We start from the raw sequence: 115343 nt of genomic DNA, 5'->3' as shown, positions 1-115343 counted from the left end.
AGTAACGGCAATGAACAAACAAGCACGCATCTTCGTCGCGGGCCACCGCGGCATGGTCGGCTCCGCGCTGGTCCGGCGGCTCGAGGCCGACGGCTATCACAACTTCGTCACGCGTTCGCGGGCGGAGCTCGATCTCATGGATCAGGCTGCCGTGAATGGCTTTTTCGAGCGGGAGAAGATCGAGGTGGTGCTGCTTGCGGCCGCGCGGGTGGGCGGCATACTCGCCAATGCGTCGCAGCCGGGTGAGTTCATCTATGAAAACCTGGTGATCGAAACCAACGTGATTCACGCCGCGTTTCGTGCTCAGGTCGAGCGCCTGGTGTTCTTTGGTTCGTCATGCATTTATCCGAAGCAGTGTCCGCAGCCGATCCGCGAGGAGTATCTGATGACCTCGCCGCTCGAACCGACCAACGACGCCTACGCGATCGCGAAGATCGCCGGCCTCAAGCTGTGCGAGGCATACAACCGCGAATACAACACGCAGTACGTCTCGTTGATGCCGACCAATCTGTACGGCCCGAACGATAACTACGATCTGAACAGCAGCCATGTTTTGCCGGCGCTGCTGCGTAAGGCACACGAAGCGAAGGTGAGCGGCAGCGCGACCTTGACGGTGTGGGGATCGGGCACGCCGCGCCGCGAGTTTCTGCACGTCGACGATCTCGCCGCGACGACCCTCTTCGTGCTCGAGCATAACGTGACAGAAGGCCTGTTCAACGTCGGCGTGGGTGAGGACCTGTCGATTCGCGAGCTGGCCGAGTGCATCTGCAAAGTAGTTGGCTTCGAGGGCGAACTCGTCTTCGACGCGTCCAAACCTGACGGCACGCCGCGCAAGCTGCTCGACGTATCGCGCCTCGCGCAAATGGGTTGGCACGCGACCATTGGCCTCGAGGAAGGCCTCGCGTCCACGTATCGGGAATTCGTCGAACTACACGCCGGCTCGACCTCCGTCGCCGCCTTGCACGTATAGGCGCGCACTGAAGGGCCGTTGAGCGCGATTCCGGAATTGGGGGAACGCGTGGCGCGTGACGCGCGAGTAGCGTGCAACGCACACAGGGACGATTTTTCGAGGAGTGGCATAAAAATGACAGCGTCAGTCACGATCTTCCACAACGTCGTATGGTCGCGCCACAAGGGTGTCGTGTTCTCCGCTTTGCATAGCATTTCGGCGTCCGGCGCGATTCGCTACTCGATGGTGCAGATTGCGGATACCGAGCACGATCGTGTCGGCTTTTCGGATGTCGACTATTCGTACCATCGCTATCCCATGCAGAAGCTGTTCGACGGGTGCTACGAAGATGTGCCGACGATGAAGATGATCGCGCGGCTCACCTGGGAAGTATTGCGGACCAAATCGGATCTGATCGTTCTGCCGGGCTACCACCGTCCGGAATATTGGGCGATGCTGGCGGCGTGCATCGTGACCGGCAAGCGGCGCGCGGTGTTCTGCGATTCCACTGCGCGCGACCGGCCCAAGAAGCTGCTGACCTCGATTCCAAAACGCGTGTTCTTCTCGCTCTGCGACGGCTATTTCGGTTTCGGCGAGCGCAGCCGCGAGTATCTGCTTTCACTTGGCGCCAAGCGCGACAAGATTTTCGTGCCGTGTCAGGCCGCCGCCTTGCCAGGCTCGTTCTCGCCGGAGCGCGCGCTGGTCGAGCGGGTGGCGGCGCGCGCCGGCAATCCGCCGGTGTTTCTCTATGTAGGCCGTCTTTCGGAAGAGAAGGGCATCGGCACGCTGATCGAGGCCTTCGCCGGTTTGCGGCGGCGTATTCCAGCGGCGAAGTTGCGCATTGTCGGCACCGGGGCGATGGCGGAAGCGCTGCACGCGAAAGTGATTGAACTCGAGCTGGGCGAGGCGGTGACCTTCGCCGGCAGTTTGCAGGACGAACCCCTCACTCAGGAATATTACGGTGCGACCTGCATGGTGCTGCCGAGCTATAGCGAGCCGTGGGGACTCGTCGTCAACGAGGCGCTCGCGCATGGCTGTCCCGCGGTGGTCAGCGAGAGCTGCGGCTGTGTGCCGGAGCTGGTGATCGACGGCGTGAGCGGCTATGCCTTCACGGCGGGCGATGTCGCCGGCTTGCAACGCACGATGCTCAAGGCAATGGAAGCGTTCGCCGACGCCGGCGGCACGGCGCGCCGTTGCATGGATGTGATTCGCCGTTTCGATCCGCCTTCCGCCGCCGCCAATATCGCTCGTGGCTGCGCGCTGATGCTGAGCGACTGACGCGCCTCACGGCCTTCGTCGCGTAAGAAGCGAAGCTCTAACTCGTTCTGGCAGCCACAATGAAGATTCTGATCTACGGCCTCAACTACGCGCCTGAGCTGACGGGAGTGGGCAAGTACACGGCGGAAATGGCGGTGCTTCTGGCCAACCGCGGCCACGAGGTTCGGGTGGTGTGCGCGCCGCCCTATTACCCGGAGTGGCGCGTGGCTGCGAACTATGTGTCGTGGCGCTATCAGCGCGAGACACGCGATGGCGTGAGGATCTGGCGCGCGCCGCTGTGGGTGCCCTCGCGTCCCAACGGCCTGAAGCGGATGCTGCATCTGGCGAGTTTCGCGGTGGCTTCATTGCCGTTGCTCGCGCGGCACGCGCTGTGGCGTCCCGATACGGCGATGCTGATTGCGCCGACGCTGATGTGCGCGCCTGCCATGCTGCTGCTCGCGCGTATGGCGCGCGCGAGTGCTTGGCTGCACATTCAGGACTTCGAAGTCGATGCGGCTTTCGATCTGGGTCTCCTGAAAAGCTCGCTGGTGGCTCGCGTGGCCCGCTGGATCGAAAGCACGCTGCTGCGGCGCTTCGATACCGTGTCGTCGATTACGCCGCAGATGAGTGCGCGCGCGGTGGTCAAGGGTGTCGAGCCTGAGCGGGTCGTGTGCCTGCCCAACTGGGTCGATGTGTCGACCATCTTTCCGCTGGCACGCGCGAGCGAATACCGGCGTTTGCTCGGGATTTCGCTTGACCAGAAGGTGGTGCTGTACTCGGGCAACATGGGCGCGAAACAGGGCATCGAAACGGTCGCCGATGCGGCCGCCTCGCTTGCCACGCGGGCCGATATCACCTTTGTTTTCTGCGGCAGCGGTGCGGCGAAAGCGAGTTTGCTAGAGCGCTGCGCGGGACTGCCGAACTGCGTTTTCATGCCGCTGCAACCGGTGGACCGTCTAAACGAACTGCTCAATCTCGCCGACATTCATGTTCTGCCGCAACGCGGCGATGCGGCGGATCTGGTGATGCCTTCGAAGCTCACCGGCATGTTCGCAAGCGGGCGCGCCGTGGTCGCCATGGCGCGACGCGGCACGGGTCTGCACGACGCGGTGGCGCCGCGCGGCGTGGTCGTGCCGCCAGACAACGTCAAGGCTTTGGCGGCGGCGCTCACGGTGCTGGCGGGCGATCGCGAACGTCGCGTGGCGCTCGGCAGGGCCGCACGCAATTATGCGGAGCGTGCACTGTCGCCGGAGTCGACGATTGGCACCTTCGAAGAGCGGCTCGCGCTGCTGGCCCGGGAGTCATGTGGCAAGCGCGCGAAAGTGGAGAAGCCGTATTTCGGTGCCGCAAGATCTTCAACCGCTGCGGCGCGGCGGCAACGCAAGCCGGCTACAACGGAGGACGCCGCGCCGGATTGATCCGGTACGCGGCCATCTCATGAATGCGATATCACCACGGGGATTTGTAGACGGCGTGCTTGCCCGGAGCGTACGGATCGGCGTACGTGGCTTTCGCCGCGCCGTCGGGCATCAAGCCGTCGGCCGCATTCGGACGGCCTGGCTGGCCGGCCACGCGCACTTTGCCGTTGGCGGCAGCCGGCGCTTTGTTGCGCACCGCGGGCTGCGCGCCGCCCAACACCGTCATGCGTTGTTCGTCGAGCAGCGCGGCTTGCTGGGCGTCGGCGGTATTGCCTTGCTGTGCGTCTGGCGAACCATAGTCGCGCGGAGCGCCGAGCAGTTGCGCTTCGCTTTTGCGACGCGCATCGCCCGGTTTGGCGCGCGCTGCCGGGGCGGGCGTGCCGTAGCTGGTCCCAGCGGTGGCGGCGAGCGCCGGTGCAGCGGGTGCGGGGGCCGCATTCTGCGCGAGCGCCGGTGCGGCACACACGGCACACGCGGCACATGTGGCGATCGCGAGCAACAACGAGGTTCTTGTATGCCGAAGCGTGGTGATCATCGTATTTCCCAGGAAGATGCAGTCGCAATAGAGCTATCGTGCGCCAACCAGCACGCGCGGAGCCGCCAAAACGCTTTCCTGTACGGCCATGAAGCCAGCTTCAGTAAGGAGTCGAAACATAATGTAAGCAGGGCGAATGGGTATGTGGAATGCCGTTCGTGGTTAGGAGAAAGCTGATGGGTAACGTCGCAGACGATCCGCAGATCGGGCGCATGCCGGAACTCGAAGGCGTCCGCGAGGATGGCCGCGTCATTGATCTCAGCCTGGCTGGAAAGGGAAACTATCGCGCGAAGCGCAGTGCCCTGGTCGAGCTCATCTGGTTTGTCGTTGAAGCGTGCGTCATCAACAACAAGCTGCTGCCGCTTTCGTTGGTTCGGGTGGCGCTGTTACGTCTGTTCGGCGCGAAGATCGGCACGGGTTGCCGCTTCGTGCATCCCTTGCGGGTGAAGTCGCCGTGGAATCTGGAAGTCGGCGATAACTGCTGGTTCGGCGTCGACGTCTGGATCTACAACCAGGCATCGATCCGCATCGGATCGAATGTGTGCATTTCCCAAGGTACGTTCCTGAGCGCCGGATCTCACGAGATGAGGACGACGATGGATCTGCGCGTTGCGCCGATCGTCATCGAGGACGGCGTCTGGATCACGTCGAAATGTGTGGTGCAGATGGGTGTGACGATCGGCCGGTCGGCCGTGGTGACGCCTTTGTCCGTCGTGCATCGGTCGCTCGATGCAGAGGGCGTGTATGGCGGCAATCCATGCCGTTTCATCCGGAAGCGTTTCGCTTCCGTGACCTGAAGCACAGAGAGAGAACCGCAGCGTTTATACGCTGGGGAGGCCAGTCGTTGTCAAGCCGGAATGTCGGCGCCCGCATTGGGATGGTCGGTCGATGCGACCCGATCGACGCTGATGAAGTGTTTGGTAACGGCGTGTGTGTGGTTTGCTTGCCAGCCCCGGCTGGATGAGTAGCCGGACGCACTCAGACTCCATGAAGACGATCGGGAGTAGGGATGTTCATCGATACTCGCACTGTTGAACACAATACGGTCATTGAAACGACGGTCTGCATCATCGGCGGAGGGGTCGCCGGTATTACGCTTGCGCTGGAGATGTCGAGGGCGGGGGGCGACACCTGCGTGCTCGAAAGCGGCGGGTTCGGGCCGGACGACGAAACCCGCGACCTCTATCGTGGCGAGAACGTCGGGCTTCCCTATACTTTCGCGGACGGTTCGCGCAGCCGCTACTTCGGCGGCAGCAGCAACTGCTGGGGTGGCTGGTGCCGCCCGCTCGATCCGTGGGACTTCGAGAAGCGCGACTGGATTGCGCACAGCGGCTGGCCGTTCTGCCTCGAAGAACTGGCGCCGTACTACGCGCGCACGCACGAACTGCTGAAGCTCGGCCCGCAGACTTTCGACCCGGCATACTGGGAGCGCGAAATCGGACGCCACGACGTGCGCCGCATACCGCTCGCGACCGGCGATATGCGCGATACCGTGGCGCAGTTCAGCCCGCCTGTGCGCTTTGGCAAGGCCTATCGCGACGAGCTGTCGCGCTCGTCGCAGGTGCGCGTGTTTCTGTACGCGAATGTGCAGAATATCGACGCCGACGCTCAAGGAACCTCGGTTTCACGGCTCCAGGTGGCGACCATCAGCGGGCGCAAGATGACGGTAACCGCGCGGATTTTTGTGCTGGCCACCGGCGGCATCGAGAATGCGCGCCTCCTGCTTGCCTCGAACAACGTGCAGAAGGCGGGCCTTGGCAATGCAAACGATCTGGTGGGCCGCTACTTCATGGATCATCCGCGGATGATGTGCGGAAAAGTGCGTTTTCGTCCGGGCAATGCCCGCAACAAGCTGTATGACATCAAGTATCACTATCAGAATGCCGCAGTCTCGGCGCACGGCACCAAGATATCCTCGCAGTTCGCGCCGAAGCAGGAGTTGATGGAACGCGAGAAGTTGCTGAATTCGCGCGTGTGGCTCTATTCGCGCTGGTACGGTGAAGGCACCGCGGGGTCCGAGGCGCTGATCCATTGCAAGGAAGCAGTGCTGCAGAAGGATCAGCCGGGCCGCAGCGTGAAGACCGATATCGCGACGATGATCGCGCACCCGCTGCACACCGTGGGGTATGGTTTGACGCGGCTCTTGCAGTGGCCGGCGCTGATCACCGACGTGACATTGCAGGCGATCGTCGAAGCCGTGCCCGATCCCGATAGCCGCGTCATGTTGTCGACGGACAAGCACGACCGCTTCGGCATGCCGCGCGTGAAGGTGGAGTGGCGTCTCGGCGAACAGGTAAAGCGCACCTTCGACAAAACCTTCGCATTGCTCGCGCAGGAGTTGCAGATGGCCGGCATCGCGGACGTCGAACTCGATGCGCCGCTCGAAGGCCGGCATTGGCCTGCGAAGCTGGAGGGCACGTGGCATCACATGGGCACCACGCGCATGCACGATTCACCCCGCGAAGGCGTGGTGGATCGCGATTGCAAGGTGCATGGGATGAGCAATTTCTACGTGGCGGGCAGCTCGGTGTTTCCCACCGTCGGCGCCAACTTTCCGACTATCACGATCGCCGCGCTTGCGCTACGCCTCGCGGGTCATCTGGTGCGGCAGCTCGACGTTCCGGATATCGTCGGCAGCGCGCGGAACGAGGCCGCCAATAGTTCATCGATGTCGCTTCAGACACAGCAGCCTCAAGGCGAAACCCTGCCGATCGCAGCCTCGACCTTGACGCCGTTGATGAAGGAGCAGTGAAGAACAGCCGGTGACGATGCGCGCCAGGCGGGCGCGTTGTCACCGGCTCGGTTGTGTGCTGGGTTGCGGGCTCGCTTGCGTGCCCGGCTGCGTGAGCTCGCGCAGCGTGCTGAGCGTGTTTTCACGCGGATCGCCGGTGTTGCCTTTGGTTTCCAGCAGAGCGGTCAACGCGCTCACCATCGTTTCGACGCGAAAACGTGCTTCGAAAGTGCGGGCCGCCTGCGCGCGCATCGCGGCGCGTGCGGTATCGTCGAGCTCGAGCCAGCGCACGAGATTCTTTTCCGTCCCGTCGACCGTATCGGCGGCAACCATCCCCGCGCCGTCGGCTTCGATCTCGCGCCACACGTTGACCTTGTCCGAGATCAGCGCCGGCAGTCCGCAGCCGAGCGCCTCGGCAACCGCGACGCCGAAGTTCTCCTGATGCGAGGGCAGAACGAACACGTCGCTGGCATGAAACGCGCCCCACTTGAGATCGCCCTGCAGCATGCCCGGCAGGCTGATGCGATGCGCGATGCCGGCCGCCTGCGCCTGGCCGCGCAGGTTGGCGACCCAGCCGGTCTCGTCGGGACCCGCGATCATGAGATGCAGCGATTGATCGCGGCCGGCGACTCGCGCGAATGCATCGATCAATAGATCGCAACCTTTCTTCGCGTGGACGCGGCCGAGAAACAGCACGATGCGCTTGCCGCGCAAACCGGGCACGGCCTGCAGGAATGCTTCACGCAAGGGCTCGGCCTCAAGCGACGGCACGCTCGTGCCGAACGGCACGATCCGTTCATGCGCGCGGTACAGCCAGAACGATTGACGCGCGCGTGTGCGTTCTTCCTCCGTCGTGAAGATGACGGCGCGTGCGTCGCGCAGCACGCGGTATTCGGCCCACGGCCAATAGAGCCACTTCTTCAGATGCTTGAGCGGATAAGCCTGTTTGAACCACGGGTCGAGCATGCCATGCACGTATACGTAGTAAGGCACGCTGCTTTGGCGCAGCGCTTTCCATGCCGCGAAGCCGTGGTATTGCCACAAGCCGTGCACGATGACCGCGTCGAACCGCTTCGCGTTGGCGACGAGCCACGGCGCGAGTTGCGCGCTGTAGCTGAAGCGGCTGTTGACGGGCCCGAACGCGTGGACCGGAAACGGAAAGGCCGCGAGGTAGGCGTCGCCGGGCGCATCGCAGGTGGCCACTTCGATTTCGTGCCCGGCGTCCTGCATCGCCACGCCGCTGCGGCGCACGCCTTCAACCGGGCCGCCGGCGCGTGGATCGACACTGGCAAGCAGATGGAGAATTTTCATCGGACGATATTCGGTCGATTGGTGCTTCGCGTCGTCGTGGTGTGCGGCACGAGGGCGCCGAACTGGCGGGAGCCGGGCGCGCTGCTTGCCGGGCGCGACACGCCGAGCGTTCTTGCGAGATCGGCACGGCCCATGCCGGGCTGGATTCTGCCCGGCAATTCAGGCATGGCGGCCGGGCGTACGTGCGGGGGCTTGGGTGCGCGCCTGGCGCGCGCCGGCAGCGCACGCTGCAAGCGCGCATGCGTGGCGATCATCAAGCCAAGGGCGATGCCGAATATCAGGCCGGAGAAGCGCGGCCCGAGTGGATTGCCGCCGATCGAGGTGGCCGGCAACGCGGCAAACAACATGATGGCGCGGCCTAGTACCGGAAGCATGGGCGCGTCGGGAACCACCACACGCCAGTAGCGGTAGGAGAAAAAGCAGATGGCCAGCGCGGCCAGGGTTGCCAAAGGCATGGCGACGCCGAACAGCAGTCCGCCCGCGAAGAACTGATAGACCCAGAAATTGTGACCCGCCGGCCATTCGTTGATCGCGTAAAAGTCTTTCTCGCTGATCTGGCCGGCAAGGTCCGGCAGGTAGACGGGAGAATAGCGGTAATAGTGCCCATAGCCTTCGCCAAACAGCAGCGTTTCGGGCGACGCCGTCACCTGGTCATACTGATCGCGCATCTCGGCGAGACGGGTGACGGTAGTGGGATCCTTGCCGGTGACGGTTTCCTCGGACGCGAAAATACGCTGCGTCCAGTGCTCGGTGACGGCCGGAAAGCTCACGGCCACGATGCCGATCACGCCGGCCAGCACCGCGGCGGTCATCACGCCGCGGGCGGCCGTGCGCCAGATGAGCTGGATCGACGGTGCGCTCAGCGCCATCGCAAGCAGGAACAGCAAAACCGTACCGATCAGCAAACTGCGCGTCACACTCAGCAACTCGACGATCACGCTCAAGGCGAATACCGCGATGTTGAAAAATGAAAAGCGCCTGGCAACAACGAACTCGTGCAGCAGCACGGCTTGCAGCCCCAGCAACGTCACGGAGATGATGCGAAAGCGCGCATCCTCGAGATTGCCGCTCGTGGCGATGCCATAGACGAAGGTGAACACGAGACTGATCACGTTGGCGACGAACAGGGCTTTCTCGAACTGCGAGATTCTGTATCCGCTCCACGGACGGCAGGCCACGAGGTAACCGAGCAGAAACAGCAGGAACGGCAGGAGAACGCGCAGATAGTTGCCGGTGTCGTTATCCTGAACAAACTGGGCGACGACGCTGCCGAGTACGCACAGCAGCATGCTGAAGGTAATGACCGAGCGCAGCCGCGAGCCGTTGTGAAAGCGTGGCGCGATCAGTACGAGGGCGAGTCCGGCGGCGATCACCGGGATCACGAAGATAAACTGGACGAAGTGACCTACGTTGGCGTCGGGCGCTTTATAGTCCAGGGCAAGTGGTAACAGAAAAAACCATATCCAGAGGGTCGCATACTGATGGCGCATTGCTGATTCCTCCCCGCGCTGTCGATCCGCCGTCGGTCTATAGCGGACGGTCTCGCATCGGGTCATTGTGCGGGAATATCCGCGCCCGGCCCTTCTGCCTGGCCGGTTTCGTCGCCGATTGCCTGGGTTCTGGCGACAGCGGCAAGGGCGCCCCCTGCAAGACGCGCGCACACTGGGTGATGTTGTCGGTCAATGCCTTGATGTTGGCGCGCACGCACGCGTGCCGCCACCGAAGATGCAAAAAGGGACACGCGCCCGGGAATGGTAATAGGGGAGAACAACATGAAGTTTTTCGGCGGGACGGGACCCGTAACAGCCGGCCGGGCCATCGAGCTCGATTTCGTGCGCGGCATCGCCATTATCATGGTGATGGGCTTTCACTTTCATGCCGTTCATACCGGCAATTTCCTGATTCAGATCATCGAATATCCCCTGAAGAGTTTCGGGCGCGAAGGCGTGAATCTGTTCTTCACGCTGAGTGGCTTTCTGGTTGGCGGCCTGCTGCTTCGACAGTACGCCGAAAAAGGTAATGTCGACGCCAAGCGTTTTATCATCCGGCGGATCTTCCGCATCTGGCCCGCGTATTACGTGCTGATCGCTTTCCATGTGCTGGCCGGGCGGCATCCGTGGAATACATTTCTGTTCCAGAACCTGACCCACCTGCAGAATTATCTGGGCACCTCGATTACCCAGACCTGGAGTCTCGCGGTCGAAGAACACTTTTATCTCGTGTTGCCGGCGCTGTTGTTGCTGTTCGCGCGCTGGCGTCTCGGCGCGTGGACGATTGTCGGCGTGCTCACCGGGATCTGTGCGGTGGTGCTCACCGCGCGCTGCTTCGCGGTGGCGGGCGGCAACCTGGAAGGGGCATTCGCGTACACGCAATACCGCATCGACAGTTTGCTGGTCGGCGTGATTCTGTCCGCGATCTACTGGATGAAACCGGGCGTCTATCACCAGATCGCGAAGCGCAAGTGGCTGCTGATCGCCAGCATCGTGATGCTGTGCGCGTGGCTCGCGTTTGCGACGAAAAACATCGCGCTCGACGAAAGCATCGGCTATACGATTCAGGCGATCGGTTTCGCCGCGTTGATCGTGTTCGTGCTGGAGTATTCGGGATCGCTCAAGAGGTCGTGGGCGTATCGCGGGATTGCCTGGATCGGCCTCTATTCGTACGGCATCTACCTATGGCATTCGCTGGCGCTCGCGCCTGGCGACATGCTGATCCGCAAGGCGACCGCCATGGGTCTTGCGCCGAGCGTAATCTGGATTGTGGCGCTCGCCGCGCAGTTCGCTTTCGCAATTGCGATCGGCTATGTCACTACGCGCGCGATCGAGTATCCGTTCCTGCTGATGCGCAACGCGCTGTTCCCGGCAAAGCGCAACAGTTCGTTGCGCGAAGAAGTGCCTGTCGCCGGCGGCCAGTTGTCCTGATCACGCCTGAGCACGCGGCGGGATCGGCTGACGGCCGGCCGGCCCACCGCGCGTGTTGCCGGATGATCACGCCATCTGTTGAAGCAAGGTCTGCTTGAATTGCCCGAGCGTATGCCGGGACAGCAGATCCTCGCGTGCGGACGGAACGGTTTGCGGCGCGTGTGGCCACGACGTCATGGTTTCAGTGATCGCACGGCCGATCGAAGCGGAACTGAGGTCGCTCAGAATCGGTCCCAGTTCGCAGCGCCGGCTGAACCAGCCGATCAGGCCGTCTTCCGTTGCAATCACGGGCTTGCCGAAGCGGTACGCCTGCACGAGCACACCGCTCATTCCATAGTGTCCCTTGTAGCCGAGCCAGACCGCGTCACAGGCGGAGAACAGATCGCGTTCGACGTCGTTCGCAATGAACGAGTCGAGTATCAGCGGCGCGGGTGTGAGGCTGCGTACATGGTTGCGCATGAAATGGCGCGTGCCCGCGTCCTGCTCGCCCGCGACGATCAACGTGGGCGCATGCTCCAGGCGCGTCAATGCATGGACCAGTTCATAAATCCCCTTGCGTTCGCTGATTGCGCCGTACACCAGCAGATAGCGCTGGTCGGGGTCCAGTCCGAGCCGCTCGCGAGCCAGAACGGGATTTTCCGCCCGCTCGTCCGGAAACGGGTCCGCCACATAGGCGACGGCCGCGCTGCTCTTCGAGGCGTTGCGCGCCGACCATTCCGGCAGCGTTGGGTCAATCGTCAGAAGCGTACGCAAACCTGGGGAACGGATCGCGCGTTTGAACAGCTGCGCCTTGATCGCATTGACGATCGGCCGGTCGGGCGACTTGATGCCGACCTTGTGATGATGGAAAGTCGAGCGCATCGTGATGCCGATCCACGGTGTCTTGCGGAACGGCGAGCCGAGAAACGGTAGCGCATAAAAGAAATAATCGACATAGGGCACGACCACCAGCCTGATCGGCTGCGCATGGCTGACCACCCGATGCACGCGCTTGAAATAGCGATGAAAGCGCGAGTACTGGTTGGACTGGCCCAGCAGGCCGCGAGGCCGCTCCTGGGGATCGACGAACGCAATCTGCAGATCGGCGCGATTGGCGGCCACGATCTGTCTGGCAAGCCGGTGATCTTCGTTGCCGGATTCGGTCGCGAGGATGCACGGATAGCCGGCCTCCGTGCAGGCCTGCATGGTCCACTCGACATAACGCCAGCGATGACCGGTGAGGTTGGGCTCCACAATCAGGACGAAGTCTTGTTCCATCGATTCAGTGGTCTTCCGTGGTCGATTGCGTCGTGAAGAAGCAGCGTTGACGCGGCCTGCCGAGAGGCGCTGGCTGAACAACGTTAGCATCGCGGGCGCGAGTGGATTCGTCTATTTGACTCGTTCTGTGTGTAAACGTACCAGCGCGTAACCGGTTCGGCTGAACCGGCCTAGCTGATGGCGGTTGTCGCCGATTCTCTCGCGGTAAGGTCGTAGATAGCGTTCGATGAAAACCTCGCCAGCTTGCTGGTGCAACCTAACTATTTATGCGCCGGCGGCGTTTCGCAGCGATGCATTGAATCGCTGCGAGCAGCCGATTCAACGGCGTGCCGATTCGACGGAGATACAGCTTGCGGGCGATCAGGCTTCCGCCGCTCTCTATAGCTTCCAGCTTTGGCGCGAGTGCCGCGACGTGGGTGCTATTGCAGCAGTTCGCCGTGCGTGGACTCATAGCGGTCAAATTTCTGGCGATTGGCCGGATGCTCGGGCCGGCGGCGATCGGCAGCGTGAGCGTGGCTTTGCTCGCGGTGGCGATTGCCGAGGCGCTCTCGGACACCGGTCTCGCGCAAGCAGTCATTCAGGGCGAACATCCGCCGACGCGCTCGCAACTCGGCGCGGTGTGGACGACGCTGACCGCGCGCGGCGTGCTCATCTCATTGCTGCTGGTCGCGCTCGCGCCATTGTTGAGCAGCCAGTTTCATCTGAACGGTTCACTGGTGCTGATTCAGCTTGCGGCACTGCTGCCGTTGTTGCGCGGTCTGGGCTCGCCCACTTACTACCTCGTGCAGCGCGAGCGGCGCTTCCAGCATATTGCCGGCGTCGAGGTGGGGGCGGCATTTGTCGATTGTTCGATCGGGCTCGGATGCGCCTACCTGGGCGCCGGTGCGGCCTCGGTGCTGATCGGCCTCGTCGCCGGCGAAAGCCTGAAAAGCACCCTCACCTGGGCGACGATGAAGCCGCGTCCGCCGATCCGCGCCGTGTGGTCGGGCATCGGTCACTACGTGGGTTTCAGCCGCTGGATCTGGGCTAGCAGCGTGATCAATCTGTTGCTCAACCAGTTCGACAAGGTGGTGGTTGGCAAGCTGCTCGGCCCGGCGCAACTGGGTAGCTATCAGATGTCCTCGCGGCTCGCGCAGATGCTGCTCGCCGACGCCGCGATCGCCATGTCGCAATATCTCTTCCCCACCTTTGCGGCGCGTCATCGCCGGAATCCCCAGGCGGCCTCGCGGCTCATCAAGATTTATCTTCTCGTGATCGCGATTGGGCTGGCGGCGTTCGTCGAGGTGCTGAGGCTGATCGCCGAGCCGCTCTTCTCACTGATTCTCGGCGCCGCCTGGCTGCCCGCGGTGCCGCTCTTCAGAATTCTGGTGATCAATATGGCGATCGGCGCGTTGATCGCCGTGCTGGTGGCTTATCTGCGCGCGGTAGGTGACGCGAAGGCGACCGTGCATGCCTCGCTGATTCAGGTCGTCGTGCTGCTGGTCAGCGCGCCTGTCGCGGTTCATTGGTGGGGCGTGACGGGCATTGCCTGGTCCATGACCCTTGGCCTCGGCTGCGCCGCGGCGTGGATGCTGTTCAGGACGCTGACTGCAAGGACGCCGTGATGCGAGTTCTACATCTGATTCTGGCGCCCCGTTTGTCGGGCGCCGAAGTCCTGGCGAAGGATCTCGCTATCGATCAAAGCGCCGAGGGCATGGCTGTGTGTGTGGCCTCGCTGTTGCCCGCGCATGCCGAATTCCTGCCTTTGCAGGACGATCTGCGGCAGCACGGCGTGCGGTGCTGGTTTCCGAAGCGGCGCCGCCACCTCGCCGGAAAATTGTGGAATCTGTTTCGCGCGGTGCGGCGGTTTCAGCCGGACGTGATTTTCGCGCACGCCACGATTCCTTCGTTTTATGCGCGCGCGTTGCCGCTGCGCGTGCCGGTCGTCTACGTCATGCATTCGGCGACCAACGACTTCGAGCGGCCGCTGTTCCGGCGCGTCGAGCATATCCTGTCGGGACGCGCCCGGGTGGTGATCGGCGTATCGCAGCAGGGCCTGACCGACTACGTGCAGGCGATCGGGCCGCATCCTTCGATGACCGTGGTGCCCAACGGCGTCGACCTCGGACGCTTCGCGTTCACCGACGGCGCCGGGCGTAGCGGCCGGGCGCCCCAGGTCGTGCAGATCGGGCGCTATGCGGCGGTGAAGAACCAGCTTTTGACCGTGCGGGCGTTCCGCGAGGTGATCGAACGGGTGACAGACGCACGCCTCATGCTGTACGGCGTGGTCGAGGATCCGGATTACCAGCGCGCGGTCATCGACCTCGTGCGGGAGTTGGGACTCGCGGACCGTGTCGTGGTGGCCGGTCCACGCACCGATGTGGCGAGCGTGCTGTCGGAGTCGAACGTGTTCGTCATGCCTTCGCGCTCCGAGGCGCATAGCGTGGCGTTTCTCGAAGCGCTGGCTTCCGGGATCCCGATCGTGGCAAGCAAGATTCAGTCGTTTGCATTCGCGAGCGGATTTCCCGGCGTGCAGCTGGTCGATACGGACGAGGTGCGGTGCTATGCGGATGCCGTTGTCGCGGCGTTGGGGCAGGAGCGGGCGCAACGCTCGCTGGTCGGCCTGACGCTGAGGGATACGGCGGCCCGCTATCGGGCGATCGCGCATCAGGTCAGCAGTCGTCTGGCCGTGCCGGCCCCTTAGTTCACCCCGGCCTGTGCCTTCCGCTTGTGCGGTGGCACGTCAGTTCGTTCAATGATGGCTGATGGCGAGGCTGCGTTCGTCGGGTGTCGTCTCGGCCGTGGGCGCCGGCTGCCACGCGCTCGCCAGTTCGGTCTCGCGCATCGCGAGCGACACGAGGCTCTGGGCCTCCTTGCTGCTCGAATCGACCTGCAACGCATCGCCGGCTTTGTGCCAGACGCACGCCCATCGTCCGACATAGCTGCAACCGCGTGCCACGCTCAGCAGAGCGTCCCGTTGCTGTTCCCGCTCGGCCACGGTAGCGCGCATGGCCTGCGCGTCGGCGCTATCCGGTTGAGCCGCGATGGCCGCCGCCAGGCGCGCTTTCGTCGCCGACAGATTGTTCTGCTGCAGATTGGCGCGGGCAGATCTGATCTGCTTCGAGGCATCTGCGCGCAGTTTATTGGACACGGGGTTGGTCTGGCCGCCCGGGTTGTGCTTCGCCTCGGCCGATGCGGTTACCGTGCGCCGTGCAGCCGGCAGCGGCGCGGCCGGTGGCGGGATGGGCGGGGATCGCACGGGCTTTTGAGCGGCAAAGACAGGCGTGGGCCGCTGGGCGACGGCTACCGGCGAAGGCCGCTGAGCGACGGCTACCGGCGGCTTGACGTTCTGGGTTTTAACTTTGCCGGACACCGCGATCGGCGTGCCGTCGACGGAGTCATTGTTGTGCAGGAAGCCCAGGTACACGGCGGATGCCACGACCAGCGCCGACACGCTGAGCGCCACGGGCTGGCGCAATCGCTGCAAGACGGAGACGGCGACTTGCGGCTCTTCAGCAACGGCGTACGGATCGATCAGGTCTCTCGAGGACGGGCGCCAGATTCGCGGTGTCATCAGCCGCGTGGGCAGCATCGGCTGGGGGTCGGCGAGCGGCACGTTCAGCGGGGAGGGCGGTGCGTGGCGCACGCCGAGCGAACCGACCGGACGCGCATTGCACTCGGTGCACGGCGTAAAGCGGCCGGCTAGCGGCGCACCGCAGTGCTCGCATTGGGAATAATCATGCTGATCGGAAGTAACGTCGCTAAGCATTGCCATTTCGCAAACGGGCGTCGAATGCCGACGCCACAATCAAGAAAAACAAGGCACGGCAACGAAGCTTGCAAGCGGGATTACTGTGTGACGACGTAACCCCGCGCTTGCATGCACGCGCCATACGCGGCCCAGTACTGTGTCATTGGCGGTTCGGGCGCCGGCAGCGGCGGCAGCTTCACGCCGGATGCCGCGGCCGTCTGTGCCGCGCTGGCTGTGGCTGTCTCCGAGGCGCCGTTTTCCGTGATCGCCGCCGATGCCGGCGTGGCGGCCGCGGTCGTTGTCTTTGCCGTGGTCGAACTGGCTGTTTTCGTCGCCGCGGCGGTGGTAGCCGTTGTCGTGTTCACGCCGGCCCCGCTGGCAGCAGGCGCGGCTGCGGCGGCGGGCATGCTTGCGCCCGGCGGGGTCGCTGAAAAACTGCTGGGGGGCAAGGGCGGCCGCGAAGGCGTGCCTGTCGACGAAGTCTTGACCGCTGCGGGTTTGCGCGGCGGAAGCTGCGATTCGTGCGCCATGTTGACCTTGGTCTGCTTATTGGCCGCGGCGTAGCACATCGCGGTGTCGATGCTGCGCTGATAAGCGCTTTGACTTCGGATCGGATAGGTGAGCGGCTGCCATGCGAAAGCAGCACTGCTAAAAACCCATAACGTCAACGCCGTATATGTTCTGATTCGCATCGCAGTCGCTCCCGCAGCGATGTTTCGCCGTTCGCCGGCAATCGCGCTTCGCGGTATGTTCTCGTGGCTGCTGATTTTGCCGCTGAACGGCGGCTCAATGCCGCGAAGGCTGCTTTCCTGAGCGTAACACCAGCCATTGTCTGCAGAAGGCGCCGTATAGCGCGCGAAAACGCCATCCTGCAGTCGAATCAAGACATCCCAACATGAAAGAGTGTGAAACGGGATGATAGCGTAGGGGAATTCCCTGGACGCCGCGCGCCGGGCTTCGGCGCCCCGCTTCCCGGTTTTTCGATGAGATTCAATTGCTTGCCGTGTTCTGAGGGGAGCTGTCGCCTGCGGTCGAGTGGCAAAAAAGGAGATCGGCCGTGGCTGAAAACGGAAAGTTGGACCGATCTTGTCGTCCAAAGCGGGATCCCTTCTTGAATTTGTCACCACCCGTCCATATAATTAGCACTCGCTGCACGAGAGTGCTAACAACATCGCCGGCTGGCTCAGCCAGCCGGGTTTTCTCAGCGTTCTTCAGTCTCAATCAAGAGAGGAGTATGTATGAACCTTCGTCCTTTGCATGATCGCGTGATCGTCAAACGTCTGGATCAAGAAACCAAGACTGCGTCGGGCATCGTGATCCCCGAAGCCGCAGCAGAAAAGCCGGATCAAGGCGAAATTCTGGCAGTCGGTCCGGGCAAGCGTGACGACAAGGGTGCACAAATCGCGCTCGACGTGAAAGTTGGTGACCGCGTCCTGTTCGGCAAGTACGCAGGCCAGACCGTCAAGGTCGACGGCAACGAACTGCTGGTAATGCGCGAAGAAGACATCATGGCCGTGGTGCAGAAGTAAGCGCAAAGTCGCTACTTTTCCCGGTCATATCCCAGAGAATTCAAGGAGTTAGAAGATGGCAGCTAAAGACGTCGTATTCGGTGATTCCGCCCGTGCCAAGATGGTTGAAGGCGTGAACATCCTCGCGAACGCTGTGAAGGTCACGCTGGGCCCGAAGGGTCGCAACGTTGTCCTGGAACGCAGCTTCGGCGGCCCGACGGTCACGAAGGATGGTGTTTCGGTCGCGAAAGAGATCGAACTGAAAGACAAACTCCAGAACATGGGCGCACAAATGGTCAAGGAAGTTGCTTCCAAGACCAGCGACAACGCAGGTGACGGCACCACGACCGCAACGGTTCTGGCTCAGTCGATCGTCCGCGAAGGCATGAAGTACGTTGCATCGGGCATGAACCCGATGGACCTGAAGCGCGGTATCGACAAGGCTGTGACGGCCGCGATCGAAGAACTGCGCAAGATCAGCAAGCCGTGCACGACCAACAAGGAAATCGCTCAAGTCGGCGCGATTTCGGCAAACAGCGATTCGTCGATCGGCGATCGTATCGCTGAAGCGATGGACAAGGTCGGCAAGGAAGGCGTCATCACCGTTGAAGACGGCAAGTCGCTGCAAGACGAGCTGGACGTTGTCGAAGGTATGCAATTCGACCGCGGCTACCTGTCGCCGTACTTCATCAACAACCCGGACAAGCAAGTTGCTGTGCTCGAAAACCCGTTCGTGCTGCTGCACGACAAGAAGGTTTCGAACATCCGTGATCTGCTGCCGGTACTGGAACAAGTCGCTAAGGCTGGCCGTCCGCTGCTGATCATCGCAGAAGACGTCGAAGGCGAAGCGCTGGCTACGCTGGTTGTGAACAACATCCGCGGCATCCTGAAGACCGTTGCTGTCAAGGCTCCGGGCTTCGGCGATCGTCGTAAGGCCATGCTGGAAGACATCGCGATCCTGACCGGCGGTCAAGTCATCGCTGAAGAAACCGGCCTGACGCTCGAAAAGGCAACGCTGGCCGAACTGGGTCAAGCGAAGCGTATCGAAGTGGGCAAGGAAAACACGACGATCATCGACGGCGCTGGCGAAGCTGCAACCATCGAAGCACGTGTGAAGCAAGTTCGCACGCAAATCGAAGAAGCTACGTCGGACTACGACCGTGAAAAGCTGCAAGAGCGCGTGGCCAAGCTGGCCGGCGGTGTTGCAGTGATCAAGGTCGGTGCTGCGACCGAAGTCGAAATGAAGGAAAAGAAGGCACGTGTCGAAGACGCACTGCACGCAACGCGCGCAGCTGTGGAAGAAGGCATCGTGGCTGGCGGCGGCGTCGCACTGATCCGTGCACGTACGGCAATCGCTGGTCTGAAGGGCGCTAACGCCGATCAGGACGCAGGTATCAAGATCGTGCTGCGCGCGATGGAAGAGCCGCTGCGCCAGATCGTCACGAACGGTGGCGAAGAAGCCAGCGTCGTGGTGGCAGCTGTTGCTGCTGGCCAAGGCAACTACGGCTACAACGCAGCAACGGGCGAGTACGTCGACCTGGTTGACGCTGGTGTCGTGGACCCGACGAAGGTGACGCGCACGGCGCTGCAAAACGCAGCTTCGGTCGCTGGCCTGCTGTTGACCACCGACGCAGCTGTTTGCGAACTGCCGAAGGAAGATGCTCCGATGGGCGGCGGTATGCCCGGCGGCATGGGCGGCATGGGCATGGACATGTAATTTCGGTTGGGCCTCTTTTATTAGAGGTCCAGCTCGAAACACATGGGGAGGTGCGCCGCGAGGCGTGCTTCCCAAAAGAAAAAACCCGCAGAAATGCGGGTTTTTTTATGGGCGGCGTTTATGGGCGCCGCTGGCCGCGACTGAAGCGCAGGCGCTTGCCGGGCACCTGGCGATCACGCATGCATCAGCGCTTGCTTGGGCATCTGGCGATCACGCATGCATCAGCGTTTGCTGGGCATCTGGCGATCGCTCATGCATCAGCCGCCTGCCAGGCACCTGGCGATCGCGCACGCATCAGCGCCTGCCGGGCATCTGGCGATCGCTCATGCATCAGCGCCTGCCGGGCACTTGGCGATCACACATGCATCAGCGCCAGCCAGGCGCCCGCCGCTCACACAGCAAACGCCTCACGCGTCAATTGCCTCGCGCGTCAATTCTCAATGCCGGGCTTCGCCCGGCGCCGCGTCTTTGCCGGCTGCCGGTGGCGTTTCATCATCGCTGCTGCGGGCCCAGAAGAAGCGGTCCGGCATATAGGCGCCCATTCCGGGCCGGAACGCGTTGCGCACCGCCTGATACAGATACTCCTGCGCTTCGCGCACGGCTTCCGCCGGCTCCTGACCATTCGCCAGCAACGCCGCAATTGCGGCGCCGAGCGTATCCGTGATGCCCATGATCCGATGGCTGCCGCGGTCCCACATATCCTGACGCAGCTGGCCGTCTTCGCTAAACAGCGTATTGACGAGCCGGTGCGTGCCGGTTTCCGTCGACAGAATGTATTCGCAGCCTTGCGACAGCAGATGCGAGATCGCCGCGTCGAGGCTCGGCGTTTCGGCGTCGCCGTCCGGCTGGGCGAGCGCGAGCAGCGTGGCCGAATCGGCGACCAGCAAGGTGGTTTGCGGCGCCAGCAGGTCGGCGATCGCTTCACGCAGTTCGTCGGCGGCGAGCACGTGTTCGTCGTCGAGCGTGAAATCGGGGGCGAGGATCAGCGGAATGTCGTCGTAATCGGCGACTACCTCCGCAATCGCGCTCACTACTTCCGCGCGGGTGCATGCGCCGACCTTGAATGCGGCGATCGGCATATCTTCGAGCAGCATCCGAGCCTGGGTTGCGACTACTTCAGGGTCGAGCCCGGTGACTTCGTCGCAGCTTGCCGAGTCGCGCACGGTATAGCCCGTAAGCACGGAGACGCCATGGCAGCCCATGCTGGCGAGGGTCAACAGGTCGGCTTGCAGGCCGGAGCCACCGGTGGGATCGGAAAGGCCGAAGGTGAGGACGATCGGAGGCGTGTCGCTGGGCATGAAAATTTACAAAAAGGAGCTGTATTTAGGCGCGGAGGGTGCGCAATTGGCTCAATTATGCGGCCTAAACCATTATGAAGGCGGTTTTTCCTGGTCTTCGGGGTCGAGGGCGCCATTGAGTCGCAACAGGATACGGATTGACGCGATCCGCATACTCCGGGGTCGTCGCGTCCTGCGTTTGGCGGTCTCTGATCCAGTGCGCGGCAAATCTTGGTCTTCAGACCGGGTAAGCATAGTGCGGACTTCGCAACCGTCCTCGCGCCTATCAGGGCGGCGTCTGCTGCTGACGCAAGATGACAATGTGCGCACCGTTACAACGACCCGCAGAGTAGCTCGGAAACCATAACATAATGCACCGCCCGAGAGCTTTTTCGGATCATCCCACTGGACGCTCCTTTCAGGCTTTGCGGCAGCGCTGACACATCCAATTTCGGTGAATAGATCATCAACAGGTGCAGGTGGTCGCTCTCGCCGTCGAACTCGACCAGTTCGGCTTCGAAGTCGCATACGTTGCCAAAAACGTCGCGCGTGTCATCAAGAATCTCATTGGTGAAGACGCCATCCTCGTATTTGGTCACGAAGACCAAATACACCTGCGTCATAAAACTGAATGTCTGCCGTGCTGAACGTCGTTGCCAGTACTCAGAGACCAGTAATATAGTCTTGGCTATGAACCGACTCCAAGCCTACAAATACGAACTCATGCCCACTACCGCGCAGGCGCGTGATATGCGCGGCTTCGCGGGCTCATGCCGGTTCGTGTTTAACAAGGCGCTGATGTTGCAAAAGGAGAACTACGAAGCAGGCAGAAAATTCATCAGCTATGTCGAGATGGCGAAGCAACTGACGGCATGGCGCAATGGTGCTGACACGCTGTGGCTCAAGGACGCTCCGACTCATCCATTGCAACATGCCTTAAAAGACCTCGAGCGCGCCTACAAGAACTTCTTCGCCAAGCGCGCAGGTTTCCCGCGCTTCAGGAAGAAGGGGCGGTCAGACAGTTTCCGTTATCCCGATCCCAAGCAATTCAGGATCGACCAAGCGAATAGCCGCATTTTTCTGCCCAAACTCGGCTGGCTACGCTATCGCAATAGTCGCGACGCGCTGGGCACGGCGAAGAATGTTACCGTCAGCCAGTCATGCGGCAAGTGGTTTGTGTCGATCCAGACCGAGCGCGAGGTTGGGCAACCTGTGCCGCAGGCGGCAGGCATGGTCGGCATCGACATGGGCATCGCCCGCTTCGCGACCCTAAGCAGCGGCACGTTCTACGCCCCACTCAACACCTTCAGGCGGCACGAGGCACGGCTTCGTAAAGCCCAGCGGGCCATGAGCCGCAAGGCAAAGTTTGGCAAAAACTGGAAGAAAGCAAGAGCCCGCGTCCAGCGCATTCATGCCCGCATCGGTAACGCCCGTCGCGACTACCTGCATAAGACCACGACCACAATCAGCCAAAACCACGCGATGGTTTGTGTCGAGGACCTGCAGGTTCGGAACATGTCCACATCGGCAGCAGGCAGCACCGAACGGCCGGGCAGACACGTTCGGGCCAAGTCTGGCCTGAACAAGGCCATTCTCGATCAGGGATGGTTCGAGTTTCGCCGCCAGCTGGATTACAAGCTGGCGTGGAATGGCGGCTACCTCATCGCCGTGCCGCCGCAGAACACGAGTCGGGCCTGCCTCCGCTGCAACCATGTCTCAAAGGACAACCGCCAGACGCAATCACGGTTTGCGTGCATGTCATGTGGATATGAGAATCACGCCGACGTGGTCGGCGCGATCAACGTTTTAGAGCGCGGACAGCGCTTGTTAGCCTGTGGAGAGACGGCGCAGTTAGGCCGCTCCGTGAAGCAGGAACCCGCCGAAGCGACTCAGGTAGAAATCGCCTGCGCGCCGTAGGAATCCCCGTCGTTCATGGCGGAGAGGATGTCAATGCTAGGCATTGGGGCGGCAACACGGTACCATCGTGGCTCCCGCTCCCACGGACTCTACGACGCGACACAAGAATGGAATATCAAAGCTGGATGTGCCTGATTTGCGGCTGGATTTACGACGAAGAAGCCGGTTTGCCGGACGAAGGGATTGCGCCGGGCACCCGCTGGGAGGACGTTCCCATTAACTGGACCTGCCCGGAATGTGGCGCGCGCAAGGAAGACTTCGAGATGGTCCAGATCTGAGGTTGCTGAGGCAGCGGGCGTGCGCCGGCCGGTCGTCATGCCGGGTGCCTGCAGCGCGGCATTTCGCAGGCGGCGTCCGCCAGATCGAACGCTGCATGCGCTCGGAACGCAGCCCCACCGCATCGACGCGGAACGTCCAGGTTGTGCCGTGTCGCAGCGGTAGTCTGTCATTGTCCTGTCGCTAGTTCGCGCGTTAGCCGATCAGTCTCTCGTGCGTCCTTGAGCGGCGGCCCGTCAGCTTCCTGTCGCCTGCCCATGACTCTTCGATCCACTGCACCCGATTCCTTCGATGCCTTGCCGAATCCGCGCGGCGGCGCCGTCCGTCCCGCGGAGTTGGCGCTGGCCGAGGCGCTGTTAGCGTTCGAGCAGCACAGCGAGAGCACCTCGGCGCTGCTGCGTGCGTCGCACGCATTGCGCGAGGCTGGCTGGCTGAGCGCGCAGCGCTTTGCGGACGCGCTGGTGCGGCTGTCGCCGTTGGCCGAGGGCGATCCGGTTGACGCGGGTAGCGCCCGGCCCGTGTTCGGCGCGGCATTGCTTGATTTCCGCGCGGCGCTCGAGCGCCACAATCTGCGTGAGTTGTCCTGCTCGCCCACGCTGTTCAATCACTATCGCGCGCTCTGTACCCATCTGTCGGAGCACACGCCCGGCTCGACCGTCGCTTTCGAAGATCTCGCACTCAATGCTCGCCCGGTGCCTCCGGTGTCGCTGCATGCCCAATCCGCGGATCGACTGGCCCATTTGCGGGCCCGTTATGAACGCGCGCTGTTGCCGGTGTTGCGCTCGCAGCCCGATAGCAGCGGCGCCGCGCTCGCTTTCACGAACGCCGCGCTGGATGAGTTGGACGCTGTTCTCACCGAACTCTCCGGCCCAGACCCCTACGATTTCTGGCGCCTCGCCAAAGCCTGCGCCAAGGCGCTGCGAGTCGGCGGCCGCGCCACCGGAGAAGCCGACGCGCGGCGTTTTTATGCGCGCTGCAATCTCACGCTGGCGGATCACGCGCGCGGCATCGAGCGCGCGCCGCGTTCGCTGGTGCGCGCAACGCTGGCGCTGCTGTGGCGCGACTACGCGTTGTTCGGCGCCGCGGCGGAAGATGCCGATCAGGTCGAGGTGCTGCACGACTATGGTTTGACGGTCGATTGGCACGTCGCGGGCACCCAGGCATCGGAAATGCTTTGGGAAGCCGGCGCGGTGGAGGCGCAAGCGATCAGCGCGACCCGCACCAGCTTGACGCGCGACCTGGGCGTGTTGACAGTCAACGCGCACGCCTATGAGGATTTCCTGCAAACCGCGGATGCCTCGATTTCGGCGCTGACCGACCATGCCCGCGCGGCCGATCAGCCCGAGAAAGCGGATCCGAGCCAAGCGCTGCAGGCGGGCGACGCGGCCTACCGGCTCGGCACCGCCGCCTGCGCGCTGGGCCTCGGTCACGTGGCCCTGGTCGCCGATGCGCTCGGGCTGGCGTGGCGCCGCCGCGCGCACGCCGGCGTATCGACGCCGGCGGTGCGTTCCCACGTCATCGTCGGCGCACCGGCAGCGAGCACGCTTGAGCAGGCGGCGCAAGCCTTGCGCGCGATGTTGCACAAAGTGGCTGCGGGCGTCGCGCCGGCCGGGAGCGCCGCGGCGCTGGCCGCATTGACGCGTTCGATCGAACAGGGCGGCCCCTGATCTCCCGTGCGGGATTGGCTGCAGGCGCCGTGCGCCCGATAAGCCTCCTCAGCCGGCAGGGCGAGGAGCAAGGTTCGAAGCCGGAGGCACGCGATATGCGGGTTGTAAAACACCCTAACCGGCACCGTGGCCAAGGCCTGCGTGCGTGATAGAGTGGAACTTGATTCGCCGTCGATGGCTCGCGGCGCACTTCATCGCGAACATCGCGGTCCCCGCGCTCAAAGCCCGCCATCCTGCATCGTCTTTGCTAAAATCCGAACTATGTCCAAGAGTACCGATCGCATCAATCTGACCAACCAGTTCCTGATCGCCATGCCGAACATGGCCGATCCCACGTTTTCAGGAACGGTGGTCTACCTTTGCGATCACAGTGAGCGCGGCGCGCTCGGCCTCGTGATCAACCGGCCGACCGATATCGACCTCGAAGCGCTCTTCAGTCGCATCGATCTCAAGCTCGAGATCGAACCCCTTCTCCATGTGCCCGTGTATTTCGGCGGCCCGGTGCAAACCGAGCGCGGCTTCGTGCTGCACGATCCGAAAGACGGCAATGCCTATACGTCGTCAATGTCAGTGCCGGGTGGGCTCGAGATGACCACCTCGAAAGACGTGCTCGAAGCCGTCGCGAGCGGCACAGGTCCGGAGCGCTTCCTGCTTACGCTCGGCCATGCCGGCTGGGGCGCGGGTCAGCTCGAAGAAGAGATTTCGAAGAATGGTTGGCTCACGGTTGAAGCCGACCCGAAAATCGTTTTCGACGTGCCCGCCGAGGAGCGCCTGGAAGCCGCGCTCGCGCTGCTCGGCATTTCGCTGTCGATGCTGTCGGGCGAGGCAGGTCACGCATGAGTCTGCTGGCCGGACGTGAGGCGACGCTGCTTGCGTTCGACTATGGTGAAAAGCGGATCGGCGTGGCGGTGGGCAATTCGCTCACGCGCAGCGCGCGGCCGCTCGTGATCGTGCAGAACCGCAGCCGCGAATACCGTTTCGAGGCGGTCGGCAAGCTGATCGCCGAGTGGAAGCCGAACGTGCTGGTGGTCGGCTTGCCACTGCATCCGGACGGCACGCCGCACGAAATGACTCAACTCGCGAAGCGCTTCGGCAATCAGCTGAACGGCCGCTTCAATCTGCCGGTGACGTGGATCGACGAGCGCTATTCGTCGGTCGAGGCGAAGGCGGAAATCCGCGCCGGCAACGGCCGCGCCGACATGCTCGACGCCGAAGCAGCCAGCATCATCCTTCAGCAATATCTAGACGGACTTTCCGACGATCATGAGTTTCATTGACGCCGAAGCGCTCTATCGCGCCGTGCTCGAACAGATTCGCGCGGCTTACGGCGACGCGTTCAGCGCTGCCGATGGCCCCGTGCTGGCCGGCATTTACAGCGGCGGCGCGTGGCTCGCCGAGCGCCTCGCCCGCGATCTGAAGGCGCCGAGCTTCGGCGTGGTGAATGTCGCGCTGCATCGCGACGATTACGCGAAAAAAGGCCTGCACGCGCATGCGAGCCCGACCTCGCTGCCGTTCTCCGTGGACCAGCGCCGCATCGTGTTGCTGGACGATGTGCTGTACACCGGCCGTACGATTCGCGCGGCGTTGAATGAGCTGTACGACTACGGCCGTCCGGCGTCGGTGGAATTGGCCGTGCTCGCCGATCGCGGTGGCCGCGAGCTGCCGGTGGCGGCGCGCTTCGTTGGCGGCGTGGTGGATGTGCCGGCCGACGCGACGCTCGTGCTCGCCCGCGAAGAATGCGGCGTCGAAGGCAATCAGCGTTTCACTTTTCATACCGAAGCACGCGTCGATTGAACGCGGCTTTGCGCATCAAGCAAGAAGCAGGTACACCATGAACACCGCCACCCAGTCCTCCCAGGATTCTGCCGATAGCGCCACTGAGCGCTTCCGTTATGGCTTCCTGAAGGGCAATCCGCAGCTCACGAAAAACGGCGAGCTCAAACATCTGTTGTCGATCGAGGGCTTGCCTAAGGCGATCGTCAATCACATTCTCGATACCGCTGATCAATTCGTCAGTGTGACCGATCGCGAAGTGAAGAAGGTGCCGCTGTTGCGCGGCAAGTCGGTGTTCAACCTGTTCTTCGAGAACTCGACACGCACTCGCACGACCTTCGAGATCGCCGCGACGCGTTTGTCGGCGGACGTGCTGAATCTGAACATCAATGCGTCGTCGACGAGCAAGGGCGAGTCGCTACTCGACACGATCAACAATCTCTCGGCGATGCATGCCGATATGTTTGTCGTGCGCCATGCATCGAGTGGCGCGCCGTATCTGATCGCCCAGCATTGTGCGCCCCATGTGCACGTGATCAATGCCGGCGACGGCCGTCATGCACACCCGACCCAGGGTCTGCTCGACATGTACACGATCCGCCACTACAAGAAGGATTTCACGAATCTGCGCGTGGCGATCGTCGGCGACATTCTGCATTCGCGGGTCGCGCGTTCGGACATTCACGCGTTGACCACGCTCGGTGTGCCGGAAGTGCGCGCGATCGGTCCGCGCACGCTGTTGCCGGGCGGTCTCGAGCAAATGGGCGTACGTGTCTTCCATAATCTCGACGAAGGCCTGAAAGACGTCGACGTGATCATCATGCTGCGTTTGCAGAACGAGCGGATGAGCGGCGCGTTGCTGCCGTCGGCGCAGGAGTATTTCAAGAGCTGGGGTTTGACGCCGGAGCGCCTTGCGCTCGCCAAACCCGACGCGATTGTGATGCATCCGGGTCCGATGAACCGCGGCGTCGAAATCGATTCGCAGGTGGCCGACGGTCCGCAATCGGTGATTCTGAATCAGGTGACGTTCGGTATCGCGGTGCGCATGGCGGTGATGGGGATCGTCGCGGGCAATCACGATTAAACACTAAGACAGCACATGACGATTCATATTCAAGGCGGCACGCTGATCGATCCGGCAGCGGGCACCGAACAGCAGCAGGACATTTTTATCGACGCGGGCAAGATCGTCGCCATCGGCAACGCGCCTGCTGATTTCAACGCAGCGAAGACGATCGACGCTAAAGGCCTACATATCGCGCCGGGCCTGGTCGACCTGTCCGTGCGCTTGCGCGAGCCGGGCTACGAACACAAGGCGACGCTCGAATCAGAAATGGCCGCGGCGCTCGCGGGCGGCGTGACGAGTCTCGTATGTCCGCCGGACACCGATCCGACGCTCGATGAACCGGGCCTCGTCGAGATGCTCAAATTCCGCGCACGCAATCTGGACCAGGCGCATGTGTATCCGCTCGGCGCGTTGACCGTCGGTCTGAAAGGCCAGGTCATCACCGAGATGGTCGAGCTGACGGAGGCGGGTTGCATCGGCTTTTCGCAGGCCGATGTGCCGGTGGTCGACACGCAGGTCTTGATGCGTGCGTTGCAATACGCGAATACCTATGGCTACACCGTGTGGCTGCGCCCCGTCGATGCGTATCTCGGCAAGGGCGGCGTGGCCGCGAGCGGCGCGCTGGCGTCGCGGCTTGGGCTTTCGGGCGTGCCAGTGTCGGCCGAGACGATCGCGCTGCATACGATCTTCGAACTGGTCCGCGCGACGGGTGCACGAGTGCATCTGTCGCACATTTCGTCGGCGGCGGGCATCGAGTTGATGCGCGCGGCCAAGGCCGAGGGTTTGCCGGTGTCGTGCGACGTTACCGTGAACCATGTGCATCTGATCGACCTCGACATCGGCTACTTCGACGCGCAATTCCGGCTCGATCCGCCGTTGCGCCAGCAGCGCGATCGCGAAGCGATCCGCGCGGGTCTCGTCGACGGTACGATCGACGCGATCTGTTCCGACCACACCCCAGTGGACGACGACGAAAAGCTCCTGCCGTTCGCCGAAGCCACGCCGGGTGCAACGGGTCTCGAGCTGTTCCTGTCGCTAACAGTCAAATGGGCCGACGAGGCGCGCGTGCCGTTGGCCAAGGCGCTGAACCGCATCACCACGGCGCCGGCCGACGTGCTGAAACTGGAAGCGGCCGGACGAATCGCCGTGGGCGCCGTCGCCGATCTCTGCGTGTTCGACCGCAACGCGTATTGGCGCGTCGAGCCGCGTGCTTTGAAGAGCCAGGGACACAACACGCCGTTCCTCGGCTATGAACTGCCGGTGCGTGTGCGAGCGACCATCGTGTCCGGTAACGTTGCGTTCGAACAGCGCTAATAACAGCGCTAATATTGGCGGCACTGTCCAGTTACGGAAAGCTCTGATGATGAAGCTCGCGTTACGCAAGGCCCGTCTCGTCGCCCATCTGCTGCATGGCATGTGGATCGTTGCGACGCGCTTTTCCAAGGTCGGCGCGGAGGGGCGGCAGACGCTCAACCGCGAATGGTCGCTGAAAATGCTGCGTCTATGCGGCATGCAACTCGTCGTGCATAACGACAGCGTGCGGCTCGATCGCGGCGCGCTGGTGGTCGCCAATCACATCTCGTGGATCGACATCTACGTGATCAACGCGTGGCGGCCTACGCCGTTCGTCTCGAAGGCCGAGATCCGGCATTGGCCGATAGTCGGCTGGCTGGCGCAGCAACTGGGCACGGTGTTTATCCAGCGCGAGAAGCGCAGCGATGCGAAGCGGATCATGCAGGAGCTGTCCAGCCGCCTGAACGCGGGTGAGCTGATGTGCGTGTTTCCTGAAGGGACGACGTCGAACGGTCTGGCGCTGCTGCCGTTTCACGCGAATATGCTCCAGGCCGCCGTGTCGGCGTCGGCGCCGGTGCAGCCGCTTTGCATCATGTATGAAGATGCGCAGGGCCGACAATCTACCGCGCCTGCGTATATCGACGATCTGACGCTGGCTGATTCGCTGAACACGCTGTTAAGCGGTGGGCCGTTGACCGCGCATGTGTACGTCGGCGCGCCGCTTGCGCCGGGCGCGAATCGGCGCACGCTGGCGGCGGAGGCGGAAGGGGTGATTGCAGCGGCGTTACGGGAGCTGCAGGCGGGCAGGACGCGGTCCGGTGCAGCGATCACGGAATCGATCGCATCGCGCAACGCGTTCGATTCCTCTGATGTTTCCAAGCCCTCGCCAGCGCTGATCGAACCGGTTGATCACTCCGGCCGGTCGGCTTAGCGACGGACCTGGGCGAAGGGCCTGGCGAAGCGGCTCAGTTGCCGCTACCTGGCGTCCCGCAAGCCTCGCAGTCGACCTGTGTGAGCGTGCGCTCAGCGGGATCTTGCGCAAGCCTGACGGCCGATAGTTTTTCTCCCCACACGCAGCCGGAATCCAGACCAATCAGGTTATCGCGCAAGGTCAAACCGAGCGCGGCCCAATGGCCGAACACCACGGTGACGTCCGCGGTCTTGCGCGACGGCACGTCGAACCACGGCATGCTGCCCGGCGGCGCGGAATTCAGGCCGCCGCTGGTGCTGAAATCCATTGCACCTTCGGCATTGCAGAAGCGGATGCGCGTCAATGCGCTGCACGTCAGACGCAGCCGCTCGATGCCCTTGATGCCGGGCGTCCAGCAATTCGGCTCATTGCCGTAGAGTCCTGCAAGCGTTTCCTTCCAGTTCGGTGCGCGTAGCGCCCGCTGCAGTTCGTCGGCGAGTTCCATCGTCAGGGTGGCATCCCATTGCGGCAATACGCCCGCATGCACCATCAGCATGCCGTTGTCGAAATGCGCGAGCGGACGGTGGCGGACCCATTCGAGCAGGTCGGCGGCATCCGGCGCGGCGAGAATGTCGTCGATCGTGTCGCCTTTTTTCGACTTGCGAATTCCCGCCGACACCGACAGCAGATGCAGATCGTGATTACCCAGCACCGGCACCGCGCGGTCTCCCAGCGCGATGATGTCGCGCAGTGTGGCGAGCGATTCGGAGCCACGGTTGATCAGGTCGCCCGCGAACCACAGCGGCGTGCCTTCGGGAGGTGCTGCTTTGGCCAGCAACTGCTTGAACTGTGTGTGGCAGCCTTGCAGGTCGCCGAAGGCAAGCGGAGCGGGATGCGGCTGTGGAAGCGCAGCGGAAGCGGTAGCGGGAGCCGCGGTGGAGACGGTGGAAGATGTCATCAAGTGAGTCGGTGCAGTTCGATACATGCGGTTACGAACAAGGCGTGCCGCGTTGGGCGGTGCAGCAAGTTAGCGTGACATAATAGCCCTTTTGTAGCACGAATATCGCGGTATGCGACGACAGAAGCCGCCAGAAACCGGCGTTCCCAAGCGCATCACAGACACGTCGCAAAGCGCGTGCCGATATTGCAATACAACAGAATGACCCTCGTGAACGGAGAAAGCATGTCGTCTTCTCATGCGAAGCAACCTATCCGCACGCTCGTCACCGGGGCGAGTGGCTTTACTGGCCGCTATCTGGTCGACAATCTGTTCGGCCGCGGCCATACCGTGATCGAAACGGTGGCCGGGCGCAACGAGCCTGAAACGCCGACGCGCCTCAGGCTCGACATTACGTCGCCTGACGCATGCCGGCGCGTCATCGAAACCGCGCGGCCCGACTACATTGTGCATCTCGCCGCAATCAGCTTTGTGGGCCATAACGATCCGCTCGATTTTTATCGCGTCAACGTGATCGGCACGCTGAACCTGCTTGAGGCCTGTGCGGCCGTTGGCCATACGCCCCGCAAGCTGTTGATCGCGAGCAGCGCGAACGTCTACGGCAATGTCACCAGCGACGCTATCGACGAAACTTTCCCCGTCACGCCCGTCAATCACTATGCCGCCAGCAAGGCGGCGATGGAAACGATGGTGCGGACCTGGTTCGACCGGCTGCCCATCCTGATCGTGCGGCCGTTCAACTACACGGGCCGTGGGCAGACATCGAACTTTCTGGTGCCGAAGATCGTTGAGCATTTCGCGCGGCGCGAACCGGCGATCGAGCTCGGTAATATCGACGTGGCGCGTGATTTCTCGGACGTGCGCTACGTGGCGGATGCTTATGAGGCTTTGCTCGACTCTGAGGCTGCTGCGGAGACGGTTAATGTGTGTACTGGCACGCCGTTTACGCTGCGGGAGATTCTGTCCGCGGCGAGCGATATGACCGGGCATGAGCTCGAGATCCAGATTAATCCGGCTTTCGTCCGTCAAACCGATGTGAAGATGCTCGCTGGGTCGCCGGCCAAGCTGCGCTCGTTGGTGCCAAAGGTTGAGTGGATTCCGTTTATGGATACGCTGCGCTGGATGTTGGCGGCTTAAATCGCGCAATTATCGGTATTTTCGACTGGATACCGCCATTTTTGGCATCAAACGTCCCGCCAAATAATCCCCTGTTGGCCATTGGAAACCAAACTTGTCAAGCTGTTTCAAGTTGTTAGGGTTCTAGTTTTTGCCTCTGGCGGCTTTATAATCGGGGCTTCATAAGATTGGCGTTTGAGTGCCTGCCTGCCGTATGAGAGGCGGCGGCGGGCGCTGACAAGAAACGAAAGCCACAACGCGAGGCGCGTGGATCGGCGAACCGACTTCGATCTGCCACCAACATCTAGAAGGAATTTCATGATCCTGGTAACGGGCGGTGCCGGCTTTATCGGCGCCAATTTCGTGCTCGACTGGCTCAACGCCTCGGACGAAGCGGTTCTGAACGTCGACAAGCTAACGTACGCCGGCAATCTGGGTACGCTCAAGTCGCAACAGGCTAACCCCAAGCACGTCTTCGTGCGAGCCGATATCTGCGATCGTGCCGCGATGGACGCGCTCTTTGCCGAGCACAAGCCGCGCGCCGTGCTGCACTTCGCCGCGGAAAGCCACGTCGACCGTTCGATCCATGGCCCGGCCGATTTCGTGCAGACCAATGTGGTCGGCACGTTCACGCTGCTCGAAGCCACCCGTCAGTACTGGAATACGCTCGGCGAGGCCGACAAGACGGCGTTCCGCTTCCTGCACGTCTCGACGGACGAAGTGTTCGGCTCGCTGTCCGCTACCGATCCGCAATTCTCCGAAACCACGCCGTATGCGCCGAATAGCCCATACTCGGCTACGAAGGCGGGTTCGGACCATCTGGTGCGCGCCTACCATCACACGTATGGCCTGCCGGTGCTCACCACGAACTGCTCGAACAACTACGGTCCGTATCAGTTCCCTGAAAAGCTGATTCCGCTGATGATCGCCAACGCGCTCGGGGGCAAGGCATTGCCGGTTTACGGTGACGGTCAGAACGTGCGGGACTGGTTGTACGTGGGCGACCATTGCAGCGCGATCCGCGAAGTGCTCGCGCGCGGCACGCCGGGCGAGACGTATAACATCGGCGGCTGGAACGAAAAGAAGAACCTCGACGTCGTGCACACGCTGTGCGACCTGCTCGATCAATTGCGTCCTAAGGCGGGCGCTTCGTACCGCGACCAGATTACCTACGTGAAGGATCGTCCCGGCCACGACCGCCGTTATGCGATCGACGCCCGCAAGCTCGAGCGCGAGCTCGGCTGGAAGCCGGCTGAGACGTTCGAAACAGGCCTCGCCAAGACGGTTCAGTGGTATCTGGACAATCAGGCGTGGTCTGACGAAGTCGCTTCAGGCGAGTATCGGAAGTGGGTTGAGACCAACTACGCGCAGCGCGCGTAAGGACACGACAATGGCGCGCAAAGGCATTATTCTCGCGGGTGGATCGGGCACGCGCCTGTATCCAATCACGCATGTCGTCTCCAAGCAATTGCTGCCGGTCTACGACAAACCGATGATCTACTATCCGCTGTCCACGCTGATGGTGGCGGGTATTCGTGACGTACTGATCATTTCCACGCCGCAGGATACGCCGCGTTTCGAGACGATGCTCGGCGACGGCAGCCAGTGGGGTATGAACATTCAGTATGCGGTTCAGCCGTCTCCGGATGGGCTGGCTCAGGCGTTCATCATTGGCCGCGATTTTGTGGGCAATGATCCGTCGGCGCTGATTCTTGGCGATAACATCTTCTACGGGCACGATCTGGCGAAGCAACTGGAACGCGCTAACGAGAAAGACGAAGGCGCGACCGTTTTTGCCTATCACGTGCACGACCCGGAGCGCTACGGCGTTGTCGAGTTCGACAAGGACTTTCGCGCGCTGTCGATTGAAGAGAAGCCTGCTAAGCCGCGCTCGAATTACGCGGTGACGGGGCTGTACTTCTACGACAATAGCGTTTGCGATATCGCGGCTGGTATCAAGCCGTCGGCGCGTGGTGAGCTTGAAATCACCGACGTGAATTCGCGCTATCTCCAGCAAAAGAAGCTCGATGTCGAGATCATGGGGCGCGGGTATGCATGGCTCGATACCGGCACGCATGATTCTCTGATTGAAGCCGCGACGTTTATTGCTACGTTGCAGAAACGGCAGGGGTTGGTGGTGGCGTGTCCGGAAGAGATCGCTTTCCGGCGTAAGTGGATCGACGATGAGCAATTGCTCCAACTGGCTGCGCCGCTCGCGAAGAATGCGTACGGCCAATATTTGCTGAATCTCCCGAAGGACCAAGTTGCATGGCCATCCAGGTAATCACCACGTCGCTGCCCGAAGTCAAGATCATCGAACCCAAGGTGTTCGGCGATGCTCGTGGCTTCTTCTACGAGAGTTTCAACGCACGCGAATTCGCCGAGAACGTCGAAACGGGTGTTGAGTTCGTGCAGGACAATCATTCGCGTTCGATGCGGGGCGTATTGCGCGGGCTGCATTATCAGATCGAGCATGCGCAGGGCAAGCTCGTGCGTGTCGTTGAAGGTGAAGTGTTCGACGTTGCCGTCGATATTCGCAAAAGCTCGCCGAACTTCGGCAGGTGGGTTGGCGTGATTCTGTCAGCCGAGAACAGTCGGCAGTTGTGGGTTCCACCCGGTTTTGCACATGGTTTTGTCGTTTTGTCGGACGCTGCGCAATTTCTGTACAAGACAACCGACTACTGGTATCAGGCGCACGAACGCAGTATCGTCTGGAACGATCCGGATATCGGCATCGAATGGCCGATTGACTTCGCGCCGGTGCTGGCGGCAAAGGATGCCGCGGGCAAGCGCTTGAGCGAATCCGAGCTGTTTGCCTGAGGCCGCCCAATGAGCAAGCAGCCGACCATCCTCGTCACCGGAGTCAACGGGCAAGTTGGCTTCGAGTTGGCGCGTACTCTTCAAGGTCTCGGCCGGGTCGTGACACTCGATCGTGCGGCGCTCGATCTGGCCGACCTCTCGCAAATCCGCTCGACGGTGCGCGAGCTCAAACCTTCCGTCATCGTCAACCCGGCCGCGTACACAGCGGTGGACAAGGCGGAAACTGACGTAGATGTCGCCATGCGTCTCAATGCGGAAGCGCCTCGCGTGCTCGCGGAGGAAGCGGAGCGTAGCGGGGCAGTGCTGGTTCACTATTCGACGGACTATGTGTTCGACGGAACCAAAAGCGAAGCCTACGTTGAGGACGATGGGACCAATCCCCAAAACGTCTACGGCGCGAGCAAACTTGCGGGAGAGCAAGGTATCGCCGAATCCGGCTGCGCGCATCTGATCTTGCGCACTAGCTGGGTGTACGGAGCACGAGGAAAGAACTTCCTGCTTACCATGCTGAAGCTCGGAGCCGAGCGACCCGAATTGCGCGTCGTTGCCGATCAGAATGGCGCACCGACCTGGTCGAACACCATCGCGACGTCGACATCTCACATCGTCGCTCAGGGCCTTGGCGCGAATGATATCGACTGGTGGCGCGAACGTTCAGGCGTCTATCATCTGACGGCCGCTGGCGCGACGTCGTGGCACGGATTTGCGCAAGCGATTTTCGATATCGCAATGGACGGAAAAGGACCCAAGGTCGTACCGATCGGCACGAGCGACTATCCCGTTCCGGCAAAGCGCCCGGCGAATTCGCAGATGTCTCATCGCAAGCTCACGGAGACATTTGGGCTCTACTTGCCCGATTGGCAAGACGCGTTGCGTCTATGCATGGCCAACCGATGTGCGTAGCCGGCGTCCGCGAATGGCGCGGTCATTGCCAATCGATTTCTGGAAAGTGATCCAACACCATGAGTATGGGTGATCTCGGCTCCTCGCCTGGCGACGCGGCGAATGGAATTGTCGTCGTGTTCTACCGGTCCGATGCTGCGTGCGTGCGTCGGGCCAATCGCTATGCCGACTTCGGGCGCTGCGTGGTGGTCGACAATACCGAGCGGGTGCAGAGTGCCGAACAACTCGGGCTCGACGACCGGATCGTCTATGTTGCCAACGGGGCCAACCTTGGGATCGCGACGGGCATCAATCAGGGCGTCGAGTTGCTACTGAAAGCAGGCTGTAGCAGTGCGCTTATTTTCGATCAGGATAGCGAGCCGTCGACACAACTGTTAGAAGCGTTGCCGCAGTTGCTCAAAGAGGAGCAGCGTCAGCGAGGACGCGTTGCGCTGATTGGTCCTGCTTATGAGGACGCGCGCCTTGGGGGCGTAGCTCCGTTTGTTCGCTTTGGCTATCTGAAGCTGCAGCGGGTCGCGCCCGTCGGCACCCAGCCGCTTGAAATTGATTTTCTGATCAGTTCGGGCTCGTGCATCAATCTAGCTGCGTGGCGCGACATTGGCCCGATGGATGATGCGCTATTTATCGATTTCGTTGACCTCGAATGGTGTGTCAGGGCTCGTTCTAAAGGATATGCGGTGCTTGGCGCGCCTGGGTTGCGGCTTGCGCATGAACTAGGTGGCGAACCGGTGCGGGTGTTCGGTCGGCAATACCCGAGTCATAGCCCCCTGCGACATTATTATCTTTTTCGAAATGCAGTTGCCTTAATCAAACGGAGCTACATTCCGTGGACCTGGAAGTCCACTGAGCTAGTGAAGTTTCCATTTCGGCTGGCTATTTATGCACTGTTTCTGCAACCGCGTCTCAGCCATTTGCGAATGGCGTTGATCGGCATCTGGCACGGACTGACCGGTCACATGGGCCGGCTGGATCGAACATGACGCGGAGCGCATGGACATTCACTGGTGGTTTCTCTTTTAACGCAAGAATTTAAAAAGTCTGTAATGTACAACTTGGCACTTTCCGATTTAATGCAAAGCATTGCCTCTTGGCGGCTTTGGACACTCCTTGGTTGGCTCGAGGTGCGGCAACGCTACGCGCGCTCGCGCGTTGGGCCGTTCTGGCTGACGATCAGCACCGGTGTGATGATCGGCTCGATCGGCGTGGTGTACGGCACGCTCTTTGGCGTGAAGATGAGCGACTATCTTCCGTATCTGGCCGTCAGCCTCGTCATGTGGGCCGCGTTTTCGGCGACTGTTCTTGAGGGAAGCACGGCTTACATCGGTAGCGGCCAATATATCCGGCAAGTGTCGACACCGAAACTAATTTTTATGTTGCAGGTGGCCTGGCGCAACCTGATCATCTTGGCTCACAATTTCGTGATTGTCGTGGTGCTCCTGGCCGTTTTCGGTGTGAAGAGTTGGGAGACTCTGCCGCTTTTCATCCCTGCTTTGGTGCTCTACATGGCCAATGCGCTGTGGATGGCGATGGTCGCCGGCCTTTTGTCCGCACGATTTCGAGATTTGCCGCAAATCATCGCGGCAATTATCCAGATTGCGTTTTACATTACCCCGATTATCTATCGTCCGAATTCATTGTCCAGATATTCGTTCATCGTTGAGTTCAATCCTCTTGCGCATCTAATCGAACTCGTTCGTGCGCCGCTGATCGGTGAGATGCCAAGTGCAACTACTTGGGGCGTTGCTGTAGGGCTCGCGATAGTTGGCTGGCTCTTCGCGCTCGCGCTGACAGGGCGGTTCCTGAAACGCATTCCGTATTGGGTCTGACAAGGCAAATCATGGCGTACATCGAACTTAAGAGCGCGACGCTCGACTTGCCCATATACGACGTACAAGGGCGATCGCTCAAGAAACAGGTCTTGCGCATGGGACGGCGAAACTCCATCGCCGAAGGTAACGATGGTGTAGTCGTCGTGCGCGCACTCGACAATGTGGACCTGCGATTCGAAACCGGCGACCGAATTGGCCTTATTGGCCACAATGGCGCAGGTAAGTCGACCCTGCTCAGGACAATGGCCGGTATCTACACTCCCACCTACGGGACAATCGAGAACGAGGGGAAGATCGTGCCGCTGCTCGATATCAGTCTTGGGATGGACGAAAACTCGACCGGTCTGCAGAACATTCGCTTGCGAGGCCTGTTACTGGGCATGTCGGATGCCGAGATCCGTGCCAAGCAGCAGTCGATTGTGGAATTCTGCGAGTTGGGTGACTACCTCGACCTTCCGTTAAGAACCTATTCGAGCGGGATGCGCGTGCGGTTGGGCTTTGCCATTTCGACCGCAGTCGATGCCGAGATTCTCTTGCTCGACGAAGTGATGGGCGTGGGAGACGCGTCGTTCATGCACAAGGCAGAAGAGCGTCTCGCAGATCTTCATAGCCGTGCGGAGATAGTGGTGTTGGCAATGCACTCGAACTCGGAAATCCGCAAAGTGTGCAACAAGGCGTTATGGATGGAGCGCGGGCGCGTACGAGCGTTTGGGCCGACCGAAGAAGTTGTTTCGGCATATGAATCTCAGGTGTAAGCGCTCGACGGCACCTGCAGTTTCAGGTGGCAATAACTAAGCATCCGGCTCCGATTCTCGGGGTAGGCGAGCCGGATCTCCGACATCGATGGTGAACGATGGTCAAGAGAATAATATGACGAGTGCTGTTTATGGCACGCAACGAGGACTTCCAATGATTGATCGAGCATACAGGGCCTATTGCTACTGGAAAAACCACGGAACTATGGCGTTGCAGCAGATCGTCTACAGGAAGTTGGCCCGCAAGCTTCAGGCTTCGTCGGCCAAGGGTGGCCGTGACACGGGGCCAAAAAGTCCGGCGCAGCTTGCTCGTGCGCACTTCGAGGCCCTTGAGCCCTTGCTGACGTTTTCGATTCCCGCAACGGGCGTCCGTCGCGTGAGCATCGTGACGGATAGCGTCGCGAGTGGCAGCCTGTTCGGCGGAGTCGGGACCGCTTTGATTTTTTCGGCGTTGCTCGCCAATGAGTTGAACGCGCAACTTCGAATCATCACGCGTACGCAACGAGCACAGCCCCAAAACATCGATCACATTCTCTCGCTATACGGAATCAAGCTGAAGCACGAAGTGCAATTCAAATTTGCAGCTTTCTTCGATAAAAAATACGAGGTCGACGTCAAAGAAGGCGACCTGTTCGTGACTACGTCCTGGTGGACCACGGCGGCTACGTTGCCGAGCGTGCCGCGCGACTCGATCATCTATTTGCTTCAGGAAGACGAGCGGATGTTCTATCCGTTCGGCGACGAACGAGTGAGATGCGAAGAGACCTTGGGCAATGGCGATATCCGCTATTTGGTCAATACCAAGCTGTTGTTCGATCATCTGACGGGTGACGGCTTGGGTAATATTGCTGCTAAAGGCACATGGTTCGAGCCCGCTTTTCCGGGCGCCGTATTCCATTCGCGCGAAAAATCCACGGCGCAAAAGAAGCGCTTCTTTTTCTACGCGAGGCCGAACAACGCGCGGAACCTCTTCTATGTTGGAATAGAAGTCATTGAGCGGGCGATCGCTGAAAAGGTGCTGGACCCTGCGGAGTGGGAGATTTGTCTGGTCGGCAAGAATATACCGGCTGTTGTATTCGACGGTGGCTATGTGCCTAAGAAATTCGAAAACCTCACGTGGTCTCAATACGCCGAATTCGCGGGGACGGTTGACGTTGGTCTTAGCTTGATGAGCACGCCGCATCCAAGCTATCCACCTCTGGATCTGGTCGCCAGTGGTGCGGTTGTTGTGACTAATCGCTTCGGTAACAAGACCGATTTGTCCGGCTACTCGCGCAACCTGATTTGCGCGGACCTTGAACGTGACGCGTTGGTGGAAGGGCTACGATCCGCAGTGGCCTTGGCGTCCAATCCGCAACTGCGAGAGCAGAACTACCGCAGCAATGGACTTGCTTCCGATTGGCAGCAAGCTTTCGGCGGGATCATCAAGCAGTTGTCCGCACAACTATAATGTTTAAAGTCGATATTCCCCCGAAGGCTTATTCGGACCCATGGAATCTTCCGTTGCGCGAGCGGATGGCGATGCTTACGCGCGGCAAACGGCGAGTTGCCTACTTCTACGAAGAGCCGAATAACAGTACGTTTCGGTACCGCGCATATAATATGGCGCAAGTGCTTAACGACGACGCGAGTGGGGACGTTTCGGCGAGCTTTTTCTTTCTTCAGGACTGGGAATGGATTGACGAGGTCGCCGATCTCGCCGACGTGCTCGTGATCTGCAGATCACGATATTGTCATCGCATCAATCGGCTCGTGATGAAGTTCCGGCTGCGAGGCAAGCGCATACTCTTTGATATCGACGATTTCGTTTTCGATTCGAGCTATGCGCATCTGATCATGAACACGCTCGACGAAAACGTCAACGACCCTGGGCGCTGGGACTATTGGTTCTCGTACATCGGCCGTCTAGGCGTCGCATTGACAATGTGCGACGGTGCCATTACGACGAACGACTACCTGGCCAACAAGATTGCGACGTTTTCCGGGTTGCCGGTAAGTGTGGTCCCGAACTTCATGAACAAAGAGCAAATCGAGTATTCCGATGCACTTTTTCGACATAAGCAAAGCACAGGATTCGCCCGCGACGACAAGATCCACCTGGGTTACTTCAGTGGCTCACCGTCACACAAGTTGGATTACGCGATCATCGTTCCTGCTATTGAAGCGCTGCTCGCCAACGACTCCAGAATCGAGCTGATGGTTGTAGGATATATCGAGGCTGGCCCGGCACTCAGCAAGTTTGGTGATCGGGTGAAGCGGCAGCCGTTTCACGACTATGTCAACTTGCAGCGCCTGATCAGTACCGTTGAATTCAATCTGATGCCACTGCAGTCAAATGACTTTACGAACTGCAAATCGGAACTCAAGTATTTCGAGGCTGCCGTCGTTGGGGCGATAAGTGTTGCGTCGCCTTCTTATACATACGCCGGAGCAATTCGAAACGGCGAGAACGGCTATCTCGCGCAAGCGCAGGAATGGCTATCGGTGATCGAGGGTGCCATTGACGATACTTCCAGGTGGCCGGCTCTGATCGAATGCGCTCGCGAGGATGCGCGTTCGAAATACGGTTGGTTCCACCAACGCGATACGATTCTCGCCGCGCTGCAGTTTGACTGACGCGGCGGACGGAGCGACCGGACGGGTCTCGGCTACTGATGCAGATATGAACCTGGAATCTCCGATGTCTTACGTTGCCGGGGTGGTGGCTATCGTGGTCACTTATCAGCCGGATTCGGCACGTCTCGGTGCGCTCCTGAACGCGGTGACGCCGCAGACGGAGCATGTGGCCGTAGTCGATAACGGTTCAGCTCAGGACGTGGCCGGTGTAGTGGCTGCGTTGGGTGGTCCATCGGTTCACGTCATATCGTTGGGCAAGAACCTTGGAATTGCAGCAGGCCACAATTCCGGCATCGATTGGGCACGCAAGCAAGGCGCAAAGTACGTCTTGCTGATGGATCAGGATAGCGAACCGGATGCCGGGATGGTCGCTGCCTTGCAGTCGGCGCACGAAGATCTCGTTGGGGCCGGCAACAAGGTGGCAGCCATTGGGCCTCGAAGCAGGGATCGTCAGACGGGACATCTCGCGCCGCATGTGCGCTTCGGCGGGATACGGTTCGCTCCCGTCGCATGCGAACCCGGCCAGCGGACAGTCGTGACGGACCTTTTGATTTCGTCAGGGTCCTTGATCTCGCTGGAGGCTCTCGACGCCATCGGGGAGATGGATGAGCAGCTATTCATCGATCAGGTCGATACGGAATGGGTGCTTCGGGCTCGCGCGAAGGGGTATGTGACGTGGGGACATTGCGCGGCCGCTATGGCCCATTCTCTTGGAGAATGGCGTCGACGGGTATGGCTAGGTCGGTGGCGGGAAATCCCGCTGCACAAGCCGTTCCGGTACTATTACATGATTCGCAATAGCGTGCTGCTACAGCGGCGTGACTACCCGTGCTGGGCCTGGAGGCGTTTGGATGCGATACGCTTGGTGCAAATTGCGGTGTTCGTAACGATGTTCCATCCTCAGCGATTGCAAGCGTTGGGAAAGATGCTGCAAGGGTTGCGGGACGGTATCTGGATGCGCAACTCAAGGTAATGCACGCCGGATTGCAGCTATAAGGTCCGGCGCAGAAAGCGGCAACCCAGCCTAAAAGAATACGATAACGAGCCGCGAAATAGACGATAGCTTTCGCAAAGCCAACATCGTTAGATATTTGAGCGAGAAGAACCCGGAGAGTTTGGCCTCTTGATATGTTTCTCACTATGCTGATTTCGTCGCTGCGTCGAGCGACCAGACGTGTCACGTCGAAGTTTTACCATCGCCCATCCGCTAATCGCGGTATCAACGGAAAGAGGCGCACGTCTCCTGATGAACGCAGAATCATCCGGGAGTCTGGCCTGTTTGATGAAGCGTTTTACCGCCAGACATATCCAGATGTGGCAAAAGCCGGCATTGATCCCCTTGAACACTACATTAGGTGGGGTGGCAGGGAAGGCCGTCGGCCGCATCCGGCATTTGATCCGCGCTGGTACACGACGCAGTATCCTGACGTTCTGCAGAGTGGAATTCACCCGCTAATTCACTATCTGACAATCGGCAGGAAGGAGGGTAGGCGGTGCGGCCTCGATTCGAGAATCCTTTCGGTTGTCGGGTCGATGTATGAACTGGCGAGCGCTTTCGAACCGGCTATTGCACGTGATCCAACGCTTACCGCACCTCACCTTCTCGGTATTCATGGAGGTGGCCAACATTGGCCCGCACTTCGCGTATGGCGCGCACTGTTTGAATCGCTTGAGCATCCCTTCCGTTGTATCGTTTTCGCTTCAGGGCCGCACAAAGGGAGGGCGAAGTATATGTCCGCCAATGCGGCGCAAGCCGCTATCGACGCGCACGGGGCCGATTCGGCGCTCGTCGTGTTCACCGACGATGAAGAAAAGGAGGTGAACAACGATTTCGCGGTAGGCGTTCACACGCGTTGCCTATCCAACTTTGGAGAAGCATTGACGGCTACGGAGCGGGCATCGATTGTCGAGAAGTTGATCCTCGCGGTCCGGCCCAAGTCCGTGCTCAATATCGACAGCGTTGCATGTTGGGACTCGATAGTGCGAAAGGGCGGCGCGCTCCAACTAGGGACCGATCTTTACGCGTACCTGTATCGCGGCGATGGAGATGCGGACGGTCATGTGAACGATTTTGCAAATACTCATTTTCGCGAGAGCCTTCCGTTCTTGCGCATGGTGTATTTCGATACCCTTCATTTCCTGGAGAGTCTGGCATCCGAGCACGGTATTCCTCCCTCTCTGAGGGGCCGTCTGGTGCCGCTATATCAGCCTGCACGCGTCACGCCCACTGTAGCCTACGACAGTGGTGCTACGAACCGGGACGCAGTTATTTGGGCAGGGCGCGCCGACTCCAAAACAAGTGTTGATCTGCTATTGAAGATTGCGGTGCAGGCGCCTGATCTGACGTTCGACGTGTTCACAAATGAAGCCGCCCGTGATACGAAGCACTTGCAGGATGCAGTGTCATCGAGCCTGAACCTGAGGCTTAGAGGCTCATTTTCGTCAGTGTCGCGACTGCCGCTTGCAGACTATGGTGCATTCCTGTGCACGTCGATTTCTGATGGGCTGTCACTTGAACTCATCGAGGTGGCTTCGACGGGAATGGCGGTCGTCGCGCCGGCCATCGGAGATCTCGCCGAACTGGTTACGTCGACGACGGGATGGCCTGTCGCTAGCTACCATGAGCCGGAACCGTACGTTCAAGCGCTTCGGCAAATCAAAGATGATTCTCAACTGGCGATATCTAAATCGAGGTGCATGGTCGAGCATGTCCGAGCCCGGCATTCATGGACGGCATTCACCAATGTGCTGCGAGCCTCTCCCACTTTTATCGATTGAAGCCATGCCAGACTACGATATCACCGCGGTCATAAACGGGCACGCAGAAGGTCTGCTTGCACAGCCATCCTTGCGCAGTCTTTCTAAAGCCGCCGCGGTAGCGAGATCGAATGGTTTGCGCGTCGAACTTCTTGCGATACTCGATAAGCCGAATCCACTGACCAAAGAAGTGTTCGACGAATTTGCACGAAATGAACCCGAATTGCGAATCGAGATCGTTCAGCATGGCGATCTGGGTTTCTCCCGAAATTCTGCGGTCGAAAATGCACGCGGCAAATGGATCGGCTTTCTCGACGCGGACGACATTTGGGGCGAGGACTGGCTGGTCCGGGCTTATGTCGCCGCGGAAGCCGATCCGAGAAAGGTCATATGGCACCCGGAAGTTAATGCGTATTTTGGTGTGACCCCGTATATCTTTTTGCATATCGATATGGAGGACCCTTCCTTTCGTATTGCAGATCTTGGCTACACGAACCTGTGGACATCGCTTTGCTTTACTGCAGCGGATTTTTTGCGGTCAGTACCGTACGCAGGCACGGATCTGAAGAATGGTATCGGCTACGAAGACTGGTGCTGGAACATTGATGTGCTCAATGGCGGCGGAATTCATAAGATCGTGCCCAACACAGCTCACGCGATACGCACAAGAAGTGTGTCGCTGGTGAAGCAAACTTCGGCTGCCGATAGTGTCCCGCGGCCGTCGGATTTTTTTCGCAAGATGATTGCGGCGAGACGGAATGTGCATTCCGATTGCCCGTGACTCGGATATCGATAGTCGTTGGCGTTATGCGCAGGCGTCAGCGCGCGATTGGTGTCGCGCCAACTCATTTCCGGCTCTGAAAAGTAATCGAAAGCCTTCGGCGTGCTCTGCAGGCGGTATTTCGCTTCGTCTTGCCGCGGCTACTTTGCAGCAAGCAAAGCGAACAGCGCGGGTCGTTTTCGGATTTCGCCAACGCCGCAAAATCTTCCCGAATTTCGGCGTCTTCCCGAATGTCTCCGATTGCTGATGACGGGAAGAAGAGTACGCTGCACGATGTTCGGACATGATGTCGGGCCAGGCTTGGGACCATACCTCCGGCGGCGCTGCGCGCGACAACGTGGTACTTCATTGAGCCACTTCCTTCTTCGATGCTCACGTTTGCATTGAGCAACGTATCCGTCAGCGTAGCCCGTCACCTGACGGAAGATGGTGCGAGACGAGCATTCTTCGTCAAATCAGGACGAGGCGAGGTAGGCAAGACCGCTCTCTGGGTCTGAGAATGTGTAGCTTTGACGTGCCAGTAGTCGCAGTCCGCGACAGCGACTCGAGTTGGCTCATCGCCGCTCAACGGAACGATCCGAGCCAGGGGTGCCAGCACGTCGCGTTCTCCCCACCGAACCCAGACGAAGATGCCAACCCGACACAGGTCTTCATGAGCGAGTCCAATGACCGAGACGGCAGAGGCGTCGATATGCACGCACCGCTGCTGAACGGTCGCCAATCAGCAACGGTTACTGTCGCAGGGCCTTTCGAGCCAAAACCGATTCCCAATCCCGGAGGGCGAAAACGTTCGAACAACATCGAATCGGCAATCTACAAACAGGGGTTCGATGCAAGGAGTTTCCGTTGTCGGCATATGCGCTTCGGCGCGTTTATGGCAGACAGCGATCGACTCGGTCAAGATCGGCCGCGGAAAGCAGATCGTGAAATGGTAGACCGATCACGCAAGGCGCGATCGACTCTGTGACGTGCAGATCGCCACGCGGCACGTCGGCGAAAGCAGGATGGGTGTGGCAGCCGAGGCCCCACCAGCGACGCCACTCGATGTGATCCTCGTCGAGGTGAGCGAGGGTAGCCGCCACTTTATTCGGTGGGACAATTACATTAAGCGTCATGGTAAGCCAGCGCTCGCCAACACCTTCCTGGAAACGCGAGAGCCGGTCAGCACCGATACGTTTTCGGTAGCCATCGGTGAGGCGCTGCAAGTCCGCGACCCGCGCCGGCAGTGCGTCGATCACGGCGTTTCCGACAGCCGCGCTGTATTCGGAGATGCGGTAGTTGCCCGCGCGAATCGCCGATACACGCTCCGCACCGAGAAAGCCGAAGCCCGTCATCGCGGTCGCATGATCGGTCAGGTCCGTATCGGCGCACAGAATCGCGCCCCCCTCTCCAATGCCAAGCGCCTTGGTGGCGTGTAGGCTCAGACATAACGGTTGGCTTCCCACCTGTTTGATCGATGTCGCGGCGGCTGCCGCATCGAACACAACGGGAATGCCGTAACGCGCCTCGAACGCTTGCCAAGCGGCTTGGTCCGGCGGCGCACCGAACGCGCTCACTACCAACACGGCGGCGGGCAGTTCGTCCAGGCCTTCGAGCGCCGCTTCGACGATTTCCGGCGTCAGCATCAGGCTACGCTCGCATACGTCGAGCAGGTACGGTGTGAGGCCAGCGTTACATACCGCGTGCGCACTCGCGATAAACGTAAAGGATGGCATCAAACAATAGTGTCGCTGCGGCGTCGCGCGAATTCGCAGCGCGAGTTCGATCGCCGATGTGCCATTACTCGTAAGAGTGACGCCCGCTGCGCCGGTCAGTTCGCTGAGACGGCTCCGAAATTTTTCGGTGAGAGGGCCGTAGTTACTGTAGACACGCCGCTCGTCTATTTGTCTCATGTACGGCACGATCGCTTCCGTGCCGGGCAACTTGGGAACTAGCACCTTTATCTTCGCATTAGTCATGTTTTGCTCTTTGTGTCTCTGTTGTATTTAGTCGGTCGTAAGCGCCGCCCGAACCTGCGGCAGACCTCTGCGGTAGCCGCGCATTATCTCTTACCGAATGGTCGGATCGCGAATGTCTAAATATCGCGAGACCATAATATCGGCCAGACGATCTGGCGAGAATCTCGCCATCGCTTTTTCGTGCCCTCTTCTCCCGATGCTTTCCAGATCCTTCTTGCCGTCAATGCAATCCTCGAGCAGCGCCGCCAATTCCTCGTGGCTTGAGTAGCCAAGCATCTCTTGCCCGTGGAAAAAGTTCGTTTCCAGCACCTCGTTCGGTGCAGCGACGACGACAGACGCGACACTGAATGCGGCGAGTGCACGCTCGTGAAAACCGGTGTGATGCGGCAACGGGCAAATCACGGCCTTCGCGTCGGCCATAGTCGCAATCAACTCGCGAAACGACTTTGTATCGACGAATTTCAGGCTCGTATCTTTGAATCGCTGGGACACGTCGCGATCCGGGATGATCGTTACAGGTAGGTGTTGTATGCTGCGCACCAGATCATCACGCCGTTCGAATTTGACGTAGTCGACGATAGATGTGACAAGAAAACGAACATCCGGGTCTTGGACATCACAATGTACTTGCGCCTGCTGTAACGCGAGCAGCGTTTCAATTAACGGGTCAACGCGGAGATCATTGGCTGCAACCTCGGTGACGGCTTCAAATATCTCGCGGAAAACACGGCCTCGGTAATTCGTTGCCAAGGAGTGGCGCTCCCGCATTACGGATGATTGAACAAGTCCTATCGGCAGCAGAATATCTATCGGGCGTGACTCGAACGCCGACAGAATTTTCGGGGCGGTCTGTGGAAACGTGATACTAGGGACTGCATGAACATTCCTTAAACCGAGCAAGCGCGCTAGATGAGCGTAGGTCGTATCCGTCGCAAACAGATGTCGTTGACTGTCTGTTGATTCGACCTGGTGTGCCATCGATTCGTGAATCGGAGAATCATGCATCAAGTCGAAAAGAGGCTTTTTGAAAAAGCCATACGAGGACACCAGACGCCCCGGCGCCTCTTGGAACATGAGTTCTGAACCGAAACCATTGAAACACGCAAAAAATCGGCACTTCGGGTCGTTCATTGCCTCGGTGACTTGGCGAACGTCATGCACGTAGTCAAGGTAGCGCACGGCCAATCCATGCTTTTCGAAGCCGGACATTAGCTCGTCAATAAAAACGCCGTTATGGCCGTGCATGTCGCGGTCGGCACGTTTGAGGAATACGACATAACCGTCTGTCATGTGATCTATTGCAGCCTGCGAAAATGTATTAAACGTGCTCATCGGGCATGCCTAATGTGTTGCAGTGCCGCTCTTTACCGACCGTGTCCGAGCGAAAGCTTTTCTGAGCCGCATCACATATCGCGAGTGGAGTACACGAAGAACCGCGCGATCTAGCTGGCCAATCACCGGCGGTTGATCCGGCAGTCCTGACGCCTGCCCAGCATTACCAGCAGCTTCGAGTTTCTTTGCCCTGTCGATTAGAGCAACGTGATCGGAATGCAACTCGTCGAAGCCAGCACTGAGTTTGAGATATTCGCCAAGGAGGTTGTCATGTCTTCTGGTCGCGTCCTCAAAGTTCGCGTGTGCGGCAGCGACTTGCACCCTCATTGCAGCGATTCGAGACGCATCCAAGTCACTTAGTCTAACTGGCGGTCTGATGATCAATGCCTCCGGCTGAAGGAGGGCTAAATTGATCAATCGCGAACGCTCCCACAATTGCGAGTTCGTATCGAAGGCTTTCAGAAAACTGCGCCAGTTTGCGTACGATAGTTCATACAACTTGTCGACGTCCGCTATCAGCTCGCCGAGTCTGGCGATAGTCTTCGATGTTTCGAAATCGACCAGAACAATGTCTTCCCCATCATGAAAAGCAATATTCATATTGAGAGGATCGCTGATGCAATTCAGCACACCACGAAACCCAGCCTCCATACAGGCGCCAGTCGGAAAGCCATCGAAAGCGCCTGACCGATCTTCGTTCGATGGCCTGTTCGCGGAAAGGATGATGTCCATCTGCGGATAGAACGCCTTGAAAAAGGAGTTCGGCTTCCGGCCGTGGAAGGTAACCTTCTCGGTGGCGTGTTCTAGTGGAATCTGGTCTGGCGTGTAATCGCCGACGACATGAAAACGCACGTCGGGGTGTTGTGCGGAAAGGGCTTTTGCGACGGCCACAAACTGGTCGTATCCTTTCTTTTTGACATCGTCTCCGTAGCGATGTGCGACAAAGCAAATGTCGAGCGTCCTCTTGTCTCTGCCGTAGAGTTTCTTATCGCGGAAGAAGTCGAACTCATTTTTCGTGTCATAGACACCGCCATAAATGAATTCGATTTTCTCGTCCGCACAGCGAATACGATTGAGCAAATAGTCCCTCGTAAGGTTTTGCGTAACGATGACCTTTTTGCAGAGTGGAGAGTGCAAGATTTGCTTCAATCGACGATCGCTCTCTTCACCATTGATCTCGAATCCGCCGCCAGGGTAGAGCTGCAAGATGAAGGGGATATTGCGCTCTTCAAGGAACGGCAACGCTTGCCATGCGTTGGTCAGAAACGTTATGTACGCGAGCTTCGGAACGATGCGCGGAAAACTAGAAAACGGTCGGACCTTCGCCTTGCATTCATTTCTGAGTGAGCTGGCCGCAAGCTGGTCATCGAAGTTTAAATTCGAGTAACCGTTGCGCCATCCTTGGAAAGTGACCAGCAAGGACGACTCGAAATACGAAAGGTAATGGGTGTATTCCAGATTGCGAAACGGCGAAAAGTCGCAAGGCAGCATCTCGTCGATAATCAGCAGATCGCAATACTCGACGGCGCCAGCTGTGCTTGGCGCGCCCGCCCCATAGCGAATCGTTACAAGTCCTTCCGCTGCGATCATGTTGCTGACCCAAGTCCGTTTGAACAATGAACTGAAAACCCGGGGGTCCAGCGTCTACGATATATCTGATTTTGATTATAAATCATCTACTTATCGTTACAGTCTGCTGCCGCGGGCTCTCAGATCGCGAGGGCAGATTCTACGCGAAGTAAGGTTAGGTAAGGGTGTCGATGTAAAATATACCGGCGCTCGACGATTTCGTTCGTTGCTCATGCATCTTTTACGATATCCTCCGGACATCAGATACATCGTGTAGTCTGTAATTTGCATCTACAGGTTGATCATGCGGCAAATTGCCCGCGCAAGGGGGCAACATCGAGGCACTACGCTTACGCTAGGTTCAGGCCGGTATCTCGTCTAAACTGGCGATCGTCTATAAAGATCACTGGCTAACGTCACCGCGACGGATGTCACGGAGAGAGGGGGACTTGGACCGCAGAGAGAAGATGCTTGCCGGCATTGACCTGGCTTCGTCGGTGGGAGCCGAAATTGGCCCCCTTGGCAATCCGCTTGTTAGCAAAGCCGACGGCACTATCATTTACGTCGACTACGCCGACGCGGGGAGCCTTCGGAAGCACTACGCGGGTAATCCCTCGTATGACGTCGACAAGATTGTTGAAACCGACGCGATCTGGGGCAAGCAAACTCTCGTGGAGACGCTAGGGCGTCCAGTTGACTTTATCGTGGCCTCACACGTGATTGAGCATGTGCCTGACCTTATCACATGGCTACGGGAGCTCAAGGAAGCGTTGACCATCGATGGGCAGGTGCGGCTTGCCATCCCTGACCGGCGATTCACTTTCGATTTCCTGCGCAGGGAAACAGAACTGGCCGATGTCCTCGACTCGTACGTCACGGCAGCTCGGGTGCCGAAGCCCCGCGCGATTCTGGATTACTATCTGAACGCGACTCCGGTCGATCCTTGGGCCGCGTGGCGCGGCGAGCTTAACGAAAGCAATGTCAAGCGATCCAACACGTTCGAGGCGGCAATGGCGATGGCACGGGACCCCCCCGCGTCAGAATACTTGTCGCTCCAATACAATCGATGAACCGGGGGCGATGATGAGAAAGCGAATTGGCAAAATACGGACAAGCATTCAAGGACCGAGCGGTTGCACGGTTGTTGCCGCCGGAGAGCGCGGCGTTGGAAGACGTTGCACGTGAGGTTGGCGTGGGAGTGGGGACGCTGGAGCGCTGGCGCAGTGATGCGCTGTCCAGGCCCGCTCGCGAGCGGGCCTGGACAGCGGCGGCCCGATTCGACGCCGTGCTGACGACCGCTGCGATGGATGAGGCTGCCAGGAGCGCATGGTGCCGCGCCAACGGTGTGTACCCGCACGAGCTGGCTTCCTGGCGGCAAAGCGCCACACAGGCGCTGGCCGAGCCCGAGGAGGCGCGTGCCAGCCCGCAGCAGACCCAGCAGGACCGGCGTCGCATCAAGGAACTCGAGCGCGAGCTGCGGCGCAAGGACCGTGCGTTGGCTGAGACGGCGGCGCTGCTGGTCCTATCAAAAAAAGTCGCGGCGATCTTCAGCACGGGCGAGGACGAATGATCGGCCTCGAAGATCGCCAGTCGCTGGCTCATGATATCCACACCGCGCACAAGGCCGGCGCACGGCTGCGCCTGGCCTGCGAGACAGCCGGCATCGACGTGCGCACGCTGCAGCGCTGGAATGCCGGCGCGGGCCTCGTATCGGGCGATGGCAGGCTCCATGCGGTACGCCCGCAACCGGCGCATGCGCTAAGCGTCGCCGAGGGTGCCGAGGTGCTGCGCGTAGCCAACGAGCCGCGCTTCGCCGATATGCCTCCTGCGCGCATCGTGCCAATGCTGGCTGATGAAGGCGTGTACATCGCCAGCGAATCCACCTTCGCCCGCGTGCTGCGCGAGCACGGGCAAACCACACATCGCGGCCGGGCCAAAGCACCCAGGGCGGGTCGACCGCCGACCACGCACATCGCTGGCGCAGCACGGGAAGTCTGGTGCTGGGATATGACCTATTTACCCGCCGAGGTCGCCGGTCAATGGTTTTACCTGTACCTGATCCTCGATCTGTACAGCCGCAAGATCGTCGGATGGGAGGTGCACGAGCGCGACGATGCCAGCCATGCTGCCCATCTGGTGCGGCGCACAGCGCTGGCCGAGGGCATCGCTACTCTGGCGGACAAGCCGGTGCTGCACGGAGACAACGGCTCCACGCTCAAGGCCACGACCGTGCTGGCCATGCTTCACTGGCTTGGAGTGAAGCCCTCGTACTCGCGCCCACGCATCAGCGACGACAACGCCTTTGCCGAGGCGCTGTTCCGCACGGCCAAGTACCGACCGGAGTTCCCCAACACGGGCTTCGCCGATCTCAATGCTGCACGCAACTGGGCAAGCGAGTTCGTGCATTGGTACAACTTCGACCACCGTCACAGCAGCATCCGCTACGTCAGTCCGGCGCAGCGCCATGACGGCGACGATCACGCGATCCTCGCGGCGCGTCACGAGGTGTATGCCCAGGCGCGGGAACGCAACCCGGCACGCTGGTCACGCTCCACGCGAGACTGGACGCCAATCGGCGCAGTCACCCTCAATCCGGAGCGCGAGTCAGTCGTCACGATGGCCTCGCACGCCACACTTAAACAGCCTTTGGCTGCATGACTGAGGCGACAAGTACCTTGACACGCGCCGGGGACGCAGCGACCAACGGCACATATCACGACGCGCACTGCTGGGTTTTTACGCCACGTTCATTCGCAGATCTGATGGAGCAACTTACGGCGCTTGGGCTGATGCCATTTGCTTGCGATCGTTTCTTCGATACCGAAGTCAATACAATCGAATTTTTCTTGTCGCTGCGCCCCGAGCCCGATACCGAGAAGGCAATCGCCAGTTGGCAGGGGATGGCATCCGAAGCGAAGGGATTCATTCACAAGGCGTCGAAGTCAAGTCGTCAGCCCGCGCGGGCGCTCTCCTCGATCAAAGCCCCGCTTCGAGCTATTTCCGCGCGCTTCCGAAGCTCCTCTGCGGGAAAATCATGACTTTCCACCCTTTAAAACGAATACCCGTAAATCCAAGGTCCTTGATGTGTCTGACATGACGGATCGGGTCGGTTTCAACCGGGTTTTTTATCGTCTCTCCTGGCCATGCCGTTCTCGCCACGCACCTATCCTACATTCCCCGTTCCTCGTTTTGGGGGGCGCCATCTGCGCCAGTCGCGCGCACCCAAAACACGCAGCCGTATTCACCGTTCGCCTGCACATGCACTCTGCCGCCATGCAAGCAGACAGCTTGCGACGTGCCCGCTACATCTCCGCCCCAATGCAGATTATGCTCGAAAAGCTGTCTAATTCTGAGTCGGACAAGTCGATAAATAACGAGAGTCCGTCCTGAACAATAGTGATGAGCCGGTTTGCGAGCGCTGGGCACAAGACGTGTAATTCCAGTTTTTCTGCGGCGAGGACTATTTCCAGCCGAGCCTGCCGTGCGATCCGATCAACCTCGTGCGCTTTCGGCTGGCACTGGCCGAAGCCGGTGTCAAGGAGATGCTCGCGACGACGATCGCAGCGGCCGTGCAGATGAAAGCGGTGAGGCCGTCCGAGCTCGAGCGTGCGATCGTCGATACTACGGTCCAAGAGAAAGCGATAGCCTATCCAACTGACAGCCGCTTGCTGGAGGTTGCAGGAGTTAAACTCGCAAGGCTGGCGGTCAAGACGCTAAGCAGTACACAGCGAAAGTGGTTAAAACGCCGCTAGGCGAGTGAACCGATCATCGGCCATGTTAGGCAGGATCACGGCATGCGGCGTTGCTGGCTCAAAGGTCAAACCGGCGACGCATTATACGCAGTGTTGTGCGCGGCGGGCTACAACCTGCGCTGGTTGCTGCGCGCTATCGTGCGCCTTGGGCTTGCGCCCGTATTTTTTGTTCTCGCGTGGCTGCATTGCCTGCACAACGTCTTGCCAGAAACCTTGCTCGCGCCTCTGACGTCTTCAGCATTGGGTCCGGTAACGTGATTTGCGTCCATGATGTCGCGTTGCTCACACTTGCTTGCGCATTTATGTGTTCACGGTTTGTATAACAGTATTGTTAGTGCTCCAAATGAGCTTCTGAGGAACATATTCGGCCTCAATGCCGGTGCGATGTCTCGCCATCCGGTTCAACTCGCAAACTGCACAAACGTATCGGCGTAGGTATCCATCATCTTCGGTCGACTGAATTTTTGTTCAGCTGTAAGTCGAGACGTTTTCTGAATTTCGCAGAGCGTCGAGCGATCGTTCGCCCATCCGGCCAGCAGATTGGCGATTCGAAGTGATTCTTCCGGGCCGATGAGATAGCCGTTCTGACCATCCTCGATCAGTTCCGGCACTCCACCTACGGGGGCCCCGATGACGGGAACACCGCACGCATTGGCCTCCATGACGATGTTAGGCCGGCCATCGAGTTTGGACGGCAGCACAAGAACGTCCAACGAACGTAGTGCCGTCCGGAGATTCTCGACATAACCATCGTAAGTGAGCTTTCCGGCGGCGGGACTTACTTCGATGCGTCCGCGCACCAACGCTGCCTGGTCACCTTCGCCGCCCATCCGGAAGGTTGCTCCCGGTACGAATTCATGAATTGTTTCTACCAGATCGATGAATCCAAGAGGGTTCTTCTCCGACGACATTCGTCCGATATATCCCACTACGATGCCATTTCGCAATGTCCGATCACGATCCGGCGTCAGCCAATCCACATCGATGCCACTGCGTACGACCGCGATGCCCGCATCTTCCTTGTGCGTGCATGACTGGACAAAGCGTCGCATGTACTCGCTTTCAACGATAACGCCGTCCATGCAGCTCTCGTAAAGAAAATGATTCACGACATGGCCGACCTCGTTATAGAGGGTATCGACGATTCGAAGCTCTGGTTTTCTTTCCTTCCAATACGGCAAATACGAATACAAAGAGTGCGCGCCTATCTGGATAATCAGATCTACGTTGCGTTGCTGGATCTCGTTCCAAATGAGTTCGCGATGTTCATGCGCCGACGTGATGCTAAGATCCAACAGCCGATCGGCCGACCAGAAGTCATCCATCGAATCGGGTGTGTAGACGGTGGATTCATCTGCGCAAGATGCTACCGTAACGTCAAAGCCGCGCTTGCGCATTTCGCGCAGCACCGCAATGGACAGAGCGCCTTTCACGAGAAAAGGCAGCAAGGCGAGGATAGTAGGTTTCTTCATGACTGCGTTCAGGCCATCGTATCGTGGTTAGTCTTGAGGTTGCGCATTTGCATCTTCGGATGTCACTTTCTTGAGCCGCTCATGTGCGTCACGCCAGTTCCTAGCTTTATCTTGGTACCGTTCGGCGTTGACTGCGTTCACGCTGTCGGTGTACCAAAGTTGAGTCATGCGTGTCATGCGTGTCACCGACGGGAGGGCGTGAGCCCGCTCAATGAGAACGGGAAGTGTGAGAACCCGTTCAGCAGTCGGCGAAAAGAAATTACGACGTTATATGCCAGATCGAGCGCCTTTCCACCCCGGTGATGCCTTGCAGGTCCGACTGTTTCATACGAACACATCTACTACCCGGCAATGCCGGCGCCCGCGCGCATGTTTTCGGGTTTCGACGATTTGTTCGTTAGTGACTTTGTACCCGACACCAAAGAATGCGGGCCAACTCATATCGGTGTCGCGACCCGATGCCACGAATTGAGCACATGCATCGACATGTTGTAACAGCAATGAGTAGTCGTCGCCGCAAAAAACGCTGGTGTCGTCAGGCGACGCTCCGATGACACCCATTGCGCAACTTTCGCAAGGCAGAACTCGTCGTCCGTCGCCCCGAATCACAGTGCGGGAGATATCGGTGTTGCGGGCGAACTGGACCTGGCTGCCTGTCATAGGATTTCGTTGAACGAGTATCTATTTGGAGGCGACCGGCGGGTGTGCGTTAGGAAATTAAGCTGACCACTGGTTCGTCGAATGCGCGTTATGCCGATCGCGCCGTCGCTTCCACATAGGCACGCTGCCACTTCTCGCTTTCGCGACGCCAGTGGTCGCGAGCGCCGATATATGCCTCGACATCCCTGTTAAGCTTGCTGAGTTCCTGATAAACGGGCGCGCCCTTATCCAGCAACGCCATGCATCTCCGTCCCACCGTCACCAGTTCGGGCTGCTCTTCAGTGTTTCTCAGAATGGCCTTGAAGCTCGCATAGTCACCGACTGATGTGGATTGCATCAGCATGCCGAGCAGGCGGTAGCGCTCCGTTGGCGACAGCCGACTCAACTGTTCATGGTAAGCCACCCAGCTAATAATGCTTGCAATGGACGGGTGCAGTGCGCGCTTCTCTGCCAACGGAATGAGATTGCGCAGCATTGCGTAGGCTATTTCCAGCAGAGAGCCAAGCGGGTCTGCATGTGTTACGCCGGTAGAGGTCGCACGGATGAATGTAAGCTTCTCAGGAAGGATGGCGAATCCACATCCTTCGCGCAATGCACGCGTCCAGAGCTCGTAGTCAGGCGCGCGAACCATGTTCGGATCATCGAGTCCGATGCGTTGGTGTGCAGAGCTACGCACCATCGTCGATGAGCGGCAAAGATGATTCGCGCCGATCCATGTATCGGCACGCCCAAATTCATGAGGGCGATTGACAGCTTCCTCAATAGCATCTGCATTCGGGTGCGGGCAACCATCCTGGTCGTACACCGAAATATATGTGCCAATGATATCAATGCGTGGATCTGCTGCAGCGAGCGCCAGTTGACGCTCGGCCTTATGCGGCGCGATCCAATCGTCGGCGTCCAGGTTGACCATCCACTCGCCTTTGCAAGCGAGGACGGCGCGGTTATAACTGCCCGCGCCGCCCAGGTTCTGCTCATTCTGGAGAACACGAATCCGGGGGTCTCGGAAGCTCCGCACGACATTGACGGAGTTATCCCGCGAACAATCGTCCACGACGACGATTTCAAAGTCCTGCACGGTCTGGTTCAGGATGCTTCGAATGGTCTTGTCGATATAACGCTCGTAGTTGTACGAGAGGACGATATACGAAAGCAGAGGTTTATCGCTCATGGAAGACAATGGGCAATGCGATCGAGGTCTTGTTCGGACAGGCGATCATGGAAGGGGAGCCCAATTACGCGAGGCGCTAGTGCTTCCGTCGTGGGCATGTCACAGCGAGGTGCGTCGGCGAATGCCGGATGCCGATGACAGCCGAGTCCCCACCAACGTCGCCATTCGATATGTTGGCTGTCAAGCCGGTCAAGCGTCGCCTGTAGTGCCTCAGGCGGCACGACCACGTTGAAGGTCATGGTGACCCAGTCGTCGCCAACGCCGGGCTGAACCCGAACGGTTTTCTCTTGCAGCCGGTCCAGATAAGACCGCGACAACTTTCGCAGAGCCTCGAGGCGCGCGGGAAGGTTATCCATCACAGCCATCCCGACCGCCGCAGCATACTCCGAGATCCGATAGTTCCCACCCTGGATGGCGGACACCCGCTCGGCACCGAGAAAGCCAAAGCCGGTCATGGCTGTGGCACGCTCGATCAGTTCGCGGTCGGATGAAAAAATGGCGCCGCCTTCGCCAATTCCGACGACCTTCGTTGCGTGCAGACTGACGCACACCGGCTGTTCGCCGACGCCGTCGAGAGCGGTCACGGCGGCGGCAGCGTCGAACACCACCGGGATGTCGTGCTTTGCTTCGAATGCTTTCCAGCTGGCCAGATCGGGCGGTGCGCCGAACGCACTGACGACAAGCACGGCAGCAGGCGGTTCGCTTAGCTGCGGCAAAGCGGCCTCTACGATTTCCGGAGTCAGCATCATGCTCTGCTCGGATACGTCGAGAAGGTACGGAGTGAGCCCCGCGTTGCGCACTGCGTGCGCGCTCGCGATGAACGTGAAAGCGGGCATCAGGCAATAGCGTCGTTCAGACTTGGCGCGAATACGCAACGCCAGCTCGATGGCCGATGTCCCGTTGCACGTGATCGTCACGCCGGGTGCGCCTGTCAATTGTGCAAGACGGGCGCTGAACTCGCGGTGAAGCGGGCCATAGTTGCTATAGGTTCGCGCCGAATCGATTCGGGTGAGATAGGGCAACAGCGCATCGGCGCTCGGCAGGCGCGGAATCAATACTTTGATGGTTTCGCTCGGCATGAGTGACAGGACAGCGGAAGATTAAAGTTGATCAGGCTGTCGCCTGACTATCGGGCGTGCGGGAACCCCAACGACAGTGGTGCCAGGTTCGACGGACCTCACGACGACGGCGCCTGCCCCTACGGTGGACCATGCGCCTACGACGCATCCCGGTGCAACGACCACGCCGACACCGAGATTCGCACCCTCTTCAACCGTTACACGGCCGGCAAGCGACGTGCCTGGGCCGAGGCTCGCAAAGGCGCCGATTGTACAATCGTGCGAAATATTACAGCCGGGATTGATGAGTACGTGAGGTCCGATTTCAATGTCAGTGGTGAAACTCGCAGTGCCGATGACCATAGCGCCCTCGCCGAACTTCACGAAAGAGCCAATCGTCGCAGCGGGGTGAAGCACCGTTCGGAATCTGGCGGCGCCAAGTTGCCCAGCGATCTTCGACCGAGCCCTGTTATCGCCGACCGCAATCACGAATTCAGTCTCGCCATTTTTGTCTTGCGCGTCAAAGGATGATTCTCTCACCGGAAGATTTCGTACCGGCTTTGAGGCGAATCCTCGTTCGACCAGAAACGAATCGACGTCTAGTCCCATCTCCAGAAGTACTGCGTGCACCTCTCGACCGAGACCGCCTGCACCTACGATATGTATCGTCATACGGTTCTCTCGCTGCGCATTAGCGCAAGGCGCCGATTGCAATCAGCTGTTCTCGACGAGCCGCTCAATCGACTTGGCATATCCGTTCAACATCACTTGTCTGTTAAATCGCCGTTCTGCAAACTTTCTGGCGTTGTTCTTGAAGGAGGCCAGCTTCGCTGGGTCGGCGGCCAGTTCGATAATCCTTCGCGCAAATTCGTCGTAGTCGCCCGGTTCGCAAAGATAGCCCTGCTGCCCATCTTCGAGCAGGTCGGGCAACGCGCCAACGCGCGATGCGATCACGGGCGTGCCGTTGGCGAGCGCCTCCATGACGACGTTCGGTCGGCCATCGATCCGGGATGGCAACAGCAGTAGGTCGTATAACCGCAAATAAGGTGCAAGGTCGGGCACTGATCCGCAGATGATGAACTTGCCCCGCGGGAAGGATGCCTGCTGAACGGCTGCGCGAAGAGCGCCGTCCTGCGGACCAGCGCCCGTTATAACAAACGAGACACGCACATTGGAAGGAATCCTCCTCGCGATTTCGACGAACCCAAGAGGGTCTTTCTCCTCGGACCAGCGGCCGGAAAAACCGACGATAAGTCTCTTGGGCGGAATGCCATGTTCAGTGAGCAGGGCGGCGTCCTTCGGCCCGGGCGCATTGACTTCCAGGTCGACCCCGCTCTCGATGAGACGAATCCGGCCAGGCGATTCTCCAGCATCGATCAGCCATCGCTGGACCTCCGTGTTCTCGACGAGGTTCAAATCGATGTAATCGGCGTAGCGCCGATTGTTACTAACGTGTCCCACCGTGTTGAACAGAAGGTCCACGACCTTGAGTTGTTTGTGTGCATGTTTCAGCGCCGGCAGGCAGTCATACACGAACGCGCTGCCCACTACCCACAGTACCGAGATATTTCGAATGGCGAACAAGTAGTCCAGGAAGTCTCTCCAACGGTCGGGATTGAGGAAGCGGGGGAGATGAAATATTTCGCTGGTCGCGCGTTGGAACCATTCGGTCGTGTCGCCGTTCGACGCGTCGCTGTGGACAGTACTGACGATGACCACACGCCAACCGCGTGTTGCGAGATGCTCGACGAGCGCGCTAAGCAGACGTTCAGCGCCGCCGAGAATGAGATACGGAACGGCGAGCATCAAGGTACGTGTGTGGTTCCTCGTTGCCTCGTCCTCACGACGAACCATGTTGCGTAACGGTTTGGGTACGCGGATCTCCATTGCTGCCCGGCGTCGGCCGAGCTTGAACGCCTCTGGGGTCAGGACATCGGCATTGAACTCGCAGATTTTTTCTGCTTGAACGTCGTTACCCAGAACTGCGTCGCTGTTGCTGAGCGTGTTTCCATGACTGCGATAGAAAAACAGCGGATCGCGCATGTTCGCGAAGCGTGCGCCGAGCGCCGCCAGCCTCACCCAGAACAGCCAGTCTTCGTGGATATGACCCGCCGAAGGGTCGGAATCGCGATAGCCGCCAGCCTGGCGCCACAGTTCGCGTCGGAACAGCGAGCAGGTGAGTACATGATTGCCTTTGACCAGCATGTCGAGGTCCGGCTTTTCGTTTGGCGCGTAGACTTCATCGCGATTTCCGAAGAACTTGAGGCTTGGCCCGACAACATCGTAGCCGTAGTGTTCGAGCAGGAATACTGCTTTCTCGAGATAGGTGGGGTCCAGCCTGTCGTCGGCATCGAGGCAGCATACGTATTTGCCCCGCGCATAGCTGATACCGTAATTGCGATTCGCGCCGGCCCTGTAGGGTCTGTCCTGCAGCAGCACGCGGACACGCGAAGGTGCACGTTCGATGAGGCCGGCGAAGTTCTTTCGGGACTCGGTCGAACTCGAACCGCCCTCCACGACGATAATTTCGAAGTCCTGAAACGTTTGTGCCATTGCCGATTCGATTGCGTCAGCAACGAGGTGTCCGTAGTTAAAGCACGGCACAATGATGCTCACGAGTGGACGATCATCAGGCCAGATGTCCTTGTCGAGTCCGTACTCCGCTTCCGTGACCACGCCGGCGACAGGCAGGAGTTGGGCGTCGGCAATCCGGATGCCTTCTTGCGCGCGGTGGCGTTCGGCCTCGACAACTGCGGCGAATTCTGCCCGGCGACGTCGCACTTCTCGGAGATTGACGCCTAGTTTGCCTTGCATCGTCCACAACGCCAACCTGGCCACTTGCCGTACTCGTCGCAACACATGCGGGTAGCGTAAACTGAGTTTGTGGATTGGTCGCATTGCGCGCCACAAAATGCTGCTGCGAATGGCCAGCAATTCCCGTTCGACAGCCATACATCTGTTCTGAGCTTCCGCAACCCGTGCATCCGCTGTGGCAGCGCGTACGTAGGCCTCGCTGGCTTTTGCTTCGAGGGCGGCACTGCGTTCCATTTCCACGACGATGGCGTGAGTTGCCTTTGCAGCGTTGAGCCTTGCGTCACGCCGGGCAACTTCAAGCAAGGAGGAAAGCCGTCCCGTTTCAGTGGCGAGTTGCTCTGACTTCTGCCGCCACGACTGTTCCCATTGATTTGCCAGTTGTTGTAGGGAGTCGCGCTCTTGCGTGAGATCTTTCAATTGCTTATTCCTGGCCTTCCCTCGTTGGAGGTCAAAGGTCCATAACTGGACGATGCGTGCCACCACCGGCTCTGTAAAGTGGTTGTTATCGAGATGATTGATGTCGGACACAAGCGCTTCAGAAGACTGAGCCATATGCAGCAGGCGGAGATGCAAACGGGCGAGAGTTTCGTCTTTTGATAGCGATGAGTCGTCCGCAGCCAGTAGGCGCGCGAATATGGCTTCGAGTTGCTTTGCGCCTTCTGCTGTCTTCGTCACCGCGCCGACAAAAGTAGACGCATAGTCTTTGATGACGAGTTCCGAGCCGACGAGATAACAGTTCAGGCGTTGTTCGACGATGTGTCGAATCGAGGCTTCCGTTGGATAGTAAACATGCTCGAAAGAACTGTTGAGCCAAGCCTCATTGCTGATTTCGTCAGACATGACGGGAACCTCGAACAGGAGAATGCCGTCGTCTTTCAAGAGGTCCAAGGCAATCTCGAATCCCTCGCGGAAGTTATTCAGGTGCTCGAATACGGCTATGGCAGAAACGAAGTCGAATTCGCCGCGATATTGATTGCGAATCTCCGGTGCGAAAATATCGTTTCCAATAATCGTTACACCGGAATTGGCAGCCTGCTGGGCCATATCAGCGTTGACTTCAATGCCAAAGCGCTGAAAACCTGCGCCGACGTGTGTCAGCAGATATCCGTCGGCACATCCGATATCCAGAATCTTGCCACCATCTCGTAACAGCCTGATCAACCTGGCAGCCCAGCCGGTTCCATGTTCTGCTGCGAACCGGTAGTCGATGTAACCGCGTTCGCCCCCATTGACATAGTAACTATCACCGTAGAATGCCGCGAGGTTGTCCGGGATGGTTTCAACCACGCCGAGTCCGCAATCTGTGCACTGGACAATGTTGACGCCGTCCGCGCGAACTGCCATCGGCGCAAAATCGCGGCCTCCGCAGCCGTTGCACGAGAATTCCGGGTTGTTCGGCAAAGCCATTGTTAACCTAGGAGTCAGAAGCGCCTCAAACGCGCCATTCCTCGCAGGTGTCACGCGACACGCGTGCGAAGCCCAAAACAATCGGTGCCGCAGCGCGGAAAAGTCTTAGTTCGCTGCGGTGGGTTGTGCGTCGGAGTTCATGGCGTCCGACTGCGCCTGCGCCAGCATGGCCGGCAAGAGCCTGTCGAAATCAGGACAGGCAACCGACAGTCCCAGAGATTCGAGTTTTGCCGGTGATCCTATGAACCGCCGCACGTTGCTGTTCCCTTTGCGGCTGCTCTCGTAGTGGAGTTGTATGGGGGACTCCGAGCAGGCAATCAATCGTTGTGTGATGTCTAGCAGGCGTGATCCGATGCCCGTGCACACGTTGACGATTCCGCTTTCTACAATAGGATTCAAGGCCAGTTCCACGAGAATGCGGCCAGCCTCGCGAACATCGATGAAGTCTCGCTCGACGTCCAGATCGCCTGTACGAAGCGTCCCGCCCGTCGATGGTAGACGCGCAATCTGATCGGCAAAACTCCCGAGCGCGAGCGAAGTCGACATGCCTGGTCCGATCGGATTGAAAACTCGAGCGATTGTTACTGGCAATCCGGCTGCTGCCGCGGTGAGGCCGTGAAGCGTTTGCGCAAGCTTGGTGATGCCATATGCGGTATTCGGCGAGCAGGGGAACGCTTCAGTTACGGGCAGATCGGCGTCCGGCACAGGACCATACTCAGCCGCGCTTCCGACCAGCAGAACATGGGGATTAGGCTTGACTAACGCCGCTGCCCTCAACAGGTTCGCCGCAAATATCGCGTTGACGCGATATAGCTCGGCTAGGCACTCCGCTGATGAAGCGCCGGCCAGGTGAATGATGCATTGAGGGGCGACCTGGGCCACCAGCGCTTCCACTTCGCTTGCGTCATCCGCGCGGGCAAGCACTCGATGGTCGCTCGGACTCGCTGCCGTGACATGCCGACCTACGGTAACGACCTCGGCACCGCGTCGCACGAGCTGATCGACAACGCGGCTGCCGACAAAGCCGCTCGCGCCTGTAACAAGTACACGCATTGCTCAGGCAGGCAGGAACAGTTCGCGCTTCTCGGCGAACAATTGTTGCGCCGTGGCGTAATCGTCGGGGCGGCCGATGTCGAGCCAGAAACTGTCCGGCTGTCGATGGCAGTGCACCGTTTTTCCCTCTGCGATCAAAGCCTTCATGAGGTCCGGCATGTCCAGATAAGTATCAAGCTTGACGTGCGGAGCGATCGCGTCACGATTGAGAACGTACAGCCCCATACTCACGAGATGTCGCGACACCGGCTTTTCGAGGTAACCCGTCAACCGCATCTCGGCGTCAGTCTGGACCAGACCGAAGTCGATCTTCACCTCGCGTTCGTACACACTGATGGACGCAGCTGCATTTTGCGCACTGTGATCGTCAATCAGTTTGCGAAGATCAAGCGTCGTCAGCAGGTCACCGTTGGTGACGATAAAGTCGCCGTCGAGCTTGTCGAGCAAGCCGCCGAGCGGTCCTGCAGTGCCAAGCGGACTGTCCTCGAGGCTGTAATCCAGCTTGAGGCCAAAGCGTGAACCATCGCCGCAAAACGCACGAATAAGGTGGTGCAGGTGATTCACGGCCAGGAATACTTCCGTAATGCCCGCCGTCCGCAGTTGATGCAGCAGCAGCTCCAGGACGGGCATGTCGCCGAGTGGCATCAACGGCTTGGGGAACAACGCGGTATACGGCTGGAGGCGAGCGCCCTTGCCGCCGGCCATGATCACAGCTTTCATAAAAGACTCCAGATCAGCAGGTGAGAACGGCTTATACCGTGTACACGGTCGGGCGGTACAGGTGAATATTCTTCCGCACGAACTCGATAGTCTGCATGAGGCCGTCGTCCAGACTGACGCGAGGCATCCATCCCATCAACTGGGCCGCGCGCGAATTGTCGGAAACCAGCTTGAGAACTTCGCTCTTTTCCGGACGCATGCGCGCTGCTTCCTGCACAATTGGCTTGTGGCTGACGCCCATCAGGCTGAGGATCCGTTGCGCGAAATGTCCAACGGTATAGGTCGACCCGGTGCCGAGATTGATGGTTTCGCCTTCGATTCCGGGCGTCGTCGATGCGGCGATAAATCCGGCGACCGTATCCGTCACGAACGTCATATCGCGTTCCGGGGTCAGCGATCCGAGCCGGATGTCGTCTTGCGTTGCCGCTTGCGCAATGATCGTCGGGAGAAAAGCGCGCGCGGATTGTCGCGGGCCGAAAGTATTGAACGGGCGCAGCGTGACAACGCCCGTATTGAACGATCGATAGTAGCTTTCGGCAATTTTGTCGGCGCCGATCTTTGATGCCGAATAGGGCGACTGCCCTTGCAGCGGATGCGATTCGTCGATCGGTACCCGCATGGCGGTGCCGTACACCTCCGACGTGCTCGTATGAACGACGCGTCCAACAGAAAGTCGTCTGGCTGCTTCTACTACGTTCAGGGTTCCTTCGACATTCGTGCGAACATAGCTGCGCGGCGCGACGTACGAATAGGGAATCGCAATCAGCGCGGCGAGATGGCAGACCACATCCATTCCTTCGACTGTATGGAAGACGAAGTCGCCGTCATCTACATTGCCTGCGATGACTCGAAATTGCCCCTTGACTTCGTCATCGACGAAGTCCAAGTTACCCCAGCTCGCCGAGGAGCCGTACTTTATCATGGCGGTGACATCAGCCCCGGCGCGCACCAGCGCCTCGACGAGGTGACTGCCAATAAATCCGCCGGCTCCAGTAACCAGATATTTGCGTCCAGTCAGCATGACTCTTCTCTGTATATGCATGTGCCGAATATTCTCACAAACGACGCACGAAGACTACCCTCGATAGTCGCGGGCAATCGCACAGTCGTGCGCTAACATGACTGCGCGGCGATAGAACGTCGGCGCAGAATTAATTGTGAACCGTATCTGCTTGCTCCAACAAATAAGTCAATCGACGGCTAGACGGCCGGTTGTGAAATTTGACAGGACCGAGGGGTTTGTTCTAGCTCCTGTTCGCATGGCGTCCGGGAAAAAGTACCATCGAGCAATGCCAATCGGTAATTGCCCGCAGGTTGCATATCAAAACGGCTGAACGGATTTCGAATTTCGTGCAAGTGGAAAATATCGAGCAGTCGATGCTATATGCAGTGCCGTCTCCGACGATTTCACGATATGAAGCGCAGCCTTGGTAGACTTGCAGGTTGTCAAGGCAGCTGGAGGGCAGCCGGGTTGCCGAAATTCGCAGTTTCAAATTAGCTTCCTATTTGTTGCGGCCCCACCATTTCCAAAATATTACCAAGAGAGGCACGCTGTCTTTTTCCATGAATGCTTCCAGCGCGCCGTCAGGCGAACCCAATGTTCTGTCCGTATCGGTCGTCGTCTATCAGCCGGACCCTGCGCAACTCGTGCGCACCCTAGAGAGCCTGCGAACGGCCTGCGATGCATTGGAGCTCCGGAGGTCCAATGCACCTATGGAGTTGTTTGTGGTCGACAACGGCGGTTTGTCCGAGGTCGACGCCGATCTGGGTAAGCTGAGACGCGACGATTTCGCCGTAACGATCATCAGCGGCCATGGAAATGTTGGCTACGGCCGTGGCCACAACTTGGCAATAGAACGCGCCAAGAGCCGGTTTCATCTCGTGCTAAATCCGGACATCGATATAGATCGAAGTGCGTTGGTGCAAGCTTTCGATTTTTTTGATGCACATCCCGAAGCGGGACTGCTGACACCACGTGTCGGCGATGACAAAGGGGATCTGCAGTACCTGTGTCGCCGCTATCCGACCTTGCTCGACCTTTTGATCAGAGGATTCATGCCGGGTCGTATCCGAGAACTCTTTTCGGCGCGTCTTGCGTTTTACGAAATGCGAGACCTGATCAATGAACGCGACGTCGTTTGGGATCCGCCAATCGTCAGCGGCTGCTTCATGCTTTTTCGAACAAATTTGCTGAAAACTCTTACGGGATTCGATCCGCGCTATTTCCTCTACTTCGAGGACTATGATCTCAGCTTGCGAACGCATGAACTCGCGCGTGTGGTCTATGCTCCCGCGGTTCGGGTTCTGCACCACGGCGGCGGAGCCGCGCGTAAGGGAGCCGCGCACATTCGGATGTTCGCCACTTCCGCATGTAAATTCTTCAACCGCTTCGGCTGGAAATGGCTATGAGTCACATGTTGCTGAGTGGGGCCAATGGCTTTGTCGGGCGCGCGCTAGGGCACGTGCTGGTGGACGCTGGCCACACTGTAACGGGTTTGGTGCGTCAACAGGGCGGTTGTGTCGACGGCATGCACGAGTGGGTTCACAGCGACACGGATTTCGACAAGCTACCCGACGCCTGGCCAGCGCATCTGCAACCGGACTGCGTCGTCCACCTGGCGGCCCGTGTCCACATCATGAACGACAGATCGGCCGACCCGAACTCCGCCTTCCGCGCGACCAACGTCGACGGCGCGCTGCGCATGGCCGCCGCGGCCCATGAGCACGGTGCAAAGCGCTTTGTCTTCGTTAGCAGCATTAAGGCAACCGCCGAAGGCGACCCTGGCCGACCGCTCCGAGAATCTGATCCGCCGCATCCCGAGGACGCCTATGGCCGCTCGAAACTCGCTGCGGAACAGGCGTTGACACGTTTCGGCCAGCAAACAGGCCTCGAGATCGTCATAGCCCGCCCGCCGCTGGTATATGGCCCGCAAGTGCGAGCTAACTTTCTGCGCCTGCTAGACGCCGTCTGGCGCGGCACACCGCTGCCACTCGGCGCGATCGATGCTCGGCGCAGCATGGTCTACGTCGGCAATCTGGCGGACGCATTGGCGCATTGCGCGACCGATCCGCGCGCCGCAGGCCAATGCTTCCATATAGCCGATGCGACCGACTCGACCGTTGCGGACGTCGTCCGGACGCTTGCGCGCCACATGAACAAGCCCGCGCGCCTGCTGCCGGTTCCGCTAGGTTTGCTGCGCCTTGCTGGGAAGCTGACTGGCCGTACGGCACAGATCGACCGCCTGACGGGCAGCATGCGCGTGGACACGACGCATATTCGCGAAGTGCTGGGCTGGCATCCGCCCATTTCATCCGACAACGGGCTCGCCGCCACGGCCGAGTGGTATCGGGTGACACACTGAAACCCTTTATGGATCTTCAAGCGCTCCAAATTTCCCCGTGGGCGATCACATTGATTGTGGCGGTCGTCTCCGCGTGCCTGTGTGCGACTATTCTTTTCACATTGCTGAAAACTGGCCTCGCATGGCGTCTGGCAACCGATGTCCCGAACGACCGTTCGCTACACGTCCGGCCGACGCCGCGCGTCGGCGGCTGGGGCATCGTCCCGGTGGTCGTTGTGATCATGCTGCTGATGGCGCCGACCTTGTGGTGCGCCGGGCTCGCGACCGCATTTCTCGCGGCCGTGTCGCAGGTTGACGACCGGCGCGGCCTGCCTGCCCGATTGCGCTTCGTGGCGCATCTTGCAGCCGTCCTCCTATTTGTCGTACTTTTCCCGGCTGCAGCGCCTTGGTGGCTGCTGTGCATGCTGGCAGTCCTGATGGTTTGGCTGGTCAATCTTTATAATTTTATGGACGGTGCTGACGGTCTCGCGGGGGGAATGGCGCTGTTTGGCTTTTCTGCTTATGCGATTGCCGCATTGATATGCAACCATCCGATGGCTGAATTGGCGCTTGCGTCTGCGGCCATAGCGGCGGCCGCCGTCGGGTTCCTGCTTTTCAACTTCTATCCGGCGCGGATTTTTCTGGGCGATGCCGGCTCGATCTCGCTGGGCTTCCTTGCGGGCGCACTCGGTTACTGGGGCTGGCGCGGCGGCGAATGGCCGATCTGGTTCCCCGCAATGATCTTCTCGCCCTTTATCGCCGATGCGTCAGTCACGCTCGCACGACGGCTGCTCCGCGGCGAAAGATTTTGGCAAGCGCACCGCGAGCACTACTATCAACGTATGGTGCGCTCCGGGATCGGACACGCCAAGACAGCTTTGACGTGGTATGTACTTATGGTAGCTGGCATAATGCTTGCTTGTTGTGCGCTTGGCCGCTCGGTGATTTTTCAGTCGTGTGTGCTGGCCGTTTGGATCGCCGTCCTCTGCACAGCGGGCGCTTTGGTCGATTTGCGCTGGCGTCGTTTCCAATCAACACTGTCCGATAACTGAGGTATGACGCTGATGCTAAGAAACAAGGCCACCTGGCTGTCTTGCAGCGCTTTCATTTTCGATTTGTGCGCGGTCGCCACCTCTTGGCTGATTGCGTACGTCATCCGCTTCAACGGCCTGCTTCCGGAAGACTTCCGGGTCGGTGCGATCCACTCGCTCCTCTGGGTCCTGCCGACTTACGGCGTCATGTTCCGTATCTTCGGCCTGTACCGTGGCATGTGGGTCTTTGCGAGCTTGCCGGATCTCGTACGTATATCGAAAGCGGTCATCGCTGGGGCCCTCGTCGCCATGGTTGTTTCGGTGATGGTTCAACCTATGCCGATCGTGCCGCGCTCGGTGCTAATGGTGTCACCGCTATTCCTGTTTCTCGCTATGGGCGGATCACGCGCGCTGTACCGTGCGACCAAAGAGTTCTATCTGTATGGTGGGCTCGTTGGACAGGGCAAGCCGGTCGTCGTGCTCGGCGCCGGCAATGCGGGTGCGAGTCTCGCCCGCGAACTGTCGCGCTCCAGCGAATGGCGTCTCGTCGGTCTGCTCGACGACGATGTTTCCAAGCACGGCCGCGAGATCTATGGCTACAAAGTACTCGGTTCGATAAACGAATTGCCGCAATTGGCTGAGACGCTGAAGACCGAATACGCAATCATTGCCATTCCTTCCGCTACGGTGGATGTGCAGCGGCGTGTAGCGACGCTATGTGTTCGCGCCGGCGTACGGGCGCTCGTGCTGCCTGCGCTAACCGATGTCACGCAAGGTCAGGCGTTTCTATCGCGCGTGCGACAGATTGACCTCGAAGATTTGCTGGGCCGTGATCCGATCAATATCGATACGCCCCATGTAGAAGCACTGCTGCATGACAGGATAGTGATGGTCACCGGCGCAGGCGGGTCCATCGGTTCCGAATTGTGCCGCCAGATCTTGCGCTTCCAACCGGCTCAACTCATTGCTTATGACTTGTCCGAATTCGCGATTTATCGGCTCACTGAAGAGGTGGGCGAGCGTTTTCCAGGCGTGTCGGTGATTCCGGTTATTGGCGATGCCAAGGACTCGCTGCTGCTCGACCAGGTGATGTCACGACACACGCCGCACATCGTATTTCATGCGGCCGCGTACAAACACGTCCCGCTAATGGAAGAGCAGAACGCATGGCAGGCCGTGCGTAATAACGTGCTTGGCACCTACCGAGTGGGTCGCGCGGCGATTCGTCACGACGTGAAGCATTTCGTGCTGATTTCAACCGACAAGGCAGTCAATCCGACAAACGTCATGGGGGCGAGCAAACGTTTGGCGGAAATGGCGTGCCAGGCTTTGCAGCAGACCAGCTCGCGTACACAGTTCGAGACAGTTCGGTTCGGGAACGTACTCGGTAGCGCCGGCAGTGTCATTCCAAAGTTTCAGCAGCAGATAGCGAAGGGCGGCCCTGTCACGGTGACGCACCCCGAGATCACGCGCTTCTTCATGACCATCCCGGAAGCGTCGCAGCTCGTGCTGCAAGCGTCGAGCATGGGGCATGGCGGCGAGATCTTCATCCTAGACATGGGTGAGCCGGTAAAGATCGTCGACCTCGCGCACGATTTGATACGCTTGTACGGCTTTAGCGAGGAGCAGATTCGGATCGTGTTTACTGGTCTGCGGCCTGGCGAAAAGCTCTACGAAGAACTGCTGGCTTGCGACGAAACGACGACACGTACGCCACATCCTAAGTTGCGGACTGCACGCGCGCGTGAAGTGTCGGATGATCTGTTGGACAAGTTGTTGCCGTGGCTTATGCAGCATCGGGTGTTGAGCGACGACGAAGTGCGCCGCGACCTGCGTCGCTGGGTGCCGGAATATCAACCCGCCGCCGCACCGGCGTTGCGTAGTGTTGGCAACGTTACATCAGTCACGCGGGCTTCCTAGAGCTCACACGCGATACGGGTTCCCGTTGTTGGCATGCATTTAAAAAGGCGCCTGAGCGCCTTTTTTCACTTCTTTCGCTTCCTCACCACCATCCACCTCGGCGACTTGAACCGCACGATGCTCATATAGAGCCACACATAAGTCGCCGCAAACACCACCACAAAACAGAACAGATGCAGCGTATGCCGCCAGAACAACGTCGCCGGCACGACCGCAATCAGACACAGCAACCAGAGATACGGTGACGTCAGCGAGTTTCGCCGCGTCAACTCCCGCGCAGTCCTAGCCCCCACCGCCCAGCGCATCAACCGCTTATAAACCAGCATGTGAAGATGCACGCCGTCGGGAATCCCCGGCGACATCCCGCGAATGAACTTCTTCCGGTAGATCGAGAAGCAGGTCTCGAAGATCGGGTACATGAAAAGCAGCACCGGATACCACGCCGACACATCCCGATTGCGCATCACGAGCATGATCGACAACTCGGCGAGCATGAAGCCGATGAAATACGCGCCGCCGTCGCCGAGGAAAATCAGTCCCGCTGGGAAATTCCAGATGAAGAAGCCGAGCACCGCGCCCATCATCATGAACGACGCCGACAGCACGATCGGATCGGACACCTGGAACGCCACGTAAGCGAGCGACGCGAACATCATGAACGCGACCATCGAGGCAAGGCCGTTGAAGCCGTCGATGATATTGATCGCGTTGGCGAGTGCCGCGACGGCGAGCACCGTGACCGCGCAGGAGATCACCGCATAAGACAGCAGAAAGTCCAAAGGCGGCACGCTGATACGGGTGACGGCGATATCCAGCAGGAAGTAGGCGAGAGCGGCAGCCGCCATCGTGCAAACGAGCCGCGCGAGGGGCGACACGCGCTTGGTCAGATCCTCGACCAATCCCGAGCCGAACGCCGGCATGCCGCACGCGATCAGCCCCAAGATGCCGCCCGACACCGCGGGATAGGCATGATGCAACTGCACGGCGGACACGATCAGGCCGACCAGAATCCCGGTCCCGCCGATGCGCGGCACCGGGCGCGCATGGAATTTCTGCACGCCGGCCAGATCGGTATCGGTGGAGAATTTTTCATGCAGATGCGCATAGCGCACGATCAACAGCGTGATCAGCAGTGAAACGAGGAAGCCGAGCGCAAAACTAAGCATGAAAGTGGGCCTGAGCGAAGACGCCGAATTATACAAACGAAACGCATGCCGTCCTGAAAAGCCGCATTTGCATCAAGTGTGAGAAAAATCCCAGATAGTGAAGCTTTAACAGCCCGCAAAGCCATGCCTGTCATGGATTCCACCTATGCGGGGAGGTCCCGCGAGGGCCGTTAACTTGGTTTCGGCGAAGTGTAAGTTGCCGGCGAAAAAGACGATCGCCGATGCATCACGGGGTTCGCCGCCGATCAATGAGACGTTCCGGAGAACCAATGCTTAACAACATCACCATTCGTGGCGGCCTGACGCTAGTGATCAGTGTATTCGTCGTTTTCCTGCTGACCGTGATCGGCGTCGGCTATGGCGCGCTCAAACTCGCGAATAGCAGCCTCGACGAAACGCAGCACAGCGCCGTGGCGCTGTCGCATCTGAAGGCCAGTTCCGAGAAGCTGCTGCAAGTGCAGCTCGCGCTCGGCTCTTATCAGACGCTCTTCAGCGTGGGCAAGCAGACCGACGACCTGTTGCCGGCCGCGCATAAGGTGCTGGTCGAGTCGAACAAAGACTTTGCGGGTCTTCGCGGAAAAGTGTGATGAAAAATCGCCATTTTTCAGATTCGAGGCAGCATGCAAGTGAGGATCTTCAGGCGCAGATACTCCTCATCTCGCAATCCGTACGCGCGTCGTTGGATGACCCGAATCTTGTTGTTGAGTCCCTCAACGAAGCCGAGCGGCACCTTGTTCTCTGGCTTGCAATAGGAAGCAATCCCGTCCCAATGACGCTCGACCATCGCGGCAAACTTCTCGTACGGCTTCAAACGCTGCCACCTCAGGCTGGATTTCCAATTCTCGAAGAAGCGACGTGCCCAGCCTTCGCGCTCGTAGTCCCACAACTGCCCGAACGACTCCTTGAGCAGGTACGCGGTGTTCAGACGTCGGTTCGCTGCGAGAAGCGTTTTCAAGGAGTCCCTGCCTTCCATCGACAGGTTCTCGCGATGACTGAGCAGAACGTACTTCTGGCCTTTGATGTAGCGCCGCTGCTCGCCTTGCAGGCGAGCGTATTCGCTCTTGCGCACTTCATCCAGGGCTTCGTTGAGCTGCTTTATGACGTGGAATTTGTCGTACAGGATGGCCGCATGCGGCACGCGTTCCTGCGCGACGTTTTAAAACGGCCGCCACATGTCCATCACGACAATCCGGATGCCGCGGGCCTTTTTCTCGCCAAGCCAGTCATAGAACTGATGCATGCTGGCCTCCTTTCGATCTTCGCCACCGAACCAGATCGCACGGCCCCGTATCAGGTCGCTCACAACAATGCGGTACGTCTGTCCCTTGCCAATCGAAAGCTCGTCGATACCGATTACCTTCGGCCCGGGCGTGCCGAACCGCTCCAGCTGCGCCCGCATGTACTGCATCTCGAGGTCCTTGACCGTGTGCCAGTGCAATTGCAGTTCGTCAGCCACGTCCTTGACCGTGCTCTCGCGACAGCGACGACCGACGTACCACGCGAAGCGCTTCGTGTAGTGAGGGTTGTCCGCCAGAAAGCTCAGTCGTTCGCCTTTCACGCTGCCATCGCATCGACAGCGGACCCGACGAGCTTCGAGTTCGAGGTAAATCCGTACATCGCCGTTCGGCAGATCTCGAACGCGACGCACCCTGCGATCGTGGATCGAGCACCGTCGACCACATCCCTTGCAGGCCGTTTTTTTGAGCGCCGAACCAGCGTGACGACGCGTGCCATGCGATCACCGAAGACACCGCGCAGCGCTTCGCAAGGACGGAAACCGTCGAACCGGTATGCGTCGGAAAGACGCTTGAGTTTGCGTGAAGTAGCCATCGCGAAATCATGCCCGATTTCGCGAGGCCATCAAGACGCGCAAACCCTTTCCCAGATCGGTTCTCCGACGTTTTGATCATGAAAAACCATCACACTTTTCCGCGAAGATCCGACTTTGCCAACTACATGGCTGGCCCGTTCGCTAGCGAAGACGAAAAGAAGCTCGCGCAGAACGTCGAGCAGGCGCGCAGCGCGCTCGTCGATAAGGCAATTGAGCCTGAATTCAAGGCGCTGACCGACTTCGATTTCAATACCTTCCGCAACATCCAGGGCGAAACGGCGAACGCCTTCTACGCGACCTATTCGAAGGCCATCGACACGCTGCAGCGCTTGCAGACGGAAAGCCAACGCAAGCAGGCTGAGACGGGAGCCCAGCAGTTCCAACTGGCTACGCTGCTATTCGCGGGGATCGGCGCGATTTCTATCGTGATCGGCGTGATGGCGCGGGTCGGTTTGTCTGCTGCGGTGATCAAGCCGGTCAATGCAACCATTAAACACTTCGAGCGCATTGCCGCGGGCGATCTGACGATCTCCATCAAAAGCAAGTCGCGCAACGAGATGGGCCAGTTACTCAGCGCATTGACGAAGATGCGCGACGGCCTCGTCGAGGCGGTATCCAAGGTGCGCGGCAGCACGACGGCGATTACACAAGGCGCTAACGAGATCGCCTCGGGCAACGCTGACCTGTCGTCACGCGCCGAGCAGCAGGCGGCGGCACTTCAACAGACCGCGGCGAGCATGGAGCAGCTCTCGGCGACCGTGAAGCAGAATGCCGACAACGCGAAGCAGGCGAACTTGTTAGCGCAGGGTGCGTTAGATACGGTGACGCGTGGTGGCGCCGTGGTGTCGCGTGTCACTGAGACGATGAATGGGATCAGCGAGTCGTCGAAGAAGGTGGCCGAAATCATCGGCATGATCGAGGGGATTGCGTTTCAGACCAATATCCTCGCCTTGAACGCGGCCGTCGAAGCAGCTCGCGCGGGGGAACAGGGGCGCGGCTTTGCCGTTGTCGCCTCAGAAGTGCGTAGCCTCGCGCAGCGCTCCGGCTCGGCTGCGAAGGAGATCAAGGAATTGATCGGCGAATCGGCCTCCAAGGTACAGCAGGGGGCATCGCTCGTCTCCGACGCACAGAAGACGATTCACGAAGCCATGGACGCGGTTCAACGCGTCACGGGCGTCATGAATGAGATCGAGGCGTCAGCGCTCGAACAGAGCGACGGGATTGAACAGGTCAACAAGGCGGTCTCACAGATTGACGAGGTCACACAGCACAATGCCGCGCTCGTCGAAGAGGCTGCTGCTGCGACCAAATCGCTGGAAGAGCACGCGGTTGCGTTGCGGGATGCAGTTACGGCGTTTCGGGTAGAGGATTAGCGTCTGACCTACAAAGCCGCACTAACGCGTTTCCAGAAAAGCCACCGTCACCAAAGGACAAGTGCGCAACTCCCTTGCCCAGCGATACTCGGCGATCATGCTGTTCTTGAGCGCACAACCGAAATCGTGCGCATTGAGCCCGGCAGTGCCGGATTTTTGGAGCCGCGATTTCGTGCCACCCTGGCTTTTTGAGATTCGCAGTGGTGCGAAAAGTTTTTTCGACGAGCGTTGGTGCGACCTCAATCGAGACGGTTCATCGAGTAGTGGAAAATTCGGTTCAGCATAATCACGCGTCATCGTCCGCTTCTGCGGCTTGCCCCCGGGAGTAAGTGCCCGCTAACGGGCCGGCCGTTCAGGCTCGGAAACAGATCGACTCTCTAGTGTCCCGAGTTAGAAATTCGCAGACAAAATCGCTTGACGCTGGCGAGAATGTCGTCGGCCGATTTGGTCCAGTTGAAAGGTCTCGGATCAGTGTTGTTGATCTGGATGTATTGGCGAATAGCCTGTTCGAGTTGCCGGGTGGAGCGATGAGTGCCACGGCGGATGTATGTCTCGCTGAGCGTGGCAAACCATCGTTCGACCTGGTTAATCCACGAAGCAGAGGTCGGGGTGAAAGGCGCATGAAAACGCGGATGGCGAGCCAGCCAGGTATTGATCGAGGAGGTCTTGTGCGTACCGTAGTTGTCCATCACCAGATGCACGTCCAGTTGGGGAGGCACGTTGGCCTCGATGGTGCGCAGGAACTGCAGGAACTCACTGCTGCGATGACGTCGATGCAGCTCGCCAATGACTTCGCCCGTAGAGATGTCCAGCGCCGCGAACAGTGTGGTCGTGCCGTGGCGCATATAGTCGTGCGTGCGTCGCTCAGGGATGCCCGGGGCCAGCGGCAGCATAGGCTGGGTGCGGTCCAGCGCCTGGATCTGGCTCTTCTCGTCCACGCACAACACCATGGCCTTGAGCGGTGGGTCCAGATACAGCCCAACGATATCGCGCACCTTGTCCACAAACAATGGATCGCTGGAGAGCTTGAAGGTCTCCTGCCGGTGTGGCTGAAGCCCGAAGGCACGCCATATCCGCGTCACGGCCGTCTGCGACAGCCCCATCTCGCGGGCCATTGTGCGTGTGCTCCAGTGGGTCGCTCCCGCGGGCACGGACTCAAGCGTGCGTGCAATGAGCGCGTCTACCTGGGAGTCCTCGATCGTCCTCGGTGCTCCCGGGCGCGGTGCATCGAGCAACCCGTCCACGCGGTGATTGATGAATCGCGAACGCCACTTCGAAACCGTATGCGAGGTGACACGCTGCCTTGTCGCGACCGTCCTGTTGTCGATGCCCTCGGCGCAGGCCAGCACAATGCGTGCGCGCAAGGCCAGCGCCTGCGCGGTCTTGCGCCGCATTGTCAGCGCCGTGAGCTGTTCGCGCTCCGCTTCACTCAAGACCAGTGGCGCCTTCGGTCTTCCTCTCATCGTCGCCTCGCTTATTTGCGAACCCTGCAACCCAGGTTAGTACACAACGCAAATAAGGCAATGAATTTTTAACTCGGGACACTAGTGCTTCGGATCCGTGTCCGCGTCACCGCGCTCAGGCCACACGCGGGAGTGCGCCACGGATCACTTGCTGGTTACATTCATCGGCTCAAACGGCACCGGCCTTCCTGCGAATACGTGAGCCCGGGTCACGACGCGAGTTCCGCGCGTGATCCATTTCGAGGCGGCGTGCACTCCCATTTCGATCTCGCCGCCGCTCGACCGGAGCCTGCCGGAGATGTCAATATCATTCATCGTCGCCGGTTTGCCGGCTCCTTGAGCCGATCAGCGTGACGAAGGACCCCTGGACACATTGATTCAAATGCCGTGCAGCACTTCGACCTTGGTCGCTCGAGACCCTGCGGCTAGCCCCGATTCTTTTGCGCGAAGGCGTGACCATGAGTTTTCTCACCGTCGCCTGTGCGCCCTTGGGCACAATTAATCTACCCACCACCGCTTTTCGCGATGATCGACCTCGCGACCTGAATTTGTTTTTTATAAGACACAGAACACTTGCTGGCGATGTTAGCCCCCGCGCGTCTGGAGATCATCACACTGCTTCGCGAAGAGGGAGCTGTGCCAGCCGACACGATTGCAACATGTCTTGGTCGCGACAGGTTTCTGGTCAGTCGAAACGTAGGAATGCTTAGCGATGAGTAAATCATCGACCTTGAGCGTGATGCGTGTTATGCATTTGGTTTTGGGGGCATTCGCGTAGTGTCGCAATACTCGCCCTCCAGATTTGAATGAATCGATGGGTGTGCCGATCATCCACCTGGAATAGGAGGCGCTCGGGGCGGACGGAAGGCTGCCTTCGGGCGGATTCATTGAGGTTGATGGTGTTTTCCGGACTGGCACCTCAGAGGAGAGCTATTGCAAATGTGGATACCGCCATTTTTCGCACATACTGGCGCCGCTCCTGGGGCGAGCGGGTCGTTCTCGTGATGGGTTGCATCAAGCCTCGATCCCGGTAATGCGCGCCCTGGCGAACAGTCGTAAAGACCAGGGTTATTTTAACCCGCCAACCTGCCTATCGAGTTTCCGGCGACACGCGTTCGTGATGAAGCTTGCACTCAGTTATTCATGAGGGAGACTGAGGTTGCGGCTGCTGTCCGTCTGTTGTGCCGCGCAATAGTCTCATTTTCATTCTCAATAAAATGGAATCCGAATGAATTTATTAAGAAAACTGGTTGAATGTGTCTTCCCATCCGATAGCGGTGATATCGATCTCCCATTGCTCGCCATCGTGACAGCAACATTAAGCAGTGGTGTCGTCGCCATAGTGTTATGGATTGTACATTCCCCTCCCACATTGCCAGCGTCGGACGTGGTGCCGCACGATTGTCTGGAGCGCTGCGAGAAGATGTGCAACGGTCAGATCCGTTAGCGGCCGTAGTGCGCAACATTTTCACCAACTCAAGCGAGAAAATACACATGCGAAAATTTGGTTTCTACCGGCATGTCTTCTGGACAGAATGTCTTGCGGTATTCCTTGACTGCGTGCAGCCGCTGGTCGTCGTCACGCGATGGCTGCGTAGGAAAAAATAGGTTGTAGTCTGCCACCCGCGTTATGCCCACACCCGAGACGGTGTGGGCGGATGGTCATATGAATCCTTCCGCCTATCTCTTGCTGAATTTTCATTCTGCGTCGTCCATACTGCGATCCATCGCATACGCATGCCGCATCTTCATTTTCAATACCAGCTTACCGTGCACCTTTCACGATCGCCCATCCATGGCGCCGTTCCTGCGCGTCCCGGGATCCGGGTTGACGTGGAGGACCTCGATGAGGCGGCCCCTGACGGATAGCGCCCCGACGGATAGCGCCAAGCTGCATGCCGGGTTGTCTTGCCATCATGATTGTCGGCGTCCACCACGAGCTCATCAAAGATGATCGCGGTGGACGAGCAACGTTTTGCGGGCAATCCCTGTGGGTCAGCTGGTGTGGCAGTACAAGTGTCAGCCGTAATCCGGAGGGCGGCAAAATCGCGCGCTCCGGATTTGCTTCATCTTTGCGGGCGCACGTGCCCACTTCACATGTCTCGCCCCGGTAAGTCAGCGGAACTACACCGGCTTGAAACCCAGTGGTTCGTCGGCGAAGTGCCCCGACGATGTCGACTCCGGCACGACTTCGCTGGCGGCTGCTTTGGCAGCCCGTTCTTCGCCAGCTTGCTCGTGGGAGGCCACAGACGGGATGGCCTGCGGCAGCACCATCTCGAGCGCTCGCGTGAGTGCGGGCTTGAGTGCCTGGAATCGCCTCTGGAGAATCATCCGGTCGACCAGCCCGGCTAGTTCACCCTCGCCCGCGCCCTGGCTATGAGCATCAGCCAGCAACGTCTCATAGTTGACGGACTCGCGCATGGCGTCACCGATCGCAAAGTGGGCCCGCTCCAGTGCAGAGACTACAGTGGATTCCTGTATGACGGCGTTCGCGTTGCAGTTCACGAATTGTGGATTCTGGGCGAGGTAGCTATCGAGGATCTCGAACCACTCCGTGCTCTCGTGCCCCGACTTCATGGCCGGGACGCCGGTGCGCAGAATGCGCAGTTGTTCAGGCATCATGCCCGCTTCGGTCAGCTTCGCGATCTGTGTGATTGCGCCACTCTGGGATTCTGCGCGAGGGGTGAGTGTGATGATGATGCTGTGAAGGTCGCCGAGCGTTCCGGGTGTTTGGCGTGCAAATTCACACAGCGCGTCGAAGCCGGCGGGGGCAACGCAGAGGATAGCGCGGCCGGATGTGCAGCTAAGCTTCCTGTAGCTTTCGTCGAAGCGAGCCGGGGTGAAGCGATGTGTGTCGGGTTCAGCATTTGCGGTGCTGCCACGCTGATTGCCGACGGCTATTACTTGCCCGCCAAAATGTGCCTGTGCGAGTGAGCAGGTCGTTTCGAGGTTATTGGTCGTGGTCGGTGCGGTTAGAAGAATGTATTGTCGTTCCATCTGTGGCAGTGGGTAAGTTGGATTGTTGGCAACAGACCTGACGCCGGCTCCCGCCCCTTCTGGCTGGGGGCGCAGCGATGGTCAATGTATTCGTTGGGACGTCGTTTTAATGCAGCGCTGTCGACAGCCATCGGGCCTGGCGGCCCCCGCGAGCTGGAATTGGCGGTGCCGCTTTTCATGGCGGTCCTGCTGTGTGGGTAGCCATAGTCATCGCTTTTCATCGCTAGTGAGGTTGATCGTTCGAGCTGTTCCTCCTGGTGTCCGTCGCAACGTTTTCCGGGATTGCGCCAGCGTCTTTGGGGAAATATCCAAACTGATAGGTACCGCCGTCGGCGTTTTTCACTCGTTTGCGCTTGCGCGGGGCGACGAGGCCAGCAAGATCGCGCTGATCGCGACCTGCGACGATCAGCAGCGTGCGCAACGCGGCGAGAACCATGAAAAGCTGCGAGTCGGGCATCTGCGAGGCCTTGCAGTGGGCGACGAACGGCCCAAAAAGCGACGTCGGGATTTCATCCAGGCTTTTCAGGTCAGCGGCGTGCTGACTTGCGATAAACGCTTCAAAGATCTCCCATGCGGGATCCATCAGCCGGGCGAACTGGCCGTCACGCGAGTAAGCGTTGATAATGCGGGCGATCTGCTGTGTCAGCTCAGGGTAATGCATGGCAATAGGCTCCTTGGGTTGGGGTGCGTCGCGTGAACGTGATTGGTAAGGTCAAGGTAATCACGCTAATGATCGGTGCGTCGTTTTCAGGAAAGCGAACTGGGGTGCTGTCAGTGGGGTATGTCTGATTTCGCTTGAAGAGGATTCCATATAATATAAATTGACATCGATATGGCATCGCACGCGCGCACTATCACTTACCGGTTTCACTTTTTTCCCCAGCGAGATTTTCTGCGCGTCTTCTCGGTAGAATTCGGACTCCGCTGGTCGTTCAGGACTTCGTCCAGGTATCTTGCGCAACCCATAAAACGGCTTCCCTGCATGATTCTCGAGAAATGCGAGAGAATTCCGCGCAGATACACGCGAGCCGTGAAAGATTGACGGGACGGTCCGTGACCAAGGTCCGCGCTCACATGAACGAGTACCGCATGCTCCTCCATGCCGCTTTGGATATATTCAAGGGCCTTGTCTTGCGCGTATGTATACCTCGCTGCATGTGAGGACGTCTGTCCTGTCATGCCAATGGCGGTGTAGAGTGCCTTCAGTCTGTTCAGGGCGCTCTCAAGGGAGTTGCGACGGCCCGTGATCAGTCGGCCACCATTTGCGTTGCAGTACTCGACAGCGGAATGCAGTACATGGATCGTTTGTTCGCGGCGTTGCATGAGGATGGTGACTGTTCGCGGCCTGCCGCCCTTTGCGCCGCGGGTGACGGACACGGTGTGGCTGCCGGCAGTGATGCGGTCAAGCCAGAGTTGAAGATCCGGTGCACTGCGCAGCCCTTCAAGCCGGCGTAGTCCCAGCAGACGCTGCAGCATGATCAGCAGTGCGAAGCCCGTGTTCAGGCGCGCGGCGCGGGCGACAAAGGCATCGACTTCAGATGGCATTAATGCCCTTTTCTGCCCATTGCGGTCGCGCGACGAAAGGCCCATGGCCGAGTTCGTCAGGTAGTCAATATTGCGACCAGCGCGCCTGAGCGCGCACCGCAGCTCCGTGGCGGTGTTGCGCACGGTGCCGGGCGCAACGCCGCGTGCGACACAGTGCTGGATATACAGGAAAATCGCGAATGCGGGGGTGTCCTTGACGCGCTTCGGCTTGATATCCAGGGTCCGCATGAAGCGGGCGAATGCCCCGGCTTCGCACATCGAATTTCGAAGGCTTGCAAATGCGCCCTGGGTTCTGCGCTTGCCACATCCGATCTCATGCAAATAGTTGGAGTACCAGCTCATTGTTCTGCTCCTGTCAAAAAGTGTGCGGACGCGCCCATGCGCATCCTTACCGAGAAAGGCGCCTCGGGCGGTCAGCAATCCCATGCATTGCATGGGGCACTGGGGTGTGCTTGAGACTTTTGTCAAGCGGGTGAAGCGGGTGAAGCGGGTGAAGCGGGTGAAGCGGGTGAAGCGGGTGAAGCGGGCAAGGCAGCGTGCAAGTGGTCATCAGGCGATCCGGGGCAGCGCTGGTTGGGAACACTCACCCACCCAGCGGGAAACAGATGCAGTTCAGGTGCGCGAAGGTCGTGCGTATTTGCTCTGGGGCCGCGGGTGCCAATGGCAGAGATGGCGCTCCCCGAGTTGCGGGGGAGCGCACTGCCGTGCGGGGATTGCGGTTGCTGGTGATGGGTAGCTGATGTGCAGGGGAATCTGGAGTTAAGTTGGGAGAACCGGCGAGATCCGGTTTGAGATTCTCAGTGCAATGTCTGCTTGGGGGTCGGAGGGAGCCGCGGGTGCGTGCGAGACATCCGCACGGGAACGCACACAACGTGTCCTGAGAGGAGTGATTGCGTGCGACAGGGCTCGGAGAAATGCCAGTAACGGCATGAAGACGCTGGGTGCAAGGCGGGGCTCGAAGCTGAGGCAGCCGGACGGTCAGTCGCGTTACCGCAAAAGCGGTGACATGCAGCAACGTATGACCATCCGGGCCGCGGCTATGGGCCACACCCAACGTGATACCGACGGTTTAAAGCGGAGAGTTTATCGACCGCAGCAAGCAGTGCAACCTTGCGGCTGACGCAGGCGGTCTGGAGAGTTCTATAGATACGCTGTCAGGCAGGATCGCTCCAGCCATAACGATGCGTGCCCGCCACATGTGCATGCGGCCCGGCTGCTACCCAAGATTCACGTCTGGACGGTTGAAGAGCCACATGGCTGTGTCTCTCACGTCCATTTTGCTGAGAAAATTAGTGCAGACAGGTTCGGCGCACGCAAACTCGCCGGCATGCTGTTGCAATCTTGATGGTCATCCAGCCGTAACAGCACAGCTTTTGCTTTTATGATCCGTGACCGTCAGATGAACCGCGACCACTCGTTTATTTCGCAAGGATGGGCAAAAGTGTCCATCGTGCCAATCATATTACAATTCGTCCACCGAGCAACAGGCGGGAACCGGTGAGTCATGCCCAGTGAAGGGCTATTTTTAAAACATGTGCTGCAATGGCTTAATTCAAACATACAAATAAGCCAGCTGGCAAGAGTGTGCGCGCTAGTGTAGCAAAAAAGCGACACATCGCGACCTGAAGGTGACAGCCGGTCAGATCTAAAGGCTTGTCCCGAATCAGGCGTTTTCCAAGTCGGTTGCCCGCCCGTCAACACGCCTGACGGGCTCGACCGCCGGCTTGTTGGTTGACCAGGGTTGTTAACTTCCGTTCGTCCGTGTTAACTTTGTGACCGTCCAAACAAGACGGCGGGAACACGGATGATATTCGGAGGCGTATTTTCGGAGCTGCGTGACGCACGGCGGGCGCAGGGCAAGCGCTACGCGCTGGAGCCGCTGCTGTGTGCGATCGTGATGTCGCTGATGGCAGGCGCGAATTCGCTGAGGACGATCGAGGTGTTCATTGGCGAGCGGCGTGCACAGCTGAACGAGCTGTTCGGTACGGACTGGCGCAAGGCGCCGAGCTGGGTGGGCATCCGGAAATTTCTGCTCCAGCTCGACGAGGACGATCTGGAAAGCACAGTGCGTGCTTTCGCGCAGAAACAGGTTTGCGCGCCGCCGGGGCGGCAGTTCATCGCGCTGGACGGCAAGGCGCTGCGCGGCAGCGCCTCACGTTTGGAGGATATGACGGCCCGGCATATCGTTTCGGCCTTTGATCAACAGGGCCTGATTGTGCCGGGACATGTCGAGGTGGCGGAAAAATCCAATGAGATTCCGGCCGCGCAGGCGTTGATCGAATCGCTCGGGCTACAGGGGCGGGTCTTCACAATGGACGCGTTGCACTGCCAAAAAAAACGCTAGCGCTCGCCCTGCAAAAGCAGGCCGACGTGCTGGTGCAGCGGCGCAAGGTTGAGTAAAAGAGTCAACAACGTGGGGCCATCTGGCCCCCAGGGGGTGCGAGGCCGTAGTCAGAATGGATCCATGTCGCTCGGATGAGGATGGTCGGGAAGTACGCGCTGCTCGCGGATCAACTCATGCAGTTCGACCTGGTAGTGCATCCAGATTCGCGCCTGCAGATCTGCGAGGAGCTCAACCACGGCGAGCGCCTGCGCAGGAGACCAGTTCCTGTCGATCATGAAGTCGAGTCCGTCGCTGATGCCCGAAGGCAGATGGATGAGGGCGTTCATGATTTCTTCTTCTCCGCCCGGGCCTCGGTGCGTTTCTTCGCGTAGTTCGGCCCGCTCACGTGCTTCCTTCACCCGGTACGACTCGCCTTCGATCGCGACGACTTCCGCGCGATGCACCAGCCGGTCCACCAGCGAGACGACACATGTCCGGCGCGCAGAAGACGATTCATGAAGCCATGAGTGCCGTTGAGCGCGTGACCGGCGTGATGAACGAGATCGAGGCCTCCGCGCTCGAACAGAGCGACGGCATCGAGCAGGTCAACCAGGCCATCTCGCAGATCGACGAAGTCACGCAACACAACGCGGCGCTCGTCGAAGAAGAGGCTGCGGCGGCGAAATCGCTGGAAGAGCAGGCGACGATCTTGCGCGACGCCGTGGGCGTATTTCAGATGGCCTGGTGACGCGAGGGTCGCGCTCCCCAAGCGCGGCATAAGAATTGAAGACTGCTCTTCGCGGCGCGATTCAGGCAGCAGACTGCGTTTATTAATCTGCTACTCGTCGTTGTACTTCTAAATGCGACGCGGCCGCGTGATCGTTTGATGGTTGCTGTAGTGCAACAACCACTGGGTTACAGCGCTTTTCCCCGGCGGCTGCGCACGGGCCGAAGGCGCATTCACCGGACGAGCCGATGGCGTCTGGGCCTTTCACAGTGATGCCGGCGGGCGGATTCTGAATTGGCATTCTGGTAGCGCTAGGCAAAGGCCATTGCGGGAGAATCTGAAATGATCTCGCCAGCGGGCGACGACGGATACCCTTGATAAATCAGACATATTGTAATTTCAAACTGCGCTCGGTCGACCTTTCGGCTGACGTCGACTTCTCCAGCGATCTACTACAAAAAACGGCTTGCGCGTACTACCCAGGAACGAACGTTCAACGCAAATAAGTCCTCTCAATTCCGCCGATCGTGCGGGCTAATCCGCCCGTGCCATTGCTGCGACATTCTTTGCCGGTTATGCTCGCACTGCGAGATTAAGGCACACGATGATCCGTGCAACCTTTGAGCGTCTCCATTACCGCTTCTGTTTGCCGACAGCGCGCGTGAGGGAAGCGAACCGTCATTTCCTCCTCGATTCGAGTGGCGGCTTGCCATACGCAAGCCAGCGACACTTAGGTAAATGAAATGATGACGACATGTCAGTCATACCGCCGTGGTAACCGTCTGCTAGAGACGCTCCCAACGCATGAATTGGAAGCGCTGATTCCTCGGCTTGAACTCGTTGAGTTGAGTCCGGGTCAACTGCTGTCGAAATCAGGTGAGCTGATACGTACCACCTATTTTCCGGTCACTGCGATTGTCTCTCTTCTGCAGACCATGGAAAACGGCAGTTCGGTGGAAATCGCCGCGATCGGCAGGGACGGCACGACGGGCGTACCGATCCTGACAGGTGGAGACACCATGGCAGCCAGCGTTCAGGCTCAATGCGGAGGTTTTGCTTATCGAATTAGCTCAAATGCACTGCGCGAAGCGTTGCGCCATTGTGCGACTTTGCGCTCGCTGATGTTGTTGTACATGCAGGTTCTTCTGACACAGGTCGCACAAACGGCGGCGTGCAACAGGCTGCATCGACTGGACGAGCAACTGTGCCGGTGGCTGCTGGTTGACATCGACCGCTCGGGCACAAGCGATTTGCACGTCACGCATCAACTGATTGCCGACATGCTTGGCGTGCGCCGCGAAGGTGTGACTGAGGCGGCCGGCAAGCTTTGCGAAGCCGACCTCATCCATCACAGCCGTGGCCGTGTCAGGATTCTCGATCGAACTGGACTCGAGGCGCGGGCGTGCGAGTGTTATGAGATCGTCAAACGCGAGTTCGATCGACTCTTGCCACGCATAATTGCAATGGAAGTCAAGCGTTAAGCAGCGGAATATCCGCGTCCGGAACGACACCTAGATGCTCTCAAGAAACCGTGTGGACAAGCTTGGTTTTCAGGGAGTGGGTGCGTTTGGCTGGAGCTGGAATCCGAGGGCGGAGGCACGTCGCCTGAGGGCCGCGATGCTGCGCTGCCTTTGCTGTTCCTCGTAACGCTGCTGCCCCTGGTCGACGAACGCTTCACCGCGGGTGAGCATGAAGTACACCATGCGAGCGAGCTTGTAGGCCACCGCGGTGTTGGCGCGCGGTTTGTCCATACGCGCGCACAACCGCCGGTAGAACGCACCGAGCGCCGAATCGCTTCGCGACAAACTCATCGCTGCCATTTTCAGCGCCTGCCGGGCGCGGTTGGCAGAGGGTCGGGTGCCGGAAGACAGGGTCTTGCCGCCGCTGATTTTCGTGGCGGGACAGAGGCGTAGCCACGAGCAGAAGTGCTTGACATTGGCAAAGCGGCTCAGGTCCGGGCCAATCTCGGAAAGGACTGTCATCACGGTTGCCACGGACAGGCCGTTGATGCGCGTAAGGTCAACGCACGCCCAGCGCGCGAGCGCCGTGCGGGCGTCGAACCGTGGGGTGTTCTTCTGGCGCTTCTTGTCCGGCCCGGCCAGCTCGACGTTGTGACGCCCCAGCGGTACCAGTAGCGCCTCGATCCTGGTGTCGCACTCGAGGATGCGCTGGGCGAGGCTGTCGAACATCGCCAGCGCCTGCCCGAGCACGAACAGGTGTTCCTCGCGCCAGTTGCCAGTCAGCGCGCTGATGACGTCATCAGCACTGGCCTTGACGAGTTTATGGCGGAAGCGCGCAAGCACTTTCGGGTCGCGTTCGCCGGCGACGATGGCGCGGATGATGGCCTGCCCGGTCACGCCCATCACGTCAGTGAGTACCTCGGTGAGCTGCAGGTTCATCTGCACCAGCGCCTTCTGCATGCGCTGTATCCAGCTGCCCTGTTCGGTGAGCAGCAGCTCACGCTGCCGCACTACTGCACGCACCACGCAGACTTCGCCGGCAGGCCGCCAGGCCGCGCGCAGCAGTCCGAGACTCATCAGCTTCTGTAGCCACTGGCAGTCCTGCACGCCGCTCTTGCGGCCGGGGACATACTTCATCTGGCGCGCATCAACGAGCCAGACCGCCAGGCCGCGCTGCTCGAGCACCTCGTAGACCGGGATCCAGTACACCCCGGTGGATTCGAGCGCCACGGTATCGACGCCGCACGCAAGCAGCCAGTCGGCCATCGCGTGCAGCTCGCATGTCGTGGCGCCGAATTCACGCACGGGCTGGTCATCAGCCGTCCGGGGGACTGCCACCCAGTGGCTGGACGCGCCCACATCGATCCCGGCGGCGTTTGGATACACCTCATCGTCTTCCCGCTTGCGCATGGCCATGGCGTGCTCCCGGCTGGTTGGTTCAGGGCAGCGCCAGGGGGAAGCGTCTGAATCGACTCGATCTCTCAAACGGGATGCAGCTCGCGCCGCTCACCAATGTCACCGACGATTCCCGGACCATGCTATGTGCCGGGCTCGTCACGCGGCGTCTAGTGACGTCGCATGCGGGCACCAGTGATCTGCCGGTCATCGGGGCGCTGCCGCCTGTGTTATAGCGCATCGTCGTTTCTTCCGGAACACCGGGGACGATTGCCGGCCTTGGGAAGCTATGTGGGAGGGCAGCGACAGAAAGCCCGACTGGAGTAAAACGGGACTTGCACACTCGTTTTCTCCGAAGGAGCACGCAAATGGATACGCCTGACACAGCCCCCCGTGGGCAGAATACGACGGCAGGTGGCCGCCTGTACATGGCTTTTGAACTGGGCGAGAAGAACTGGAAGCTCTCACTGGGTGATGGCCAGCGCGCGCCCAGCCGCTGTACGGTCGCCGCCGGTGATACCACGGCGGTTCTCACCGCCATCGCCAGGGCGCGTTGCCACTCGGCGCCGACGCACCCGTCTACAGCTGTTATGTGAGGTTGACCCGGTTGGACGGACAGATTTGCAGTTGGGTTTAATGTGTTGTTGATCCTCCATGGCTTGCTGGATCTCGGGTTGTCCACGGCCGGGCGGCGGGTCGCCTGTCACGACCGTGACGCTGCCCGGCGGTGGGCAACCCGCACTGCGATGGCGTTTGCTCCTGCGCATGCAGGCTTTCGAATTCGAGCGGTGCGCGATAACCGATGCTGCTGTGCAGGCGGCGTACGTTGTACCAGCCCTCCAGGAAGGAGAAGATGCGCCGCCTGGCCTGATCATGGGTATCGAAGTGTTCGCGCATGAGCAGCTCGGCTTCGAGCGTGCCGAAGAACGACTCGCACATCGCATTGTCATAGGCGTCGCCTGCGGTGCCCATCGATGGCTGCACGCCTGCCTCGCGGCAGCGGCGTCCGAAGGCAATCGACGTATATTGACACCCCTGGTCCGAATGATGGATCACGCCCACGGGCCGCCGCTGCAACAATGCCATGTCCAGTGCGCGTAGCATCAGTTCGGTGTACAGATGGTTAGACATTGCCCAGCCCACGATACGCCGGCTGAATACATCAAGCACGACGGCCAGATACAGAAACCCGACGCGGGTCGGTAGTGGAGTAAGAGACAGGGCGTAGTCGAACTATTTCCCTGCCTCTCCTCCCCGAACCGGACTTGCGCCTTTCAGCGCATCCGGCTCTCCATTCAAGTGTTGCTCATAGCAAAGGCGACATCGGCATAGCGCGACTCAATGGTGCTGCGTGTTTCATCGCGCATGATGTACGGATTTTCCATCGGGGTGCGCCAGGTGAAACGGCCCTTGCGACTGGTAACAAGACGCCGAAGCGCCACCGCCCCATACCAACCCCGGCTATTCTGGCCTTGCAACATCCATGTCGTGGCCTTGCCCGGCTCTGGCGCCCGGATATGGTCGCGCATTAGCGACCTGAAGCCGCGCCGATACCTGCGCGCAAGCCAATATCCGAATTTCCAGAATACAACCCGGTCCAGCTTTCTAAATATGGTGGCCGTAAAGTCGGTGTATTGATAGAAGGCAGCCCAGCCGCCAAGCTGCCGGTTCAGGCTTTCCATCAGGTCCATCCGGTTCATGCTGTAGTTGCCCGACAGCTGTGTGACCAGCCGCCCGGCAAAGCCCCGATACTTCTCCCACGGAATGGTTGTCACAGGTCGCATGCGACCGCGTGCCCCACGCTTGCGGATGATGCGGTGACCGAGGAAGACAAAGCCGTCGTTCACGTGCGTAATATGGGTCTTCTCCATATTCAGTGTGAGCTTCAGTTCGCCTTCGAGGAACCCGCGACATGCTTCACGTACTGTCTCGGCATGTTCACGCGTGCCTTTAACCACAATCACAAAGTCATCTGCATACCGACAGTAGGCAATAGCTGGTTTCCACTGCCGGTTTTCTCGAACAGTAATCGGACGCTGCTTGAGAATTGCGAAGTTCCACGCCCACCGATCCTTCCGCACTTTCTTGCTCAGGTAGTTCTTCTCCATCCACACATCGAATTCGTGCAGCATGATGTTGGATAACAGGGGTGAGATTACGCCGCCTACAATGTTGCATACTTTTCACTCCATCGTCTGAATCATTCGAATTCTCGCCTGCGAGGAGACCTCCGGGCTGCGGATCGATCCGGAATACGACGAGGATTTCATCCTTGTGGATTTCGACACGCTTGACCAGAGCCAGTACGATCTTGCGCTTCGTTGCGAGATCGATCGTAGCGAGTTTGTCCGTAACGGCACTTGCAAATTCCTCCAGCCGGTTGATGACCAGAAACAGTTCACTTTGAGCCACCCCGTGCTGCCGGGATTCCTGGATCTGCTGATCGACCTGCTCTAGCCGGTTCTTCAACTGCTGTATCTTCGGCTCGAAGTCCGTCCTGTCGATGATACCGTCGGCATAGCTGTCGATGAGCCGGGACTTGCCTTTCTCCAACTGAAGCCTTTGCCTTTCCAGGCTGGCCGTATCGAAGCCACTATTCTCATTGCGCTCCATCGCATCCAGTCGTCGTTCATATTCCTTCTTCAGTCGACTCGGATGCCTCAACAGATCCGCGACCTGCTGCCATACGAGGTCATCGAGCCGATCCGTTCGCACTTGCAGGTTGTCGCAGATGCGTTGACCACCGAAGCGATAGGCATCGGTTCCGACACAGCGGTAATAAGCATAATCTCGCTGATGCCCCTTGGCCGCCGCCTTGCTGACTTTCTTGCCGTAGTACGCATAACGGCATTGCCCACAAACAGTCAGCCCCTGAAGCAGGTAGATCGGCGCGTTCTGGCGGCGTTGGCGCGCCAGCTTGCGATTCTCGGCAAGCTGCTCCTGGACTGAATGGAACATCGCTTCGCTGACAATCGCCGGCACCGGGATTTCGATCCACTGCTGCGGGTCCGTGGATGTTGTCGAGTATGCCCTCCTGGGCACATCGGCGCTGTGGCGTTGGGTGCGCACGCGGACATGCGGCAGGCGATCACGAGACTGGGTTTTACCGAACGCGGCCCGCCCCATGTAAGCGGGATTACGCAATATTCCCCATACCACACTACGGTCCCAGTACAGCTTGCCGGATGCCGTCACCGTGCCCGCCTCGGCAAGACGACGAACCACTTCGCCTATGCTCAGCCGGTCCATCCCGATCCACTGGAAGATAGTCTTTACCGTCGCCGCTTGCGGTAGTTCAATCACGTACTGGGCCGGAGTCCCATCGAGCTGCTTGCGGATATAACGGTAACCATAGGGAGCCGTCGATAGCACATTCACGCTTCCGCGCTTTGCGCTATGAAGCTTACCGCGTCGATTACGCTCGGTGATTTTTGCCCGTTCGTACTCCGAAATCATGCCCTGCATCTGCAACAGCAGCGACTCTTCCGGTGTCGTGCCAATCTCATGATTGAGAAACACCACCTGCACGCCACACGCAGAGAACTCCTCCATCAGCAATGCCTGGTGTGCATACTTTCGCGCCAGCCGGTCGGGAGACAGGATGTACAGCCGATCAACCAGCCCGAGTGCGGCACGGTCCCTGAGTCGCTCTAGCTGCGGTCTGATCAGCGTCGCACCGCTTATCCCGGCGTCTATGAAGCACATGTCGTCGACAAGATGCGCATCGTCAGCGGTAATGCGCTCCCTCAGCGCGGCAATCTGGCTCTCAATGGTGCCGCGTTTGGTCTGTTGTTCGGAGGATACCCGCGCGTAGAGCGCGACCATTGCAGCGTTGCTCATCGCTTACCTCGCTTGATAGCCGCTCGCCGTGTCGCCACGGGCCGAACAGCGGATGGCTGTGCCGTAGCGCGTGAATCTATCGGACTGAGCTGCTCGTACGCCTTCTGCAGCTGTTCGCCGGCATACCGGTTCGGTTCAAAGGCAAGACGGACACGCCAGTTCTTACGTCGTCCTCGGGTCATTGTCGCGCCTCCCTGTCGGCGGGAGCGAGGGTCTCAAGGACGAGAACCGCATCGACGTCAGGCCATCCTCTGGACCACGGTGCCAGACACTCCCTTGAAATGCGCAGGCCCCATTTTACCCGCGAGTTTGCTATGTTGTTGGCAGTGCTATGACACCGCCTTGAGGAACACCTTCGCTCGAGGCACGAAACAGATCACGATCAACGCAGCCCGCCTTGATGAACTTCCAGAGCAGGGCAAGGAAGCGCTGATCGGCGATCCGCTTGCGGATTCCCTTCAGAAGCAAACGATGATGAACGGTGTCGAAGTAGCTGGCGAGGTCGCCCTCTATGACCCAACGTCCGGCAACACTGTGTTCACCACCGTCCTGCAACTGAAGCTTCACCGCACGGATCGCGTGGTGTACGCTACGGGCAGGCCTGAAGCCGTATGAAGCCGAATGGAAGTCACTCTCCCAGATAGGCTCCATGACCATCAGCATAGCCCTTTGCACAATCCGATCCCGTAGACAAGGGACGGTCATCGCGAACTGCACAAGCGCTCAACGGGCATTTGGGTTGGGCTGAGATTCGTCACCCGTTCCATCCCCTCAGAGGTCAACGTTTTCCCGTTCTGAAGGAGCGCCGTGTCGCGGGCGTCGACACACTGCTCCTCGGTCATGTGGAACGCGGCAGCTTCAGCATTGCCCGCGAATGGACCGACTGGGGCGCACCCTTCGTCCAGGACGACGCCAGCATCACCGTGTGCCGATTCGATCTGGGCATGTTGCTGGAGCTGATCGACCTAGTCGACCAGTTTGCCGTTTCGTCCTCCAGGAAGTCATCCACCAAAGGAGCTTGATCAATGGATCGTCCTATCCTACTATCAGACCAGTCGTTAACGTGGTCCGCTTATGGAAGACACTCCATCATCCGCCTTACGCAGACGCCGCGCCCAATTGCTGAAGCAGATGCCGGCGTTGGAGACACTCCTGCGGGGCTCGCTCATCGAGCGCTACAAACGCTGCGGCAAACCTGGCTGCAAGTGCGCCGACGGTCCCGGTCATGGCCCCAAGTACTATCTGTCCGTGAGCTTTCCCGGGCGCCGACCGCAAATGGACTACGTGCCTCAGGCCGATTACGCCGACGTCACCGAACGCCTGGCGAACTATCACCGCGTCCGCGAGATCATCGAGGAGATCTGCGAGATCAACCGCGAACTCTTACGCCGCCGCGAGGCGCTCTGAGAGGCGGCGGTGAGCCAGTCGTCGCTGTCACTCACCCAATCCGTCGATCCTCACCGGCCGGCGTACTCATCGCCAACATGCTCGAGGCCTGGATCACCGCCGGACCCGCGCTGGAACCGACCGAGGAGGCCGTCGATGAACAGCAAGATCACCTCGCAACATCACAGCAAGCCGGCGTACATCTATATTCGCCAGTCGACGCTGGCCCAGGTGCGACACCATCAGGAGAGCACCGAGCGTCAGTATGCGTTGAAGGACAAAGCACTGGCGCTGGGCTGGCCAGAGACCGCGATCCGCACGCTGGACCGCGACCTCGGTCAGTCGGGGGCGCGATGACGGGCCGCGAGGACTTCAAGACGCTGGTGGCGGATGTCTCGATGGGGCAAGTGGGCGCAGTGTTTGCACTGGAAGTGTCGCGACTGGCGCGCTCAAACCTAGACTGGCATCGCCTGCTCGAACTGTGTGCGCTCACTCATACCCTGGTGATCGACGCCGATGGTTGCTACGACCCGGGCGACTTCAACGACGGCCTGCTTCTCGGTCTCAAAGGAACGATGGCGCAGGCCGAACTGCACTTCTTGCGCGGCCGCCTCCAGGGCGGCAAGCTGAACAAGGCCCAGAAGGGTGAGTTGCGCTTTCCGCTGCCTGTCGGATTGTGCTATACCGATGACGGCCGCATCGTCCTGGATCCCGATGACGAGGTTCGCGGCGCCGTGCAACTGGCATTTCGTCTGTTTCAGGAGACCGGCAGCGCATACGCGGTCGTCAAGCGTTTTGCTGAAGATGGCCTGCGCTTTCCAAAGCGGGCCTATGGAGGCGCCTGGGCAGGCCGACTCATTTGGGGGCGCCTGAGCCACGAACGCGTACTCGGTCTGATCAGGAATCCTTCCTATGCAGGAGTCTATGTGTTTGGACGGTACCAATATCGTCAGCGCATCACCCCACAAGGAGAGGTTCATAAGCGCGTGCAGCCGGTACCCAAGGCGGACTGGCGCGTCCATCTGCCCGACCATCACGAAGGATATATCACTCCGGAGGACTTCGAACGCAACCAGGCACGCCTGGCGCGCAATCGGACCAACGGCGAAGGTACCGTGCTCAGCGGTGCGGCACGTGAAGGGTTGGCACTGCTTCAGGGGATGCCGATATGCGGCCGCTGTGGCCGGGCGCTGACCGTGCGGTACCAGGGTAACGGTGGCCTTTATCCACAGTACCTGTGTAGTGCGCGTCGCCGCGATGGTCTGGCGACCACCGATTGCATGAGCATGCGCAGCGATCTCCTTGACAACGCGATTGGCGAGGCTGTACTCACCGCCCTACAGCCTGCCGAACTCAAGCTCGCCGTCACTGCCCTGAACGAACTCGAACAGCGCGATCGCGCCATCATGCGTCAGTGGCACATGCGCATTGAACGCGCCGAGTATGAGGTCGCACTCGCTGAACGGCGCTACCAGGAATGTGACCCGGCCAACCGTCTGGTCGCGGGCACCCTCGAGCGGCGCTGGAACGACGCGATGATTCGCCTCGAAGCAATCAAGACCGAAGCCAACCAATTCCAGAGCCAGAAGGCACGCGTCGCCACGTCCGAACAGAAGGCCCAGGTCCTCGCGCTGGCGCGCAATCTGCCGCGTCTCTGGCGCGCGCCAACGACATCAGCGAAGGATCGCAAGCGCATGTTGCGACTACTCATCCGGGACATCACGGTCGAGAAAGTATCTGCCGCGAGACAAGCCGTGCTGCACTATCGCGCGTCAATCAAGATGAGAACAGCGCGTCAATCAGGATGAGAACTGGCGTGGCGGCAGCGGTGGAGGGCGTAGCCCGGAAACCGCTGCCGCCACGCCGCGCCGATCCCCGTCGTCGGGGAGCCTTGTCGGTGGTCGCGGTGGATCGGGTATGAAGGAACCTTCCATTTCACGGGAGGCTACGGTGCCCGGGCGTCACGTCAACGACCACCAGATGAGGCTCTATATGAAGTACAGAAGCAAGGAACAACCGACCAGGGCAGGCGCACGCGCCGGGTTCAGCGCCGCCACTGCCTATCGCATCGAACAGGACCCAAGACCGCCATCGAAGAAGAAGGCGCCACGCACGCGTCGCCGTGCTGATCCCCTGGCAGCAATCTTTGACGCCGAGATCGTCCCGCTGCTCCAGTCCGCTCCCGGCATCCGGCCCGTGGCCGTACTGGACGAGATGCTTCGGCGCCATCCAGACCTCCCGGGCAACGTGCGTCGCACGCTCGAGCGGCGTATTCGCGACTGGCGGGCACTCCATGGCGAGGAGCGTGACGTCATGTTCCGCCAGGTGCACGAGCCCGGTCGCCTCGGATTGTCCGACTTCACCGAGATGGACAGCCTGGGCGTCACCGTGGCGGGTGTCGCGCTGGACCACCGTCTGTATCATTTCCGGCTGGCCTGCTCGGGCTTTGAGCACGCTCACGTCATCCTCGGCGGCGAGAGCTATGTCGCGCTGGCCGAAGGGCTGCAGAACGCGTTGTGGGTGCTCGGTGGCGCACCGCGCGAGCACCGCAGCGACAGCCTGTCGGCGGCGTTCCGCAATCTCGAACGCGAAGCGCGCGACGATCTCACCACGCGTTACGAAGCGCTCTGTGCTCACTACGGAATGCAGCCTACGCGCAACAACCGCGGCGTTGCCCATGAGAACGGCTCCATCGAGAGCCCTCACGGCCACCTCAAGAACGCGGTGCGTGATGCGTTGCTTTTGCGCGGCAGTAAAGACTTCGACGACCTCGATACCTATCGCCGCTTCATCGACGAGCACGTCTGTCGCATCAACGCGCGCAATGGCAAGCGCATTGAGGCCGAGCGCCCGCAGCTTCAGCCACTGCCGCCGCAGCGCACGACGGACTACGAGCAAACGCGTGTGTACGTCAGCTCCACCGGCGGCTTTGTCCTGCGCAAGGTGTTCTATACCGTCCCGTCCCGGCTGATCGGTCATCGACTGCGCGTGCGGCTGTATGACGACCGGCTGGAACTGTTCCTGGGCAGCACCGCCCTGATGACGCTGCAGCGCGGCCGTCCGGGTCCCAGTGGCAAGCACGGCCACATCGTCAACTACCGGCACATCATCCACGCGCTGCGCCGCAAGCCCATGGCGCTGCTCAACCTGGTCTACCGCGATCAGGTCTTTCCGCGTGAGGCCTATCGATTGACCTTCGAACGCCTGTGCGAGCAACTGCCTGAGCGTGCGGCATGCAAGACCATGGTTGAACTGCTCAGCCTGGCCCACGAGCGCAACTGCGAGGCACAACTGGCGCAGGCACTCGAGCAGTGCCTGGCCGACGGGCAACTGCCCGATCTGCACGCGCTGAGTTCCCGTTTCGAAGCGAAACCCGCGAGCCTGCCGCAGGTGAACGTCCAGCTGCCTTCGTTGCGCGACTACGAGGCCCTGCTTGGCCTGCAAATGGAGGTGGCAGCATGAATCACGAATTCGACGCCACCCGCCTGTCGCTGCTGCTCAACGATTTGCGGCTGCCCGCCATCAAGCAGATCTGGTCGAGCTTTGCCGAGCGTTCCGACACGGAAGGCTGGCCCGCGGCGCGCCTGCTCATGGCGCTGGCCGAACACGAGATCGCCGAGCGCGATCGACGTCGCATCGAACGTCACCTCAGGGACGCCAGGCTGCTGCCGGGCAAGACGCTGGAGAACTTCGATTTCGACGCGGTGCCGATGGTGTCGAGAGCGCACGTCTCGGCGCTTTGCGCTGGCGACGGCTGGCTGCGCAACGGCGCCAACCTGATTCTTCTGGGGCCGTCCGGAGGCGGCAAGTCGCACTTGTCGTCGGCCATTGGACTGAGCCTGCTGGAGAACGGCTGGAAGGTCCTGTTCGCCCGTACCACCATCTCGTGCAGCGGTTGCAGGTCGCACGCCGCGAGCTGTCGCTGGAGTCCGCCATCAACCGGCTGGATCGATTCGATCTCCTTATTCTGGACGACTTTGCATACGTCAGCAAGGATCAGGCCGAGACGTCGGTGCTGTTCGAGCTCATCAGCGCCAGGTATGAGCACCGCTCTCTTTTGCTAACTGCAAATCAACCATTTGGCGAATGGGACCGTATCTTCCCCGACCGGGCCATGACGGTAGCCGCCGTCGACCGGCTGGTCCATCACTCCACGATCTTTGAACTGAACGTCGAAAGCTACCGTAGGCGTACCGCCCTCGAGCGCAAGCAGCAGGGACCGGGACGCCCGGCCAGTATCGCGACACCAAACAACGTCGGCGTGCCGCCGCGCCCGGAGGATCAGCAATGAAGCACAACGCACATCTGCAGCTCGTAACGCGTGACGATACATCCGACAGTTCGACGACGAAGCCCATCGCACGCACGGCCGCACAACGGCAACGCGCATACCGCTTACGCCGCAAACGGGCCGTTATAGACGCCATTGGTGAGGAAGCCTGCGCGTCACGCGTTACGATGCTGGCCCTGCTCGGCGAAGGCTTGGCGGCATTGGATAACAGCGACACTTCGACAAGGCTCATTGAGAGCAAACGCCACTGCGTAAGGCGTGTGCTCCAGGCCATCGTCACGCGTTACGCAATCGATCTCACCGACTGACGCGCTGTTCTCATCCTGATTGTCGCGCGGCACAGAATGCCTGCAGCGTAACGCGTTGCGCTGCAGGCTCTGCCCGGCGACGGCTTGGCGGCATTGGACGCCGGCGACATTCCACGATGCTCATCGAGATCAAACGCGACAGCGTAAAGCGTGTGCTCCAGGCCATCGCCACGCATTACGCAATCGTCCTCACCGGCTCGGGCGCCGTTCTCATCCTGATTGTCGCGCGGCACACGCGCGCCAGCGTCAATCAAAAACTGCGCGTCAATCAATAAACGCTTGTCAGCGCCAATCAACATCGGCATCATCAACCCCGCCGCGACATTCTCATCCTGATTGTCGCGCGTCTCTCATCCAGATTGTCGCGCCACACTGCACATCCGCTGGCAGGGCAGCGCGTGTACTGACATCACCGTGGACCTGCCAAAGCCAGCTGCCGACGCGATGCGTTACCCCGCCGCGTTCGTCGAGCGGGTGCGCGTACTATCGCAGCATCTGCCTGACCGGCAAATCGTTGCACACCTCAATCAGGAAGGGCTGCGCAGCGCCTCTGGCAAATCGTTCACGCTTGAAATGGTCAAATGGATCCGTTACCGGTATGAAATTGAAGCAACCTGCTTCAAGCGGCCGGACGAGCTCACGGTACAGCAGCTTGCCCATCGACTGACAGTCAGTCCACACGTCGTGTATTACTGGGTCGAGCGTCAAGTGGTCCAGGCCCGCAAGCTCGACGGGCGGGGGCCGTGGTGGATCACGCTGGATCCCGCCAAGGAGCAGCAACTGCGGGATTGGGTACGCACTTCAGGGCATCTGCAGCGGCAACATTCCAACACTCAACTGTGAGAGGTGCATTATGAAATCACCGTCGGGATGCCGAGTGGTCTGAGCTTGCCGTTCGCCTTCGGTATGTACACGCGACGTGCAGGCAGCGGGCTATACAAGCCCGCCAGCAACTCATCGCGTATCGTTGACAGCTCATGCTGGAGATTCGATTCCATCATGCGCCGGTCAACGCCGTCCACGCCCGGCGTGCGGGCTCCGCTGGATGCCAGCGTAATACGAGCCGCTTCGCTCAGCCAATCCTTGTCAGCAATCAGTCTCAGGAGTCGATCGAACTTGCGCTCTCTGTTCTCCGTCGACCATGTCGCCAGTTTGCTTTGCATTTCACTGATTATCAAAGGTCTTCACCTCACTATGGTCAGTTAATTAACCCAGCAAACCACTTAAACTGCCTCCCTTCGCCATGTGGCCGGCTTTCCCGACCTCGGACTACTACGGAGGCTCCGCCAGCCTGCACGTCATCGGGGGCACACTCCCTTGGCATTCGTGCAGACCTTCCCCAGTTCACATGCTGGACTCAACACACGGGCGAGGTTGCCTGTCGCAGTCTTTATCCTTGCTTGCCGCAAGTCGTCGCAAACACCAAGGTCTAGCTGCGCGCTCCCCGTGGTTCCATACCGACTGGCATACGTATCCAGTCAGCACTCGTGTCGCCGATCCCTACATGTGTACAGCGACAGTTTGCGTCCTGCCCATAAAGCGATGTGGGCAAGGGTGACACTTCAACCCTCAGATGCGGTTTAACAGGTTCGTGTTCCTCAACCGTCCCATGCTCAGCCTGGAGGCTCATCTTGGCGTAATCGCTTCGCCGCAAGCCCCGTTTCCCACGGATTTCGTCACCTTGCCAGTGTCAGCAAGTCACCGCCGCTTCGGCTCACTTCCTCTCGCAGCAGAGGAAGGGCATGCCCCGGTACTACACCATCAACTCCTTCCGGGCCCTGCATTCCAGACATGCTCAAGCAGCTTCACCCCCGTACAGGCGGGCCATGCTGGCTGGGCATACTGTAGGTGGCATCAGCCACCCACAGCACGTTCGGCGCGGCGGCGCTGAAGTGGCGGCGCACCAGATCGGGCGCGCGCCGCGCTCCCGCGCGCTGGTGTGTGGTGAGCTTCCAGCGCCGGCGGCTGGCCCCGCACAGACCAGCCAGACGCATCAGACGCGCCACCCGTTTGCGCCCCACGTGCACTCCCTCACGCGCGAGCTGCGCGTGAATACGGGGCGCGCCGTACGTGCCGCGCGAGCTCGCATGCAGGGTGCGGATGCGCGCCAGCAGCTGCGCGTCACTGCATGCATGCGCCGATGGCTCTCTTGCCAGCCACCCGTAATAGCCGCTCGTGGAGACCCTGAGCAGCCGCGCCATCGTGGCGATGGGCCAGCGGGCCCGGTTCGCTCTCATGAATCCGTATCCTTCGGCGATACGGCTCCCGTCTCCCGGGCAAACCAGGCCGCTGCGTGAGAGAGGATGTCTCTTTCCATCTTCAGTTGCCGATTCTCGCGACGCAGCCGCGAAAGCTCCTGCCGCTCGGCGGTGGTCAGCCCGTCATGGCGCACGCCCGCATCGCGACCGGCCTGTGCCACCCAGTTGTAGATGGTCTGCGCGGTCGGCTCGAACTCCTTTTCCAGTTCCTCCGGCGTGCGCCCGGCCTTCACCAGCTCAACCATCTGCGCCCGGAATTCCGCCGGGTACGGGGTACGATGCTTGCCCATTTCGGCACCTCCTCTTCAAAAGGATAGGCGTCCGTTTTTGCGGGTCAACTTCATATGAAGCAGGCCGCGACGGTTTCTGGCTGCACCGCTGGCTGGCTGAACAGGGCATCGTCAATCTCGTGGTGGGCGCTACCGGCTGCGCGCGGTGGTTTCCAGTAAATCGCGAACGTGGTGAATCGTTATTCATTCAATCTCGCCTCAATTGCAAGGACCAGGTAAGTGTTCAGGCGAAACGGATTTCAAATTCTGAGCCATAGCCGGCGAGCAGCTTCGCGATCTCAGCATCGATGGTTTCCTTCGTCCAGGTGACGAAACGTCGCCAGTGATACTTGGCGTGCTTCCAGACGATTTCAATCAGGTTCAGCTCGGGACTGTAGGGCGGCAGATAGAAGAGCACCATGCGATGCTCGAGAAACCACCGGTCGATCGTTTCCTGATCGATGTTGTGATGAATCGAGGCATTGTCGAGCACCACGACCGTCATCAAACCGGGCTTGCCTTCCTGCGCGATCTGATCAAGAAACTGGATGATGTCGGGGCGTTTGATGGTTGCCTTGCGGGCTTCATGCCTGAGCAGGTTCGCACCGAAATCAAATGCACCGAGGACCGAGCGTCTGCAATGCGGCTGAGGAACAACACGGTGTGGCTCACCAATAGGCGACCAGCCACGTTGCACCGGCGGCGAAGCGGAGAACCCCGACTGGTCGAAGTAGATCAGGCGGCACGCCCCATCGCGGGCGGCCTGCTGCAACTTTGAGACGTGTCTGCTTTCACGGCGAACTCCTGTTCGTCGCGTTTTTTTTGAGCGAGTAGCGGCCACGCTTGTAGGAAAACCCCGCGCGCCTGAGCGCCACCGACAGCGTTTCCAGGCGGCATGGCAAAGGCTGGCCATGTACCTCCTCAATGCGCAGCGCAATCTGCCTGAGTGTCATCGATTCGGCGCGGGCCGATTCGACGGCAGTGGCGATCAAGGCATCAGACAACGCGCGGGGCCGCCCGCCCTTATGTCCGGTCAGCAAACCACACAGGCCCCTGTCGTTCCAGGAATGCGCCCAGTTGTACAGCGACTTGTCGCTCACCTCGAGCTCGACCGCGATCTCATGAACCCGCCGGCCGCTGGCAAGCTCCAGCAAACCCAGCCCACGGGTCCGAAAGTCTTGATGAGGATGCTTGCGCGACAGCTGTTGCAAGGTCTTCTTCTCCGCTTCGGTCAATTCAACGGCACATTTCACGGGCAGGCAGGCGGTCAGGATGAGATTGCCTCTCAGACTCGCCATTCTGAAATTCGTTTACTCGACACACTTAAATGCTGGGCGTTTTGACACATTTCTTATGCTTTATATTGGGTCTGCTCGTTGGCGTTTTTGTATGCGCATTATGTGTCGCACGGTCCAGGACGCCACGAGACGACCAATAATTTTTTCTTTCAGTCGCGCAAGGAAGTGGCATCCTAGAACGTGCAAGGTTGCGGAGATCGATCCCGTCACTTCGCTCTGGCTTGCGGCAGGGTTGCGTGGTCTGTTCTATTCTGTCGTTGGGTAGTGGCGGCCTGACAATGCTGCCCCGATGCATTTGCCGTGACACGCGGCACCTAATCTCGAACCGTGAGATGCGGCAGAGGGAGAACTCCCCGTTTAAAACTGCGATCCTGAACTGCGACATGCAGTGCGCTCTTTCGTCAGTCCAGCGCATCTGTCACTTCCGGCCATGGGGGATTGACGATCTGATTCTCCTCGGACTCGGCCATGCTTTGCATAGCGTGCGCTCGCGCACAGTGTGGCTGAGCGCGGGTCGCTATCGTCGTGGAGACACGTGAAGAAGGCGAGTGGGTGCCGCTTGTACGGCAACGCCCTTTATTTTACTCGCTTCAGGCATGTCGAGCATGTTCTCGCCCGGTTCAGGGGCCTGATCTGACGTGTCGCAATCGCTCGGAGTGCCGAGATAGTTGATCAATGCATTTTACGGGGGCCTCTGGGTAATCGGCTGGCGAACCACCGTTCCAATTTGAGGAATACGTCGATGGACTATTTGCCTTTCCATTCGATTGCAGTCCAATCGGACCGCGACCGTCGTTTTCTATTGGCGCGCGAAATTCCTCACCTGATGCGCGATCGCTAGGTGGAGATTGTTGCTGTACCGGTTAATGGTAGCGCTCGCGAGTGTCTATGTGTTTTTTGCAACGCCAATGTATACGACCACGGCGCTCATCCGCGTGGATCCGCCCGACCTCAATGAACTTGGGGTTTTCCCCGCTGGATCGGCGAAGCCTGGCTCCGACCCCATTCTTGTCCATGAGATAGCAGCGATGCCAAGCCGTTCGGTTGCGGAGCCATTCATTCAGCGCTTCGATTACAACATATCGACTACTTCCCGGTCGCTTCCGATTCTGGGTGCAATGGCGAAAAAATTTGCTGTACCTAGGGTACTTGCCGAACCTTGGTTGAAGCTGGTCGACGGGTATCTGTTGGCAGGAAACGTGGACGCTCCAACGTGTTTGGAGGACTCCACAGCGGGTAACGGTCACGTCACGAGCGTCGATAAACAGTTGAAGCAGCTGAACGATGCGAAGAGCGCGTTCGAATCGCGATTCGGGGGCAGTCCGACATCGGAGCGAACCTACGTCGACCTCGCTGGTGACGTCAAGGCAGCGCAAACGATCTACGTAGACAGGGTGCAAAACGGCGAACAGCTGTCCATGCGGCGCGCCAGTGCAACGGGTGGCGCGCATATTGTCGACCCGTCTCGCCGGGCTGCACGCGGAAATTGGCGTGCGCGTTCTCCTGACCGATGCCGACACGTGTCGCAAGCAGCTCGTGGCTTTTTTAGCCTAATCGACCACGGCCCGGTCAGTGAAGAACTCAAAGGTGAAAAACATCAATCAGGACGCGATCCGCGAGGTGGACGTAGAACGCTTATCGGTCATATTTGCTTTATACAATCGGCGCCTCTTCCCCTGCTTGCCCCTGTCGAACTAAGTGGTTCGCCATATTTCGAACCCGCTTCCTCGGCGTCGCGGCAGTGCTTGCCAATGCATGCCTGGAGACTCAGAGAGGCTTAAGAGAAACAGCTATGGAAAGGACGGAGAATACTCGAGTACTGGTATTCGTGTACGGCGGATACATCATGAGGTACATGTACCTCGGTGTTGTGATTCCCTTCTACGGGCGCGTACTTGGCTTGACCGAATACGGTCGTGTGCTGGCGGCGATGTCGCTGATGAATGTGATCTGGATGCTGGTAGGCTACGGCTTTGCCGTTGTCGGTATGCGAGACTTATCCAGGGCGCAGGAGCGCTCCGAACATAATGCGATTTTTTCCTTGCATGTGAGTGCCCGGGCGTTGCTGGGGGTGCTCGGCGGGGTAGTTGGCCTGATCGCCACGTTCTGCTCGCCGGTTCTTTCAGAACGTCCGATTATTGGTATCCTCGCGACGGTATTGGGCATCGTGAACGGGTCGAATCCCGCTTGGCTTTTCCAGGGGCGCCATCGGTTCCGCACTCCGATCATGCTTGAGGTTGTTGGATTCGCGATGAGTCTCGTATTAGTGTTGTCGCTTGTCCGCGGTCCTGCGGATTCGTTATGGGTATTGGGAAGTTTGCTGATCTCAGGCGTGACATGTTCGGCGATTGCGTATGGACTGACGATCGTCGACATTGGACGACCGCGAATCAGCCTGAACGGCGTCAATCAGCTGATCCGTAGCTCTACCATGCTGTTCTGTTACTCCACGGGATCGGTGATTCTAGTATCCCTTTCCACCTATCTTCTAACGCTTCTTTCAACGCCGACAGAAGTCGGCTACTTCGGTGCTGCAGAGCGGTTTGCCGCCATTGGATTGAGTCTCATGGGCCCTGCAGCGCAGGTTTTCATTCCGACCATTTCGCGGCAGCTTGCGCAAGGTGACCATGACGGCGCGGCGGCGACGACTCGTCGGGGCGGTGCATTGCTGATCGGCTACGGATTGCTCGCATTGTGTGGCGCGCTCGCGCTATCGCCATTGCTATTGCCATTGATTCTCGGTGAGGCGTTCGCACCGAGCGCTCGTGTGTTGCAGTGCTTTGCGTGGATGTTTCCCTTTGCCGCGTTCAATCAATTCATTAGTTTTTACGTTTTTGTCCCGCTAGAAAAAGACCGTTCGCTCGCCTTGGCCGGCGTGGCGTCCGGGCTCGCCAATCTGGCCGCGGCGCTTTATCTTGCACCTCGGCATGGTGCGATGGGCATGGCGTTGGCGCGAGTGATCAGTGAGGGCACGCTATCCCTGACGCTGCTCTTCCTTGCAGCTCGCTTTGGCCTGCTCACAGGCCCCAGCCGGGAGTTTGCCCGCGCATTTGCGAAGTTACGTTTTGCGTGTGGTGTTGGCGTGGAGGCTAGAAAAACCGATGAGGAAGGTTGACGAAAACAGAAAACGTGCGATCTGACGCTGCACCGCAAAAGCCCCATTAAAGCCCAATAAAAATGGCGCCGACACCCCGTTGGGTTCGGCGCCTTACAAGACCAAGCCGCACCACAGCAGCCGCCACTCGGGGCCGCCGTGTTCACCACAATTACGGTGAACTCGTACGCAAAACGGCGGCACACAACTCGCTAACTTCCTCAGTATCGAGAATTCTTTCGTGGAGAAATTGCTCGAATTGATTGATCACGGCCTCACGCGCCGAGCGCGAGAAGAGCGCGTGATCCACCCGCTCCAGCACTTTCGTCGTCACGTTGGTCAGCACTCCGAGTTCGCTGCCGTTGGGTCCGAAATGAATCGTCAGCTCCTCGAGCCCTGCGTCGAGCGAGCCGTATATCAGTGACGTCTGAACGCCTTTGTGCTCGAGGCCCGTCATGATCCGGCGGATGGCGCCGGTCGAGGTCGCGAAGCCGATGCAGCGTTCGAATGGGCCGCTTGCGCGTGCGAGCACGCGTGCACACCGGCGGCGCGCGAGTTCGAGGAAGATCGCCATCCCGTTCACCTGGCCCGTCAGCAGTCGGGTCCACTTGCGCAGGTCGCGGATTGCACGCCAATAGACGAGGCTGGATTCGACAGAGCGAGCTCCCGGCCGCATCAGCGAACGGCGCCATATGAAGAACGGCATATTGACCGACATGCAGCCCACTACGCCGGGATGCGCCAAGGCCGTGTGAATGCTGACGTATGCTCCCGAGCAGACGCCGAACATGACGACTTTCGGGTGGCCTGCCTTCAATAGCCAGTCGACGCCGACCTTTGCATCGGTGACGCCGTGACGGGCGTACACGGCGCCGAGCGTCAGCGAATCGTCGCGGCGCTGACTATCGCCCAGGCCGCCCAAGTCCATACGTAGCGAGGCGATACCCTGCGCGGCGAGCCGGCGCGCCATCAGCACGGCCACACGTCCTTCGCCGATGCGATGAACACCGCCCGTGTTGACGAACAACACGGCAGGGGCGCCTTGAAGCGGGCGGCGCGGCCGGCAGAACACGCCGACGTAGCGCGCGCCGCCGAACACCACAGGCGTCTCATAGCCAGCCGCGAAATCGATCCGTGCACCGGCGGCGGGGGCGACCGTGTCGGGCGCGGGCTGGGCCTGCGTGCCAGGCGGCCAGCCCAACCACGTGAGGACGGTGTTAAACGCCTCCCGGGGAGGCTGGCTGTACCAAGAATCGACTAGGAGCTTGTCATACTCGGGAAAAATCTGCAAGTCCGCCTCGACACCCTGACGACGGTAACTTTCGAGCAGCCGGTTTGTGTGTGCGTTGTCGAAGGTATCGTGGAGCAGCAGACGCCGCGCGACGTGCCCGGCCTGTTTCTCAAGGTCGACTGCTGTCAGTTGTTCGAGTGTGTCCGGAAAGAGCTGAAAACCGTAGGCGCCAACAGCAGGTCCGTCGTCATTCGAGTGCGCGACCCGGAGGCCGTCAGCAGTGCTGAGCCAGCTCTTGTGCTGCATGGCCAGTTCCCGCACATAACGCTTGCCGGTTATGACGGGCGCTATCATGACCAAGGTATCGACGCCACCCATTTCTTCCGCTGCGATGGCCGCTAGCGTCGCACCAAGGCGCACGCCGCAAAAGATAAGGCGTTCGACGCCGGTAGTGGCTCGCAGATACGCTGCCGCTGCTTTGATACTGTCGATCCATGCACGAAAGATCTGAGGGTCTTCCTGATTGCCTTTCGAATCGCCAGTGCCGGGATAGTCGAAACGCAGCGCGGGAATGCCAGCGCCTGCCGCCAGCGAGTCAGCAAGCTCGCGCCAGCCACGGTAAGCGCACAGCGCCTCGTAGCCGAAAGGACTGCACAACACCGCGCCTATTTTGGCCTGAGAGCTGGCTGGCTGATGAAGCCACCCCAGGCAACCGTCGAAGGTAACCGGCGTCGTCGTTGGATTGCTTGTCATAGTTTGTCGGCGCACGTGTGTGTGGTTGCCTCCGCGCCGCTCACTTCTCTGGCGCGAAGCAGGCCAATCGTGTTCACGAGGGAATCGATACTCCGAAAGAGGTCGTAGGTAATCAAGTCACCCGGTGTCTCTATGTCGAACGCCTCTTCGATCGCCATCATGACGCGGACCGAGCCAAGCGAAGACAAGCCGGCAGCGTAGAGATCGTCGCTATCGCTGAGGGTTTCGACTGGAACGTCCAGGCAGCCCGTTTCCGAGAGAATGCGGCGCAATTCGGCTTTCATCTTTATTCCCAAAAATCCGAACGTTGTTAGATTCGATGTGCTAATGCTATGTGCTGCAATTTCGCCTGGGTGCTTCCGGTCCCTAAGCGTTAGCCGATGGTCTGGCCGCGCATGTACTCCGCGGCGAGGGCCTTCCTGTCGATTTTGCCGTTCACGTTGATGGGTAACGTGTCGACGACAACGATCCGTTCAGGTACGGCATAGACAGGCAAGTGCTGCCTGCACGCGTGCAAAATCTGCGCGACTTCGACAGAAGAATTCGTCACGAAAGCGGTGAGGCCGATAGCACGGCCGACTTCGTCGAGCGGCCATGGGACGACCGCGCATAGCGCAGCATGACTGCAGGCCTGGACGACATGTTCGACTTCCTCCAGTTCGACCCGGTTACCGCGAATCTTGACCTGCGTATCGAGTCGTCCCTGAAACACGATTCCGTGTCGCGTTGACTCGCGCGCAGCGTCAGAGCTCCGATACCATCGTTGTGCGCGCTGGCCCGGAAAGATCTTCGCAATAAAGCGACTGTTACCGGCTTCGCTGGGCAGCAGATAGCCATCTGCCAGCTGCGGGCCACCGATCAGTAACTCGCCCGTCTGCCCGGCGGCGACGGGTTCGAGATCGGCATCCACGATCACCAGGTCCATGCCCGGGACCGCCCAGCCAAGCGGTACGGAAACCTGTTGTGGATCGTCGAGGAACTCGGCGGTGACCTCGAAGGAAGTGCAGGATACGGTCGCTTCAGTCGGCCCGTAAATGTTCCTGAGGCGGCTGTTCGGTGCGGCCCGCATCCATGCCAGCGCCAGCGAGCAAGAAAGGGGTTCGCCGCCGAACAGCGTGAAGCGAAGACTCGGAAATTCACCGGGTCTCAATTTGCGCAGTTGACGCATGAAGCCGGCCACGGAAGGTACGCTATTCCAATGGGTGATCTCGTGAGTCTTGATGAAGCCTGCGTTATAGACAGGATCGACGGTTTCAGGCACGTACAGGCAGCCGCCGTTCGCCCAGCAGACAAACATGTCGTGTATGGACGGATCGAAGCTCAGCTCGCAGAACTGCACGTAGCGCGCTTCGGACAATTTCTCGCAATTATCTTCCAGCTGCAATTGGCCTCGCACATACGCCTCGGTGTTCGCGTGTGAGATAGGCACGCCCTTGGGAACACCCGTGGATCCGGAGGTAAAGAGGATGCAGGTGAGGCTTTGCGGTGTGCCTTCATGTCGCACATACGGCGCGTCTTGCAGCCGTGATAGCCCATCGGCAACGGGCGGCAGGTGCGGATCGTCCGTGTTCTGGTCGATCAGAAAAATCCGTGGGAACTCATCGAGCAAGGACAGCACTTCTTCGAGCAAGGGTGCGCAGCGGCGATCGACAAGCATTAGCGGTGCACCGGATTGCTCGATGATCGCCGCGATCCGCGCGGCCGGCCACTTCGGGATGAGCGGCACATAGGCCATACCGGCGTCCAGAATGCCCAACAAGCCGACGTAGGCGTCGACGCTGCGCGAAGCGAACAGCAAACAGCGGTTGGCGCCCCCGGCCGGTGCGGCCACTCTCAGTCCTGCTGACACGCGACGAGCGCGAGCTTCAATTTCGCCGTATTCGTAGAGGTGCTCATCGGCCCATAGAGCCGGACTCTTGGGCTGGCTGGCTGCGGTATCAAAGAAAAAGCTATGCAACATTTGAACGCCTCGATTTATCAAAAGTTACGTTGGGTAACGTTCCGAATCTTCGGCTCCAGACGATGTCAATGTCGGGCAGTCTTGAAGCGGCAAGTTAGCCCTAACTTTCGCCTCTTCGGACGCTATGTGCAGACGATTGGCGTGTGTTCGCGTAACGCGATTCGCTACGTCGCACTTCCAGCGTTGGACTTGCCCAGCCCTGCCCTTGCCGTCACAGAGGATTGTTACACAAACAAAACGGCAGGCTAATGGTGTTCGCGCGACGCCCTGCAATGCCGAGTGTTTCAGGAAGCTTAAATTTCATGGATGCCGCCCTCTGTGCGATACCGCCCACAGGCTTTGATTTAGAAAAATGCGGAACGGCCCGAACGTGCGAAAACGGGGAAGGATCCCACTTTTTGAACGTTCTCATGAAAAACGGGGGAATTTCCTTTTTCCACAGCCTCGGTCATATACGGGAATTCGCGCGATCTTTCACGCGGACATTCAAACGTTCGGCTCCGCACAGACGCCAAACTTTCCGGCAGGGAACATGCATTAACGACTATTGCAGACTGTCGGCGCGCTACGCTGCCGATTGTTGTGAGCGACTGCTCTGGTGTTCGAATGCCTCAAGGCTAGCGTCGGATCGGGTGTATGGATTGTTGGCACGGGGCGTACAGAAGGCAGTGGCGGTTGGCCGCGAACGTTACTTGTCTGGAGTAACAACCCGCTGACGGAAATCCGCCACCAATGAGCGAGTTGGCGGAGGAAGGGGGGCAACCGTACAGCGGCAACGTGGGCAGCTTGGGTCACCTCATCCAGCGCAGTGCACGCAGATGATCCAGCGGGCAGTCGAGGCGGAATTGGCGACATTGCTCGAACAGTACGAGAACGTGAAGACACCTGGCGACAAACGCGCGGTGGTATGCACCGGTTTTCTGCTCGAGCACGGAGTCGTCACGATTATTAGGAATTAAACGATTCCTGGGTTGAAATGTTGCCGGATCTGAATGAAAAATGAGCGTGAACAGAATCTTCTGAAACGCGTCGACCTGATTTTTGGTGACGTCTTCTTGTACGTGTTAGGGAACAGCGGCATTTTTGTCGTGCGAGCACGCGCATGGCTCGCAACGCTCGGGCAGCTGCAGGGCGGCGGCAGGCAAGCGGCCTGTGTCAACTGCGGGCAAGTAAGGATGTGAGCCGCGTCCCCGGACCACCTGCGGACGCGGCGGCAACCTTTGTGAGTTGTGGACCGTACGGAGCGAGCCGATGCCTGGTAATTGCGATGGAAGATTCGCGCTCCTCACCGCGGGAGGTAATGGCACGGTGCCAGTGCATGACCGCGCCTTGCCGATTCACGGACCTGTCCCGCGCAGTGCGGCTGACGAGACCATCACCTAAAGCGCTTACGCTCTGGAGTACCGAAAATAATGGCGACCGTTTACGCGTCCTCTCACATTTCGATCAACGGCCGCTTTCTCGGGCGGCGTCCGACTGGCGTCGACCGCTTCGCCTATGAGGTCGTGCGCGAACTCGACGAGCTTGTCGCCGCGAAGGATCCGCAGACAGCCGGTCTGTCTATCGACGTCCTCGTGCCGGTGGGCGTGAAGCTGGCGCCCGGGACGTTTCCGCAGTTGAATGTGCGAGCCGTGGCCGGGGCGGGGCAGCGTTGGGAACAGATCAGCCTGCCGTTCGCCGCGCGCGGCACGCTTCTGCTCAACCTCTGTAACGCAGGGCCGCTCTTGTTTCGCAATCAGGTCACGGTGCTGCACGACGCTGCGCCAATTCGGGTTCCGGAAGCCTATACGCGCGCATTCAGGACCTGGTACGCGGTGATGGCCCCATGCATCGGCCGCGTGTCGCGCCGTGTGCTGACGGTGTCGGAATTCTCGCGGCGCGAGATCGCCAGCGCATACCGTATTCCGTCTGCCAAGATCGGCGTCTTGCCCGAAAGTGGCGAGCATATCCTGCGTGCTACCGAAACCGGTGACGTCGTGCGGAAATATGACCTAGGCAGGCGGCCCTATGTGCTTGCGGTTAGCAGTGCGAGCCGCCACAAGAACTTCCGGCTCGTCATCGACGCGATCGAACTGCTGGGAGCCTCAAGTTACGACTTCGTGATCGTCGGTGCGAATCTCCCGATCTTCAATGCGGACGAGCAAGTCCTGCCGCCGTTCGTCAAACATCTGGGCTACGTGTCCGATGCCGAATTGAAAGACCTGTTTCACCACGCGGCATGCTTTGTATTCCCGTCGCTCTACGAAGGCTACGGGCTGCCGCCCGTGGAAGCGATGACCCTCGGCTGCCCGGTGATAGCCTCGAACCTGCCGTCGATCCGGGAAGCGTGTGGAGACGCCGCACTTTACATTTCACCGTATTGCGCAAGCGAACTCGCGAGCGCGATGGACAAGGTGATGCGCGACGCCACATTGCGCAAATCGATGCGCGAGCGCGGCTATACGCAGGCCGCCCGACACTCATGGCGCGCTAGCGCGCTCACCCTGCTCAAGGAGATTTCGCCATGGCTCGCCCATCGTTGAACCAGCGTCTCGTGACAGACAGGCCCGCCACCGGCCCGTTCGGACGCGTCGCTGTCGTACACGAATGGCTCACCACGTACGGAGGATCGGAACGCGTGCTCGCACAGATCCTGCGCATCTGGCCTGAGGCGGACCTGTATAGCGTCGTGGATTTTCTCGCCGAGGAGCATCGCGACGCGCTCCTTGGCAAGCACGCGATCACATCGTTCATCCAGCGCCTGCCGCGCGCTCGCCGTTCCTATCGCACCTATCTGCCGCTCATGCCGATTGCTGTCGAGCAGTTTGACCTCTCGGGCTACGATCTGGTGATCTCGTCGAGCCACGCTGTCGCCAAGGGTGTAATTACCGGCCCTGGCCAGCTTCACGTGAGCTATGTGCATTCACCGATCCGCTATGCGTGGGATCTGCAGCATCAGTATCTCGAAGAGGCGCGCCTGTCCTCGGGCATCAAGAGCTGTATCGCTCGGTCGCTGCTGCACTACATGCGGATCTGGGACCAGCGTACGGCGCACGGCGTCGATCTGTTCATCGCAAACTCTGCTTACGTCGCACGACGCATTCGCAAGGCGTACGGTTATCCGGCGAAGGTGATCTTTCCTCCTGTCGACGTCGCACGGTTCACGCCGGGTGCAGTGCGCGAGGATTTCTATCTGACCGCGTCGCGCTTTGTGCCGTACAAAAAGATAGCGCTCGCCGTTGAAGCATTCGCTGCGATGCCTACGCGCAGACTGGTGGTGATTGGGGACGGCCCGGATTTCGAGAAGATCCGGGCGATCGCGCCGCCCAATGTCGTGCTGCTCGGCTACCAACCGGATGATGTGCTGATCGATCACATGCGGCGGGCGCGTGCATTCGTATTCGTGGCCGAGGAGGATTTCGGGATCGTGCCGGTCGAAGCCCAGGCGTGCGGCACTCCGGTCATCGCCTATGGGCGCGGTGGTGCACTCGAAACCGTCATTGATTCAGATGACCGCAATGTGCGAACCGGTCTTTTTTTCGAACATCAGAGTGTCGAAGACATCGTGGACGCAGTTCACCGCTTTGAAGCGGCAGGACCGTTCGATGCGTCTGCATGTCGACGCAACGCCCTGGGTTTTTCTCCCGAGCGGTTCCGCAAAGAGATGCTTGATGCAGTGCGCGCTATCCATGAGACGACGCGATTGAAGGGAGCGGAGGTTGCCCGGCGGCCGGGCCCTGTCGATGCGCATGCAGAGGAAGTCACGGCTAAAGCCGTGGTTTGAGTAACCGCCGCCCGTTGTTTAAGAGACGGAATCAAAAAGACCCCTTTGGGGACTGTTTGCCTTTTCGGCAAGCTGTTACAGTAACCTTGGCCATCTGAGCAACTGGAACCAACGATGGGCGCGCCGATTGTTGACGACGAACTGTGGGCACTAATCGAGCCATTGCTGCCGACGCCAAAACCACAGCGCAAGAAGTATCCGGGCCGGTTGCCGGTTGCGAACCGAGCTGCACTGAACGGCATCCTGTTCGTGCTCAAGACCGGCATCCGCTGGCGCGACCTGTCGACAAAATTAGGATTTGGCTCGGGTTCAACCTGCTGGAGACGGTTGCGCGACTGGCAGAAGGCTGGCGTGTGGAAGCGATTGCACGAGCTACTGCTGGCGAAGTTACGCGAGGCCGGCGAACTGGATTTCTCGCGCGCAGCCGTCGACTCTTCATCTGTGCGAGCCGTTGGGGCGGGCGAAAAACTGGTCCGAACCCCGCGGATCGCGTGCGACCAGGTTCCAAGCACCACATCCTCGTAGACGCCAATGGCGTTCCTGTCAGCGCGACACTGACAGGCGCGAATCGCAACGACGTCACCCAGCTGCTGCCGCTGGTTGATGCCGTTCCACCGATTCGCGGTGTACGTGGCCTGCCGCTTCAGAAACTCAAGGTCATCTACGCAGACCGTGGCTATGACTCCGAGGCGCATCGCCAGAAACTTCGCGAGCGGGGCATCAAGCCGGTGATTGCCAAGCGCCGGACAGAACACGGCAGTGGTCTGGGCAAATTCCGCTGGGTTGTCGAACGTACTCATGCGTAGCTTCACAACTTCCGTCGTCTTCGCATTCACTTCGAACGTCGGGCCGACATTCACGAAGCATTTCTCAAATTCGGTCGCTCCCTCGTCTGCTGGAACATTTTCAGACGAACGGAGCAGCCTTTTCGATTCCGTCTCTAAAGGCTTTTTGCGTGGAACTCCGATCAAATCAGTCAACACGTCGGACATTTCAGACCCACGGCACGTTCTGAACGGAAAGGACGGTTTAGATTGGATACCTGATGATATGAGACCGCTGTGCCAAACCTGGTGCTGACCGATCTGGGGATGCAGGGGACGAACGGCGCGCTGCTGTCACGCGTGCCAGGCGAGATGTATCCGCACGTACCGATCATCTTCATGAGCGCCGATTTCGATCTTGACGTTGTGCCCATGGGTTTGCCAGACAATGCCGTTCTGCTGCGCAAGCCTGTGCTGGCAGAGGATCTGGTGGCGGCTATCGGCTGCAGCTTCAGTCTGTGACCGAAAGTCGGGGCTGACCGGTCCGGATGCGCTCGCGCCTTCACCACAAAATCTTATCGCGGGCCACGCTTACGCGGCCTGTCGCAATTAGCGCACGATGCCGCACAAATCATCCAGTGCGGTCGGTTTAAAACAGCAAGCGCCCCCGACGTTGACCAGCTGCTTAGAGAATGAAAGGGACTTCCCCGTCCCGAGGCTGCGGCGGAAGCCGCGAGTCGGCATCGACGTGCCATGATGAAGTTTCGAACGTTCATCAACACCAGCGAGAGGGGAAGTCCATGCCTATTGTCACTGTCGGAATCGATCTTGCCAAGAATGTATTCGCCGTTCATGGTGTAGATGAAGCAGGTAAAGCGATGCTGGTCCGGCCGCGTGTTCCGCGCGATCAGCTGGTGACGTTGATCGCGCAGTTGCCAGCGTGCCTCATCGGGATGGAAGCGTGCTCTGGCGCACATCACTGGGCTCGCATGTTCCAGCAGCACGGCCATACGGTCAAACTCATGGCGCCCAACCTTGTGGCGCCTTATCGCATGTCCGGCAAGCGTGGCAAGAACGACGCGGCGGATGCCGCTGCGATCTGCGAAGCGGTGACGCGCCCGAGCATGCGTTTCGTACCGCTGAAGGACGAACATCAGCAGGCAACGCTTTGCCTGCATAGGACACGACAAGGTTTCGTGGAAGAGAGGACCGCGACCTACAACCGGTTGCGAGGCCTGCTCTCGGAATTCGGCGTGGTGCTGCCACTGAGCCCGGATAAGTTGCGCAGGCACATCACGGAACATCTGGACACATTGCCTGGCTGGGCGAAGCGTAGTATCAGCGATCTGCTTGAGCATGCCGGCAATATCGAGGACCGCCTGCTCGAATACGATCGCGCGATCGCCGAGATCGCGCGTGAAGACGCGCGTAGCAGGAGGCTCATGCAGTTGCACGGCATTGGCCCAACCACAGCAAGCGCGTTGCTCGCCAGTATCGGTGCCGGGCACGACTTCAGAAACGGCCGCCAGGTGGCAGCCTGGATCGGACTTACGCCCGGGCAGTACAGCAGCGGCGGCAAGGCGCGGCTGGGCAGCATTACGAAGGCAGGCGACGCCTACCTGCGCGGCCTGCTGGTCAACGGAGCTCGCGCCGTCATTGCCAGTCTCGGCGAGAAACAGGACCGCTTCAGCCGGTGGGTCCGAACCCTGGTCGAACGCCGGGGCTACTGGCGGGCAGCGATCGCGATCGCCGCAAAGAACGCGAGATTGGCATGGGCCTCGCTGAAATATGGCGATGACTTCAAGCTCGACCCAATAGCCGACTGATTTCGGTTCGAGCCTGCCGATCAAACGCCAACGAGATATGAGTGCGGACATCATGAGCACATAGAAACGATCACTTTGCACTGCCTGCGGTGATGTGAAGCGGGTTGGACCCGCGCGGGGCATACCTGACTAACACAGCGGGGATATCCATTCCCGGCTAGAGAATGAGGCCTCCGTGCGCGTCTTTCATCAGGGTCCGGGCTATTAGCCCAACATGACCGGTTGTAGAACCGCAGTCCTTCACCTTCTCACAAGACCGGCGCGGCATTGCAGCATGTATCACAGCGAACTTCGATTGAGCTTGCGCTCAACGGGGAGCCCTTGTAGGGTGTTAGGAACTTTTTGCCGGACCTGGTATCCTGGCAGGATGAAAAAACGCAGGCCATACCCGACGGATGTATCGGATGAAGAGTGGTACTTCGCCGCTCCGTACCTGACCTTGATGAACTAGGACGCACCGCAGCGCCGCTATGAGCTGCGCGAGATGTTCAACGCGCTGCGCTGGATCGTACGCGCGGGTGCGCCGTGGCGTCTGTTGCCAAATGATTTTCCGCCGTGGGAGCTTGTTTATCAGCAGACGCAACGCTGGATTCAGGCGGGTTGCTTCGAGGCCATGGTGAACGACCTGCGTTCGATCATCCGGGTCGCGCAGGGCCGACAGGGCCAGCCCAGCGCGGTCATTCTCGATGGGCGCACGCTGCAGTCGACCTGCGAAAGTGGACCTCGCGCCGGTTACGACGGCTACAAACGCAAACGCGGCAGCAAGGTCCACATGGCGGTAGATACTTTGGGGCAATTGCTTGCTGTGCATGTTACGCCGGCCAACGAACAGGAACGCGCGCAGGTCGGAGAACTGGCACGTCAGGTTCAGCAGGCCACGGGCCAGACGGTCAAGGTAGCGTTCGCCGATCAGGGATATACCGGCGAAGAGCCTGCGCAGGCGGCACTCGACGAAGGAATCGAGCTTCAGGTAATCAAGCTGTCGGAGGCGAAAAAGGGTTTCGTGCTGTTGCCGCGCCGCTGGGTGGTCGAGCGCAGTTTCGGCTGGCTTAACCGCTTCCGCCGACTGGCCAGAGACTACGAGCGATTGCCCGAAACCCTGGCTGGTTTGCACTTCGTCGTATTCGCCATGCTTATGCTTGTCCACTTCGTAGCTCTTAACAAAAGTGCCTAGCACCCTCTAAACGCGCCAACGAGCGACAGCGCGGTATGAGCGACAATGACCAAGTCATCAGGCGCAAGATAGAGACGCCAAATCTCGCATACCTGCAGTCCATCCGTATCAGGCATCCGCAGATCAAGAATTACGGAATTGGGCTGGACTGCCATTAGGAAGCGACTACAGGCGCCTCGGGTCCGCCCAGCGCTACCCGGGCTTCAAAGCCCGACATTGCAGAAAATGCGACAAAAGCTCTGCGATGTCTCTCAGGTCGTCAACCAGATGCAGGCGAGGGATGCGAGATGCGCGAGATCGACGCAGCTGACTCGCTACGCAGGCACACCCGGTCGGACATTAATCTTGCGAAAAGAGACATGCCATAAACATCGCATTTGTTTTGATGTAGCCTCCAACGAGACATTCCGTAACATTGCGAGCACCCTGTTGCGCTCCTGCGCGCAGTGCCGATGGTTAGAATTCGCATCTTTGAATTCGTTCATGGCCAACGGCAGCGAGGTTGCTCTATGTTCGGACAATCCGGCTAGTAACATACAAAAAAGTTCTGATCGAAAAGGATGTGCGGACGATACTTTCAATCGACACGCAGAACGTTTTTTTCATTTAAGTGCGTCTCCTCAATGGCGCCTCTCACGGATTATTTTCGATGCGCGATGTCCACCAATACGAATGAAATCTAGGCCGACACAAATCTTGCTGCTGCGAGGTTTCGACCTGAAGGTTGCGGGTGCCTTGATCGGCTTGGAAAATCTGGAGGTCGTCTATGGTGCAGAGACAGGCTTGCCTGAAAAGGTATTTCATCCGATCCATCCCGATTCTTACCATAGGAACTTTCTCCGTGGGCGATATTGGCAAGGTTCCCTGAGACGTCCAGCGATTCAGATTGAACCGGATTGATCTCAAGATTGAAGAGATTGACCGTGACTAGCGCAAACGACTTTTCCAACATGCTTCATCTCATTTTGAGAATAGGTGCATCAGATGACACGTTATGTTGACCTCGAGTATGATGTAGAAGCTCCTCTGGACAATACATCCTTCGATATCCTGATTGTGGGTGGTGGAGCGGCTGGATTGACTGTTGTTCGAGGACTCGCCGGACTCGGTCTGGTAATCGGTGTACTTGAAAGTGGCGCACTGGAGGAAACTCCAGAACATGAGGCCTTAAACTCGGTTGAAGTTTCCGAGACCAGTCACGAGACCCGTTTGCAGGGCGCACGTCAGACAGCGCATGCATACCAGATGAAGTTTTGGTCGGCGCAAAATCAAAAATTCGGGGTGCGGTGTCGTGTATTAGGGGGATCTACTGCCGCGTGGGCGGGCAAAGTAGCGCCATTCGACGCTATCGATTTTTCGGAGCGGAGCTGGATTAGCAATTCGGGCTGGCCAATAGACGATGCAGCTCTCGCCCCCTATATTCGCCGTGCAGCTGAGCTACTAGACCTCGGACCCTTGATCAATGACCGGCAGTTTTGGGCTGCGTCGAAAGTGAAAGAACCGGCTGAGTTCAGCAAATCAAAATATGTCGAATCTTTCTTC

General features: G+C 59.5%; 97 protein-coding genes and 14 pseudogenes (2 of these 111 cut by a window edge). 67 read left to right on the top strand and 44 right to left on the bottom strand.

Annotated features, from left to right (window positions below; translation table 11 throughout):
* The 4 genes from gmd to P0D84_RS16720 form a co-directional block, all read left to right on the top strand.
* Positions 1-5, top strand: partial view of a GDP-mannose 4,6-dehydratase gene (gene gmd / locus P0D84_RS16735; RefSeq protein ID WP_408338128.1) — the end only. 1114 nt of this gene lie to the left of the window's left edge; the window shows 5 of its 1119 coding nt (coding positions 1115-1119); the start codon falls outside the window, past its left edge; the stop codon is at positions 3-5.
* 5 nt (positions 6-10) lie between these two features.
* Positions 11-970 carry a GDP-L-fucose synthase family protein gene (locus P0D84_RS16730; protein ID WP_408338126.1) on the top strand — a complete coding sequence of 320 codons (960 nt, stop codon included), beginning with the start codon at positions 11-13 and terminating at the stop codon, positions 968-970.
* A 114-nt stretch (positions 971-1084) separates the two neighbouring features.
* Complete coding sequence (locus P0D84_RS16725) at positions 1085-2227, top strand: glycosyltransferase family 4 protein (RefSeq protein ID WP_408338123.1); 1143 nt, start codon at positions 1085-1087, stop codon at positions 2225-2227.
* 59 nt (positions 2228-2286) lie between these two features.
* On the top strand, positions 2287-3624 hold the full coding sequence (locus P0D84_RS16720) for a glycosyltransferase WbuB (protein ID WP_408338121.1): 1338 nt from the start codon (positions 2287-2289) through the stop codon (positions 3622-3624).
* A gap of 31 nt (positions 3625-3655) precedes the next feature.
* Here P0D84_RS16720 and P0D84_RS16715 read toward each other — a convergent pair whose 3' ends face one another.
* Positions 3656-4159 carry a hypothetical protein gene (locus P0D84_RS16715; RefSeq protein ID WP_408338119.1) on the bottom strand — a complete coding sequence of 168 codons (504 nt, stop codon included), beginning with the start codon at positions 4157-4159 and terminating at the stop codon, positions 3656-3658.
* 176 nt (positions 4160-4335) lie between these two features.
* Here P0D84_RS16715 and P0D84_RS16710 point away from each other — a divergent pair, with 176 nt between their 5' ends.
* Positions 4336-4956: a DapH/DapD/GlmU-related protein gene (locus P0D84_RS16710; protein ID WP_408338117.1), complete on the top strand. Its 621-nt coding sequence runs from the start codon at positions 4336-4338 to the stop codon at positions 4954-4956.
* Positions 4957-5168: 212 nt separating this feature from the next.
* Entirely contained in the window at positions 5169-6911 is a 1743-nt protein-coding gene (locus tag P0D84_RS16705; RefSeq protein ID WP_408338115.1) for an FAD-dependent oxidoreductase, read from the top strand.
* Between the two features lie 39 nt (positions 6912-6950).
* Here P0D84_RS16705 and P0D84_RS16700 read toward each other — a convergent pair whose 3' ends face one another.
* On the bottom strand, positions 6951-8201 hold the full coding sequence (locus P0D84_RS16700; protein ID WP_408338113.1) for a glycosyltransferase: 1251 nt from the start codon (positions 8199-8201) through the stop codon (positions 6951-6953).
* Complete coding sequence (locus tag P0D84_RS16695) at positions 8198-9691, bottom strand: O-antigen ligase family protein (RefSeq protein WP_408338111.1); 1494 nt, start codon at positions 9689-9691, stop codon at positions 8198-8200. Before P0D84_RS16695 ends, P0D84_RS16700 begins: the two co-directional genes overlap by 4 nt.
* Before the next feature lie 282 nt (positions 9692-9973).
* Between P0D84_RS16695 and P0D84_RS16690 the strand changes: the two genes are divergently transcribed.
* Entirely contained in the window at positions 9974-11122 is a 1149-nt protein-coding gene (locus P0D84_RS16690) for an acyltransferase family protein (RefSeq protein WP_408338109.1), read from the top strand.
* Positions 11123-11188: 66 nt separating this feature from the next.
* On the opposite strand, the gene P0D84_RS16685 is transcribed toward P0D84_RS16690, so the two are convergent.
* Positions 11189-12379, bottom strand: coding sequence for a glycosyltransferase (locus P0D84_RS16685; RefSeq protein WP_408338107.1), 1191 nt, complete (start codon positions 12377-12379; stop codon positions 11189-11191).
* 350 nt (positions 12380-12729) lie between these two features.
* Here P0D84_RS16685 and P0D84_RS16680 point away from each other — a divergent pair, with 350 nt between their 5' ends.
* Positions 12730-13983 (top strand): oligosaccharide flippase family protein, encoded by a 1254-nt coding sequence (locus tag P0D84_RS16680; protein WP_408338105.1) that lies wholly within the window; start codon positions 12730-12732, stop codon positions 13981-13983.
* Positions 13983-15062 (top strand): glycosyltransferase, encoded by a 1080-nt coding sequence (locus tag P0D84_RS16675; RefSeq protein WP_408338103.1) that lies wholly within the window; start codon positions 13983-13985, stop codon positions 15060-15062. The genes P0D84_RS16680 and P0D84_RS16675 overlap by 1 nt, the downstream gene beginning before the upstream one ends.
* Before the next feature lie 48 nt (positions 15063-15110).
* Here P0D84_RS16675 and P0D84_RS16670 read toward each other — a convergent pair whose 3' ends face one another.
* Together P0D84_RS16670 and P0D84_RS16665 are read right to left on the bottom strand one after the other, a co-directional pair.
* Positions 15111-16127, bottom strand: coding sequence for a hypothetical protein (locus P0D84_RS16670; protein ID WP_408338101.1), 1017 nt, complete (start codon positions 16125-16127; stop codon positions 15111-15113).
* Between the two features lie 80 nt (positions 16128-16207).
* Positions 16208-16801, bottom strand: a complete 594-nt coding sequence (locus tag P0D84_RS16665; protein ID WP_408338099.1) for a hypothetical protein — start codon at positions 16799-16801, stop codon at positions 16208-16210.
* A gap of 546 nt (positions 16802-17347) precedes the next feature.
* Between P0D84_RS16665 and groES the strand changes: the two genes are divergently transcribed.
* Positions 17348-17638: a co-chaperone GroES gene (gene groES / locus P0D84_RS16660; protein WP_007178996.1), complete on the top strand. Its 291-nt coding sequence runs from the start codon at positions 17348-17350 to the stop codon at positions 17636-17638.
* A 55-nt stretch (positions 17639-17693) separates the two neighbouring features.
* The gene (gene groL, locus P0D84_RS16655; protein WP_106286119.1) at positions 17694-19334 is read left to right on the top strand and encodes a chaperonin GroEL; all 1641 of its coding nucleotides are present in this window, start codon (positions 17694-17696) and stop codon (positions 19332-19334) included.
* 437 nt (positions 19335-19771) lie between these two features.
* On the opposite strand, the gene P0D84_RS16650 is transcribed toward groL, so the two are convergent.
* Together P0D84_RS16650 and tnpA are read right to left on the bottom strand one after the other, a co-directional pair.
* A complete protein-coding gene (locus P0D84_RS16650; protein WP_408338096.1) occupies positions 19772-20632 on the bottom strand; it encodes a hydroxymethylpyrimidine/phosphomethylpyrimidine kinase in 861 nt (286 codons plus the stop codon).
* A 265-nt stretch (positions 20633-20897) separates the two neighbouring features.
* Positions 20898-21278 (bottom strand): annotated as a pseudogene (gene tnpA / locus P0D84_RS16645) (IS200/IS605 family transposase).
* 23 nt (positions 21279-21301) lie between these two features.
* Here tnpA and P0D84_RS16640 point away from each other — a divergent pair.
* From P0D84_RS16640 to P0D84_RS16600, 9 genes are all read left to right on the top strand, one after another.
* Complete coding sequence (locus P0D84_RS16640; protein ID WP_408338092.1) at positions 21302-22528, top strand: RNA-guided endonuclease InsQ/TnpB family protein; 1227 nt, start codon at positions 21302-21304, stop codon at positions 22526-22528.
* A gap of 107 nt (positions 22529-22635) precedes the next feature.
* Positions 22636-22806, top strand: a complete 171-nt coding sequence (locus tag P0D84_RS16635) for a rubredoxin (RefSeq protein ID WP_006047743.1) — start codon at positions 22636-22638, stop codon at positions 22804-22806.
* 255 nt (positions 22807-23061) lie between these two features.
* The gene (locus P0D84_RS16630) at positions 23062-24471 is read left to right on the top strand and encodes a FimL-related protein (RefSeq protein WP_408338090.1); all 1410 of its coding nucleotides are present in this window, start codon (positions 23062-23064) and stop codon (positions 24469-24471) included.
* A gap of 261 nt (positions 24472-24732) precedes the next feature.
* Complete coding sequence (locus P0D84_RS16625; protein WP_042327851.1) at positions 24733-25311, top strand: YqgE/AlgH family protein; 579 nt, start codon at positions 24733-24735, stop codon at positions 25309-25311.
* Positions 25308-25748 carry a Holliday junction resolvase RuvX gene (gene ruvX, locus P0D84_RS16620; RefSeq protein ID WP_408338087.1) on the top strand — a complete coding sequence of 147 codons (441 nt, stop codon included), beginning with the start codon at positions 25308-25310 and terminating at the stop codon, positions 25746-25748. Before P0D84_RS16625 ends, ruvX begins: the two co-directional genes overlap by 4 nt.
* Positions 25735-26265 (top strand): bifunctional pyr operon transcriptional regulator/uracil phosphoribosyltransferase PyrR, encoded by a 531-nt coding sequence (gene pyrR / locus P0D84_RS16615; protein ID WP_408338085.1) that lies wholly within the window; start codon positions 25735-25737, stop codon positions 26263-26265. The genes ruvX and pyrR overlap by 14 nt, the downstream gene beginning before the upstream one ends.
* Before the next feature lie 37 nt (positions 26266-26302).
* Positions 26303-27328: an aspartate carbamoyltransferase catalytic subunit gene (locus P0D84_RS16610; RefSeq protein ID WP_408338083.1), complete on the top strand. Its 1026-nt coding sequence runs from the start codon at positions 26303-26305 to the stop codon at positions 27326-27328.
* A 15-nt stretch (positions 27329-27343) separates the two neighbouring features.
* Positions 27344-28624 carry a dihydroorotase gene (locus P0D84_RS16605; RefSeq protein WP_408338081.1) on the top strand — a complete coding sequence of 427 codons (1281 nt, stop codon included), beginning with the start codon at positions 27344-27346 and terminating at the stop codon, positions 28622-28624.
* A gap of 49 nt (positions 28625-28673) precedes the next feature.
* On the top strand, positions 28674-29534 hold the full coding sequence (locus P0D84_RS16600; RefSeq protein ID WP_408339864.1) for a lysophospholipid acyltransferase family protein: 861 nt from the start codon (positions 28674-28676) through the stop codon (positions 29532-29534).
* A gap of 34 nt (positions 29535-29568) precedes the next feature.
* On the opposite strand, the gene P0D84_RS16595 is transcribed toward P0D84_RS16600, so the two are convergent.
* Positions 29569-30471 carry a symmetrical bis(5'-nucleosyl)-tetraphosphatase gene (locus P0D84_RS16595; RefSeq protein WP_408338079.1) on the bottom strand — a complete coding sequence of 301 codons (903 nt, stop codon included), beginning with the start codon at positions 30469-30471 and terminating at the stop codon, positions 29569-29571.
* A gap of 225 nt (positions 30472-30696) precedes the next feature.
* On the opposite strand from P0D84_RS16595, the gene P0D84_RS16590 reads away from it, so the two are divergent.
* The 13 genes from P0D84_RS16590 to P0D84_RS16530 all read left to right on the top strand — a co-directional run bounded on the left by P0D84_RS16590 (position 30697) and on the right by P0D84_RS16530 (position 44048).
* On the top strand, positions 30697-31608 hold the full coding sequence (locus P0D84_RS16590) for a GDP-mannose 4,6-dehydratase (protein ID WP_408338077.1): 912 nt from the start codon (positions 30697-30699) through the stop codon (positions 31606-31608).
* A 297-nt stretch (positions 31609-31905) separates the two neighbouring features.
* Positions 31906-32967 carry a dTDP-glucose 4,6-dehydratase gene (gene rfbB / locus P0D84_RS16585; protein WP_408338075.1) on the top strand — a complete coding sequence of 354 codons (1062 nt, stop codon included), beginning with the start codon at positions 31906-31908 and terminating at the stop codon, positions 32965-32967.
* A 10-nt stretch (positions 32968-32977) separates the two neighbouring features.
* Positions 32978-33871: a glucose-1-phosphate thymidylyltransferase RfbA gene (gene rfbA / locus P0D84_RS16580; protein ID WP_408338073.1), complete on the top strand. Its 894-nt coding sequence runs from the start codon at positions 32978-32980 to the stop codon at positions 33869-33871.
* Positions 33856-34407, top strand: a complete 552-nt coding sequence (gene rfbC / locus P0D84_RS16575) for a dTDP-4-dehydrorhamnose 3,5-epimerase (RefSeq protein WP_408338071.1) — start codon at positions 33856-33858, stop codon at positions 34405-34407. The genes rfbA and rfbC overlap by 16 nt, the downstream gene beginning before the upstream one ends.
* 9 nt (positions 34408-34416) lie before the next feature.
* Positions 34417-35310 (top strand): dTDP-4-dehydrorhamnose reductase, encoded by an 894-nt coding sequence (rfbD, locus tag P0D84_RS16570; RefSeq protein WP_408338069.1) that lies wholly within the window; start codon positions 34417-34419, stop codon positions 35308-35310.
* Between the two features lie 59 nt (positions 35311-35369).
* The gene (locus P0D84_RS16565) at positions 35370-36290 is read left to right on the top strand and encodes a glycosyltransferase family 2 protein (RefSeq protein ID WP_408338067.1); all 921 of its coding nucleotides are present in this window, start codon (positions 35370-35372) and stop codon (positions 36288-36290) included.
* Positions 36291-36353: 63 nt separating this feature from the next.
* The gene (locus P0D84_RS16560) at positions 36354-37136 is read left to right on the top strand and encodes an ABC transporter permease (RefSeq protein WP_408338065.1); all 783 of its coding nucleotides are present in this window, start codon (positions 36354-36356) and stop codon (positions 37134-37136) included.
* A gap of 11 nt (positions 37137-37147) precedes the next feature.
* Positions 37148-37894: an ABC transporter ATP-binding protein gene (locus tag P0D84_RS16555; protein WP_408338063.1), complete on the top strand. Its 747-nt coding sequence runs from the start codon at positions 37148-37150 to the stop codon at positions 37892-37894.
* Positions 37895-37982: 88 nt separating this feature from the next.
* The gene (locus P0D84_RS16550) at positions 37983-39344 is read left to right on the top strand and encodes a rhamnosyltransferase WsaF family glycosyltransferase (RefSeq protein WP_408338061.1); all 1362 of its coding nucleotides are present in this window, start codon (positions 37983-37985) and stop codon (positions 39342-39344) included.
* A gap of 53 nt (positions 39345-39397) precedes the next feature.
* On the top strand, positions 39398-40510 hold the full coding sequence (locus P0D84_RS16545) for a glycosyltransferase family protein (protein WP_408338059.1): 1113 nt from the start codon (positions 39398-39400) through the stop codon (positions 40508-40510).
* 64 nt (positions 40511-40574) lie between these two features.
* Positions 40575-41483 carry a glycosyltransferase family 2 protein gene (locus tag P0D84_RS16540; RefSeq protein ID WP_408338057.1) on the top strand — a complete coding sequence of 303 codons (909 nt, stop codon included), beginning with the start codon at positions 40575-40577 and terminating at the stop codon, positions 41481-41483.
* A gap of 758 nt (positions 41484-42241) precedes the next feature.
* Positions 42242-43288, top strand: coding sequence for a glycosyltransferase (locus P0D84_RS16535; RefSeq protein ID WP_408338055.1), 1047 nt, complete (start codon positions 42242-42244; stop codon positions 43286-43288).
* A gap of 4 nt (positions 43289-43292) precedes the next feature.
* Entirely contained in the window at positions 43293-44048 is a 756-nt protein-coding gene (locus tag P0D84_RS16530; protein WP_408338053.1) for a glycosyltransferase family A protein, read from the top strand.
* 412 nt (positions 44049-44460) lie between these two features.
* Here the strand turns inward: P0D84_RS16530 and P0D84_RS16525 are convergent, their stop codons facing one another.
* From P0D84_RS16525 to P0D84_RS16510, 4 genes are all read right to left on the bottom strand, one after another.
* Positions 44461-44745 carry a calcium-binding protein gene (locus P0D84_RS16525; protein WP_408338051.1) on the bottom strand — a complete coding sequence of 95 codons (285 nt, stop codon included), beginning with the start codon at positions 44743-44745 and terminating at the stop codon, positions 44461-44463.
* Positions 44746-44920: 175 nt separating this feature from the next.
* Positions 44921-46006: a DegT/DnrJ/EryC1/StrS family aminotransferase gene (locus P0D84_RS16520; protein ID WP_408338049.1), complete on the bottom strand. Its 1086-nt coding sequence runs from the start codon at positions 46004-46006 to the stop codon at positions 44921-44923.
* Between the two features lie 90 nt (positions 46007-46096).
* Positions 46097-47338 (bottom strand): glycosyltransferase, encoded by a 1242-nt coding sequence (locus P0D84_RS16515; protein ID WP_408338047.1) that lies wholly within the window; start codon positions 47336-47338, stop codon positions 46097-46099.
* A 9-nt stretch (positions 47339-47347) separates the two neighbouring features.
* Positions 47348-48928, bottom strand: coding sequence for a glycosyltransferase family protein (locus P0D84_RS16510; RefSeq protein WP_408338045.1), 1581 nt, complete (start codon positions 48926-48928; stop codon positions 47348-47350).
* A gap of 428 nt (positions 48929-49356) precedes the next feature.
* On the opposite strand from P0D84_RS16510, the gene P0D84_RS16505 reads away from it, so the two are divergent.
* From P0D84_RS16505 to P0D84_RS49060, 5 genes and pseudogenes are all read left to right on the top strand, one after another.
* Entirely contained in the window at positions 49357-49977 is a 621-nt protein-coding gene (locus P0D84_RS16505; RefSeq protein WP_408338043.1) for a class I SAM-dependent methyltransferase, read from the top strand.
* 26 nt (positions 49978-50003) lie between these two features.
* Positions 50004-51565 (top strand): IS3 family transposase gene (locus tag P0D84_RS16500; RefSeq protein WP_408338041.1). Its coding sequence is split into 2 segments (ribosomal slippage): positions 50004-50442 and positions 50442-51565, totalling 1563 coding nucleotides; the frame shifts between segments, so codons are not numbered across the junction.
* Positions 51566-51669: 104 nt separating this feature from the next.
* Positions 51670-51945, top strand: coding sequence for a hypothetical protein (locus tag P0D84_RS16495; protein WP_408338039.1), 276 nt, complete (start codon positions 51670-51672; stop codon positions 51943-51945).
* Positions 51946-52302: 357 nt separating this feature from the next.
* Positions 52303-52611 (top strand): annotated as a pseudogene (locus tag P0D84_RS16490) (IS5/IS1182 family transposase); the annotation flags it as partial.
* A gap of 3 nt (positions 52612-52614) precedes the next feature.
* Positions 52615-52917: pseudogene (locus P0D84_RS49060) on the top strand (transposase); the annotation flags it as partial.
* Between the two features lie 143 nt (positions 52918-53060).
* On the opposite strand, the gene P0D84_RS16485 reads toward P0D84_RS49060, so the two are convergent.
* The 8 genes from P0D84_RS16485 to P0D84_RS16450 form a co-directional block, all read right to left on the bottom strand.
* Positions 53061-54131 carry a glycosyltransferase family 4 protein gene (locus tag P0D84_RS16485; RefSeq protein ID WP_408338037.1) on the bottom strand — a complete coding sequence of 357 codons (1071 nt, stop codon included), beginning with the start codon at positions 54129-54131 and terminating at the stop codon, positions 53061-53063.
* Between the two features lie 748 nt (positions 54132-54879).
* A complete protein-coding gene (locus P0D84_RS16480) occupies positions 54880-55962 on the bottom strand; it encodes a glycosyltransferase family 2 protein (protein ID WP_408338035.1) in 1083 nt (360 codons plus the stop codon).
* Positions 55959-57041: a DegT/DnrJ/EryC1/StrS family aminotransferase gene (locus tag P0D84_RS16475; protein ID WP_408338033.1), complete on the bottom strand. Its 1083-nt coding sequence runs from the start codon at positions 57039-57041 to the stop codon at positions 55959-55961. Before P0D84_RS16475 ends, P0D84_RS16480 begins: the two co-directional genes overlap by 4 nt.
* Positions 57042-57062: 21 nt before the next feature.
* Positions 57063-57629 carry an acetyltransferase gene (locus P0D84_RS16470; RefSeq protein WP_408339862.1) on the bottom strand — a complete coding sequence of 189 codons (567 nt, stop codon included), beginning with the start codon at positions 57627-57629 and terminating at the stop codon, positions 57063-57065.
* Positions 57630-57734: 105 nt separating this feature from the next.
* A complete protein-coding gene (locus P0D84_RS16465) occupies positions 57735-61241 on the bottom strand; it encodes a glycosyltransferase (RefSeq protein WP_408338031.1) in 3507 nt (1168 codons plus the stop codon).
* Between the two features lie 105 nt (positions 61242-61346).
* Positions 61347-62294, bottom strand: coding sequence for an NAD-dependent epimerase/dehydratase family protein (locus tag P0D84_RS16460; protein ID WP_408338029.1), 948 nt, complete (start codon positions 62292-62294; stop codon positions 61347-61349).
* Positions 62295-62297: 3 nt separating this feature from the next.
* Positions 62298-62999 carry a sugar phosphate nucleotidyltransferase gene (locus tag P0D84_RS16455; RefSeq protein WP_408338027.1) on the bottom strand — a complete coding sequence of 234 codons (702 nt, stop codon included), beginning with the start codon at positions 62997-62999 and terminating at the stop codon, positions 62298-62300.
* A 46-nt stretch (positions 63000-63045) separates the two neighbouring features.
* Positions 63046-64035: a GDP-mannose 4,6-dehydratase gene (locus P0D84_RS16450; RefSeq protein ID WP_408338025.1), complete on the bottom strand. Its 990-nt coding sequence runs from the start codon at positions 64033-64035 to the stop codon at positions 63046-63048.
* A gap of 542 nt (positions 64036-64577) precedes the next feature.
* On the opposite strand from P0D84_RS16450, the gene P0D84_RS16445 reads away from it, so the two are divergent.
* The 4 genes from P0D84_RS16445 to P0D84_RS16430 are packed head-to-tail and all read left to right on the top strand — an operon-like array spanning position 64578 to position 69306.
* Positions 64578-65423, top strand: a complete 846-nt coding sequence (locus tag P0D84_RS16445) for a glycosyltransferase family 2 protein (RefSeq protein WP_408339860.1) — start codon at positions 64578-64580, stop codon at positions 65421-65423.
* Positions 65420-66376: a UDP-glucose 4-epimerase family protein gene (locus P0D84_RS16440; RefSeq protein WP_408338023.1), complete on the top strand. Its 957-nt coding sequence runs from the start codon at positions 65420-65422 to the stop codon at positions 66374-66376. The genes P0D84_RS16445 and P0D84_RS16440 overlap by 4 nt, the downstream gene beginning before the upstream one ends.
* 8 nt (positions 66377-66384) lie before the next feature.
* Positions 66385-67407 carry an MraY family glycosyltransferase gene (locus P0D84_RS16435; RefSeq protein ID WP_408338021.1) on the top strand — a complete coding sequence of 341 codons (1023 nt, stop codon included), beginning with the start codon at positions 66385-66387 and terminating at the stop codon, positions 67405-67407.
* A 12-nt stretch (positions 67408-67419) separates the two neighbouring features.
* The gene (locus P0D84_RS16430) at positions 67420-69306 is read left to right on the top strand and encodes a polysaccharide biosynthesis protein (protein ID WP_408338019.1); all 1887 of its coding nucleotides are present in this window, start codon (positions 67420-67422) and stop codon (positions 69304-69306) included.
* 65 nt (positions 69307-69371) lie between these two features.
* Here P0D84_RS16430 and P0D84_RS16425 read toward each other — a convergent pair whose 3' ends face one another.
* Positions 69372-70472, bottom strand: a complete 1101-nt coding sequence (locus P0D84_RS16425) for an MraY family glycosyltransferase (protein ID WP_408338017.1) — start codon at positions 70470-70472, stop codon at positions 69372-69374.
* Between the two features lie 269 nt (positions 70473-70741).
* Here P0D84_RS16425 and P0D84_RS16420 point away from each other — a divergent pair.
* Positions 70742-71035, top strand: a pseudogene (locus P0D84_RS16420) (Tar ligand binding domain-containing protein); the annotation flags it as partial.
* A gap of 41 nt (positions 71036-71076) precedes the next feature.
* On the opposite strand, the pseudogene P0D84_RS16415 reads toward P0D84_RS16420, so the two are convergent.
* Positions 71077-72120, bottom strand: a pseudogene (locus tag P0D84_RS16415) (ISL3 family transposase).
* Positions 72027-72302 (bottom strand): hypothetical protein, encoded by a 276-nt coding sequence (locus P0D84_RS16410; RefSeq protein ID WP_408339938.1) that lies wholly within the window; start codon positions 72300-72302, stop codon positions 72027-72029. Before P0D84_RS16410 ends, P0D84_RS16415 begins: the two are co-directional and overlap by 94 nt.
* Positions 72303-72380: 78 nt before the next feature.
* Here P0D84_RS16410 and P0D84_RS16405 point away from each other — a divergent pair, with 78 nt between their 5' ends.
* The gene (locus P0D84_RS16405; protein ID WP_408338015.1) at positions 72381-73676 is read left to right on the top strand and encodes a methyl-accepting chemotaxis protein; all 1296 of its coding nucleotides are present in this window, start codon (positions 72381-72383) and stop codon (positions 73674-73676) included.
* A gap of 21 nt (positions 73677-73697) precedes the next feature.
* Here the strand turns inward: P0D84_RS16405 and P0D84_RS16400 are convergent, their stop codons facing one another.
* The 5 genes from P0D84_RS16400 to P0D84_RS16380 form a co-directional block, all read right to left on the bottom strand.
* The gene (locus P0D84_RS16400) at positions 73698-73973 is read right to left on the bottom strand and encodes a hypothetical protein (protein WP_408338013.1); all 276 of its coding nucleotides are present in this window, start codon (positions 73971-73973) and stop codon (positions 73698-73700) included.
* Positions 73974-74053: 80 nt separating this feature from the next.
* Complete coding sequence (locus P0D84_RS16395) at positions 74054-75139, bottom strand: IS630 family transposase (protein WP_408338011.1); 1086 nt, start codon at positions 75137-75139, stop codon at positions 74054-74056.
* A gap of 2124 nt (positions 75140-77263) precedes the next feature.
* Positions 77264-78136, bottom strand: a complete 873-nt coding sequence (locus tag P0D84_RS16390) for a hypothetical protein (RefSeq protein WP_408338009.1) — start codon at positions 78134-78136, stop codon at positions 77264-77266.
* A gap of 223 nt (positions 78137-78359) precedes the next feature.
* Entirely contained in the window at positions 78360-78797 is a 438-nt protein-coding gene (locus P0D84_RS16385; protein ID WP_408338007.1) for a hypothetical protein, read from the bottom strand.
* Between the two features lie 206 nt (positions 78798-79003).
* The gene (locus P0D84_RS16380) at positions 79004-80107 is read right to left on the bottom strand and encodes an integrase domain-containing protein (protein ID WP_408338005.1); all 1104 of its coding nucleotides are present in this window, start codon (positions 80105-80107) and stop codon (positions 79004-79006) included.
* A 1378-nt stretch (positions 80108-81485) separates the two neighbouring features.
* Here P0D84_RS16380 and P0D84_RS16375 point away from each other — a divergent pair.
* Positions 81486-82025, top strand: coding sequence for an ISAs1 family transposase (locus tag P0D84_RS16375; protein ID WP_408338003.1), 540 nt, complete (start codon positions 81486-81488; stop codon positions 82023-82025).
* 107 nt (positions 82026-82132) lie between these two features.
* On the opposite strand, the gene P0D84_RS16370 is transcribed toward P0D84_RS16375, so the two are convergent.
* Positions 82133-82351 (bottom strand): hypothetical protein, encoded by a 219-nt coding sequence (locus tag P0D84_RS16370; RefSeq protein ID WP_408338001.1) that lies wholly within the window; start codon positions 82349-82351, stop codon positions 82133-82135.
* Positions 82348-82495, bottom strand: a pseudogene (locus P0D84_RS16365) (ATP-binding protein); the annotation flags it as partial. The pseudogene P0D84_RS16365 and the gene P0D84_RS16370, both read right to left, overlap by 4 nt.
* Between P0D84_RS16365 and P0D84_RS16360 the strand changes: the two are divergent.
* Together P0D84_RS16360 and P0D84_RS16355 are read left to right on the top strand one after the other, a co-directional pair.
* Positions 82495-82752 (top strand): annotated as a pseudogene (locus P0D84_RS16360) (methyl-accepting chemotaxis protein); the annotation flags it as partial. The pseudogenes P0D84_RS16365 and P0D84_RS16360 overlap by 1 nt on opposite strands.
* A 725-nt stretch (positions 82753-83477) precedes the next feature.
* Positions 83478-84212 (top strand): Crp/Fnr family transcriptional regulator, encoded by a 735-nt coding sequence (locus P0D84_RS16355; protein ID WP_408339858.1) that lies wholly within the window; start codon positions 83478-83480, stop codon positions 84210-84212.
* A gap of 69 nt (positions 84213-84281) precedes the next feature.
* On the opposite strand, the gene P0D84_RS16350 is transcribed toward P0D84_RS16355, so the two are convergent.
* A complete protein-coding gene (locus tag P0D84_RS16350; RefSeq protein WP_408337999.1) occupies positions 84282-85607 on the bottom strand; it encodes an IS110 family RNA-guided transposase in 1326 nt (441 codons plus the stop codon).
* 347 nt (positions 85608-85954) lie between these two features.
* On the opposite strand from P0D84_RS16350, the pseudogene P0D84_RS49055 reads away from it, so the two are divergent.
* Positions 85955-86178: pseudogene (locus tag P0D84_RS49055) on the top strand (IS110 family RNA-guided transposase); the annotation flags it as partial.
* A gap of 173 nt (positions 86179-86351) precedes the next feature.
* On the opposite strand, the pseudogene P0D84_RS16345 reads toward P0D84_RS49055, so the two are convergent.
* From P0D84_RS16345 to P0D84_RS16330, 4 genes and pseudogenes are all read right to left on the bottom strand, one after another.
* A pseudogene (locus tag P0D84_RS16345) lies at positions 86352-86813 on the bottom strand (IS3 family transposase); the annotation flags it as partial.
* 68 nt (positions 86814-86881) lie between these two features.
* On the bottom strand, positions 86882-87694 hold the full coding sequence (locus tag P0D84_RS16340; protein ID WP_408337997.1) for a reverse transcriptase domain-containing protein: 813 nt from the start codon (positions 87692-87694) through the stop codon (positions 86882-86884).
* Between the two features lie 577 nt (positions 87695-88271).
* Positions 88272-89411 (bottom strand): annotated as a pseudogene (locus P0D84_RS16335) (recombinase family protein); the annotation flags it as partial.
* Between the two features lie 327 nt (positions 89412-89738).
* Complete coding sequence (locus P0D84_RS16330; RefSeq protein ID WP_459252213.1) at positions 89739-90131, bottom strand: reverse transcriptase domain-containing protein; 393 nt, start codon at positions 90129-90131, stop codon at positions 89739-89741.
* A gap of 29 nt (positions 90132-90160) precedes the next feature.
* Here P0D84_RS16330 and P0D84_RS16325 point away from each other — a divergent pair, with 29 nt between their 5' ends.
* The 9 genes and pseudogenes from P0D84_RS16325 to P0D84_RS16285 all read left to right on the top strand — a co-directional run bounded on the left by P0D84_RS16325 (position 90161) and on the right by P0D84_RS16285 (position 96254).
* Positions 90161-90448, top strand: a complete 288-nt coding sequence (locus P0D84_RS16325; protein ID WP_408337996.1) for a Y4bD/Y4pK family protein — start codon at positions 90161-90163, stop codon at positions 90446-90448.
* 52 nt (positions 90449-90500) lie between these two features.
* Positions 90501-90833 (top strand): DUF6788 family protein, encoded by a 333-nt coding sequence (locus P0D84_RS16320; RefSeq protein WP_408337077.1) that lies wholly within the window; start codon positions 90501-90503, stop codon positions 90831-90833.
* A 135-nt stretch (positions 90834-90968) separates the two neighbouring features.
* A complete protein-coding gene (locus P0D84_RS16315) occupies positions 90969-91169 on the top strand; it encodes a hypothetical protein (protein ID WP_408337994.1) in 201 nt (66 codons plus the stop codon).
* The gene (locus P0D84_RS16310; protein WP_408337992.1) at positions 91166-92620 is read left to right on the top strand and encodes a recombinase family protein; all 1455 of its coding nucleotides are present in this window, start codon (positions 91166-91168) and stop codon (positions 92618-92620) included. Before P0D84_RS16315 ends, P0D84_RS16310 begins: the two co-directional genes overlap by 4 nt.
* 142 nt (positions 92621-92762) lie before the next feature.
* The gene (gene istA / locus P0D84_RS16305; RefSeq protein ID WP_459252211.1) at positions 92763-94274 is read left to right on the top strand and encodes an IS21 family transposase; all 1512 of its coding nucleotides are present in this window, start codon (positions 92763-92765) and stop codon (positions 94272-94274) included.
* Positions 94271-95103, top strand: a pseudogene (gene istB / locus P0D84_RS16300) (IS21-like element helper ATPase IstB). The gene istA and the pseudogene istB overlap by 4 nt, the downstream one beginning before the upstream one ends.
* Positions 95100-95411 carry a hypothetical protein gene (locus tag P0D84_RS16295; RefSeq protein ID WP_096509064.1) on the top strand — a complete coding sequence of 104 codons (312 nt, stop codon included), beginning with the start codon at positions 95100-95102 and terminating at the stop codon, positions 95409-95411. Before istB ends, P0D84_RS16295 begins: the two are co-directional and overlap by 4 nt.
* A 116-nt stretch (positions 95412-95527) precedes the next feature.
* Positions 95528-95686: a hypothetical protein gene (locus tag P0D84_RS16290; protein ID WP_162826291.1), complete on the top strand. Its 159-nt coding sequence runs from the start codon at positions 95528-95530 to the stop codon at positions 95684-95686.
* 139 nt (positions 95687-95825) lie between these two features.
* Positions 95826-96254: a hypothetical protein gene (locus P0D84_RS16285; RefSeq protein WP_408337990.1), complete on the top strand. Its 429-nt coding sequence runs from the start codon at positions 95826-95828 to the stop codon at positions 96252-96254.
* A 17-nt stretch (positions 96255-96271) separates the two neighbouring features.
* Here P0D84_RS16285 and P0D84_RS16280 read toward each other — a convergent pair.
* The 5 genes and pseudogenes from P0D84_RS16280 to P0D84_RS16260 form a co-directional block, all read right to left on the bottom strand.
* Positions 96272-96574 (bottom strand): annotated as a pseudogene (locus P0D84_RS16280) (group II intron reverse transcriptase/maturase); the annotation flags it as partial.
* Positions 96575-97216: 642 nt separating this feature from the next.
* Positions 97217-97648 (bottom strand): IS3 family transposase, encoded by a 432-nt coding sequence (locus tag P0D84_RS16275; protein WP_408337988.1) that lies wholly within the window; start codon positions 97646-97648, stop codon positions 97217-97219.
* Positions 97645-97959: a transposase gene (locus tag P0D84_RS16270; protein ID WP_200655180.1), complete on the bottom strand. Its 315-nt coding sequence runs from the start codon at positions 97957-97959 to the stop codon at positions 97645-97647. The genes P0D84_RS16275 and P0D84_RS16270 overlap by 4 nt, the downstream gene beginning before the upstream one ends.
* Positions 97960-98182: 223 nt before the next feature.
* Positions 98183-98710 (bottom strand): IS630 family transposase, encoded by a 528-nt coding sequence (locus tag P0D84_RS16265; protein ID WP_408337986.1) that lies wholly within the window; start codon positions 98708-98710, stop codon positions 98183-98185.
* A 19-nt stretch (positions 98711-98729) separates the two neighbouring features.
* Positions 98730-99173: a helix-turn-helix domain-containing protein gene (locus P0D84_RS16260; RefSeq protein ID WP_408337984.1), complete on the bottom strand. Its 444-nt coding sequence runs from the start codon at positions 99171-99173 to the stop codon at positions 98730-98732.
* 911 nt (positions 99174-100084) lie between these two features.
* Here P0D84_RS16260 and P0D84_RS16255 point away from each other — a divergent pair.
* Positions 100085-101017 carry a Wzz/FepE/Etk N-terminal domain-containing protein gene (locus P0D84_RS16255; protein ID WP_408337982.1) on the top strand — a complete coding sequence of 311 codons (933 nt, stop codon included), beginning with the start codon at positions 100085-100087 and terminating at the stop codon, positions 101015-101017.
* A gap of 11 nt (positions 101018-101028) precedes the next feature.
* Entirely contained in the window at positions 101029-102351 is a 1323-nt protein-coding gene (locus P0D84_RS16250) for a lipopolysaccharide biosynthesis protein (RefSeq protein ID WP_408337980.1), read from the top strand.
* Positions 102352-102502: 151 nt separating this feature from the next.
* Here P0D84_RS16250 and P0D84_RS16245 read toward each other — a convergent pair whose 3' ends face one another.
* The 3 genes from P0D84_RS16245 to P0D84_RS16235 form a co-directional block, all read right to left on the bottom strand.
* Complete coding sequence (locus P0D84_RS16245) at positions 102503-104314, bottom strand: serine aminopeptidase domain-containing protein (protein ID WP_408337978.1); 1812 nt, start codon at positions 104312-104314, stop codon at positions 102503-102505.
* Positions 104311-104598, bottom strand: coding sequence for an acyl carrier protein (locus P0D84_RS16240; protein WP_408337976.1), 288 nt, complete (start codon positions 104596-104598; stop codon positions 104311-104313). Before P0D84_RS16240 ends, P0D84_RS16245 begins: the two co-directional genes overlap by 4 nt.
* Positions 104599-104687: 89 nt before the next feature.
* Positions 104688-106274, bottom strand: a complete 1587-nt coding sequence (locus tag P0D84_RS16235) for an amino acid adenylation domain-containing protein (protein ID WP_408337974.1) — start codon at positions 106272-106274, stop codon at positions 104688-104690.
* Between the two features lie 992 nt (positions 106275-107266).
* On the opposite strand from P0D84_RS16235, the gene P0D84_RS16230 reads away from it, so the two are divergent.
* From P0D84_RS16230 to P0D84_RS16195, 8 genes and pseudogenes are all read left to right on the top strand, one after another.
* Complete coding sequence (locus tag P0D84_RS16230; RefSeq protein ID WP_408337972.1) at positions 107267-107455, top strand: hypothetical protein; 189 nt, start codon at positions 107267-107269, stop codon at positions 107453-107455.
* 231 nt (positions 107456-107686) lie between these two features.
* On the top strand, positions 107687-108796 hold the full coding sequence (locus P0D84_RS16225) for a glycosyltransferase family 4 protein (RefSeq protein ID WP_408337970.1): 1110 nt from the start codon (positions 107687-107689) through the stop codon (positions 108794-108796).
* Positions 108778-110037 (top strand): glycosyltransferase family 4 protein, encoded by a 1260-nt coding sequence (locus tag P0D84_RS16220; protein ID WP_408337968.1) that lies wholly within the window; start codon positions 108778-108780, stop codon positions 110035-110037. The genes P0D84_RS16225 and P0D84_RS16220 overlap by 19 nt, the downstream gene beginning before the upstream one ends.
* A gap of 114 nt (positions 110038-110151) precedes the next feature.
* Positions 110152-110981 (top strand): annotated as a pseudogene (locus P0D84_RS16215) (IS5 family transposase).
* Between the two features lie 117 nt (positions 110982-111098).
* Complete coding sequence (locus tag P0D84_RS16210; RefSeq protein WP_408337966.1) at positions 111099-111323, top strand: hypothetical protein; 225 nt, start codon at positions 111099-111101, stop codon at positions 111321-111323.
* A gap of 278 nt (positions 111324-111601) precedes the next feature.
* Positions 111602-112627, top strand: a complete 1026-nt coding sequence (locus P0D84_RS16205) for an IS110 family RNA-guided transposase (protein ID WP_408337964.1) — start codon at positions 111602-111604, stop codon at positions 112625-112627.
* Positions 112628-112994: 367 nt separating this feature from the next.
* Positions 112995-113801: pseudogene (locus tag P0D84_RS16200) on the top strand (IS5 family transposase).
* A 984-nt stretch (positions 113802-114785) separates the two neighbouring features.
* Positions 114786-115343, top strand: partial view of a GMC oxidoreductase gene (locus tag P0D84_RS16195; RefSeq protein ID WP_408337962.1) — the 5' end (the start) only. Its footprint extends 2163 nt past the window's final position; the window shows 558 of its 2721 coding nt (coding positions 1-558); the start codon lies at positions 114786-114788; the stop codon falls past the right edge of the window.

The sequence above is a fragment of the Paraburkholderia sp. RL17-337-BIB-A genome, from assembly GCF_046025895.1.
Taxonomy (GTDB): domain Bacteria; phylum Pseudomonadota; class Gammaproteobacteria; order Burkholderiales; family Burkholderiaceae; genus Paraburkholderia; species Paraburkholderia fungorum_C.
Note: the sequence above shows the minus strand (reverse complement) of the source record. Positions and strands in the feature narration are given on the sequence as shown.

Bases quoted from the DNA above. Each gene is read 5' to 3' on its own strand.
- P0D84_RS16710 (WP_408338117.1), top strand. From the start codon at position 4,336: ATGGGTAACGTCGCAGACGATCCGCAGATCGGGCGCATGCCGGAACTC.
- P0D84_RS16275 (WP_408337988.1), bottom strand. From the start codon at position 97,648: ATGAGAGCGAACCGGGCCCGCTGGCCCATCGCCACGATGGCGCGGCTG.
- P0D84_RS16510 (WP_408338045.1), bottom strand. From the start codon at position 48,928: ATGATCGCAGCGGAAGGACTTGTAACGATTCGCTATGGGGCGGGCGCG.
- P0D84_RS16605 (WP_408338081.1), top strand. From the start codon at position 27,344: ATGACGATTCATATTCAAGGCGGCACGCTGATCGATCCGGCAGCGGGC.
- rfbD (WP_408338069.1), top strand. From the start codon at position 34,417: ATGAGCAAGCAGCCGACCATCCTCGTCACCGGAGTCAACGGGCAAGTT.
- rfbB (WP_408338075.1), top strand. From the start codon at position 31,906: ATGATCCTGGTAACGGGCGGTGCCGGCTTTATCGGCGCCAATTTCGTG.
- P0D84_RS16405 (WP_408338015.1), top strand. From the start codon at position 72,381: ATGAAAAACCATCACACTTTTCCGCGAAGATCCGACTTTGCCAACTAC.
- P0D84_RS16395 (WP_408338011.1), bottom strand. From the start codon at position 75,139: ATGAGAGGAAGACCGAAGGCGCCACTGGTCTTGAGTGAAGCGGAGCGC.
- P0D84_RS16470 (WP_408339862.1), bottom strand. From the start codon at position 57,629: ATGGGACTAGACGTCGATTCGTTTCTGGTCGAACGAGGATTCGCCTCA.
- P0D84_RS16600 (WP_408339864.1), top strand. From the start codon at position 28,674: ATGAAGCTCGCGTTACGCAAGGCCCGTCTCGTCGCCCATCTGCTGCAT.
- ruvX (WP_408338087.1), top strand. From the start codon at position 25,308: ATGAGTCTGCTGGCCGGACGTGAGGCGACGCTGCTTGCGTTCGACTAT.
- P0D84_RS16555 (WP_408338063.1), top strand. From the start codon at position 37,148: ATGGCGTACATCGAACTTAAGAGCGCGACGCTCGACTTGCCCATATAC.
- P0D84_RS16450 (WP_408338025.1), bottom strand. From the start codon at position 64,035: ATGCTGACTGGACGCAAATATCTGGTTACTGGAGCCGGCGGATTTATT.
- P0D84_RS16220 (WP_408337968.1), top strand. From the start codon at position 108,778: ATGGCTCGCCCATCGTTGAACCAGCGTCTCGTGACAGACAGGCCCGCC.
- P0D84_RS16610 (WP_408338083.1), top strand. From the start codon at position 26,303: ATGAACACCGCCACCCAGTCCTCCCAGGATTCTGCCGATAGCGCCACT.
- P0D84_RS16715 (WP_408338119.1), bottom strand. From the start codon at position 4,159: ATGATCACCACGCTTCGGCATACAAGAACCTCGTTGTTGCTCGCGATC.
- P0D84_RS16590 (WP_408338077.1), top strand. From the start codon at position 30,697: ATGTCGTCTTCTCATGCGAAGCAACCTATCCGCACGCTCGTCACCGGG.
- P0D84_RS16330 (WP_459252213.1), bottom strand. From the start codon at position 90,131: ATGACCGTCCCTTGTCTACGGGATCGGATTGTGCAAAGGGCTATGCTG.
- P0D84_RS16685 (WP_408338107.1), bottom strand. From the start codon at position 12,379: ATGGAACAAGACTTCGTCCTGATTGTGGAGCCCAACCTCACCGGTCAT.
- P0D84_RS16535 (WP_408338055.1), top strand. From the start codon at position 42,242: ATGTCCGCCAATGCGGCGCAAGCCGCTATCGACGCGCACGGGGCCGAT.
- P0D84_RS16425 (WP_408338017.1), bottom strand. From the start codon at position 70,472: ATGCTTAGTTTTGCGCTCGGCTTCCTCGTTTCACTGCTGATCACGCTG.
- P0D84_RS16250 (WP_408337980.1), top strand. From the start codon at position 101,029: ATGGAAAGGACGGAGAATACTCGAGTACTGGTATTCGTGTACGGCGGA.
- P0D84_RS16310 (WP_408337992.1), top strand. From the start codon at position 91,166: ATGACGGGCCGCGAGGACTTCAAGACGCTGGTGGCGGATGTCTCGATG.
- P0D84_RS16205 (WP_408337964.1), top strand. From the start codon at position 111,602: ATGCCTATTGTCACTGTCGGAATCGATCTTGCCAAGAATGTATTCGCC.
- P0D84_RS16705 (WP_408338115.1), top strand. From the start codon at position 5,169: ATGTTCATCGATACTCGCACTGTTGAACACAATACGGTCATTGAAACG.
- P0D84_RS16670 (WP_408338101.1), bottom strand. From the start codon at position 16,127: ATGCTTAGCGACGTTACTTCCGATCAGCATGATTATTCCCAATGCGAG.
- P0D84_RS16665 (WP_408338099.1), bottom strand. From the start codon at position 16,801: ATGCGAATCAGAACATATACGGCGTTGACGTTATGGGTTTTTAGCAGT.
- P0D84_RS16385 (WP_408338007.1), bottom strand. From the start codon at position 78,797: ATGCATTACCCTGAGCTGACACAGCAGATCGCCCGCATTATCAACGCT.
- P0D84_RS16595 (WP_408338079.1), bottom strand. From the start codon at position 30,471: ATGACATCTTCCACCGTCTCCACCGCGGCTCCCGCTACCGCTTCCGCT.
- P0D84_RS16435 (WP_408338021.1), top strand. From the start codon at position 66,385: ATGGATCTTCAAGCGCTCCAAATTTCCCCGTGGGCGATCACATTGATT.
- P0D84_RS16635 (WP_006047743.1), top strand. From the start codon at position 22,636: ATGGAATATCAAAGCTGGATGTGCCTGATTTGCGGCTGGATTTACGAC.
- P0D84_RS16270 (WP_200655180.1), bottom strand. From the start codon at position 97,959: ATGGGCAAGCATCGTACCCCGTACCCGGCGGAATTCCGGGCGCAGATG.
- P0D84_RS16625 (WP_042327851.1), top strand. From the start codon at position 24,733: ATGTCCAAGAGTACCGATCGCATCAATCTGACCAACCAGTTCCTGATC.
- P0D84_RS16355 (WP_408339858.1), top strand. From the start codon at position 83,478: ATGACGACATGTCAGTCATACCGCCGTGGTAACCGTCTGCTAGAGACG.
- P0D84_RS16550 (WP_408338061.1), top strand. From the start codon at position 37,983: ATGGTGAACGATGGTCAAGAGAATAATATGACGAGTGCTGTTTATGGC.
- P0D84_RS16495 (WP_408338039.1), top strand. From the start codon at position 51,670: ATGGAGCAACTTACGGCGCTTGGGCTGATGCCATTTGCTTGCGATCGT.
- P0D84_RS16400 (WP_408338013.1), bottom strand. From the start codon at position 73,973: ATGACGCGTGATTATGCTGAACCGAATTTTCCACTACTCGATGAACCG.
- P0D84_RS16440 (WP_408338023.1), top strand. From the start codon at position 65,420: ATGAGTCACATGTTGCTGAGTGGGGCCAATGGCTTTGTCGGGCGCGCG.
- P0D84_RS16650 (WP_408338096.1), bottom strand. From the start codon at position 20,632: ATGCCCAGCGACACGCCTCCGATCGTCCTCACCTTCGGCCTTTCCGAT.
- P0D84_RS16485 (WP_408338037.1), bottom strand. From the start codon at position 54,131: ATGAAGAAACCTACTATCCTCGCCTTGCTGCCTTTTCTCGTGAAAGGC.
- P0D84_RS16380 (WP_408338005.1), bottom strand. From the start codon at position 80,107: ATGGGATTGCTGACCGCCCGAGGCGCCTTTCTCGGTAAGGATGCGCAT.
- P0D84_RS16315 (WP_408337994.1), top strand. From the start codon at position 90,969: ATGAACAGCAAGATCACCTCGCAACATCACAGCAAGCCGGCGTACATC.
- P0D84_RS16695 (WP_408338111.1), bottom strand. From the start codon at position 9,691: ATGCGCCATCAGTATGCGACCCTCTGGATATGGTTTTTTCTGTTACCA.
- pyrR (WP_408338085.1), top strand. From the start codon at position 25,735: ATGAGTTTCATTGACGCCGAAGCGCTCTATCGCGCCGTGCTCGAACAG.
- P0D84_RS16560 (WP_408338065.1), top strand. From the start codon at position 36,354: ATGTACAACTTGGCACTTTCCGATTTAATGCAAAGCATTGCCTCTTGG.
- P0D84_RS16520 (WP_408338049.1), bottom strand. From the start codon at position 46,006: ATGACTAATGCGAAGATAAAGGTGCTAGTTCCCAAGTTGCCCGGCACG.
- P0D84_RS16725 (WP_408338123.1), top strand. From the start codon at position 1,085: ATGACAGCGTCAGTCACGATCTTCCACAACGTCGTATGGTCGCGCCAC.
- P0D84_RS16565 (WP_408338067.1), top strand. From the start codon at position 35,370: ATGAGTATGGGTGATCTCGGCTCCTCGCCTGGCGACGCGGCGAATGGA.
- P0D84_RS16700 (WP_408338113.1), bottom strand. From the start codon at position 8,201: ATGAAAATTCTCCATCTGCTTGCCAGTGTCGATCCACGCGCCGGCGGC.
- P0D84_RS16290 (WP_162826291.1), top strand. From the start codon at position 95,528: ATGCTCATCGAGATCAAACGCGACAGCGTAAAGCGTGTGCTCCAGGCC.
- groL (WP_106286119.1), top strand. From the start codon at position 17,694: ATGGCAGCTAAAGACGTCGTATTCGGTGATTCCGCCCGTGCCAAGATG.
- P0D84_RS16515 (WP_408338047.1), bottom strand. From the start codon at position 47,338: ATGAGCACGTTTAATACATTTTCGCAGGCTGCAATAGATCACATGACA.
- P0D84_RS16730 (WP_408338126.1), top strand. From the start codon at position 11: ATGAACAAACAAGCACGCATCTTCGTCGCGGGCCACCGCGGCATGGTC.
- P0D84_RS16375 (WP_408338003.1), top strand. From the start codon at position 81,486: ATGATATTCGGAGGCGTATTTTCGGAGCTGCGTGACGCACGGCGGGCG.
- P0D84_RS16340 (WP_408337997.1), bottom strand. From the start codon at position 87,694: ATGGAGAAGAACTACCTGAGCAAGAAAGTGCGGAAGGATCGGTGGGCG.
- P0D84_RS16240 (WP_408337976.1), bottom strand. From the start codon at position 104,598: ATGAAAGCCGAATTGCGCCGCATTCTCTCGGAAACGGGCTGCCTGGAC.
- P0D84_RS16445 (WP_408339860.1), top strand. From the start codon at position 64,578: ATGAATGCTTCCAGCGCGCCGTCAGGCGAACCCAATGTTCTGTCCGTA.
- P0D84_RS16245 (WP_408337978.1), bottom strand. From the start codon at position 104,314: ATGACAAGCAATCCAACGACGACGCCGGTTACCTTCGACGGTTGCCTG.
- P0D84_RS16370 (WP_408338001.1), bottom strand. From the start codon at position 82,351: ATGAACGCCCTCATCCATCTGCCTTCGGGCATCAGCGACGGACTCGAC.
- rfbC (WP_408338071.1), top strand. From the start codon at position 33,856: ATGGCCATCCAGGTAATCACCACGTCGCTGCCCGAAGTCAAGATCATC.
- P0D84_RS16430 (WP_408338019.1), top strand. From the start codon at position 67,420: ATGCTAAGAAACAAGGCCACCTGGCTGTCTTGCAGCGCTTTCATTTTC.
- P0D84_RS16540 (WP_408338057.1), top strand. From the start codon at position 40,575: ATGTCTTACGTTGCCGGGGTGGTGGCTATCGTGGTCACTTATCAGCCG.
- P0D84_RS16320 (WP_408337077.1), top strand. From the start codon at position 90,501: ATGGAAGACACTCCATCATCCGCCTTACGCAGACGCCGCGCCCAATTG.
- rfbA (WP_408338073.1), top strand. From the start codon at position 32,978: ATGGCGCGCAAAGGCATTATTCTCGCGGGTGGATCGGGCACGCGCCTG.
- P0D84_RS16295 (WP_096509064.1), top strand. From the start codon at position 95,100: ATGAAGCACAACGCACATCTGCAGCTCGTAACGCGTGACGATACATCC.
- P0D84_RS16630 (WP_408338090.1), top strand. From the start codon at position 23,062: ATGACTCTTCGATCCACTGCACCCGATTCCTTCGATGCCTTGCCGAAT.
- P0D84_RS16465 (WP_408338031.1), bottom strand. From the start codon at position 61,241: ATGGCTTTGCCGAACAACCCGGAATTCTCGTGCAACGGCTGCGGAGGC.
- P0D84_RS16460 (WP_408338029.1), bottom strand. From the start codon at position 62,294: ATGCGTGTACTTGTTACAGGCGCGAGCGGCTTTGTCGGCAGCCGCGTT.
- P0D84_RS16410 (WP_408339938.1), bottom strand. From the start codon at position 72,302: ATGGCTACTTCACGCAAACTCAAGCGTCTTTCCGACGCATACCGGTTC.
- P0D84_RS16230 (WP_408337972.1), top strand. From the start codon at position 107,267: ATGAAAAATGAGCGTGAACAGAATCTTCTGAAACGCGTCGACCTGATT.
- P0D84_RS16530 (WP_408338053.1), top strand. From the start codon at position 43,293: ATGCCAGACTACGATATCACCGCGGTCATAAACGGGCACGCAGAAGGT.
- P0D84_RS16455 (WP_408338027.1), bottom strand. From the start codon at position 62,999: ATGGCCGGCGGCAAGGGCGCTCGCCTCCAGCCGTATACCGCGTTGTTC.
- P0D84_RS16720 (WP_408338121.1), top strand. From the start codon at position 2,287: ATGAAGATTCTGATCTACGGCCTCAACTACGCGCCTGAGCTGACGGGA.
- P0D84_RS16480 (WP_408338035.1), bottom strand. From the start codon at position 55,962: ATGAGCGATAAACCTCTGCTTTCGTATATCGTCCTCTCGTACAACTAC.
- P0D84_RS16390 (WP_408338009.1), bottom strand. From the start codon at position 78,136: ATGGAACGACAATACATTCTTCTAACCGCACCGACCACGACCAATAAC.
- P0D84_RS16475 (WP_408338033.1), bottom strand. From the start codon at position 57,041: ATGCCGAGCGAAACCATCAAAGTATTGATTCCGCGCCTGCCGAGCGCC.
- P0D84_RS16640 (WP_408338092.1), top strand. From the start codon at position 21,302: ATGAACCGACTCCAAGCCTACAAATACGAACTCATGCCCACTACCGCG.
- P0D84_RS16675 (WP_408338103.1), top strand. From the start codon at position 13,983: ATGCGAGTTCTACATCTGATTCTGGCGCCCCGTTTGTCGGGCGCCGAA.
- P0D84_RS16225 (WP_408337970.1), top strand. From the start codon at position 107,687: ATGGCGACCGTTTACGCGTCCTCTCACATTTCGATCAACGGCCGCTTT.
- P0D84_RS16235 (WP_408337974.1), bottom strand. From the start codon at position 106,274: ATGTTGCATAGCTTTTTCTTTGATACCGCAGCCAGCCAGCCCAAGAGT.
- P0D84_RS16690 (WP_408338109.1), top strand. From the start codon at position 9,974: ATGAAGTTTTTCGGCGGGACGGGACCCGTAACAGCCGGCCGGGCCATC.
- groES (WP_007178996.1), top strand. From the start codon at position 17,348: ATGAACCTTCGTCCTTTGCATGATCGCGTGATCGTCAAACGTCTGGAT.
- P0D84_RS16350 (WP_408337999.1), bottom strand. From the start codon at position 85,607: ATGGCCATGCGCAAGCGGGAAGACGATGAGGTGTATCCAAACGCCGCC.